The sequence below is a fragment of the Amycolatopsis nivea genome (assembly GCF_004522235.1).
Taxonomy (GTDB): Bacteria; Actinomycetota; Actinomycetes; order Mycobacteriales; family Pseudonocardiaceae; genus Amycolatopsis; species Amycolatopsis nivea.
In genome coordinates this window covers 227,278-314,903 of record NZ_SDLT01000006.1, presented here as the reverse complement: position 1 = coordinate 314,903, position 87,626 = coordinate 227,278, and the positions used below count along the sequence as shown (strand labels likewise).

The window sequence follows — 87,626 nt, the reverse complement described above, 5'->3', positions numbered from 1 at the left end:
TCAAGATGCCGCACCGGAGCCAATTCAACTTGCCGAAACCATGGTGGGCTGGTTCTTCGTGTCGAAGGGCAATTTCGGTGCGTTCAATACGTCCGGCGGAAGCCTTTACACCGCGATCGGGATCGCCGCGGGTGTCGCGCTGTTCGCGTTCATCGGGGTCGAAGTCGCGGCGGTCACGGCGAAACGGGTGCGCGAGCCGGGACGGAACGTCGGGCGCGCCTCGCTCCTGGGCACCGCCGCTAGCGCGGTGGTCTACCTCGCGGTGTCTGCGGCGGTGATGGGACTCGTCCCGCACGACGTGCTGGTTTCGAGCGGAACCCCGTTCGTGCCCGCGTTCGAGGCGATCCTGCCGGGCGGCGGCTGGGCCGGGAAACTCGTCGCCGCACTCGCCGTCATCTCGGGGATCGGCGCGCTGAACGGCTGGACCCTGGTGACCACTGAGGTGTCGCGCGCCGCGGCGGCCGACGGGCTGTTCCCGCGGGCGTTCGCCTGGGCCGACCGCAAGGACACCGCGTGGTTCGGCATCGTGCTGGCCGCGCTGCTGCCGTCGCTGCTGATGGTGTGGCGCTACACCTCGGGCACCGGGCTGGCGGTGTTCTCGTTCCTGGTGAACCTGGCCGTCGTCACGGTCGCCATCCCGTACTTCTTCTCCGCCTGCGCGCAGCTGGCCTACCTCGTGTCCCGCCGGCGCCAGGTGCACGGCTGGCTGCTGGCCCGCGACCTCGGCATCACCGCCGCCGCGGTGCTTTTCTCCCTGTGGGTGACCTTCGCCGCCGGCTACGCCGCGGTGTACGAGGCGATGCTCGTGGTGCTGGTGGGTCTCGTCCTGCACGCGGTGCTCAAGGGCCGGGCGGCGGCGCACGGCAAGCGCGAGACACCGGCCGAGGAGACCGGTGAGCAATGGCCGCGCGCAGCTTGACTCCGACCGACACGACGAAAGGCACCGCATCCATGAGCTTCGCAGTCGCGTCCGAAACCGGCCGCCTCCGACAGGTGGTCCTGCACCGCCCGGGCACCGAACTCTCCCGGCTGACCCCGCGCAACGTCCACGAATTGCTCTTCGACGACGTCATGTGGGCGAAGAAAGCGAAGGAGGAACACGACGTCTTCGCCGAGGCGCTGCGCGAGCAAGGCGTGCGAGTGCACTACTTCGACCGGCTGCTCGCCGAAAGCCTGGACGTTCCCGAAAGCCGCGCGTTCGTGCTCGACCGGGTCTGCACCCCGCGAACCGTCGGCCCGGCACTGGCTCCGACGCTGCGGAGACTGTTCGACGGCCTCGACAGCACGAGTCTCGCGGAATCGCTGATCGGCGGCGTCCTGAAAGCCGACCTGCATCCGCTGCGCACCAGCAGCCTGAAATGGCACACCCTGCGGGCCGACGACTTCGTGCTGCCGCCGTTGCCGAATCACCTGTTCCCGCGCGACAACTCCTGCTGGATCTACGGCGGCGTCTCGATCAACCCGATGGCGAAACCCGCGCGGCAGCGGGAAACCCTGCATGCCCAGGCGATCTACCGCTATCACCCGCAATTCGCCGGAGCGTCGTTCGCGAGCTACTTCGGCGACGACGACTACTTCCCGGCGACGGTGGAAGGCGGTGACGTGCACGTCCTGGGCGACGGCGCGGTCCTCGTCGGCATGGGGGAGCGGACCACGCCGATGGCTGTCGAATTGCTCGCTCGCGCGCTGTTCGACAGCGGCCAGGCGCACACGGTGCTTGCGGTCGAGCTGCCCCGTTCGCACGCGACGATGCACTTGGACACGCTGATGACGATGGTCGACGTGACAACCTTCGTCCTCTACCCGTATTTCGACCGGCAGCTGCGCTCGTGGACTGTCACCGCGGGCGCCGAGGCCGGTGCGCTGGAGGTCCGGCAGAACGACAGCCTCTGGAGCAGCCTCAGCCGGACGCTCGGCGTCGAGCGGGTCACCGTGCTGTCCACCGACGAGGACGTCCGTGCGGCAGAGCGGGAACAGTGGGACGACGGCAACAACTATCTCGCGGTCGCGCCGGGTGTCGTCGTCGGCTACGACCGCAACGTCGCCACGAACACCATGCTGCGCAAGAACGGCATCGAGGTGATCACCGTGCCCGGCGGCGAACTCGGCCGCGGCCGGGGCGGCCCGCGCTGCATGAACTGCCCGATCGAACGCGACCCCGCGTGATCACCCCCGACACTCAGGAGCACTTGATGAATCTGCACGGCCGCAACCTGCTCAAGGACGCCGACCTCACCGCGAGCGAATTCCGTTCCGTCGTGGAATTCGCGGCCCGGCTCCGCCAGGAAAAGCGGGCCGGGGCGCGGACGCAGCGGCTCGCCGGGCGCAACATCGCGCTGGTCTTCGAGAAAAGCTCGACGCGCACCCGGTCCGGATTCGAGGTCGCCGCCCACGACGAGGGCGCGCACATCACCTATCTCGGCCCCGAGGAATCCCACCTCGGCCACAAAGAGTCCGTCAAGGACACCGCCCGCGTGCTCGGCCGCATGTTCGACGGCATCGAATTCCGCGGCTCGTCCCAGGAAGCGGTCGAAACGCTCGGCGCCTACGCCGGGGTCCCGGTGTGGAACGGGCTGACCGACACCTGGCATCCGACACAGCTGCTGGCCGACGTCCTCACCATGCGCGACCACGCGCCGGGCTCCCTCGACGACGTGTCGTGCTGCTACCTCGGCGACGGCCGCAACAACGTCGCGAACTCGCTGCTCGTCGCCGGTGCGCTGCTGGGCCTCGACGTGCGCATCTGCGCGCCGGAACCGTTGTGGCCGAAGGAAGAGATCCGGCGGATCGCCGCGAGCCTCGCCCGTGAATCGGGCGCGAAAATCCTCGTGTCCGACGACGTGACGGAGGCCGTGCACGCCGCCGACTTCCTCTACACCGACGTCTGGCTGTCGATGGGCGAACCGGAGGAAGCCTGGGGCGCGCGGATCGAACTGCTGCTGCCGTACCAGGTCAACGCCAAGGTCGTCGCCGCGACCGGGAACCCGGCGGTGAAGTTCCTGCACTGCCTGCCCGCGCTGCACGGCCGGGACACGTCGGTCGGGCAGCGGCTCGGCGAACGGTACGGGCTCGACGCCCTCGAGGTCACCGACGAGGTCTTCGAATCGGCGGCGTCGGTCGTGTTCGACCAGGCGGAGAATCGCATGCACACCATCAAGGCCGTCATGGCCGCTACGGTGGGAGCATGAGGATCGTCGCGGCGCTCGGCGGGAACGCGCTGCTCGAACGCGGGGAACCGGCCGAATCCGACATCCAGGAGGAGCACGTCCTCGCCGCCGCCGAAGCACTCGCGCCGGTGGCCCGGGAACATGAACTCGTCCTGACCCACGGCAACGGTCCGCAGGTCGGCCTGCTCGCGGTCGAGAGCGAGCGCGATCCGGCGCTGCGCAGGCCGTATCCCTTCGACGTCCTCGGCGCACAGACCCAAGGGATGATCGGCTACTGGCTCGCGCAGGCCCTGCAGAACGCCTGCGGGCGGCCGGTGGCCGGGCTGATGAGCCGCACGCTGGTGCGCGCCGACGATCCGGCTTTCGCGGACCCGGCCAAGTTCGTCGGCCCGGTGTACGACCGCGCGACGGCCGAGCGGCTCGCCGCCGAACGCGGGTGGGACGTCCGCCCGGACGGCACCGTGTGGCGGCGGGTGGTGCCGTCGCCCGAACCCGTCGAGCTGATCGAACTGCCCCTCGTGAAGACCCTGATGGAGGCCGGCGCGATCGTGGTCTGCGCGGGCGGCGGCGGGGTCCCGGTGGCTGCCGCCGAAGGAGGCTTGCGGGGCGTCGAGGCGGTCGTGGACAAGGACCTGACCGCGGCACTCGTCGCACGCGAGATCGGTGCCGACGCGCTGTTGCTGCTGACCGATGTCGAATCGGTACAAGACGATTACGGCACGCCGCGGGCCCGGCCGATCCGTGAAGTCAGCAGCCGCGAATTGCGTTCCCGGCGCTTCCCGGCCGGTTCCATGGGGCCCAAGGTCGACGCCGCGTGCCGGTTCGTCGAGAACGGCGGCAAGTTCGCCGCGATCGGCAAGCTGACCGCGGCGGGCGAACTGGCGGCGGGAACGGCCGGGACGATCGTCCGCGCGTGAGACCGGGATTCAGCCGACGAGCGCCCAGGCGAGCACCAGCCCGCCGGAGTTGGTGGCCAGGTGCACCAGCATCGGGGCGAGCAGCCCGCGGCCGGTGTAGCGCCACCAGCAAAGGAACACGCCCGCTCCGGCCGCGGCGACCATCGCCAGCACGGAGATCGTCGCGAGCGGAAGCCCGCCGACGGTCTGGTGGACGGCCGCGTTCTGGGTGAGGGCGAGGGAAGGCAGCAGATGCCACAGCCCGAACAACGCGGACGCGCCGAGCACCGGCCACCAGCGCCACCGCTCGCCCGCGCCGAGCAGCGCCGGGAGCACGCCGCGGAAGGCGATTTCCTCGATCAGCACGGTGCCGAGCGGGATGCGCACCAGCGCGAGCCACATCAGCTGCCCGAATCCCGGCGAACCGATCCGGCCGTCGTGGAACAGCACGCGCAGCGCCGGGATCGCGGCGGCGAGACCGAACCCGAACGCCACGACCGCGAAGCCGCCGAGCCCGAACCACAGCATCCGGCGCGTGTGCCGCCGGCTGAATCCGATCTCGGCCCATCCGACGCCGGCGAATCGGGCGAGGGCCAGGAGCCCGGCGGCGGCGACCGCGCCGCAGACCGGGTAGGCCCAGCCGGGCAGCACCCGGTTGGCCAGCACGGTGGCCGCCGCCAGCAGCAGCACCGCGGCGACGACGGCAAGAGCACGACGCCGGAAAGCAGTGACTTCCGGCAGTTTCGGGACAACCGCGGCAACAGACATCGTGATTCCAGTGTGCCCTCGGAAAGGGACAATGGCGATGACGACCAAGGAACGCGAACCGTATCTCGACTTCCTGCGTGCGGTCAGCCTGATCGTCGTCGTACTGTGGCACTGGGCGTTCACGATCCTGCACTGGACCCCGACCGGGCCGCAGCCCACGAACCCGCTCGCGTACTTCCGGGGCTTGTGGGTGCTCACCTGGTTCCTGCAGGTGCTGCCGGTGTTCTTCTACGTCGGCGGGTCGGTGCACCTGGCGTCCTGGCAGCGTGCCCGCGCCGGCGGCCAGTCGCGGGGTTCGTACGTCTGGCACCACGTCAAGGAACTGGTGACTCCAGCCGGGGTGCTGATCCTTTTCTGGGCCGCCCTCGGCGTCGTGCTGACCCAGACGCTCGGGGCGCGATGGGTCGGCGGCGCGGTGCTGCTGGTCCTCAGCCCGCTGTGGTTCCTCGCGGTCTACGTCGGCCTGCTCCTGCTGCTGCCGGTCATGGCATGGCTGCACGAACGGTTCGACGTCCTCGTGCTGGTCTGGCTCGGCGGCGTCGCCCTGCTGGTCGACGTCCTGCGGCTGCGCTTCGGCTGGTCGGAGGTGAGCTGGGTGAACGTGGCCGCGGTGTGGGGCTTGGCGTATCAGGCGGGGTTCTTCCATCACCGCATCGTCGCCGCGTCGCGGCACGTGGCCGGGGCGCTGTTGTGGGCGGGCTCGTTCGCGCTCGCAGGACTGGTGCTGTCGGGCTTGTATCCCGGTTCGATGGTGGGGGTGCCGGGGGAGCGGATGTCGAACATGTCCCCGCCGACGTTCGTCATCGTCGCCCTGCTGGCCTTCCAAGTCGGGCTGTGCGAGGTGCTGCGTCCGGCCGTAGAGCGCGCATTGGCCAAGCCGCGCTGGCAGCGGGCGACGGCGGTGTTCACCAGATACGCGTTGCCGTTGTTTCTCTTCCACACCACCGGAATGGCCCTGGCCCGAGCGGTTGTGTACTTCGGCTTCGACCGGCAGTTAGCCGACGACCGCGCCCCGGACTGGATCTGGTGGGCTGAACGCCCGCTCGCGATCCTCGGCCCGCTGGTGTTCAGCGTCCCACTGATCGCCTTCTTTGGGCGGTGGCAGGCAGTGCACCGCGCGAACAACCCGGGAACATCGCGGTGAAGCTGGCGACAACAGACCGTCGAAATCGCTCGGAGGCTCCGATTTTCGCCTGGGGCGCATCAGGTCGTGCTGGTGTTTTGCTTGGCAGGGGGAGGTGCGCAGATCGGTCGAGCGCTTGGATCGGAATCGCTCCTGGAGGCATACCCGAGGCCGCCGAGGCTTCTGCGGACTGCCGCATCACCCGACTCGGCCGGACCACGCCGGTGGCGCTCGCTCACCAGGTACGCGCCCTCAGTGAGGAGGTTCTCCGTCTTCTGAAGGCTGAGGGGTCGGCATGGTTTCTCGTCTAGGACGCCCGTAGCGCCATGGGGCTTGCTGGGCGTCCGTGGCGCGTGGCGTTCGCGCTTCAGGATGACGGATGGCTGTTGCGCAATGCTGGATCCGACAGGCGGAACCGAGTTCGAGCTTGCGGCGCGCCGTTGGGGCCGCAAGGACATTACTCTGCAGGCACGGACGGCGGCGTGCGTCTGCGCTACGGGAGAACGCACACAGGTCGAGGCTGGCTGAACCCATCCGGTGAGGCCGACGGCGATGTGCTAGTCGGCTCTGCTCGGCACGACCGTATGTTTGTGCCGGGCTGAGTCCGCTAGCCGATCAGCTAGCGATCAGGAACACGTCTTCTCCTTCGCCGGGCACGACGTCGGCTTCCGTCAGGCGGCCCGATCGCCGCTACACGACGCCCGTAATTGTGCGTCCCCGCCACTCTGTCCAGTTCGGCCCCGCTCGGTGGGCGTCCCGCGGTGACTTGCTTCGCGTAGTAGGCCCACATCCGTTGCTCCGCCGTCAAAGACGGTTCGCCGAGACGGGACGAGACTGTCTTCAACGCCCCGTTCAGCAACTCCACCGCGAACAACAACGCGATCGGCGGGCATGCCACCACCACCTGCAACGGGCTTCGCACCAAAGCGGACCCGATGTTCGCCAGCAGCGACAGCTCGATCCCGAACACGAACGCCGACCACGCCACCCACCTGCCACGATCCCGCCCGGCCCGGCGTCGCTTTCACACCTCGACCGTCGCGATCGTCAGCAACCCGTCCGCCAGCAACGGCCAGATCGACGCAGCCGAAGCATCCGCACCAAACCGGACTGCGAGCTCACGGCCGTGGCGGTACGACGCATACGCCGCCCCCACCGCGACCAAACCCGTGCAACCGCATTGCAACCACAGAGCCAGCTTCGGAGCAACCTTCCCGCTCGACTCTCTCAACACGTCGCCACCCCGGCAGCATGATCGAATCGCAGTGGGAACGGCCGTCCGGAGCGGCACGGACCCGGCACCACGAACCGGCAGGTGCGAGCCCGAGAGTGCACAGCGGCCCGCCGGGGGATCGCCGAGGCGAGTTTCTGGGCGGCATTGGCGGCGACTTCCTGGGCGACGTTGGTGTAGAGGTCCATGGTGACCTTGATCGACGAGTGGCGGAGGATGTGCTGGATCACCTTCATGTCCGTATCCAGGGCAGGCCGCGGCGGGGTCGCAGTATTCGGGGCATGCGCAGCTGTCGAGGCAGCAGCGAACCCCGCGGCGCGGACCGTCGGCGGGCACTTTCCGGCGTCGAATCGGACAACTGAACACGGTGTTCTTCCGGCGGTTCCGCGGCGGCGGACGCGTGCATTCGGGGGAATAGTTTCCTGCAGCCAACGGAAATCGCCTCGATGTCCCGAGAAACCCTCGCCGGAAAGGCGATTTCCCTATACTGGTGTGCATGCACGATCTTGCGCAGCTGCGCGCCCTGCACGCAGTCGCCCGCAACGGATCCATCAGCGGGGCCGCGGATGCCTTGCACGTCACCATCTCCGCGGTTTCGCAGCGGCTGGCGAAACTCGAGCGCGAGGTGGGCCAGCCGCTGCTCGAACGGCACGGCCGGAGCGTGCGCTTGACCGATTCCGCGCGGTTGCTGGTGGGGTACATCGAACAGATTCTGCTGTTGCTGGGCGAGGCCGAGGCAGCGCTGGAAGGACAGAAAGGCGCGGTCACCGGAACGCTGTCCATCGCCGCATTCCCGACCGCCGCGCGAGGCTTGGTTTCGGGCACGCTGCGCGGCCTGCGGGAGGATTATCCGAATCTGCGCGTCGAGTTCACCGAACTCGAGCCGGAGGAGTCCTTGCCGAGGGTCGTCCGCGGCGACGTCGACATCGCGGTGGTGCAGGACTGGTTCACTTCGCCGCTGCAGATTCCCGACGTGCTGATGAAAGAGCATCTGCTGGACGACGTCACCGATGTCGCGCTGCCCGCCGGGCATCCGCTGGCCGACCGCGAGACGGTCGACCTCAGCGAGCTGGCGAACGACCCTTGGGTCACCTGGTCGGTCGGGCAGATGTGCCACAACTGGCTGCTCGACACGATCCGCGAGCACGGCGTTCAGCCGCGGATCGCGCACACCGCCGCCGAGTACGCGACACAGCTGGCGCTGGTGGCCGGGGGCAACGGCGTCGCGATGATTCCGCGCCTGGGCCGGGACAGCACCCCGTCCGGGGTCCGGATCGTGCGGGTCGAACCGGTGCTGAGCCGGCAGGTTTTCGCCTTGTGGCGCAACGAGGCGGTCCGTCGGCCGGCGATCCGCGCGGCCGTCGAGGCACTGGTGACCGCGGCGGCCCGCCAGTGACCGCCGACGAGCGCGACGGCGAGCGCGGCGGAAGGTAACAGACCGTGGAACCGGGCCGACCGAGCGATGCCGGCCGGCCCGGGGAGCGGGGCTAGGCCGGCGGCGCGATCGCGGACAGCGCGGCGAACTGCTCGTCGGCGAGCTCCAAGGCGGACGCGGCGTGGTTCTCCTCGAGGTGCTTGATCGACGAAGTGCCCGGAATCGGGATGACGACCGAGGAACGCCGGTACAGCCAGGCGAGCGCCACCTGCGACGGGGTCGCGCCGAGTTCCTTCGCGATCGACGCGAGCGGCCCGTCGGCCGAGGCCAGGTCGCCCTTGGCGACCGGACGCCACGGAATGAACGCGATGCTCTCGCGTTCGCGGTAGTCGAGCACCGCTTCGTGCTGACGTTCGGCCGCGTTGTAGAGATTCTGCACGCTCGCCACCTCGATCTGCGTGCGCGCCTCCTCGATCTGCGCGACCGTCACCTCGGAAAGGCCGATGTGCCGGATCTTGCCCTCGTCCTGCAGCTCCTTGAGAACGCCGAACTGCTCGGAAGCGGGCACCTGCGGGTCGATGCGGTGCAGCTGATACAGGTCGAACCGGTCCAGCTTGAGCCGGCGCAGGCTGAGTTCTGCCTGCTGGCGCAGGTATTCCGGGCGGCCCAGCGGCTTCCACTTGCCGGGCCCGGGACGGCTCTGCCCCGCTTTCGTCGCGATGACGACACCGTCGGCGTAGGGGTGCAGCGCGTCGGCGAGCAGCTCTTCGTTGCTGCCCGGACCGTACGCGTCGGCGGTGTCGATGAACGTGATGCCCAGTTCGACCGCGCGGCGGGCCACCTCGATCGCCCCGTCGCGGTCGGCCGGGTCGCCCCACACGTTCGGACCGGTCAGGCGCATGGCGCCGAAGCCGCTCCGGTGCACGGCGAGGTCGCCGCCGATGGCGAAGGTGTCATCCATGGATATCCTTCTCATTTCCTGGTCAAGACCGGCTGGAAGCCGGTTCCGGGCGGCGTTGGGGTTGCGTCGTCGGGCCGGGCGAGCGCTGCACGAGTGCCACGCCCGCCAGCGCGACGGCCATGCCTGCGATCGCGTTCCAGCGGAACGGCTCGGCGAGAAACGCCATGCCGAGCAGCACGGACACGATCGGCAGCAGGTAGGTGACGGTGGACGCGACGGTCGAGCCGTCCTCGACCGTCAGCCGGAAGTTGAACAGGTAGGCGACGCCGGTGCAGAGCACGCCGAGGACGGCCAGCGCGAGGAACGCGTCCGCGCGCACCGAGACCGGCGAGCTGCCGGTGACCGGGATGGTCAGCGCGGCCAATCCGGTCGCTACCAGCAGTTGCGCGGCGACCATCGCGACCGGCTCGACGCCGGAGCCGGTCAGGAACCGCCTGGTGTAGACGTAACCGATCCCGTAGCAGACGGCGGAGGCCAGGCACAGCAGCGCGCCGCCGAGCGCGCCACCCGCTTCCCACGGCGAAAAGCAGAGCAGCGTGCCGGCGAAGCCGAGTACCAGCCCGGTTCCGCGCCCGGCGCCGACCGAGGTCTCCTGCCGGACGCCGAGCGCGATCGCCATCGTCCACAAAGGAGTGCTGGCGTTGAGCACGCCGGCCAACTTCGTCCCCTACCTGCTGCTCGGCGATGCCGTACAGCAGGTAGGGGACGAAGTTGGCGAAGACCGCGGCGACCGCGATCTTCGCCCAGAGCCGCGGCGACCGGGGCAGGCCGAGCCCGCGCACCCAGCACAGCGCGAGCAGGAACAACGCGCCCAGGCCCAGCCGGACCAGCACGACCTGCCCGGGCGAAAATCCGCGCAGCGCCAGTTTGATCCACAGGAAGCTGGAACCCCAGAGCAACGCGACGACGGCGAGCCGCGCGAGGCTGGCGCACTTGATGGTGGCGATGACTGTCCTCCCCGAGATGCCCGCCTTTCCTTCCCCCGTGAGTCTGCCGCGCCGACGCTGCGCGATGTGTGAAACGTTGTGTGGTGAACCTTTCAGTGCCGCTTAAAGCTCGTCTCAGTGGTGCGAAACGCCCGCCGGTCCACGCCTGAAGTCCGGCTGCTCAGGCCGGGCCAGGCATTACGACAGCATTAGGTGAGACAAGCTAAGTGACGAGCTTTGCCTCCGCGACCAGGAGCACGTCTTCTCCTACACCCGTGCTGACGCCGGCTTCCGTCAAGCGGCCCGACCGCCGCCACCTGCGAAGCACACGACGCCCGTAATTGTGCGTCCCCACCACCCGGTCCAGTTCGGCCCCGCTCGGCGAACGCCCCGCGGCGACTTGCTTCGCGTAGTAGGCCCACATCCGTTGCTCCGCCGTCAACGCAGGTTCGCCGAGACGGAACGAGACTGTTTCACTGTCCGCCGCGTCGGTCTCGCATTCGCTGATTTGAAGCACGGACTGGTCCTGCCCGGGCGCGGTCACGGCGGCTTGCTTCAATGCCCGGTTCAGCAACTCGACCGCGAACAACAGCGCGATCGGCGGGCAAGCGGCCCGCGTGACTCTCTCATCACGACGCCACCCCCACAGCATGATCGAATCGCCGCGGGAACGGCCGTCCGGAGCGGCACTGGCCGGGCACCACGAACCGGCAGGTGCGAGCCCGAGCGTGCGCGAACACGGCGACAAACCACGGCATCACCTGACATCCGGCACGCGTACACAGCGAGGTAAACAACACGGACCGTTCGGCACCGTTCGAAACTCGGTCAAAACGACTGTGACCCGGCGGGTTCAGAGTTCGAATCCCTGGCGGCCCACTCTCGAACCCCAGGTCACCGGGCTCGGTGACCTGGGGCTTTGTGCTGTCCGGGCGAGTTTCTCGCGGGCTTGGACTGTCCATGCGACACGACTCCCGCGCCGACCACTTGCTGCGCTTCCCCCGAGGACCACTGCAGACCTAGACACTCCGTAGTTTCCCTTGCAGTGTCGGCACTGTCGCGTATTCCGCGTGAAACATCCGGGCTAGTAGTTCGCCTCCGTCAGCAGGGCCTGAGCGGACCGGCGAAACGCGGCCACCAGGGGTGCGCTGTCCCCGGCTCGGGTGGCGAGCACCACCTGACCTGGCTCGACCCCGTGCAGCGGGATCGAGGTCAGGTCGGGCCGGGTGCCCTCGCCGCGCAATCCGGCGGGAAGCATGGCGACCGCCTGCCCGGACGCGACCAGTTCGAGTACGTCCTCGATGTGGCCGGCCAGCGGCCCGTCGGGTGCCGGCGTGCCATCGGGACGGGGGTCGACACGCCAGAACGAGTCCCACTCAGCGGCGGGCAGCCTCGGCACCAGCTCAGTTGCGATGTCGTCGAGGGTGACTGATTCCCGGCCGCCCAGCCGGTGGGACCGGGCGACGAGCAGCACGCGGGTCTCGTGATGCAGGACGGTGACTTGCAGTCCGTCGGTGTCGAATGGGAGCCGCGTCACGACAGCGTCCACACGGCGGCCGAACAGGGCCGTCCGCACCTCCGCCAACTCGATGTGCAGTGTGCGCACCTCGGCCTCGGGGTGGTAGTGGCGCAGATGTCGTACCGCCGGAGTAATGATCAGCCCGCGCGTATGGCCGACGGTGAGCTGACTCGGCACTGCGGCCGCACGGGCGTCCGCCGCAGCCATCGCGGCGATCGCCAGCAATTGTCTTGCATGGGGCAGGAACGCGGGAACGGCGGGGGTCAGGCGGGTGCCCTGCCGGTCGCGGTCGAACAGCCGAACTCCGACACGCTGCTCAAGGGTCCGGATCTGACGGCTCAGGGTCGGCTGGGTTATGTGCAGCAGTGCCGCGGCACGGGCGAAATGCTGCTGCTCGGCGACCACCGTGAAGTAACGGACCAGTCGGAGTTCGAAGTCGGCCGACGGCACTGCGTTGGCTGCGTCCACAAGATCGCAAGATAGCCCACTTGCATACGTGATGCCTGGAACGCATCACGGGATGCGAAACAAGCCTTGGACGCGCCCCCTGGGCAGCGGGGAGTGTGGGTACAGGCGAGGAGGACACCATGCGACTTATCTGCGGCGAAGAACACGCTGTCCGCGGGCAACCGCGATAATCGCCGAAATGTTTCGAACCGGGCGACGGGACCGGGATGAACTGATTCCCGCATGCGCGATAAACGCTTTGTCAGAAGTAATGTGGAGCAAAATCATCATTGAGTACCACGAGACCGTCGTTGTCGGTGGAGGTTTCGGCGGAATCTGCGCTTCGCACGGCCTCCTGGAGGAGGGCAGGGGCGACTTCGTCATCCTCGAGCGTGCCGGAGAACTGGGCGGGGTATGGCGGGACGATCGCTACCCTAATGCGGCCTGCGACGTCCCGGCACATTTCTACAGCCTCTCGTTCGCGCCGAATCCGACGTGGACGCGCAGCTACGCGCCGTGGGACGAAATCCTCGCCTACATCAACAAGGTGGCCGACGATCTGGGAGTCCGGGACCGCATCCGGTTCAACACCACTCTGGTGTCGGCGAGTTGGGATGAGCCCGCCGGTGTGTGGCACCTGCGCACCGCCGAGGGAGCGTCGCTGTCGTGCCGGTTCCTGGTCATGGCAAGCGGTTCGCTCAGCACCCCTCGCGTTCCTGATCTTCCGGGGCGCGAGACGTTCCGCGGCGAGGTGATCCACACGGCGGAATGGGACGAACGAGTTTCCCTGGAAGGCCGGCGCGTGGTGGTCGTCGGTGCGAGCGCCAGTGCCGCGCAGGTCCTCCCTTATGCCGTCGACGTGGCCGAGAGCGTGCTGGCGGTAATCCGCACCCCGCCCTATGTGATGCCGAAGGACGAGCAGGTCTACGACGACGAGGCGCAGGCACGGTTCCGGGACGAACCGGAGCGGATGGAAGCTATCCGCCTCGACGCCGAACACAGCTTCAACGTCGAGGCGGAAACACAGGCAGTCATGGACGAGGCCAAGCTCGCCAAGATCGAAGGACAGTGGCGCGACTATATGGAGTCGGAGATCGCCGATGCCGGCCTGCGTGACCTCCTGACACCGTCCTACCGGTTCGGCTGTCGCCGGCCGGTCCTCTCCAGCACGTTCTACCCCGCCCTTGCCGACCCCAGGACCACCGTCTGGTCGGCCGGGATCTCGTCGATGACCGCGACCGGCGTCGTGACCGAGGACGGGCGCGAATGGGACGCCGACGTTGTGGTTCTCGCGACCGGCTTCACCGCGACCGACATGTACGCCGGGATAGAGTTCCACGGTGAATCCGCGCGGTCGCTGAAGGCGGATGCGTGGCGCGAAGCGCCGCATGCGTACAAGGGCACCGTCGTCGCGGGGTTCCCCAACCTCTTCCTCGTGACCGGTCCGCACACCCAGGCGAGCGGGTCCATCATCGCGGTCATCGAGGCGCAGATGAAGATGATCATGGAATACATCCGGCTCGTCGACGAGAGCGGCGCCGTCTCCGTCCAGCCGTCGCAGAGGGCTCAGCAGAGCTTCAACAACTGGGTCGACAGCGCGATGGCGGACTCCGTCTGGGAGGCCGGTGCGTGCCACAGCTGGTATCGCCTTGGCATGGCGGGCAAGGTCGTGACCAAATGGCCCGGAAGCCTCGCGAGCTTCCAGAAAACGACCAGCACGGTCGATCTGGGAGATCTCGTGCTGAAGTTCGGCAGGCCTGGGGCCCCGACCCCGGTGGCCAGGTCTGCCGCCGACGCGCCGGTCGCTGAGGGTAGCGGGACACTCGTCGACCTGCCGTGACCTGAACCCCGTCCTTTCGAGAAAGAGTCGCCGGATGGCCTCGCCCGCGTTGGGCAATATTCGAGGCAGCACAACGGATCCAAGGTTTACCGACGCCCAATACAGGCGAAAACCATTGGCGCTCAGCTTGCTCCGCTGATGGACTGACGTCCTGCTGCGTGACGGAGGTAGCGGTTGTGACGGATTATGACGTGCTCGCCGAGGTGTACGAATGGCTCATCTCGGATGCGAAGTTGCCGCCGGCCGAGTTCGCTGCGTCGTTCGATGACGTCCTCGGTTTCCTGCCGTCGAACGCTCACGTCCTCGACTGTTCGTGCGGAACCGGACAGTTGGCGGTTGGCCTCGCCGGTCGCGGCATGCAGGTTGTCGCAACTGATGCCAGCGAAGCGATGGTTCGACGGACTGCGGAGTTGGCTGAGGAGTTCGGGGCATCCGTCCGGGCCGTGCGGGCGAGCTGGGAAGAGTTGCCCGACCATTTCGAGGACGGCACGTTCGACATGCTGTTCTGCGTTGGCAACTCGCTTCACCACGCCGAGGGCGCGCGAGGCAGGGGCGCTGCTCTGGAGTCGATGTCACGGCTTCTGCGCCCCGGCGGGCGCTTGGTGCTCACGTCCCGCACGTGGGAACGCGTGCGGGCCAGAGGTTCCCGCCTGGACATCAGTGACCGACTCGTCCGCCGGAACGGTCGCGATGCCGTCGTGATCTACCGCTGGGAGATCGCGCCGCGGTGGGAGGAGGAGCACCGCATCGAGATCGCGATCGCCCAGGTTGATGCGACTGGGTTGGTTGTTGTCCGCTCGGAAATGCTGTCCTGCTGGCCCTATCGGTACGAGGAACTCGAAATCGAACTGCACCGGGTCGGACTTCGGACGGAAATGAGCACGTTCGATCTTGAGGCCGAGAACTACATGGTGGTCGCGAGCAAGGTATAGACACCAGTCCTGGCCGGACACGGCGGCACGTTCGACGACGTCATCTCGTCCCTGGTACTGCAGTGCGCGGTCAGCAGGGGCCGGGTGGTTGTGTCGCTCTGGGCCGGACCCCGCCGCACCTGCGGCGGTCGCTGTGGAAAAATTCGCTCTGAGCAGTTCCCGGTGCTGTGCGGAAGGAACGAGATGACCAGCCCCTATGTTCGGCAGCTTCGGCGGGCCGACAGGCTGGGATCAATGCTGCGCGCTTCCGGGCAGTCTCATGCCGGAGCATCGGTCCGCGCGGGACAGGTGTGCGTTCGCGTGCTGGGGCACCCAGTGCTGGCTCCGCCGATGGCCGATTTCGGCTGCATCGAGGTCCCGGTCGCCTGCGCGGCCGCGACTCTGCGCGAGGGCGTGCGCGCGCGACATTGAGCGGCGGATCCGCCCCGTCGTCGATTCGTGCCCGAAGCCGCTGTCATACGACCGGCTACCCGTTTCCTTTCCCTGTTGAGGACTTTTCGTGAAGATGGACAACAGCCCTGCCCGGGGCACCCGTGACCTGCTCCCGGCCGTGGTGGCCACCCGCGACCGTGTGCTCGAGCTGATCCAGGGCGTCTACAGCCGCTTCGGCTACCAGCGGATCGAAACCCCGGCGCTGGAGCGGATCGAACGGCTGACCGCGGGGCAAGGCGGGGACAACGAGAAGCTGCTCTTCCAGGTCCTGAAGCGTGGCCTGAGAGACCCGTTGGCTGCCGACACGGCTGTGTCAGACCTGGTCGACTTGGGCTTGCGCTACGACCTGACGGTGCCCCTGACCCGGTTCTACGCTGCGCAGCGCGACAAGCTTCCCGCGCCGTTCCGGTCGTTCCAGTTCGGGCCGGTCTGGCGGGCGGAGCGGCCGCAGCAAGACCGCTTCCGGCAATTCGCGCAATGCGACATCGACTTCATCGGCGAGCCGAGCGTGCTCGCCGAGGCCGAGCTGATCGAGGCCACTACCGCGGCGCTGGACGCGGTCGGACTGACCGGGGCGACCGTGCGGCTATCGGACCGTCGGTTCCTGGCCGCCCTCGCTTCCGCCGCCGGCGTCCCCGATGCCGCGCGCGCCGGGACCTTCGTAAGCATCGACAAGCTCGACAAGATCGGCTGGGAGGGCGTCACCGCAGAACTCACCGGAGAACGCGGCCTGCCCGCCGAGGTCGCCGCTGCCGTGCGGGACAAGATCGAAACCCTGTCCGGACTGCCGGCGGACAAGGTCGCCGACACGCTCGTCGACACGGTGCCCGGTCTGCCCGAGCCGGTCGCCGCGGAGCTCGCCGAGACGGCGGAGTGCCTTGCCGCGCTTGACGGCGTGACCTGGGCGTTCGACCCGACTTTGGTGCGCGGCATGGGTTACTACACCGGGCAGATTTTCGAGATCGCGCACGCGGGCTCGTCCGGCTCGATCGCGGGCGGCGGCCGCTACGACGAGCTGATCGGCCGGTCGCTCGGCAAGGCGGTTCCAGCGTGCGGGTTCTCCATCGGATTCGAACGGATCATCAGGCTTGTCGCTCCCTCGGCCGTTGCCGACCGGGTGGCCGTGCTGTACGAGACAGACGTCCCGGTCGCCGACGCGTTGGCTGTCGCGCGGCGGCTGCGCGCCGAGCGCGGCGGCGTGGTGTCGCCGGTGCCGCGCAGCGGCAAGTTCGCCGCCCAGCTGACCCGGCTGGAGACCGACGGATACACGGGGTTCCTCGCGCTCGTTCCCGGCCAGGACACCGACGCGCTAGCCGTGCGCCCGCTTGGACGCCGTGGCTGACGCGTCAGCCACGGTCGCCGAGTGCGAAGGGTTGTCCGGATTCCGTCGGCCCTGCCGCGGCATGCAGTTCGCGTCACGGGAGAACGCGAACGGAGCGAGCTGAGCCGGTCCTGCGAGGTCCATGGCGAGCCCGCGACGACCGATCAGCTGGCAACCAGCAGCGCCGGACTGCCAGCGGGGCAGGTGAAACACGTGGTCGGGCACGGCCACCTCCCATCCGGCATTGGAGGACTCGCAGTGGGCAGTTCCCCCGCTTCGCCGGGATGATCCGCGACGGCCTCAGGCAGGTTGCCTTGTGACCGAGTACCGCCTTGTCTCACTATGAGACAAAGTGACGCGCGCCACGAGTGCACGATGGTTCCCCCGGGAGCTGGCAGGGGCCCGGGGCACTGGACGTCAAAGGAGACGGTGGTGGCGGCTGGACGCAACGAGACCATGCGCGACCTGCGGGAACTGTTCCTCTCCCGCGGGTCGCCCGAGGTGTCGGGGGTGCGCGACGTGATCACCGCGTCGTGGCGGCGTGCACTCGAGAACCGGGTCGACTTCGAGCGGCCGGAGCCGCTCTACGTGTCCGATCGCGACGAGGAGAGCCTGCTCGCGCACAGTGCAGCGCCGGTGCTGGCGAATCTGTCCGAAGAACTCGCCGGCCATCCGACCGCGATCCTGCTGACCGACGCGAACGGCCTGGTCGTCGACCGGCTCAGCACCGATCGCGCGCTCACCGCGGGGCTCGACCAGATCTCGCTCGCCCCGGGCTACAGCTACGCCGAGGAGTCGGTCGGCACCAACGGCATCGGCACCGCGCTCGAATGCCAGAAATCGGTCCTGGTGTCCGGGTTCGAGCACTTCAACGGCGAGCTGACCGGCTTCGAGTGCGCCGGGGCGCCAATCGTGCATCCGGTTCGCGGACATCTGGCCGGGGTTCTCGACCTCACGTCGTGGGCCGAAGCGTCCGGCCCGCTCCTGCTGACGCTGGCGCGCACGACCGCGAAGCGGATCGAAGAAGCGATGCTCGCCAGCACCGGCACGCGCGAACTGGCTCTGTTCCGGGAGTACCTGGCGGCCTGCCGACGCGGATCGGGCGCGGTTCTGGCGGTGAACCCCGACGTCGTCATGGTCAACAGCCACGCCGAGGAACGCTACGACGTCACCGATCGTTCAGCGCTGATCACGCACGCCACGGATCTCGCCGGCTCGGCCAAACCCGCGACGGTGCTGGCCGATCTGCCGTCGGGCGTCAGCGCGCGTCTTGAGTACCGGCCCGTCTTCAGCGGCGACGCGCTTGCCGGCGGCATCTTCCGGGTCAAGAACCAGACCGCCTCGCGACGCACCTTTGTCCGCTCCGAGCTGCAGTTGCCCGGCCTCGCCGGCTCGAGCCCGGCGTGGCGGCAGGCGAGCGCGGCCGCGGACGCGAGCCTGCGCGGCGGGCAGTGGCTGGCGCTGAGCGGGGAACCTGGGGTGGGGAAGACAGCCATCGCCCGCGCCGTTGCGCTGCGCCACGGACGCAGGCAGGTGATGGTCGACTGCACTTCAGTGGACGCCAGCGAAGAGTGGGTGCCCGCGCTCGCCGAAGAAGCGGCCTGCAGTGATCCGCCGGTCGTCGTCTTGCAGCATCTGGACGCACTCGGCGACACCGCGTTGCCCGCGCTGGCCGAACTGTTCACCGCGTGGCAGAACGACCCGGCACAGCACGCGCCCGCCTGGGTGGTGGCCACCGTCGGCAGCGAACCTGCCGATCCCGGCATCCAGGGCGCGGTGATGGCGTTCTTCGCGCGGAAGATCGAGGTCCCGCCGCTGCGCCACCGCATCGAGGACGTGCAACGGCTGGTGCCGCATCTGCTGGCGGTGCGGGCGGGCAGCCGGTCGCTGTCCGCATCGGACGCCTGCGTCCGGCAGTTGATGCGACTGCCCTGGCCCGGCAACGTGCGCCAGCTCGACCGGGTGCTCACCGCCGCGGCGCACCGCGTGCACGGCGGCGTGCTCGACGTCGCCGATCTGCCCGCCGAATGCCGCACGTTCACGCGGCGCCGGCTCACCAAGCTGGAGACCATCGAACGCGACGCGATCGTCCGCAGCCTCGCCGCGAACCGCGGCAGCAAAGAACGCGCGGCCAGCGACCTCGGCATGTCGCGCGCGACCATTTACCGCAAAATCCGCGCCTTCGGCATCGTCGACGAAGCGGGCTGAACCCGGTCGCCGTTCGCAGGCAAGAGAAATTCCTGATGACCTTCGTCGGCGTCAAATCGAGGCCCCGTCAACCGTTGGTCGGAAATCGCGCCAAACGCCGCGAATCGTGAACACGAAATTGGCTGTCGCCCGCTGATTCCGGGCTTTTCCGAACCCGCCCTCGCAAGGTGAGCGAGGGTGGGTTTTTCGTATCCGGGGACCGGATCTCAGATTGAGATAGAACACCGGAGTTTCCCGGCACACACTCTGCCGGTCAGACGGACAGCGGCGGACCGCCCGCCGGTTCCAGGAGGCCCCAGTGAGCAGGCAGAGCCTTACCAAGGCGCACAGCAAGATCACCGAGTTGTCGTGGGAACCGACGTTCGCCACGCCGGCGACCCGGTTCGGGACGGACTACACGTTCGAAAAGGCACCGAAGAAGGACCCGCTGAAGCAGATCATGCGGTCTTACTTCCCGATGGAAGAGGAAAAGGACAACCGCGTCTTCGGCGCGATGGACGGCGCCATCCGCGGGAACATGTTCCGGCAGGTGCAGCAGCGCTGGCTGGAATGGCAGAAGCTGTTCCTGAGCATCATCCCGTTCCCGGAGATCTCCGCGGCCCGGGCGATGCCGATGGCGATCGACGCGGTGCCGAACCCGGAGATCCACAACGGGCTCGCGGTGCAGATGATCGACGAGGTACGGCACTCGACGATCCAGATGAACCTCAAAAAGCTCTACATGAACAACTACATCGACCCGGCCGGGTTCGACATCACCGAGAAGGCGTTCGCGAACAACTACGCGGGCACCATCGGCCGCCAGTTCGGCGAAGGCTTCATCACCGGCGACGCGATCACCGCGGCGAACATCTACCTGACCGTGGTCGCCGAAACCGCGTTCACCAACACGCTGTTCGTCGCGATGCCGGACGAGGCGGCGGCCAACGGCGACTACCTGCTGCCGACGGTGTTCCACTCGGTGCAGTCCGACGAGTCGCGGCACATCAGCAACGGCTACTCGATCCTGCTGATGGCGCTGGCCGACGAGCGCAACCGGCCGCTGCTCGAGCGGGACCTGCGGTACGCGTGGTGGAACAACCACTGCGTGGTCGACGCCGCGATCGGCACGTTCATCGAGTACGGCACCAAGGACCGCCGCAAGGACCGCGAGTCCTACGCCGAGATGTGGCGGCGCTGGATCTACGACGACTACTACCGCAGCTACCTGCTGCCGCTCGAAAAGTACGGCCTGGTGATCCCGCACGACCTCGTCGAGGAAGCGTGGAACCGGATCACGAACAAGCACTACGTGCACCGCGTCGCGCAGTTCTTCGCCACCGGCTGGCCGGTGAACTACTGGCGCATCGACGGCATGACCGACGCCGACTTCGAGTGGTTCGAGGACAAGTACCCGGGCTGGTACGACCAGTTCGGCAAGTGGTGGGAGGCCTACAACCGGCTGCGCTACCCGGGCCGGAACAAGCCGATCGCGTTCGAGGACGTCGGCTACGAGTACCCGCACCGCTGCTGGACCTGCATGGTCCCGTGCCTGGTCCGCGAGGACCTGGTGGTGGACAAGGTCGACGACCAGTGGCGCACCTACTGCTCGGAGACCTGCGCCTGGACCGACAAGGTCGCGTTCCGGCCGGAGTACGAGGGCCGCCCGACTCCCAACATGGGCAGGCTGACCGGGCACCGCGAGTGGGAAACGCTGCACCACGACCGCGATCTCGCCGACATCGTCCGCGACCTCGGCTACGTCCGCGACGACGGGAAGACGCTGATCCCGCAGCCGCACCTGGACCTCGACGACGCCAAGAAGCTCTGGACCCTCGACGACCTCAAGGGCATCCGGTTCGCGAGCCCGAACGTGACGCTCAACGAGATGACCGACGCCGAGCGGGAGCAGTGGGCCGCCGCCTACCGCGCCAACCCGAACGTCACCGTGGCCTGACGAGCCCGGGTCCCGCGGCCGGCACGGCCGCGGGACCCCGCCGGAAGAATCGAGAAACCCATGGGCGACAAGCACCGCATCTCCTTCGAACCGGTCGGTGTCGAGATCGAGGTCACCGAGGACGAGAAGATCCTGGACGCCGCGTTCCGCCAGGGCGTCCACCTCATGCACGGCTGCCGCGAAGGCCAGTGCTCGGCCTGCAAGTCCTATGTGCTCGAAGGCGACCTGCAGATGGAGCGGTACTCGACGTTCGCGTGCAACGACGCGGAGGCAGAGGAGGGCTACCTGCTGCTGTGCCGGGCGCACGCCTACAGCGACTGCACGATCGAACTGCTCAACTTCGACGAGGACGAGCTGCTGAATTCGGCTCCGCTGCAGGAGATCACCGCCGAGGTCGCCGAGATCGTGCCGCACACGCACGACATCGTCGGCCTCCGGCTCGCCACCGCGAGCCCGCTCGAATTCAAGGCGGGCCAGTACGCCGAGCTGGCCATCCCGGGAACCGAGGAGTGCCGGTCGTTCTCCATGGCGACCACGCCCGCGACGACCGGGCAGCTGGAATTCCTCATCAAGAAGTACCCGGGCGGGCGGTTCTCCGCGCTGCTGGAGAACGGCCTCGCGGTCGGGGACGCCCTGCGGCTGCGCGGACCGTACGGGAACTTCACGTTGAAGAAGGGCCACGTGCTGCCGCTGGTGCTGCTGGCGGGCGGTGCGGGAATGGCGCCCGTGCTCAGCCTGCTGCGGCACCTCGCCGAAACCGACGACTCCCGGCGGATCCGGTTCTACTACGGCGCCCGGACCGTCGCGGATCTGTTCTACTTGGACGAGATCCGGGCATTGGGCGGCCAGCTGGCGGACTTCGGGTTCGTCGTGGCGCTGTCGGAATCGGCGGACGGCAGCACGGACCTCGGGGTGGTCGCCGAACCGGGTCTGGTCACCGACGTCGTCGAGGCCGCGGAGCCCGAGCTGCACCGCAGCGAGGTGTACCTGTGCGGGCCGCCGCCGATGGTCGACGCCGCACTCGATCTCGCGTCCCGGCAAGGCGTTCCGGACGACCAGGTGTTCTACGACAAGTTCACGACCTCGGTCAGTGACGACCAGTAAGAGGAGAAAGCAGATGGCGAGCAGTCCGACCGCGACACGCAGCTTCCCGAAAGTGGAGTTCACCGACTCCGAAGCCGGGGCGCTCGAATTCCCCAGCTCGAAGAGCCGCAGCTACAACTACTTCACGCCCGCCAAGCTCCGCGCGACGGTGTACGAGGACGTCACCGTCGACGTGCAGCCGGACCCGGACCGGCACCTGAGCCAGGGCTGGATCTACGGCTTCGGCGACGGCCCGGGCGGTTACCCGCACGAGTGGACGCGGGCGAAGTCCTCGAACTGGCACGCGTTCCTCGACCCGAACCAGGAGTGGGAGCAGACGCTCTACCGCAACAACTCCGCGGTCGTGCGCCAGGTCGCGCTGAGCCTGGAGAACGCCAAGCGCGCCGGAGCCTACAGCCACTGGAAGCCGGCCTGGCAGACCTTCGTCGCGCGCAACCTCGGCGCGTGGATGCACGCCGAGAACGGCATGGCGCTGCACGTGTTCACCTCGATCCAGCGCTCCGGCCCGACCAACATGATCAATACCGCGGTGGCGGTCACGGCCGCGCACAAGATGCGCTTCGCCCAGGACCTCGCGCTGTTCAACCTCGACTTGTCCGACTCGCTGGACACCTTCGACGGCGAAACCCACCGGGCGGTCTGGCAGTCGGCGGAGGAATGGCAGCCCACCCGCCGCGCGGTGGAGGAGCTGACCGCGGTCGGCGACTGGGCGGAACTGCTGTTCGCCACCAACGTCGTGTTCGAACAGCTCGTCGGCCAGCTGTTCCGGTCCGAGCTGGTCATGCAGATCTCGGCCGCGAACGGCGACTACGTGACGCCGACGCTGGTCGGCACCGGCGAATACGACTACAGCCGCGACCTCGCCTACACCCGGGCGCTGTTCCAGCTGCTCGCCCGCGACGGCGAACACGGCGCCGCCAACAAGGAGCTGTTCGGCGAGTGGCTCTCGACCTGGGTTCCGAGGTGCCTGGCCGCGGCCGAGGCACTGCAGCCGATCTGGTCGCAGCCGGCGGAGAAAACCCGCACGTTCGCCGATTCGCTCGCCGCGAGCAAGGAGAAGTTCGCCCAGCTCCTCGAGGAGATCGGGCTCGACGTTCCGAAGGAGCTGGAGAAGTGAGCGACATGCAGTTCGGTGCGCAGACCGAAATCTCGAACATGTGCGGTGTGACCCTGATGAACACCCCAGTCGGCCGGGTCGTGGCGGACGTGATGGGCAGCAAGGACGGGGTCGAGCTCGTCGAGTACCCGTCGATGATCCGCGTGGACGGGACCCGGCTGCTCGAGTTCGACTACGCCGAGCTGACCGACGCGCTCGGCCAGGAGTTCGACGGCTCGGTCTTCGAGGAGATCAGCTCCACCCACTACGGCCGGATGGTGCACCTGGACGACCGCACCCTGCTCTTCGCCAATCCGGAGGACGCCGCCGAGTACATCGGTTTCGACCTGCTGGCCCAGAGCTGAGCCCGGTCCCGAACCGCGCGGCGGCGGGCCGAGCCGCCCGCCGCCGCGTTCCCACCGCAACGCACGAACGAAGGGCGAGGATCTCCGATGTACGAAAAGGATGGCGAGCAGTACTACGTCGTCGACGGGCATGTCCACATCTGGGACGCGCGGGAGTCGAACATCAAGAACGTGCACGGGAAGCAGTTCATCGACTGCTTCTACGACTACCACCGCAACCTCAGCCCGGAAGAGGTGACCTGGGACTACGACACCTACACCTATTACGGCACCGAGCGGTTCGTGAAAGACGTGTTCGGAGACGGCCACGTCGACCACGCGATCTTTCAGGCCACGCTGCTGCGGGACTTCTACCGGAACAACTTCGGCCAGACCGGCGAATGCCTCGACTTGGTGCGCCAGCACCCCGGCAAGCTGACCTACAACCACGCCTACGACCCGCGCGACGGCGAGGCCGGCCTGGAGCAGCTCCGCCGCGACGCCGAGGAGATGCGGCTCAAGGGCGTGAAGCTCTACACCGCCGAGTGGCACGGCGATTCCCGCGGCTACCGGCTGGACGACCCGTGGTCGCGGCGCTACCTCGAAGAGTGCCTGAAGCTGGGCATCAAGAACATCCACGTCCACAAGGGACCGACGATCCGGCCGCTGGACCGGGACGCGTTCGACGTGGCCGACATCGACCACGTGGCCACCGACTACCTCGACCTGAATTTCATCGTCGAGCACGTCGGCCTGCCGCGGCTGGAGGACTTCTGCTGGATCGCCACCCAGGAGTCCAATGTGTACGGCGGGCTGGCGGTGGCGATGCCGTTCATCCACGCCCGCCCGAAGTATTTCGCGCAGATCATCGGGGAACTGCTCTACTGGATCGGCGAGGACCGGATCCTCTTCGGCAGCGACTACGCGCTCTGGACTCCGCAGTGGCTGGTGGAGAAGTTCGTAGACTTCCAGATCCCGGCCGACTTGCCCGAGTACCCGCAGATCACCGTGGCACAGAAGAAAAAGATCCTGGGGCTGAACGCGGCCGCGCTGTACGACCTGGAGGTGCCGCGGCAGCTGCGCCTGCCCGCGGAGGCCGGTGCGCGATGACCACCGCCGCCCTTTCCCTGGACGAGATGGTCCTGTCGGCGCTGGCGACCGTGTTCGATCCCGAGCTGGACCAGCCGGTGACCGAACTCGGCTTCGTCCGCTCAGTGACGATCGACGACGCGGGCGTTGAAGTGCACCTGCGGCTGCCGACCTCGTTCTGCGCGCCGAATTTCGCGTACCTGATGGTCTCGGACGCCTACGACGCGCTGGCGGCGCTGCCCGACGCGGGCCGGATTCGGGTGGTGCTGGACGACCACCACGACTCGGCGAAGATCAACGCCGGCGTTGCGGCCCGCGCCGGATACGTCGGCACGTTCGGCGTCGAGGCGGAGCAGAGCCTCGACGAACTCCGCCGCACGTTCCAGCGGAAAGCACACCTCGCCGCGGTCGAACGATGCTGCCGCGCCGTGCTGGCCGGCGGCGCGTGGATGATCGAAGAGCTGCCGCTGCTGGAGTTGCTCGACCTGCCGGAGGACCGGTTGAAAATCGCGCTGCTGCGCCGGCGGGAAGCGATCGGGCTGCCGACCGACGCGCACGCGCGGGTGGTCGTGGACCACACCGCCGCTCCCATAGGGAAGCAGGACACCGCGCTGTGGCTGCGGCTGGCCGCCGCGACCCGTATTTCCATCGAGGGCAACGCGCATTTCTGCCGCGGCCTGCTCGCCACCCGGTACGCGGATCCCGAGGGGACCGCCCCGGTCGTCGTCACTTCGAGGAGCCGATCGTGAAAGCCGTCCAAGTCACCGGATACCACCGGAATCTCGAACTGCGCGAGGTCGAGGAGCCGAAAGCCGCCGGTCCGCTCGACGTGGTGGTCAAGGTGGGCGCGGCCGGCGTCTGCCGGACCGACCTGCACATCCTGGAAGGCCAGTGGGCGGAGAAGTCCGGCGTCGCGCTGCCTTACACGATCGGGCACGAGAACGCCGGCTGGGTGCACGCCGTCGGCGACGCGGTCACCAATGTTGCGGTGGGGGACAAGGTGATCCTCCACCCGCTGATCACCTGCGGGTTGTGCCGCGCCTGCCGGCTCGGCGACGACGTGCACTGCGAGCAGTCGGCTTTCCCCGGGATCGACACGAACGGCGGGTACGCGGAATACCTCCGCACGTCCGCGCGGTCGTGCGTGAAACTGGCGGACAGTCTCGAACCCGCCGACGTGGCCGCGCTCGCCGACGCCGGGCTCACCGCCCAGCACGCGGCCGCGAAGGCGGCGCGACAGCTGCGACCCGGCGACGTCTGCGTGATCATCGGCGCCGGCGGGCTCGGCCACATCGGCATCCAGTGCCTGAAAGCGATGAGCGCGGCGACGCTCGTCGTGCTCGACCGCAACCCGGCCGCCCTGGAGCTGGCCAAGGAAATCGGCGCGGACGTCACGATCGTCGCCGACGGGTCCCAAGTGGACGCGGTGCTGGACCTGACCGGCGGCCACGGCGCGGAAGCGGTGGTGGACTTCGTCGGCGAGGGCGGCGCGACCGCCGAAGGCGTGCGGATGCTGCGACGCGCGGGAAGCTACTACGTCGTCGGCTACGGCGAGAACATCGACGTGCCCACGATCGACATCATTTCCACCGAGATCAACTTCGTCGGCAATCTCGTCGGCTCGTACACCGACCTGCAGGACCTGATGGTGCTGGCCGCGCAGGGCAGCGTGAAGCTGCACACGGCGCGGTACCGGCTGGACGACTTCCAGCAGGCGATCGACGATCTCAGCGCCGGCCGGGTCCGCGGCCGCGCGATCCTCATTCCCTGAAACCGCAAGGAAAGGACGGAGACCATCATGGCGAAGGAGCTGAGGTTCGGCGTCGACGCGCGGCGCCAGCTCGAGCTCGGGGTCAACACCCTGGCCGACGCGGTGAAGGCGACGCTGGGCCCGAAGGGGCGCAACGCGGTGCTGGAGAAGCTGACCGGACCGCCGACGATCACCAACGACGGGGTGACCATCGCCCGGGAGATCCAGCTGGGCGAGCCGTTCGCGAACATGGGCGCCCAGCTGGTCAAGGAAGTCGCGATGAAGACCAACGGCGCGGTGGGCGACGGGACGACGACCGCCACCGTGCTGGCGCAGGCGATGGTGCGCGAGGGCCTGGCCGCGCTGAGCGGCGGCGCGAATCCGATGCGGGTGCGGCGGGGGATCGAGGAGACCGTCGACGCGGTCGTGGAGCACCTGCGGAAATCGGCGGTCGCGGTGTCCGGCGAAACCGAACTGGAGCGGATCGCGACGCTGGCGGCCAGCGACGACGAGCGCATCGGGCGGGTGATCGCCCAGGCGCTCGCCGCGGTCGGCCGGACGGGCGTCGTGGAGATCGAGGAGTCCGAGCAGCCCGGGCTGAGCGTGGAGCTCGCCGACGGGATCGAGTTCGACCACGGCTACACGTCGCCGTACATGGTCACCGACCGGGACCGGATGGAAGTCAGTTTCGCCGAGCCGGTCATCCTGTTGACCAACAAGAAAATCAGCCAGGTGCAGGACCTGATGCCGACGGTCGAGGCGGCGCGCCGGGCGGACCGGCCGCTGGTGGTGCTGGCGGAGAACGTCGACGGCCCGGCGCTGCAGCTGATCGTCAGCGGCAACGTGCACGGCACGTTCGCGGCGGCCGTCGTCCGCGCGCCCGGGTTCGGGCACCGGCGGATCGCGGAACTGGAAGACCTGGCCGCGGCGCTCGGCGGCCGGGTCGTCAGCGACGACTCCGGGGTGACGCTGGCCGAGGTCACCGAACGGGACCTTGGCCGCTGCGCGCACATCACGATCACCGAGGACTCGACGACCATCCTCGGCGGCGCCGGGGCCGAGGACGTGGTGCGCGCCCGGATCAGCCAGCTGGAGAAGCAGCTGGAACGCGCCCGGATCGAGCACGACCAGGACAGCCTGCGGCTCCGGATCGCGCGGTTGTCGGGCCGGATCGCCCTGGTGCGGGTCGGGGCCGCGACGAGCGTCGAACTCAAGGAGCGGATGCTGCGCGTCGAGGACTCGCTCGCCGCGGCTCGGGCCGCACTGGAGGAAGGCGTGGTCGCGGGCGGCGGTGCGGCGCTCGCGCAAGCTGCGCAGCAGGTGGACCTGGACCTGACCGGCGACGCGGCGCACGGCCGCGACATCGTGCTGCGGGCGCTCGGCGAGCCGTTGCACTGGATCGCCGAGAACGCCGGGTACGAGGGCGCCGAAGTCCGGGAACGCGTCGCGGGACTGGGCACCGGCAACGGATTCGACGCGCTGGCCGGCGAGTACTGCGATCTGTTCGCCGCGGGCGTGATCGACCCGCTCAAGGTGACCCGTTCGGCCCTGGAGAGCGCGGCGTCCATCGCGGCGCTGGTGATCACGACGGAGACGGCGGTGGTCGAGCAGGTCGTGGTCAATCCGGGGTCGATCATCGCGCCGGGATTCGGGGACCTGGCCGAGGGCATGGTCCGCCCGTCCAACATCTACTAGGGCGCGGAGGTCCGGTGCCGGGTCCGCTCCTTCGGGGCGGACCCGGCACCGTCGATTACGCCGCCGCGGCGGAAGCGGTGCAGTTGGCCAAGCGCACGGCGAGACCGAGCAGCCGGGCCGGCGAGCACAGCAGGTCGACGAGCCCGGCCTGTGCGGCGGCGGCCGCGTCGACCGGCCGCGGCCAGCCGGCCGGGTGCACGACGCCCGCGGACATGATGCGGAGATCAGCGGCTTCAGCAAGCGCGCAGCCGAAGCCGATCGCGTCGCCGTTCAGCGCGGCGACGACCGGTGCCGGATGCCGGCGCACGGCGGCCAGCGCGGTGTCCGGCCGTTGGCCCGCCCCGAGATCGGGCGCGAACCAGCGGCCGGTTCCCGTCAGCACGACCGGCCGCGGTCCGATGTAGACCAGCGCCGCGGCGAGCGTGTCGGGAAAGCTGTCGTCGAGGAACCCGGTCTTTCCGTTCCGCAACCGCAGAACGACCGTCCGGTTCCGATACTCCAGCTCCAGCATGGCCCGCCTCCGGGAATTCGATGTCGCCGAAGCGTAGGGCGGCCCGCGGCCGGAGCCTGTCTCAGAACGAGATGTCCGCCGGGTCGCGGATGTGGTGTGGTGGACGTCCTGGATCTTCGGAAAGGGGGCGGGTTGATGCCCGAGGACAGTGTTCCGGACGACCCCGGGGCGCGTGCCGAAGCTCGGCCGCCCTCCCGGCATCGAGACTGCCTCGAACGGGCGCGTCGGGCCTTGGCCGGAACGGGCTGGGAAATCGAGCGGAGAGCCGACTCTCCGGTGCCGGGTCCGTGAACGGAGACGTGCTGGGCGAGCTCGCGGGAGTTACGCGTGGTCGGAGCGGTGGGGAGAAGTCCTCCGTGCGATGGTGGTGGTCCGCGACGGTGACCGTGGAGGAACTGCGTGCCTTCGCCCGCGAGCGGTTCGCCGGGTACAAGGTGCCCGAAGCGATCGAAGACGCGATGCTCGACGCGATCCCGAACGTCCAGCACGCCTTGTTCCGCCAGAGCCTCGAACTCGGCTGCGGCGCATTGGCCGACGAACTGGCCTGAGAATCCCGCCGGGTTCCTCCGCGGCTCAACCTGCGCACACCCGTTGGCCGACGAGCGTGAATCGCGTCGCCGAGGAGAGTGCCGGGCTGGTTGCTGAGAGGGCGCGGGTTTTTCGCTCGAGCGTGTGGGTCGCGAACCGCGGGTTCGCGACCCACACTCGAGGCATCGCAAGGCGGCGGGCTCAGCGGGGGAGAGGCTGTCCCTTGGTTTCCGGTCCGACGAACCAGATCAGGCCGAGTGCGATCGCGTAGGACGTCACTCCGATCGTCGTCGCCGCGGCCGAGATGCTGCCGAGCAGGCTGATGAGCAGGCCGGCGGTGAGCGTGACGAGCGAGCCCGCGATCCGGGCGGAGTTGAACACCGTCGAGATCGCGGTTGCCCGTCCCGCCGTGGGGAACAGTTCTGGCAGGTAGATCGGCATCCACGCGAACTGGCCCAGGATGAAGAATCCGGCGACGCCGGCGGCGGCGAGGGCAACCCCGGGCGTCGAAACGGCGAAGAAGAAGATCGGGAGGATCAACGCCGAACCCGCGTAATAGACCAGCATCGTGGGCTTGCGGCCCCACTTGTCGGCCAGGTAGCCCAGCAGCAGGTACCCCGGCACGGACGCGGCATTGAACACCAGGCCCGCGTTCGCGGCCCACTCGCCGGCGGGCAGTCCCGCGTTCTTCGCGAGCTGGCCGGTGTACTGCGGGATCCAGGCCGACACGCTGTAGAGGCCGATGACCGACACCACGGTGATCAGGAGGAGCCGCAGGGCGCGCCGACGCAGGTGCGGCTGGCTGAACACCGCCGTGAACGGAGACCGCAGGAGCTCGCGGTCCGCTGGGCTGACCTGTCCGCCGCCGGCAGCGGTGGCCTTGGCGTTGCGCCTGCGCTCGCGGATCTCTGTCCACATTTCCGGGTCGTGGACGGCCCGGCGCACGTAAAGCACGATGAGCGCGGGCAGGGCGCCGATGAGGAACAGGTACCGCCAGGCCTGATTTCCCGCCGGCTGAAGGAGAAACCAGGCCAGGGCCGCGAGTACGGCACCGACGCCGAACCCGGATTGCAACACGGCGGCTGCCCGTCCGCGGGAGCGGTCGGGCCACAGTTCGCCGATGAGGGCCGTCGCGCTGCCCCACTCGGCACCAAGGCCCATGCCGGTGACGAAGCGCAAAGCCAGCAGCCACCAGTAGCCGGGCGCGAAGGCGGTCAGGCTGGTGAACAGCGCGTACCAGAGGATCGAGATCATCAGGGTGCGGCGGCGGCCGAGGTAGTCGGCCGCGAAGCCGGCGGCGATCCCGCCCAGGGCCCACCCCAGCAGGGTCGCGGCCACCAGCGCGCCGACGTAGGCGGGCAGTCGTTCGAGCTGGCCGCTGGTCCCCAGGCTGGTAACGGCTGCCGAACCCGCGAGGACGAGTGCGTACGTCTCGAACCCGTCGAATGTCCATCCGAGCCAGGACGCCACGAGCGCGCGGCGGCTGGCCTTGTCGATCCTGCGCAGGGTCACGGCTCGATCGCGTATGCCGCTCTCCAGGTCGGACACAATGCTCTCCTTTGCTCTCCGTTGAGCTGAAGACTCGATGTCCGGGTGATCAGTCGAGCGCGTCGATCGGGGCGAGAACGGTGACGCTGAGCGGTGCCGCGAGCAAGTCCGGAAGCTGGGCGCGGTAGTTCTTGTAATGCGCTGACGCGCGATGCGCCTCCAGCGCGGACGAGTCCTCGTAGCGCTCGAGGAGCACCAATTCCGCATTGTCCCCCTGGGCAGCGAACAGGTTGTAGAAGCGGCACCCCGCCTCGCCGCGGGTCGGAGCCACCATCCCCTCCAGCAGTTCCCGCAGCCGGCCTGCGGCCTCGGACGTCGGGGTGAAGCGGGCGATCACGGTCACGGGGCTCTCGTCGGCCATGGCGTCTCTCCAGTCGGTCGGTCGGGGCGCCTCTTGCGTCCCTATGGGTAATACGTTATAAAACGTCTTATGCAAGGAGTCAAGGCCGAGACGCGGGTCGCCTGCCCGGTGCCTGGTCCCGGCGGCAGGTCGCGGCGCGGAGGGTGGCCGCCGCCGGGTTCAATACGACTTATGACATCCTCCGAAAACTCCGAACCGCGCCTCGACCTGACGGAAGCCGACCTGCGGATCCAGCGCGGTCGCACCTCGGCCACGGCGCAACTGGCCGAACAGATCAAGGCCTCGATCGTCAAGCAGCAATTGCCCCCGGGCGCACGACTGCCCACCGAGAAAGAGCTGATCGCGGAGTCCGGTCTGAGCCGGATCACCGTCCGCGCCGCGGTGGGCGCCCTCGAGCGGGAGGGCTGGGTCGTGCGCAGGCAAGGGCTGGGCACGTTCGTGTCCGAACCGCTGGACCAGGAGCTGTCGTCCGGGGTTCGCACGATCACAGAGGTCCTGCTCGACCGCGGTGTCACCCCGCAGATCGAGGTGCTGAGCTTCGGAGTCGAGCCCGCGCCGCCGTATGTCGCGCGGACGCTGGGGGAGCGCGAGGTGCTCACTGTCCGCCGCCGCTACGGCGACGGCGAGCAACCCGTGGCGTTGGTGACGATCCACCTCCCGACCCGGGTGCTCGACGCCGCAGAGCCGTTGCGTTCGGCCGAACCGGCCACCGAGACCACCTACACGATGTGGGAGCAGCGGCTGGGCACGCGCATCGCGGAAGCCCGGCATGAGATCCACGCCGCTGGCGCGTCCGCGGACGTCGCGGCGGCGCTGGGCGTCGACGAGGGCGCACCGGTCCTCGTCCTCGACCGCGTCAGCTTCGACCACGACAACCGCCCGCTGGAGGTCGTGGTCTTCCACTACCGGCCGGACCGCTACGGCTTCGCGGTGACGCTTCCCCGCGTCGTCGCGAACGGGACGGTCGGCATGACCGAGAGAACAGAAAGGTTGGGTCCATGACGAAAGCCGATCCCGGCACGCCGGGGCGCGCCGGCGGGGACGGCCCGCACGTCGGGCTGATCCTCGCCCTCACCATCCGCGGCCTGTCCGTGGGCAACTACCCGGACATGACCCGCGTCGCGCGGGCGGCGGAGTCCCACGGGTTCGACTCTGTGTGGCTCTGCGACCACTTCCTGACCCTCAGCCCCGACGACTACGTCCGCGATGCCGGGATCGCCGACGACGTCAGCGGTGCCGCGCCCGCGGCGCAGGGTCCGTCGTCGATCCCGCTCCTGGAGTGCTGGACGGCGCTGTCGGCGTTGTCGCGCGACACGACTTCGCTGCGCCTGGGCACCAGCGTGCTGTGCAACTCGTACCGCCATCCCGCCGTCCTCGCCAAGATGGCCGCGACCCTCGACGTGATCTCGGGCGGGCGCGTGGACCTGGGGCTGGGAGCGGGCTGGTTCCAGCAGGAGTTCGAGGCCTACGGGATCCCGTTCCCGCCGACCGGTGACCGCGTCTCGGCGCTCGCCGAGTCGCTGCAGGTGATGCGCAGCGTCTGGACCGAGGCCAACCCCCGGTTCAGCGGCGGCTTCTACACGATCGACGGTGCGATCTGCGACCCGCCGCCCGTCCAGAAGCCGCATCCGCCGCTGTGGATCGGCGGCGAGGGGCTGCGGGTCAGCCGCATCGCCGTCCGGCACGCGAACGGCGTCAACGTCCGGTGGTGGCCCGCCGAAAAATGCGCTGAGCGCCGGGAATTGCTCGACCGGGAGTGCGAGGCGATCGATCGCGATCCCTCGACCCTCGAGCTGTCGGTGACGACGCTGCTCGCCCCCACCGAGTCGCCCGCGGTCCAGCAGCAGCTGCGCGCGCGGTTCAAGTCCATCCCGGAGAGCGGCCTCATCACCGGCTCCGCCGAGTCCTGCGTCGAGCAGATCCGCGAGTACCAGGCCGCGGGGATCGGCCACTTCCTGTTCACCGTCCCGGACGTGGCCGGCTCCGGCTATCTCGACGTCGTGGGCGAGCAGATCCTTCCGCACCTCGGCACCGCCCAGACCTCCGCGCACACCCGCTGAAAGCGAGCCGCACGATGACCTCCGACGTGACCGCCCGGACGACCGGGACCGAGTACCTGCGACCGACCGAGTACATCGACTCCGACCACCCGACCGTCGTCGAGACCGCGCGCCGGATCACCGAAGGCGCCACGACCGACGTCGAGCGTCTCGGCCGCATCTACCACCATGTCCGCGACTTGCCCTACGACATCCTCGCCTCGTTCCGTTACCTCGCAAAGGGGCAGGCGGCAGCAAGTGACGTCCTCGAGAACGGCGTCGCGTTCTGCATGGGCAAGGCCAGTTCGTTCGTCGCGCTGGCCCGCGCCGCCGGCATCCCGGCGCGCGTCGCCTTCCAGGCACTGGACGCCCCAGAGATGGAATTCCTCTCGCCCGAGGTCCGCGTGCTGTGGGGCGGGCCGGTCGGACGTCCGCTGCCGTGGCACTCGCTCGGCGAGGCGTTCGTCGACGGCCGGTGGGTCAAGCTCGACGCCACGATCGACGCGCCCACCGCCGTCAAGCTCGGCAAGCCGTACGCGGTCGACTACGACGGCCGTACCGACATCCCCACCGTCGAGGGCCCGGTCCTGCGGGAGAACGGCAGCTACGCCGACTACCCCGCCGAGGTCGCGGACTGGTACCTGCGCGTGGCCCGCGAGGTGCTCGACGCGCTCGAGTCGACCGCCGCGCACGAGCGCGTCGCCGCCGACGACGTGCTGTGGAGCGGGCCGGACCCCGAACTCGTCAGCCGTCAGGCCGTCGCCTGACCTTCCCCCACCCGGGGTGGCGCGGCGTCCAGGCCGTGCCACCCCGATCCCGCCGCGCTCGCGCGCCGAATCGAGAAGGACACCCGCGATGTCCGTTCGCCAGATCACCTCCGTCAACCCCGCGACCGAAGAGGTCCTGGGTCGCTTCGACCCGCACACCCCGGACCAGATCGAGGCGGCCCTCGCCCGGGCAACCGGCGCGGCCGCCCGGTGGCGGTCCGCTCCGATCGAGGTCCGCGCCGAGCACCTGCGCCGAGCCGCGGCCGTCCTGCGCGCCGACCGGGACCGGCTCGCCACGCTGATCACCGAGGAAATGGGCAAGCCCATCGCCGAGGCGGAAGCCGAGGTGGAGAAGTCCGCTTGGTGCTGCGAGTACTACGCCGAGCACGGCCCGGCGATGCTCGCCCGCGAGCCGGTCGAGACCGCCGCCGCGCGCAGCCACATCGCCTACGAGCCGCTGGGCCTGGTGCTCGCTGTGATGCCGTGGAACTTCCCGCTGTGGCAGGTGTTCCGGTTCGCGCCGCCCGCACTGCTGGCGGGCAACGGCGCGGTGCTGAAGCACGCGTCGAACGTCCCGCGCTGCGCTCTCGCGATCGCCGAGATCTGGGAGCGAGCCGGTTGCCCGGCCGGGCTCTTCACCACGCTGCTGGCCGGTCCGGACGCCGTGCCGGGCCTGGTCGCCGACGACCGCGTCCACGCCCTGACCCTCACCGGCTCGACCGAAGTCGGCGCGCAGGTCGCGGCGATGGCCGCCGCGCACCTCAAACCGCAGGTGCTCGAACTCGGCGGCTCCGACCCGTTCATCGTCCTGGCGGACGCCGACATCCCTGCCGCCGCGGCCGCCGCCGTCACGGCGCGGACGCTCAACTCCGGACAGAGCTGCATCTCGGGCAAGCGCTTCATCGTCGAGGACGCCGTCGCCGAGGAGTTCACCGAGGCGTTCGCCGCGGGCGTCGCAGCGCTGACCGTCGGCAATCCCTTCGACCGCGACGTGCGGGTCGGCCCGCTGGCCAGGGCGAGCATCCGCGCGGACCTGCTCGACCAGGTGCGCCGCAGCGTCTCGGCGGGTGCCAGGCTCGTCACCGGCGGCACCGCGCCGGAGGGACGGGGCTTCTATTTCCGGCCTGCCGTCCTCGACAACGTCACCCCCGAGATGGCCGTCGCGGCTGAGGAGACCTTCGGACCGGTCGCCGCGGTCGTCCGGGCGAAGGACGCGTCCGACGCTGTCGCCGTCGCCAACGCCACCGAGTTCGGTCTCGGTGCGGCCCTGTGGACGTCCGACCTCGACCTCGCGGACCTCCTCGTGCCCCAAATCGCCGCAGGCGCGGTGTTCGTCAACGGCATCGTCGCGTCCGACCCGCGCCTGCCCTTCGGCGGCATCAAGCGCAGCGGCTACGGGCGTGAACTGGGTGTCTTCGGGATCCGGCAGTTCACCAACGTCAAGAGCGTCTGGGTCGGACCCGCGCGGAACGGCCAGGACCACCCGCTCAGCGAATGAACCACCAGTCCGAGATCGAAGGAGCTCCCATGACATCCCCTCAGGTCGCGTCACGGCTCGACGGGCCGCCCCAGCGCGTCGCGATCGTCGGCGGCACCGGGGCGCTCGGGCTCGGACTCGCGACGCGGTGGGCGCACGCCGGTGTCGAGGTCCGCATCGGTTCCCGCCGCGCGGACGCCGCGCAAGCCGTTGCCGCGCAGCTGCCACGAGCATCCGGCGGCGAGAACGCGGTGATGATCGACGGAGCGCCGGTCGTCGTCATCGCGGTCCCATTCAGTGCCCACGTCGAGACACTGCGGTCCCTCGCCAAGGTCATCCGACCGGGGCAGCTGCTGATCGACACGACCGCGCCGATGGTGGCAGGGCGCAGAGGCCTTCGGCCCATCACGCCGTGGGCGGGCTCAGCTGCCGAACAGGCCCAAGACCTGCTTCCAACCGGCGTTTCGGTTGTCTCCGCGATGCAGACGGTCAGCGCCGCTACCCTGCAGGATCTCCGACAGCGCCTCGACGAGGACGTCTTGATCTGCGGCGACCGGAGCGCCGACAAGGCGGTCGCCGCTGGCCTCATCGAAAGCATCCGCGGATTGCGCGCGGTCGACTGCGGTCCCTTGGACCTGAGCGGTGTTTGCGAACGGATCACCGCGTTGTTGGTCGGCGTCAACCGGCGCTACAAGACGCACGCCGGAATCCGGCTCACCGGACTGCCGGTCGCATCGACGGACGCGAGTCTCGGTCGCCCCGCGTGATCCCAGCCGGTGCGCGTTGCCGACGATCCGCACGACGTTGGACAGAAAGTGCGGCCAGAGTTGACCACGGCGCGATCCGGCTAGCTGTCAGGCCAGCTCCAGGAAGATGCCGTCCTCGGATTCGTCACCGCCGGGGCCATGCGCGCGGATGATGCCGACGATCTCGTCGAAGAGTGTCGGGCCCTCGCGACGCTCTGCCGCGGCGATCCGGGCCGCGATGGTCGAACGGTTCGATGGATGGCAGGTGAGGAGGAGCTGGTTCAGCCGCTCGATCGTCGCGTCAAGACCGAGTGCGACACGAGACGCATTCGAGTTGAGCCATCGCAGGATCCAGCCGCTCTCGGGCGTGCCGAAGCCGCCTCGGAGCACGTCGTTGAAGGCGTCGAGACTCCCGTGCCAGGTGTAGTGGTCGAGAAGGCGAGAGAACTCGCGGGCGAATCCGGCGAAGTCGGAGAAGTTGGCTCCGTCGATGACTAGCACGGGAAGGTCGTCGCCACGGCTGGTCATGGTGCCAGCATGTCACGATCCGACCGGACTTACTGGCCGCCGTTGATCCTGGCGGCGGCGAACGCTGCAGCCTCGCCCGCCTTGAGGGAGTAGCTGAGGTGGGCGAGGATGTTCGTCCCGTCCGGGCGGCAGATCGGGTCCCCGGCGGCGCAGAATTCCTTTGTCCGGTCCTGGTACTCGCCGGTGATGTGCTTGCCGAGCTTGGCGATCGGCGGTCCGAAGGTCAGCAGCGCGGCCACCCGGGGCGCGATCTCCGGCGGGAGGGTCGCGACGATGGGGCCGCCGACGAGTGCCCCGTCGCTGCTGATGCCCACGGAGTTCGCCACGACGTTCGCGCCCTGCGAATAGCCGACGAGCACGAACCGCTGGTTCCCGCACGCGGCGGCCTGGCTGGTGACGTGGTCGACGAGGTCCTGGTTTCCCCGCGAAGCGGAATCGGGCTGCAGGCTGGCCGGATACGCGACGGCGTAGGAGCTCACGGATTTCCCGGGCAGGCTGGCTCGCAGGGCGGCGAAGACCGGGCCGCCGACGATCACTCCGAGAGTGCCGGGCTCGCCGGTGCCCCGCGCGACGACGACGTCGACGTCGGTGCAGGCGGCGGCTCCGGCCGGGGGACTGGCGAGGACCGGGAGGCCGGTGCTCGCGAGGAGGGCTGCGAACAGGCTGGCGGGACGGGCGAAGCGCATCCGGATCACCTTTTCTCAAGATCGCGACGGTGCGAACGCACGGAGTCTGGCGGCGCCGCCGCCCGGCCCGCATCGGCGATTCTGCGCAGGCGCGCAAAAATACGTAGTTTCGACGACGCACCCGGACGATCCCGGCGGCGACGATCCGGACATGCTCACCGAGGAGCCGGCCGCGCAGGCAGTGCTGGACGAGGTCCGCTGGCGGCTGCCGGAGTCCGCGCGGCTGCTCGACCGCGGTGCGACGCGGTTCCTCGCGTTCGTCCTGGGCTGCACGCCGACCGGCGCAGCCCCGTTGGGCGCCGGGAACTTCCGTGCGCTCGGCGCCGCGGAGATGCGGGCAACGGGCGATCTCGACCGGCTGCATCGCGCGCTCACCGCGGGCGCCCGCCGAGCGCTGCCGGTGCTTGTCCGTTCGGCGGACTTCGCCGGAGCCGTCGAACGCTTGCTGGTCGGGGTCGACGCCGTCGCGCGGCTGGCCTCCGAAGGCGCGCGTGCCGCCGCCGCGGGTGATCGCGGGCGTGCCCGGGCCCGGCTGCTCGCCGAACTCGGCAAACCTCGGCCGGCGGCGCTCGACGACCTTGCCCGGCAGGCGGGCTGGCGGCTCCCGGACACCGTCGTCGCGGTGGCCCTCGACGTCGGTGAGCCGCGAACCGCGGACGGCGTGCTGTGCGACTTGTGCGGCCCGGAACCGTGGGCGGTCTTGCCCGCCGCGGTTCCGGTGCCGGACTTCGGGGTCCGCGCCGCGATCGGACCTGAGGTTGTCCCGGAGGAGACCGCCAGGTCGTTGCGCTGGGCTCGCCGCACCCTGAGCCTGCTTCGCCGCGGTGTGCTCCCGGACACGCGCGCCGTGCGCTGGGACGACCACCTCACCACGCACTGGCTGCTCGCCGACGATGTCCTGCGCTCCGCGCTGGAAACGAGCAGCCTCGCGCCGCTCGAAGTCCTCACGCGCACGGCACGGGAGCGGGCGGCGGAGACCTTGCTCGCCTTTCTCACCACGAGCGGCAGCGCCCCGGAGATCGCCGGGATCCTGGGCGTGCACCCGCAGACGGTCAGGAACCGCCTGCGGACCCTGACCACGCTCTTCGGCGACCGGCTCCACGATCCGGAGGAGCGGTTCGGCCTCGAGATTTCGCTGCGGGCGCGCAAGCTCCGGCCGGCCGGGTGACCAGCCGCCCGGAAAGAAGACCAGCCCCGGGGAGACCGTGAGCCTTCTGTCGCGCGCACCGTCGCCGAGGCAGGACACGTCCGAAGGCTCGTAGCGGTGCGACGACTGCTGACGTGCTCATCGTACTCCAGGCGAACCGGTTGCCGGACCCGGTCCTCCCGCGTGGACAACGGCCGTGGGTTTCGATCAAATGGGCGGGACCTGGACAGCTGCGGGAGTGGGAGCGATGGCGGACAGCGCGGCCGGGACGGCGGAGCTGACGAGTTACGTCGGGCGCGCCGACGCCGGCGAAGAGGTGCGGCGGCTGCTCGGCGAGTACCGGCTGGTCACTCTGACCGGGCCAGGCGGGGTGGGGAAGACCCGGCTGGCCGGGAGAGCCGCCAGTGCGTTCACCCGGGCGTTCCCGGACGGCGTCGCGATCGTTCCGCTCGGCGAGCTGCAGGACGCGAGCCTGCTCGCGCAGGCCGTCGCCGACGGCCTCGGCTTGCACGACACGGCCGACCGCAGCGCACAGGACGCGGTGCTGGCCTACTTGCGCGAGCGGCAGCTCCTCCTCTTGCTGGACAACTGCGAACACCTCGTCGACGGGTGCGCCGCGTTCGCCGCCATGTTGTTGCGCCGCTGTTCGAATCTGGTGATTCTGGCGACCAGCCGGTGCTCGCTCGACATCGCGGGGGAGTGCGTGCTGCCGATCGCCCCGCTGGCCGTTCCCGGCGATGATGTCGCCGGCCCGGACGAGGCGCTGGCCTCCGACGCCGTCCGGTTGTTCGTGGACCGGGCCTCGGCGGTGGTGCCGTCCTTCCGGCTCACCGAGAGCAACACCCGGGACGTGGCGAGCGTGTGCCGGCAGCTGGACGGCCTTCCCTTGGCCATCGAACTCGCCGCGGCCCGCCTGCGCACGTTGTCGCCGCGGCAGATCGCGGAGCGGCTCGGGGAGAGCCTGACGCTGCTGACCGGCGGCGCCAGGACGCTTCCTGACCGGCATCGCACTCTGCGCGCCGCCGTCGAGTGGAGCTATTCCTTGTGCGACGGCGCCGAACGTGCGGTGTGGGAACGCTGTTCGGTGTTCGCGGGCCCGTTCGACTTGTCCGCTGCCGAGGAGCTCGCCGAGACCAGCGATGCCGGCGAGGGTCCCGCGCTGGAGCGGGCGGCGGTGCTGGACGCCGTCGACGGCCTGGTCGGCAAGTCGGTCCTGATGCGCGTCGACGGCGAGACCCGGATGCGCTACCGGATGCTGCACGTACTGCGCGAGTTCGGGCAGGAGCGACTGGCCGCTTCCGGAACGTCCGAGTTGTTCGCGCGCCGGCACCGCGACCATCACGACCGGTTGCTCGAGCAGGCCGGCGACGAGTGGTTCGGGCCGGGGCAGGACGACTGGCTCGCGCGGCTGTCCGAGTCGCATGCCGACATCCGTGCCGCCCTGTCGTGGTCCCTGCGAACATCCGAGGACGCACTGGTCGCGTTGCGAATGTCGACCTGCCTGGTCGAATACTGGGCGGCACGCGGCGCCGCCCAGGAACTGCGGGAGTGGATCGACCGCTCGCTGTCGGCAGTCGCGCCCGACGCGCCGGGCCGGGCGCGGGGACAGGCCATCGCGGCCTTGTGCGCGGCACTGCACGCGGACGTGCCGCGGGCGCGTCAGCGGCTCGATTTGGCGGCGGCCGCCGAGGACGAGGACGCGGCGCCTTTTGTCGCCCACGCCGAAGCTTTCGTGGCGATGCTCGTGGTCGAACCGGGCGTCTTGGAACACGCCGCCGAGGCGGTGCGGATGTTCGGCGAACGAGGCGACCCGCGTCGGCAGATGCATCCGATGTTCCTCCAGGGAATCGCCATGGCGTACCGGGGAGATCTCGCCGGGGCCAGGGACCTGCTGGGGCGGATGCAGGGGATGTGCGCGGAGGCGGGAGACAAGCGGTACCGGTCGATGGCGTTGTTCGGGCTGGGCGTCGTCGAGGTCTGGCTGGGCGGAGACCTCGACGCCGGAGAGCGCGCGCTGCGGGAGGCGCTGCACATCGATCTGCAAGGTCCCGACGTGCTGTCGGCCGCCTACCGGGTCGACGGGCTCGCCTGGGTCGCGGCGAAACGAGGGGACGCCCTGCGGGCCGCGGGCTTGTTCGGCACCGCCGCCGCGCTGTGGGAGCGGTGCGGCAGCGAACCGGACGTCGCGGTGGCCATGCCGCACCGGGAAATGGTCAAAGCAACGCGCGACGCGCTCGGCGACGCCGACTTCGACACCGCGTTCGCCGCAGGCAAACAGCGGAACCCGCGGCACATCCTGGCCGCTGCCGACCCGACGCACCCTGGGCCTGGCCCGGCGTCATCCGGCCGTCCTTCGGCGCTTGTACCGCTGACCCGCCGCGAATCGGAGATCGCCCGGCTGGTCGCGGCCGGGCTGAGCAACCGCGAAATCGCCGCGCGGCTGGTCATCGCGCAGCGCACCGCCGAGACTCATCTCCAGCACATCATGAACAAGCTCGATCTCGGCAATCGGACCCAGGTCGCGATCTGGGTGAACGCGAAGCGGTCCTGATCGCGAATGATCGGCTGAGCCCCGGGGCCGAGCTCGTGGTCCCGCGCGGTTCGTGATTTCCGAGGCCCTGCCTTCGGCCTTCCGCCCCCGGGGCCCGGTCCGGCGAGCGGTCGAAGACTCCGGGGCCTCCGAACCTTGCCCTCAAGCATCGAGATCTCGACACCGTCGAGTCGATCGGTCGCGAACGCTGCCTGAACTGCTGGTCAAACGAGTATGGACAGTCTGTACCTAACGGGTGTTAGGATCAGGCCCTGGACGCATCGTCGACAAGGAAGTCAGCACCGTGCCAGTCACCTCGCGCACGCACAGCGTTTCGTCGGCACCGCATCGCGTGACCGAGATTCGCGAGTTGTTCCTGAGCCACGCCACCGATGATCTCTCGCGGCTCCGTCCGGTGGTCGCCCGTTCATGGCAGCGCAGCCGTGCCGCGGGGGTCGACGCGCAGGTCGACCGCGGTTACCACGACGAAGGGCGGGTCGACGAGCGCACCATCCTCGCTGCCGAGCCGCACTTGCGGAAGCTTGACGACGTCGCGGCGGACATCGGCGGGCACGTGAGCCTGAGTTCGCCGAACGGCGTGCTGGTCAATCCCGGTTTCCTGCGGGGCGACGCGGATTTCCCGCCCGGTTACTCGCTGCTGGAAGCGAGCTGCGGAAGCAACGGCGAAGGGGTCGCGCTGGAAGAGGGGCGCGGGGTCTGGCTCGCGCCCGAGGAGCACTTCCGCGAGGACATGCGCGGCAACTGGTGCTTCGCCTCGCTGGTGCGGGATCCGTTTCACAACCGGGTCCGCGCGGTGGTCGGGCTGACCTTGCCCGCCGCCAAGGTGCAGGGTCTCGAGCCGTCGTCGACGTTGCTGACGCTGGAAGGGATCGCGTCGCGGATCGAGCGCGATCTCGAGACACGGATGTCGTCGCGCGAGCGCACGCTCCTTCGCGAGTATCTCACCGTGTCGCGTCGCCGGGGGAAAGCTGCTGTCTTCGTGACCGACGGCAAGCATTCGTTCATGAACGCCGCGGCGACGTCGTCCTTGGACGGTGCTGATCTTTCCGTCCTCACCGGCTATGCCACGGGCGTGATGTCGTCGGGACAGGGTTCGAACGTGGAGGTGATGCTGACCGGTTTCGGACCGGCGAGCATCGAGGTTTCGCCAGTGGAGCTGCCCGGCGCGGGTTTTGGCGCTGTCGCGGTCGTGCGTCCCCAACTCGTGCGCCGGGCACGGATGCACGGGGATCCGGTGGTTTCGGCACCGGAGATTTCCTCGTCCGCTGACCAGTTTCCGCAGGGCATCGACGGACAGAGCATGTCGTTGCGGCGGACGGTCAGCTCGGCGCGGACCGCGGTCGAGCAGCGCCGGTCCGTGGCTGTTCTCGGAGAACCGGGCAGCGGCAAAGCGCGGTTGGTCGAGGCGATCGCCGGGGCTCTCGACGGCGTGATCCGCATCGACGCACGGGACGCGAACGCCAGCGCCCGGATCAGGGAGGCGATCGCCGGGCCCGGCTCTGTCTTCTGCATCGCGCACGCTGACGAACTCAAGCTTTCCGACGCACGCGACGTCGCCGCGCGGCTGCGAGGCAGTGCGCGCGACACCGCGATCATCACTGCCGCGAACGGCACGGACGCTGTTCGCGTGATCGCCGACGCCGGCGGGGCGCTCGAGGTCGTGCTCGCTCCGCTGCGGAGGCGTCGGGAAGACATTCCCTTGCTGGCCCGGGCGATCGCGAGGGAGAACGGCGATCGCCGGCTTTCGCGAAAGTTGGTCGCGACCCTCACCAACTCCGATTGGCCGGGCAACATCGCCCAGTTGCGCCAAGTGGTCTCGGACGCGGTCAGGCGATCCCGGGGGATCGAGGTCGGCGAGAACGATCTGCCCGAGGACTTCCACCGCCTGCTGACCAAGGGGCGGTTGTCGCGCCTGGAGGACGCGGAACTGGTCGAGATCCGCAGTGCGCTGCGCGAGGCGAAAGGCAACCGGCGGCTCGCCGCCGAGATACTCGAAATCGGGCGTTCCACTTTCTACCGCCGCATGGACTATTTCCGGAACCGGGGTTTCGACCTCTGACCGGACTCTGACCGGACGGCGAAACGGCCTGGCCCCACGGGGATCCGGGCCGTTTCGCCGTGCCCGGACACGACCTGGCGAAGTGTGTCGATCTGGGACGGAAAAGCGCGCTCGCGCCGGACTTTAATCGGGTGACGACGAGGTCCCGAAGCGAACAGGACGGCACGACATGAACAGCGACGAGCCGGGAACCATTCTGGTGGCCCCGCACCATTTCCCGGATCTGGATCGCGAGCACGCGCTCGCCGGCGAACTCGGCTACGAACTCGTGGCGGCGGCTGACGGAGACGCGTTCCGCGCGGGGCTGCCCGACGCCGAGGTCGTCATGGTCACGCCCTACGCACGGCTCACCGCCGAGGAATTCCCGGTCATGAAGAAGTGCCGCGCGGTGATCCGCTACGGCATGGGCTACGACAACATCGACGTCCAAGCCGCCGCGGCGGCGGGCATCCCGGTTTCGATCGTCCCGGGCACGGCGTCGGAAGAGGTCGCGTCGCATGCCTTCGCGATGGGCTTGGCGCTCGCGCGCCGGCTTCCCGCGGGAGACGCCGCTATCCGTGATTCCGGCTGGGCCGGGGTCATCGGTTACGACACCCCGGTGCTCTCGCAGCTCGACGTCGGAGTCGTGGGCCTCGGCCGGATCGGTCAGCACGTGGCGCGGATGTACTCCGCGGTCGGCGCGCGCGTACGCGGCTACGACCCGTTCATCACCGACGGTCCGGTCGAACTCAGCGACCTGAAGCACCTGCTCGAGAACTCCGACGTCGTCTCGTTGCATCTCCCGCTGAACGACGACACGCGGAACTTGGTGTCTACGGACGTGCTCGCGCGGATGCGCAAGGGCGCCGTGGTCGTGAACGTCTCGCGTGGCGGGCTGATCGACGAGGCAGCGCTCGCTGCGGCACTGGAGTCGGGCCACCTCGCCGGCGCCGGCATCGACACCTTTTCGCAGGAACCGGTCGCTGCCGACAATCCTCTGCGGTCCGCGCCCAACGCGATTCTCACGCCGCACATCGCCTGGCGTTCCAACCGTTCGACCGGGGCGCTGCAGGACGGCGCGGTCGAACGAGCGCGGTTCGCGCTCACCGGGCGCCCTCTCATCGACCTCGTGAACTGAAGAAGGGGGAAGACTGACGTGTCGACGAACACTCAGACCAACCGGGTCACCAGCAGCGCTGCGACGGTGGATCCGCACCTGCGCCGGGGCCCGCGCGGCTTTCCGCTCCTGCCGGGAGGCTACGGCCGCTCCACGTACTACACCGGCGCTCCGAGCCCGTACGCCGTTCGCGGCCAGGGCTGCCGGGTGTGGGACGACCGCGGCCGCGAGCTGATCGACGCGAACAACAACTTCACCTCGCTCATCCACGGCAACGCCCACCCGGAGATCACGGAAGCGGCGACCAAAGCGCTGTCGTCGGGAGCGAGCTGGGGCATTCCGAACCTCTACGAGTGGGAGCTGGCCGATCTCCTGCTGTCCCGGCTGCCCGATCTCGACCAGGTGCGGTTCGCGAACTCCGGCACCGAGGCCGTCATGTCGGCCATCCGGATCGCCCGGGGCAGCACCGGCCGCGAGCGCGTGATCGTGACCAAGGGCGGCTATCACGGCACGTCGGAGGTCGCTCTCGCCGCCGGCGGCCCGGCCAGCACCCGCGGTGTGCCCCGGGGGGTCACCGACGACGTCACGCGAGTTCCGCTGAACGACACCGAGTTCCTCCGCCAGGCGATCGAATCGGCGCCGGACGCCTACGCGGCGATCATCCTCGACCTGTTGCCGAATCGCGCGGGGCTGCTGCGCATCTCCGAAGATTTCGTGACCACGGCGCGAGAGCTCGCGACTCGCTACGGGATCGTCCTGATCATCGACGAGGTCATCAGCCTGCGGCTCGGCCCGCACGGCCTGAGCGGCGAGTACGGCGTTCCGCCGGATCTCCTGACGACCGGGAAGACGATCGGCGGGGGATTCGCGGTCGGCGCGGTCGCCGGTCTCGGCGAGCTGATGTCCGAAGTGGACCCGACGCGGCCGGGAAGCCTGCCGCACGGAGGAACTTTCTCCGGAAACCCGGTCAGCATGGCGGCCGGCGCCGCGGCGCTGCGCATCTACAGCGAGTCGGAAGTGAAGCGGCTGAACAGCCTCGGAGACGCCGCGCGCGAATCGGTCCAGGCCCGCGTCGCGGACGTTGGCTGGGAGGTGCGCGGCCAAGGCTCACTGCTCCGTGCCGTTCCCGCGGGCACCGAGAAGGTCGACGCGGAGACGCAACACCGGCTCTGGTGGGAGTCCTACGACCGCGGGCTGCTGGGCTCGCCGGCGAACCTGCTGTCGCTGTCGACCCCGATGGACAAGACGGTTGCCGACGAGATCGCGGACCGCCTCGCGGACGCCGTGCTCGCCGTCGCTGCCGGCGAGCGGAACTGAGAGGGCGGAAGCGATGCGAATGGTGTCCTATCGCGACGGGAGCGACACGCGAGGCGGGGTGCTCCTCGACGACGCGGTGTTCGACCTGGAGGGTTTGCTGAAGGCGGCCGGTGCGCTGCCGGTGTCGTCCGTCCGGGATTTTTTGTCCTTGCACGGCAACGAAATCGAGGCGTTCTCGATCAGCGTGGCGGGCTTGGTCGAGCGGAACCCGAGCACTCGGGTCGGCCCCCGCACCGAGGTGCGGTTGACCACCCCTGTGCCGGATCCGGCGAAGGTGCTCTGCGTCGGCTTGAACTACCGGGACCACGTCGCCGAGACCGGTCGCGCGCTGCCGGAATACCCCGACGTGTTCGTGAAGTTCGCGGCGACTCTCGTCGGACCCGAGGACGGGATCCAGGGCGCCGACGTCAGCGCGAACCTTGACTTCGAAGGCGAGGTGGCCGCGGTCATCGGGCGCGCGGCGCGGCACGTGCCGGAAGAAGAGGCGCTCGGCTACGTGGCCGGGCTCGCCCCGCTGAACGACATCTCGGCCCGCGACCTGCAGCACCGCGGTACACAGTGGACAGCGGGCAAGACCGTCGACCGCTCCACCCCGTGGGGCCCGGCGTTCGTCACGCTCGACGAGATCGGCGACCCGCAGGCACTCGAACTCGTGACCCGGGTCAACGGTGTGGAGATGCAGCACTCCAACACCCGGCACCAGATCTTCCCTATCGCCCGGATCGTCTCGTACCTGTCCGGTTTCCTCACGCTCGAGCCGGGCGACGTCATCGCGACCGGCACTCCGCAAGGAATCGGCGCGAAGCGCACTCCGCCGATCTGGCTGAAGCCCGGCGACACAGTCGAGATCGACGTGGAACGCGTCGGCGTCCTCAGCAACCAGGTCGCCTGACTCCGCCGCGGCGACATCGCATCCACCCGCAGCCCAGACAGACATGGAAGAAAGATGACCGACGCTCAGAAGCATTCCAGCGGTCACGGAACGAGGTACCGCATCGCCGTCGACACCGGCGGCACGTTCACCGACGTGGTCGTCGGCTCCGACCGCGGCGAAATGGCCGCCGGGAAGGCGCTCACCACCTACGACCGGGTGTTCACCGGCTTCGAGGCCGCGGTACGCCGTGCTGCCGGGTCCGTCGGCTGGGACGGCGACGAAGTGCTGCGCGACGCCGACGTGATCGTTTACGGCACCACGCATGCCACCAACGCCGTGCTCACCGGCAAAGTCGCCAAGACCGCGCTGCTCGTCACCGACGGTTTCGCCGACACCCTTCTGCTGCGCGAAGGCGGCCGCCGAGACGCCTTCGACTCGAAAGCCGCCTACCCCGGCCCGTACATCCCTCGTCGGCTGACGTATGAGATCCGGGAGCGGGTCACCGCCGAGGGCGACGTGCTGGTGCCCCTTGACGAGGAGCAGGTACGCAGCGTTCTGGCGACCCTGGCCGACGAGGGCGTCGAGGCGGTCGCCGTGTCGTTCCTCTGGTCGATCGTGAACGACGCGCACGAGACCCGGCTCGCCGAGTTGATCGAAGAGATCCTTCCGGGCGTTCCCTACACGCTTTCGCACCGGGCCAACCCGACGATCCGCGAGTACCGGCGGTCGTCCGCCGCCTCCATCGACGCGTCGCTCAAGCCCCTGATGGCTGATCATCTGGGCAAGCTGCGCGCCGATCTCGTGGAATCCGGGTTCGGGGGAGACCTGCTGGTCGTCACCTCCGAGGGTGCCGTGCTCGACGTCGCCGACGTGCTCGACCGGCCCGTGCTGCTGCTCAACTCGGGTCCGTCGATGGCCCCGCTCGTCGGCGCGGCGGCGGCGCCCGATCAAGAGACCGTCGTCGTCTGCGACATGGGCGGCACGACCTTCGACGTCTCGCTCGTCGAGCGGGGAGTGGTGCGCCACACCCGGGAAGCGTGGCTCGGCGAGCCCTTCGTCGGCCACCTCACCGGCCTGTCCTCGGTCGCGGTTTCGAGCATCGGAGCAGGCGGCGGCAGCATCGCCTGGATCGACGGCGGCGGCCTGCTGCGCGTCGGCCCGCAAAGCGCGCGCAGCGATCCCGGACCCGCGGCATACGGACGCGGCGGGAAGGAGCCGACCGTCACCGACGCGTGCGTCGTCCTCGGCTACCTCGACGCCAGCGGCTTCGAGGGCGGATTCACCCTCAACCGGGACGCCGCCGTCAGCGCGATCGAGTCGCGGATCGCCGGCCCGCTCGCCATGACCGTTCAGCAGGCGGCGCAAGCGATCCTCGACGTCTCGGCCAACCACATGGCGACGGCGATCCGGCAGGCCTCCCTCGAACAGGGCGTCGACCCGCGAGGCGCGCTCATCGTCGCCGGAGGCGGTGCCGGCGCGATGGTCGCCGCGGCGATCGGAGTGCTGCTGGAAGCCGACACGGTCCTCATCCCGGCGACCGCCGGGGTGCTCGCCGCATACGGCGCCCACCGCGCGCCGATCGCCACCGAGTTCCTCTCCCCGCTGCACAACGACACCCGCGCGTTCGACGCGGAGTCGGCGACGCGGGCCATCAAGGAGATCAGCGCGAAAGCCGCCGAGTTCGCAGCGCGTTTCGACCGTGTCGGCAGCGAGCCCGAGGTCACTTACTTCGTCGACGCCCGCTATCCCGGGCAGGCGTGGGATTTGCGCGTGCACCTCGACGGAGTGCCCGACGCCGCAGGCGAGGGAGCCGAGACCATCGAGCGCGCCTTCCACGCCGAGCATGACCGCCGCAACGGCACCCACGACGCACAAAGCCGCGTCGAGATCATCACCTGGGGCGTGCGCGTCGAAGTGCCGCGGCCGGAACAGCTCAAAGACACCGTCGCCGCGACCGGATCGCCCGAGTCGCATCGCGTCGATCCGATCACCTTCGGCGGCGAGAACTTCGAGACCACTCGCTACCGCGGCGTGACGCTCGGACCCGGCGACAAGATCGCCGGTCCGGCGGTGATCGACCAGCCCACGACGACCATCGTCGTGCCGCCGGAGTGGGACGCGACGCTCGACGACCGCTCCAACATCTACCTGACGCGCAAGGAGGCGTGACGTGCCACGCGAATTCGATCCAGTCAAGCTCGCGGTGCTGGCGAACGCCTTCGACGGCATCGTCCGCGAGATGACCAGCGGGCTGCTCCGGTCCGCACGGTCCTCGGTGATCAACACGGCACGGGATTTCTCCTGCGCCGTGCTGACCGCGGACAACCAGCTGCTCGCCGCCGCCGAAGGCGTGCCGGTGCACGTGTTCGGAGCCGGACCGCTCGGCGAGGACATGGTCGCGCTGCACGACGACATCCGCGAGGGCGACGCGTTCCTGCACAACGACCCGTATCTGGGCAACTCGCACGCGGCCGACCACTGCATTCTCGTGCCGATTTTCGTCGAGGGACGGCACTTGTTCACCGCGGTCACCAAGGCGCACCAGGCCGACTGCGGCAACGCCCTTCCGACGACGTTCTACGCGACCGCTCGCGACGTCTACGAGGAAGGCGCGCTGATCTTCCCCTGCGTGCGGATCCAGCGCGACTACGCCGACGTCGACGACATCATCCGGATGTGCCATTCCCGGATCCGTGTGCCCGACCAGTGGTACGGCGACTATCTCGCGTCCGTCGGCGCCTCGCGGATCGCGGAGCGACGCACACAGGAACTCGCGGCGAAGTTCGGCGCGGACACTCTCGTCGAGTTCGTCGACGCCTGGTTCGACTATTCGGAGCGCCTCGCGACCAGCGCGGTCGAGACCCTGCCGGAGCGAGTCCTCACCGGCTCGACAACCCACGACCCGTTCCCCGGCACCGGTCCCGACGGGGTTCCGGTGAACGCCACGATCTCGGTCAAGCCCACCGAAGGCCGCGTCACGATCGACCTTCGCGACAACCCCGACAACCTGCCCAACGGGCTCAACCTGACGCGGGCGACGGCGACCGGGGCAGCGCTGGCCGGGATCCTTTCTGGACTCCCGGAGTCCTTGCCCAGCAACGCGGGCACGTTCCGGCGCTTCGAGGTGCTCCTGCGCGAGGGCTGCGCGGTCGGCGTGGCGAAGCACCCCTACTCGTGCTCGTCGGGCACGACGAACCTGGCGGACCGGGTCGTCAACATCGTCCAGTCGGCGTTCTCGCAGATCGAGGACGGGTACGGCACCGCCGAGGGCGCGACCGGCCAGGCGCCGGCGAAGTCCGTGATCTCGGGCATCGACGAGCGGACCGGAAACGCCTACGTGAACCAGATCCTGGTCGGCGGCGTCGGCGGTCCGGCGACCCCGTATGTCGACGGCTGGCCGACCTACCAGCGTCCCGTTTGCGGCGCCCTGCTGTACCACGACAGCGTCGAGGTCGACGAGCAGCGCTACCCGATCCTGGTGCACGAACGCGTGCTCGTCGCGGATTCAGGCGGCGCCGGCCGGCAGCGCGGGGGACTCGCGTCGCGCGTGACGATCGAGGCCCGCGACGACGACGTGACCCTCACCTACGGGATCGAAAGCAAGTTCAACCCGCCCAAGGGTGTCCGCGGCGGGGCAGACGGAGCCGTTCCGAAGGCCTGGGTCGAAGCCCTCGACGGCAATCGCAAGGAGATCCCGGTTGTCGGCCGCTACGACATGGCGCGCGGCGAGAAGGTCGTGTCGATCACGCCGGGCGGCGGCGGTTACGGCGATCCGCTCGACCGGGCATCGACAGCCGTGCTCGACGACCTCAGCGAAGGCCGCGTCACCCCGGAAGCGGCGCTCGCCGTGTACGGCGTCGTGATCACCGGCGGCCTCATCGACGACGCTGCGACGCGGAAGCTTCGCAACGAGCGTCGCAACCCGGAAGCGAAGTGAGACAGATGGATCCCATCCGAGTCGGCGTCATCGGCGTCGGAAACGTGCTCAACCAGTACCTAGACAAGATCGGGGTCCACCCCGACGTCGAGATCGTCGCGCTCGCCGACGTCAACGCGGAAGCCGCCCGCAAGCGCGCGGCGGAGTACTCGGTGCCGAAAGCCCTCGCGCCTGACGAGCTGCTCGCCGATCCCGACGTGGAGCTGGTGCTCAACCTGACTCCGCCCGAGCTGCACGCGCCGGTCACGCTGAACGCGATCGCCGCCGGAAAGCACGTGCTGTCGGAGAAGCCGTTCGCGATGTCGCTGGAGGAGGCGCGGCAGATCCTGGACGCCGCCAAGGCCGCGGGCGTGCACGTCGGTTCCGCGCCGACGACCTTCCTCGGGTCGGGGATGCAGACCAGCCGCAAGCTCATCGACGACGGATGGATCGGCAGGCCCGTCGCCGTCTTCGGTTCGTTCGCCAACCGCGGCTACGAGCACTGGCATCCGAACATCGATCCCTTCTACAGCCCGGGCGTCGGCCCTATGCTCGACATCGGCCCGTACCTCGTCACGAACCTGGTGAACTTCCTCGGCCCGGCGAAACGAGTGTCCGCCAGCGCTCCGCGGTCCTCCGAGACCCGCCCCCGGCCCGACGGCAAGGGCGGCTACGACGGGGTCATCGACATCAAGACCCCGACTCACGTCACCGGCGTGATCGACTTCGAGTCCGGCGCGACCGCGACGCTGATCGTGAGCTGGGACGTGTGGAACCACAACCTCCCGCACCTGGAGATCTACGGCACGAGCGGATCGATCGCCGCGCCCAACCCGGATCACTTCTCCGGAGCGCCGATCCTCCGCCGCGGCGAGCCCCGCGACCTCGCCCTGGACATGACGCCGCCCGGCGGCGGCGACTGGCGCGAAACGCCCATCACGCACCGCGACGACGCCTACCGCGGGATCGGCCTGGCCGAGTTCGGGCACGCGATCCGGAACGGACTCGAGCCTCGGACCGGCGCCGCCTTCTCCTACCACGTGCTCGAAGTGCTGGTGGCCTTTGAGAAGTCGTCGGAGCTGGGCCGCCATGTCGAGATCGAGAGCACCTGCGAACGGCCTCGCCCGCTTCCGTCGACCGGACCGCACGAGCCTTACCGATTCGACTGACCGAGTTCGCGGATCCGTTGCCGCGGCCCGATTCCGGCGACGCCGCACCGTTTCGAACCACCGACCCAGGAGAACGCATGAACACCAAGAACGTGCGCCGGCGCACTGTCGCGCAGGCGATCGTCGAGTACCTGCAGGTCCAGTACAGCGAACTCGACGGGGAGCGCCGCCGCCTGGTCCCCGGGATGTACGGGATCTTCGGCCATGGCAACTCGGTCGGCCTGGCCCAGGGCATCGACGAGTACGGGGCGGACTTCCCGCACTTCGCCGGCAAGAACGAGCAGTCGATGGTGCACGCGGCCATCGGGTACGCCCGGGCGAACAATCGCGCCGCGACCCTCGCTTGCACCGCCTCGGCCGGCCCGGGCTCGACCAACATGGTCACCGGTGCCGCCACCGCGACCACGAACCGGCTCCCGGTCCTGCTTTTCCCCGCGGACATCATCAACAACCGCAAGGGCGACCCGGTGCTGCAGCAGATCGAGCACCCGGTGGAGCGGGATGTGTCGGCCAACGACGCCTTCCGCCCGGTGAGCCGGTACTTCGACCGGATCACCACTCCGTCCCAGCTGCTCGTCACCCTGCCGGAGGCGATGCGGGTGCTGACCGATCCGGTCGAGACCGGCGCCGTCGTCGTCTGCCTGCCGCAGGACGTCCAGGGCGAGGCCTACGACTTCCCCGAGGAGTTCTTCGCCCCGCGCGTCTGGCACATCCGACGCCGTCCGGCCGCGGAGGCGGAGATCCGCGACGCGATCGAGATCATCCGCCGGGCGCAGCGGCCGATGTTCGTCGCCGGCGGCGGCGTGCGCTATTCGGACGCGGCCGAGGAGCTCGCGCGGCTCAGCGCCGACTTCGGCATTCCCGTCGCGGAGACCTATGCGGGCAAGGGGACGGGGCCGATCTCGGACCTGAACCTCGGTGGACTTGGCGTCGACGGAACCGTCGGCGCGACCGAGATCGCCGGGCGCGCGGACTGCGTGATCAGCGTCGGCTCCCGGCTGCAGGACTTCATCACCGCGTCGCACTCGCTGTTCGAGCACCCCGACGTGAAGCTGGTGCACTTGAACGTCAGCTCCTTCGACGCGCACAAAATGGGTTCGTATCCCGTCGTCGGAGACGCGAAGCTCTCGCTCGCCGCGCTGCACGAGGGGCTGGCCGCGGCCGGGTACCAGAGCATCGGGGGATACCGGGACGAGATCGCGAGCGCGCGCATGAAGACTGCCGACGCACTCGAGAACGACCTGCGGGAAATCCCCGGCGAGAACATGAGCCAGGCGCAGGTGATCGACGCGCTGAACAAGCAGGCGGAAGCCGACGACACCCTCGTGCTCGGTTCCGGCGGCGTGGTCGGCGGCGTCCACAAGGCCTGGGACACCTCGAACGGCGCCACGGTCCTGTCCGAGTACGCGAACTCCTGTATGGGCCACGAGCTTCCCGCCGGTCTCGGCTACCGGCTCGCCCGCCCGGACGCGCCGGGCGAGGTTTTCGTCCTGATCGGCGACGGCACGTATTACATGCAGCCGACCGAGCTCATCACCGCGGTCCAGGAGCACCGGAAGATCGTGGTCGTGGTCATCGACAACAGCGGGCACCAGTGCATCTGGCCGCTGCAGGTCGCGAAGGGCGGTCCGGGCCACGAGTTCGGCACCCAGCTGCGCGAGCGGAACGCGAAGACCGGGCGCTTGGACGGCCCCGTCGTTCCCGTCGACATCGCCGCGAACGCGGCCAGCATGGGCGCCGCTTCGTGGTCGGCCACGACGATCGAGGAGTTCACCTCGGCGCTCAAGGAGGCGCGCGCGGTCGAGGGACGCCCGGCTGTCGTCGTGGCTCACGTGGAGCCGTGGCGCTACCTCACGGGCAACGGCACCTTCTGGGACGTCGGCGCCGCGATGACTTCGCAGCGGCCCGAAACCCTGGAAGGCGGCGAAAAGCACCGCGAAGGACGGGAGCGCCAGCGCTATTACGCGCCGACGGTCGCTCCCGGCAGCGAAGCCTGATCGCCCGGACCGCTGCGGCTGCCCCGCCGAATTCCTTTGCGGGGCATCCGTTCCTTTCCCGCGCACCATCGACAGCCCGAGACGAAGGAGAAGACATGGGCACCTTCGCCGTTACCGATCCGTCCACCGGCGAAACCGTCGCCGAATATCCCTCGGCGACCGCGGAGGAGATCGAGGCCGCCCTCGCCGCCACGCACCGGACGTACCACGAGTGGTTCCGCCGGACCATGGTGCGCGAGCGCGCCGTGCCTGCTCGCCGGCTCGCCGAGCTTTTCCTTGAGCGCCAGGACAAACTCGCGAAGATCATCAACCGCGAGATGGGCAAGCCGATTCCGCAGGCGCTCGGCGAGATCCGGTTCTCGTCGAAGATCTGCGCCGCCTTCGCCGACAACGCGGAGGAGTGGCTGGCCGACGAACAGCTCGAGGTGGCTGACGGACTGCGGACCTTCTTCCGGTACCAGGGTCTCGGCGCGATCCTCGGGATCATGCCGTGGAACTACCCGTACTACCAGGTCGTGCGCTTCGCGGTGCCGAACCTGATCCTCGGCAACACCGTCCTCCTGCGGCACGCCAGCCAGTGCCCGGAGTCGGCGCTCGCGCTGCAGCAGCTGTTTCTCGACGCCGGGTTCCCCGAAGGCGCGTATGTGAACGTGTTCTCGACCCACGAGCAGAGCGCCGCCATGATCGCCGACGACCGGGTGCAGGGCGTCTCGCTGACCGGTTCCGAACGCGCCGGCGCGATCGTCGCCGAGCAGGCCGGCCGTGCCTTGAAGAAGTGCGTGCTGGAACTCGGCGGCTCCGACGTGTTCCTGGTGCTCGACGTCGCCGACCTCGACCACGCGGTCGAGCACGCGGTGGCCGGCCGCATGGACAACACCGGACAGAGCTGCATGGGCTCCAAGCGCATCGTCGTCCTCGACCGGCACTTCGACGAGTTCACGGCGAAGTTCACCGCCGCGATCGGAGCCCAGTCGTACGAAAACGGCGATTTCGGGCCGCTCTCGTCCGACTCCGCGACCAGGACCCTGAAGGCGCAGGTGGGGGAGGCGATCGAGCAGGGCGCGACGGTCCTCGTCGGGGACAACGAGCCGCGGGGCAACGTCTACACGCCGAGCATCATCGGCGACATCACCTCGGACATGGCCGTCTACAGCGAGGAACTGTTCGGCCCGGTCGCGCAGCTCTACCGGGTTTCCAGCGACGAGGAGGCGATCGAGCTCGCCAACTCCTCGCCCTACGGACTCGGCTCGGTCGTGATGTGCGACGACCTGGAGCGGGCCGAACGGGTCGGCGACCAGCTCGACGTCGGCATGGTCTTCATCAACGCCAACGGTCTTGGCGGTCCGGACGTGCCCTTCGGCGGAGTCAAGAAATCGGGCTACGGCCGTGAGATGGGCAGGGTCGGCATGCTCGAGTTCGCGAACAAGAAACTTTACCGTTTCGCGAAGTAGGCGCCAGCTCTGTTTTGGCGGCTGCTTTCCGGTCGCGAGACGCGGAAGGGGCGGGGCTCCCGGAGCCCCGCCCCTTCCGCGTGCTTTGTGTTTTACAGCTGAGTGGTGGTCGCTCCGGTCACGGCGGGAACGTCGATCCATTGGCCGGACTCGGCGCTGCGAAGCGACACATCCACCAGCTCGGAGGCGGACCAGCCGTCCGCCGCGGACGGCGCGAGCTGCTCGCCCTCAGCGACCGAGCGGAGGAACAGCGCCGCCTCGATCGTTTTGAGGTCGTTGAACCCGATGCCGGGTCCCGCGTTGGGCTGGAAACGCGCGAACTCCCCGAACGACGTCGGTGTCATCACTGTGCGGTAGCCGGTGCCGTCGTCGGCGACCTCGAGCTGGTTCATGCGGTCGAAGTTCCAGCGCAGCGAACCATCGGTGCCGTAGACCTCGATGATGTACTCGGCGTGCGGGCCGACGGCGACCCGAGTCGTTTCGAGGACGCCGATCGCGCCGCCGTCGAAGCGGGCGAGAAGCGCGGCGTAGTCCTCGTTCTCGACCTCCTTGGCTCCGCCGCCGGGAAGCGGGCGCTGCCGGATGAAACGTTCGGTCACCGCGTTCACCGAGGTGATCGGAGCTACGAGGAACTGCGCCAGGTCGAAGGCGTGGCTCAGCACGTCGCCGAGCGCCCCGGAACCGGCTTGCGCCTGCTCGTACCGCCAGGTGAAGCCCTGGTTGGGATCGGAGGCGTAGCTGGTGATCATGCGGATCTGCAGGTTGGTGATGCGTCCGAGCGCGCCGGAGCGGATCAGACGGCGGGCCTCGGCGACCGCGGGAGCGTGCCGGTAGTTGAAGCCGACCGCCGTGCACAGCCCCGCCGCGGCGGCGGCTTCGGCGATCTCTCGCGACTCGCGGGCGTTGCGGCCCATGGGCTTTTCGATCCAGAAGTGCTTTCCGGCCTCGACAGTGGCCAGCGCGATCTCGTGATGCAGGAAGGGCGGAGAGCAGATCGACACGACGTCGACGTCCGGATGCGCGAGGAGTTCGCGGTAGTCGGTCGTGGTCTCGCGGAATCCGAGCGCTTCGGTCGCGTGGGCACGCCCGGCCGGATCCGGTTCGGCGGCGATCACGAGTTCCGCCCGCTGGGGCAGTTCCGGGAAGAATTGCCGGCTCTGGAGATAGGAGCGCGCGTGGAGGCGCCCCATGACCCCGACGGAGATCAGGCCGACTCCGATGCTGTTCTTCTCTGGCAAGGCGACTCCTTCGTTGACGCGTGGTGCGGGCCAGCCTAGGAAGGCAGCGGCGGCGGACGGTGTGTCAATCTGGAACATCGCCGCCGCTCGCCCCGCTGCTGTACTTGCGGCCACAGGCGAACAGGCGCGCCGCGCCGGGAACGGTGCGTGCCGATCCCGGGCTCCGCCGCCGGAACCGTTGCGGCCGCGGCGAAACTGCTCGCCGGGTGCGGAGCCGTTCGACCCGCATCGCTCGAACCGTCCCGCGTCAGCGCGGGCCGATCACCACCACGCCCCGTGCAAGGAGCAGCGAACATGCCCGACCCGAACACCAGTCACCTCCGCAGCGCGCGGTGGTTCGGCCCGCACGACCTGACGGGATTCATCCACCGCACCGCGATCCAGGCCGAAGGCTTCTCGAAGTTCGCGGTCAAGGACCGCCCGGTCGTCGGGATCGCCAACTCGTGGTCGGAGCTGGTCAACTGCAACATCCACTTCAAACTGCTGGCCGAAGCCGTCAAGCGCGGCGTGCTGATGGCCGGCGGCCTGCCGCTGGAGTTCCCGACCATCTCGCTCGGCGAGAGCCTGATGAAACCGTCGGCGATGCAGTTCCGCAACCTCATGGCCATGGACGTCGAGGAGTCCATCCGCGCCTACCCGCTCGACGCGATCGTGCTGCTCGGCGGGTGCGACAAGACGGTTCCGGCTCAGCTCATGGGCGCGGCGAGCGCGGGCGTTCCGGCGATCATGCTCACCGGCGGCCCCCAGGAACCCGCGTATTTCCGCGGCCGTCAGCTCGGCGTCGGCACCGACACGTGGAAGTACGCCGACGAACTGCGCGCGGGACAGATCACCCAGGAGGACTTCAACGACCTCGAGGCGAGTGCGAAGCCCACCGCGGGGCACTGCAGCGAGATGGGCACGGCGTCGACCATGACTTCCCTGGTCGAGGCCCTCGGCATGTGCCTGCCCAAGACCGCCTCGATTCCCGCCGTGGACTCCCGCCGGGCCGCGGCGGCCGAGGCCACCGGCCGCCGAGCCGTCGAGATGGCGCTCACCTCAGGCCCCAAACCGAGCGAGGTGCTCACCGAGCAGGCGTTCGACAACGCGATCACCCTGCTCATGGCCGTCGGCGGATCGACCAACGCCGTCGTGCACCTGCTGGCGCTCGCGCGGCGGGTCGGCTACGACCTGCGGCTCGACCGCTTCCACGACATCTCGATTCGCACCCCCCGAATCGTCAACGTGCGCCCCTCGGGAGAACATCTCGTCAAGCAGCTGTTCAACGCCGGCGGCATCTCCGCGGTGCTGAAGCAGCTGGACCCATTACTGCACGGCGAGGCGATCACCGTCACCGGCGAGACGCTGGCCGACGGCTACCGCGACGCCGCGGAGCCGGACGGACAGGTGATCAGCAAGCTCGACCAGCCGTTCGACGATTCGGGCGGCATCGCGGTGGTGCGCGGTTCGCTCGCCCCCAATGGCGCGGTCATCAAGCGGAGCGCCGCTTCGCCCGAGCTGCTGAAGCACCGGGGCCCGGCGGTCGTGTTCGAGGACATCTACGACCTCGGGCGCCGGATCGACGACCCGAGTCTCGCCATCACCGAGGATTCGGTGCTGGTGCTGCGCAACAGCGGGCCGACGGGCGCGCCCGGCATGCCGGAGTGGGGGATGCTGCCCATCCCCGAGCGGCTCCTGCGCCGAGGCGTCCGCGACCTCGTGCGGATTTCGGATGCCCGGATGAGCGGCACCGCGTTCGGCACGACCGTCCTCCACGTGTCGCCCGAGGCCGCGGTCGGGGGACCGCTGGCCGCCGTGCGCGACGGCGATCCCATCGTTCTCGACGTCGAGAACCAGCGGCTCGACCTGGACATCCCGGACGAGGAGATCGCACGGCGGCTCGCGAACGTCGAGCTGCCCGCCCCGAAATACCGCCGCGGCTACGGACGGCTCTTCCTCGACCACGTCACGCAAGCCGACGAGGGATGCGACTTCGACTTCCTGCACAAGCTGCCGGACGAAGAGCCGCAACGGCTCCCTTACGGCCTCACCAGCGGATGGCAGGGCGGCTGGTGATCGGCCGCGCCAACCCCGCGGCGATCCGCCGAGACACCGTCCGAAGTGGAGAAAACAGATGAACCGCCCGAAAGTCATCGTCGTCGTTTCCCCGGAACGGCAAGCCCCGCCGCTCGCGGCGCTGGAACCCGAGGCGGAGACCGTCCTCGTGCGCACCGCCGACGAGTTGCGCGCCGCCCAGGAGGACGCCGAAATCCTGTTCCTGAACGACTTTCGCAGCACCCTGCTGCGCGAGGTCGGGCCGGGACGGCTGCGCTGGATCCACACCTCCAGCATCGGCATGGATCCGCTCTTGACCGAAGCGATCGTGCACAGCGACATCGTGGCCAGCAATTCGCGCGGGGTCTGCGAACGGCCGATCGCGGAATGGGTCCTCGGCGTGCTGCTGATGTTCGCCAAAGACCTCCGGCGCACGATCGAACTGCAGGACGAGCACCGGTGGCAGCACCGGGAAACCGAACCGATCCTCGGCCGGAAGGTGCTCGTCGCGGGTCCCGGGCCGGTAGGGCGGGAAACCGTGCTGCTCCTGCGTGCCGCGGGCATGGACGTCACCGTCGTGGGACGGACCGCCCGGCAGGACCCCGAACTCGGCGCCGTCGCGGCGATCGGCGAGATCGACGAATTGCTCCCGGAAGCGGACGATGTCGTGCTGACCCTGCCGCTGACCGAGGACACACGGGGCATGTTCGACGCGGCCCGCCTGTCCGGAATGCGGCGAGGGGCCCGGCTGGTCAACGTGGGCCGCGGTGCCGTGGTCGTCGCCGACGATCTGCTCGCCGCGATCGACAGCGGGCACCTCGGCGCCGCGGCTCTCGACGTGTTCGAGCAGGAGCCGCTGCCCGCCGACAGTCCGTTGTGGAGCCGGAACCGGATCCTGGTTTCTCCGCACGCGTCGGGAGATCTGGTGGGCTGGCGCGGCCGCGTAGTCGACTGCTTCGTCGAGAATCTGCGGCGCTGGAAGGCAGGCGAACCGCTGCGCGACGTCGTCGACCTGCGCGCCATCGGAGTCACGGCGTCGCCGACGCGCTGAACTCTTCACGCGGCAGGCGCGTTCGGCGAGTGTCTCACACTGGCACAAAAAGGTGTGCGGACGCACGATTAGCGTCATGCCATTCCAAGCGACTCAACGACGAGGTTGACGAGGTCACTATGGTGGGCAACACCGAAGCAGCGACGCCGGCGGCGGCGACCGAGGGGCTGCGGCTCCGCGGCAACATGGGTATCGGAGCGCTCGTGATGAGCGTGCTCGCGTTCGCCTCGCCCCTGGCGACCGTCGCGGGCACCATGCCCGTGTTGATGATGTTCAGCGGCAAGGCAGCGCCGGGCATCTACCTCATCATGACGGCGATGCTGCTCATTTTCTCGGTGGGTTTCGTGAAGATGAGCCGCTCGATCGAGAATCCCGGCGGCTTCTACTCCTTCATCACCGCCGGCCTCGGCAAAACGACCGGCCTCGGCGGCGCGTTCCTGGCGTACGTCGGCTATCTCCTGATCGGCTTCTTCGCACCCGCGTTCTTCGCGGTGACGCTGCAGGCGTTCGTCGCGAAAACCCTTCACGGCCCCGACATCCCGTGGTACTGGTACGCGCTCGCGATCACTGCCGCCACCACCTTCCTCGCCTATTGCCGCATCGATCTCTCGGCAAAGGTGCTCACGGTGGCGATGATCCTCGAGGTCGTGATCGTCATTGCGTTCGACGTGGTTTCGTTCGCGACCAGCGGCGGGCGCGTCGCGCACGGAATCGGCTTCTCGATGCCGTGGTTGACCGACGCCGGCCTGGGATTGGCTCTCCTGTTCGCGATCGGCAACTTCTTCGGCTTCGAAGCGACGGTGATCTTCCGCGACGAGGTCAAGAACCCGGACCGGACCATTCCGCGCGCGACGTACCTCGCTGTCGCCGGCATCGGCCTGTTCTACGTGATCGCGGCGTGGGGATACATCGCGTACCTCGGCGCGGACCGAGCGCAAGAGGCGGCGCGCACGAACACCGTCGGGCTGTTCCACGACTCGGCGGCGCAACTGGTCGGGGTGGTTTTCTCCGACGTGGTCTCGCTTTTCCTGATCACCTCCGTTCTCGCGTCGATGCTGTCCATTCAGAACATCGCCGCCCGCTACAGCTTCTCGCTCGCCTCGGACGGGGCGTTGCCGCGCGTGCTCGGCCGCGTGCACAAACGGCACCGCTCGCCCTATGTCTCCGCGCTGACCGTAGGCTTCCTCTGGGCGCTGGCAATCGTTGTGCTGGCCGCGCTCGGCGTCAGCCCGGACGCCATCTACCCGATCGCCAGCGGCAGCGGCACTTTCAACGTCCTGCTGCTCATGTTCGTCGTGAGCCTGGCGGTGCTGGTGTATTTCCTCCGCCGTCGCCGGCAGGCGTCCGAACCGCTGTGGAACACCGTGATCGCGCCGGCGATCAGCATGGTGTTCCTGGGCGCGGTGACCTATCTGGCCGTCGCGAACTACCCCGAGCTCATCGGCGGGTCGGCTCTGGTGACGGTGATCTTCATGGCGTTCACCTTCGCGCTGTTCCTCGGCGGCGTGCTGTACGCCGGGTATCTGCGCAGGAAACGCCCCGAGGTCTATGCGAAACTCGGCCGGGAGCGGCTCTGACCCGCTCGCCTGCTCAGCCTAGGGACCGGTCCGACCGAATGGAGTGCATCGAGTGTCGACAGTCGCCACCGGGACGAGCCAGCTGATTCGCGAGCTCCGGGAACGGGGGATCGACGTCGAGGACTCGTCCCGCCGCCGCTGGGAGTACTCCTACGACGCGTCGAACTACCGAGTGCGACCCGCGGCAGTGGCGTTCCCGGGCACCGTCGAGGAGGTCCGGGAGATCGTTCGGCTCTGCGCTCGGCTCGGCGTGCCGGTCACCACTCGCGGCGGCGGCACGTCCATGGCAGGCAACGCGGTCGGCTCCGGCTTGGTGGTCGACCTCTCCCGGAGGATGACCAGGACGGACGAGGCGGACCTCGGCTCGCGGACCGTCTGGGCCGACGCGGGAGTCGTGCTCGGCGAGCTGCGCAGCAGGGTGGAGAAGCAGTCCGGGGGAAGCCTGACCTTCGCCCCGGACCCGTCGTCCGTATCGCGCGCGACGATCGGCGGCGCCATCGGGAACGACGCGTGCGGCAATCACTCCGTGGCCTACGGGCGGATGACGCATCACCTGCTGGAGGTCGAACTCGTCACCGCCGACGGAGGACACCTGCGCGCCGGGCGCGACGGAATCCGTGCCGTCGACGCCGGGGACCAGGTTTCCGTCGCACGCGCCGCCGAACTCGACGCGGCACTCAGCGGCCTCGCGCAGCAGCACCTCGCCCTGATCCGGACGGAGTTGCAGAGGATCCCGCGCCAGGTATCGGGATACCACCTGGGCGAACTGCTGCCCGAGAACGGCTTCGACGTCGCACGCGTGCTCGCTGGCAGCGAAGGCACCTGCGCGATCATCGTGCGCGCACGCGTCGGTCTGGTTCCGAAGCCGCGGACGACCGCCTTGCTGTGCCTGGGGTACGCGGACACCGTCGAGTCGGCCCGGGACGTGCCGTCCATCCTCGCGGCGGAACCGGCCGCGCTCGAGGGACTCGATCTGTCTATTGTGGACATAATGCGGCATCGGCGCGGCGCGGCGAGCGTGGATTCCCTGCCGCGCGGCAGCGCCTACCTGATGGTGGAGTTCTCCGCCGACACGATCGAGCAAGCGACGACGGACTGCACCCGGCTGCTCGACGTCCTCCGCGGCGCGGGGAGAGTGCTCGACCACGCCGTCGTGACCGATCCCGGCGAACGCGCGAAACTGTGGAAAGTGCGCGAAGACGGCGCGGGTTTGTCGTCTCTGCGCATCGACGGCGTGCAGACCTGGCCGGGCTGGGAGGACTCGGCTGTCGCGCCCGAGCGTCTTGCCGACTACCTTTCCGAGCTCTTTCCGCTGGTGCGCAAGTACGGCTACACCGCGTTCATGTACGGGCACTTCGGCGCCGGGTGCGTCCACATGCGACTCGACTACGACCTGCACACTGAACGGGGTCGCCGCGACTTCGCGGACTTCACCCGCGAGGCGGCTGCTCTCGTCGTCGCCCACGGCGGCTCGCTTTCCGGGGAGCACGGCGACGGTCGCGCGCGCAGCGAACTGCTCGAGGTCATGTACTCGCCCGAGATGATCGCGCTCTTCCGGACGTTCAAGCGCAGCTGGGACCCGCGAGGGCTGCTCAATCTCGGCATCATCGTCGACCCGGAGCCGTTCACGGTTTCCTTGGCCCTCGAAGGAGTCCCCGCGTCGGGCGCGGCCGCCGGGAACTCGCACGCCTGCATCGGCGTCGGCCGGTGCCGCGCGACCTCCGGCGGCTTCATGTGCCCGAGCTACCGGGCGACGAAGGACGAGAAGGACTCGACCCGCGGCCGTGCGCGCGTGTTGCAGGAACTGACGCGCGCTCAGGGCAGCACTGTGAACGGCTGGTCGAGCCCAGAAGTGCGCGAAGCGCTCGATCTTTGCCTGTCGTGCAAGGCGTGCTCGAGCGACTGCCCGACCGGCGTCGACATCGCCGAAGCGAAGTCGGAGCTCGTGAACGAGCACTACCGCGGCAAGCTGCGCCCGTTCACGCACTACTCCATCGGGTGGCTGCCCAGGTGGCTCCCGCTCGTCACCCGAACTGCGGGTCTCGCCAACGCCGCGTCAAGCAATCCGTTCGTGCGCAGGCTCGGCGAGCGGCTGGGGGTGAGCGCACGACGACGCCTGCCTGCGTTCGTCTCAGTGCGGTCGCGACGGCTTCGCATCGAGGAGGCGCGTTTCTCGGACGCCGCGGACGTTCTCGTGTTCGCCGACAGCTTCACCCGCGCGTTCCGCCCCGAAGTGATTCCCGCCGCGACCCGGGTGCTCCGCGACACCGGCGAGACGGTCGGCTGCACTCCCGACGCCTGCTGCGGGCTGACGTGGATCTCGACCGGCCAGCGCGACGGCGCGCGACGCCGGCTCCGGCGTCTGGTCGACCGTTTCGACGACGGGACCGACCGGCCGATCGTCGTGCTCGAACCGAGCTGCGCCGCGACGATCCGGGACGAAGCCCCGAAGCTCGTCGGCGGACCGGCGGCTCAGCGGGTCGCCGCTCGGGTGCGGTCCTTCGCCGCGGCGGTGGACGAGGCGCTCACCCGCGGCTGGAAGCCGAGCGCGCCGTCCCCGGAGCGCGTCGTGCTGCAGACACATTGCCACGAGCACGCGGTCTTCGGCTCGGACGTCCAGCGTCGCGTGCTGCGCAACTGGGGCGTCTCGGAGGTCGCGGTCTCGTCGTCGTGCTGCGGTGTCGCCGGCAACTTCGGCTTCGAGGCCGAGCATTTCGATGTCTCGATGAAGGTGGCCGAGCAGTCGATCCGACCGGCCCTGGACAGCGCGGCCGACGCCCCGGTGCTCACCGACGGCTTCAGCTGTGCGATGCAGGTGAACCAGATCGACCCGTTGCGCGGAAGCAGCCACCTGGCATCGTTGATGGATCCTGCTCGACTGCCCGGCTCGCCGCGTCCTGACTAGGCCCCCACGCGACTGGAGTCCGCGGACGGCAGGCGCAAGAGCGAGTGCGAAACCTGAATCGCGCGCGCGACGGCGTTCGGCAGCGTGTCGGCCGAGCACCACCTGCGCGCGCCCTCGACGACGGTGAGCACGAGCCGGATCTGCTCGTCCACGTCGGCATCGATGCCCATGTCGATCGCCGCGGCGCGGTACATGTCCTCGTAATAGGCGACCCAGCTGTCGACCTGGTCGTGCAGGCCGGCGGGGAGCGAAGGCACGACCGCGTCCGTGGCAACCAGAAGGTCCCAGAGATCGCTTTCGGGCAGTGTGACCTGGCGGGTGAGATGCTCCCGCACCATCGCGTCCCAGAATTCGGCCGCCGTCTCGGTCCGGTCGACGGCCGCCAGGATCGCGTAGCCGAACTTGGAGAAATGCCAGCGAAGCGACTCCGCGACGATCTCGTCCCGCCCGCCGGGGAAATAGGCGTAAAGGCTGGGAGCCTTGATGGTCAGTTCGGTGGCGAGCATCCGCATGGTCACGGTCGTGAAGCCGTGCGCGTTCGAGAGCCGGAGAAACGCTTCGAGAGCGGCGCGCCTGGCTGGGGTCTGCCCGGACCAGTCGAACTGGCTCAAGTGGACGCGCAGTCTTTCCGAGGCGTCATACCGACGCGCTGAACTCATCGTTTTCCCCTCTGCCGCGCGGCTCGGCACTTGCGGTGCTCGTCTGCCGAGGTTAGCGCCCAACCTCGGCAAACACAGTGACGGGCTGCCTTCGGACGGTGCGGTGCTGGCCTGATCCGGCCAACTTATCGAGCCGCGCCAGCCGGCTTCTGTACCACTCTGAGACAGGTGTGGATCTCCGCCGTGCGTTCCGATATGTGGCCAACTGCCGGAAGAATGCCCGGATTCCGGAACCGAGCTGGAACAGCGAGCGTCACCCGCGGCAGTTGCGGGCCACGAACCGGGAGCAGTTGTGCCGCAGCCGCTCGGATTTGTCCGCAACCGGGTCGGCGCATCGTCCTGGTGAGCTGAGTGAACATCTGTTTATAATCATGAACATGAGTTCACTACCGGACGATCGCACGGCGAAGGCGAGGATCCGCGACGAGGCGCTGCGGCTGTTCGGCGAGCGCGGTCCGGACGCGGTGACGGTTCGCGACGTCGCGGCGGCGGCCAGCGTTTCGCCGGCGCTGGTGATCCGGCACTACGGGTCCAAGGACGGACTGCGGGAAGCGGTCGACGAGCACGTGGTCCAGGTTTTCGGGGCGATGCTCGCCGAGGCTGTCGCCCCGCGCGGGGACGGACCGTTCGATCCGGAGGCGGTGCCGAGTCTGGCCGAGGCGGTGTCCGGCGGTCTTCCGGCGGGCTCGGCCGTCCCCGGGTACCTCGGGTGGCTGCTGCTCGGCGGCGGGCCGGCGGCGTCGGGGTTGTTCGGCAAGCTCTACGCGCTGAGCCAGGACACGCTGGCGGCCATGGCGAGCGCCGGAATGGCGGACACCGGCTCGGATCCCGACGTGCGCGCGGCGTTCCTGCTTGTCAACGACCTCGCGGTGCTGATCCTGCGCGACCGGCTGCGCGAGGTCCTCGGCGTCGACCCGCTGTCGGCCGACGGGATGCGCCGCTGGGGCACCGAGGTGTTCGCCGTGTACCGCGACGGCCTGCGGGGTTCGGTCTGACGAACCCTTTCCATCACCAGTGAATCGAGGTCGACAGATGACCAATGCCACCCCGTCTTCAGGCGCCGTTGGCCGCGCGGGCGCCCGGCTGCTGCGCAACCGGCGGTTGATGCGCGCTCCGATCTGGCTCTACCGCGCCCGGCTCGGTTTCCTTTTCGGCTCGCGGATGCTGCTGCTCGAGCACGTCGGCCGCAAGTCCGGAGCCCGGCGTTACGTCGTGCTGGAGGTCATCGGGCACCCGGATCACGACACGTACGTGGTGGCGTCCGGTTTCGGCGACCGGGCGCAGTGGTATCGCAACCTTCTCGCCGAGCCGCGGGTGCGGGTGGCCAGCGGTGCGCGCGGCCTGTCTCCGGCGACTGCGCGGAAACTGTCCACCAAGGAGGCGGACGCCGCGCTGGCGGTCTATGTGCGCAAGCATCCGCGGGCGTGGCGCAAGTTCAAGACGATTCTGGAGAACACTCTCGGCACGGCGATCAGCGAACGCGACACCGAGTTGCCGATGGTCGAACTGCGCCTGGACGGGGCGGGATCGTGAAGGCCGTCGTGTGCGGCGCGGGAATCGCGGGCCTGGCCGCGGCGCAGTGCCTGGCGCGGCGCGGCTGGGAGGTCGTGGTGCTGGAACGCGCACCGGCCCCGCGCGCGCAGGGCTACATGATCGACTTCATGGGACCCGGGTACGACGCGGTGGAAGCGATGGGCGTTCTCCCTCGGCTGCGCGAACTCGGCTACGACGTCGAGGAGGCGGGCTACTACGACGAATCCGGCCGGCAGCGCGCCGTGATCCGGTACGACGCGTTCGCCAAGCCCGTCGGCGGACGGCTCCTGAGCATCATGCGGCCGGATCTCGAGTCGGCCCTGCGGGAAAGCCTGCCCGAAGACGTCGAACTCCGATTCGGCGCCGAGGTCGTCGGCGTCTCGGACGGAGCGGGGAGCGTCCGCGTCGACACGGCCGACGGGGCCTCATCCGAGGCGGATCTGCTGGTCGGCGCCGACGGGGTGCATTCGACCGTCCGCGAGCTGGTGTTCGGCCCGGAGACTAGTTTTCTCAAGTACCTCGGCTTCCACACCGCGGCTTACACGTTCGAGGACCCGGAGGTACAGGCGCTGGTACGCGACCGGTTCTGCCTCTCCGACAGCATCGGCGCCGAGCTCGGCTGCTACGGGCTCCGGGACGGCCGGGTCGCCGTTTTCGCCGTCCACCGTGCGACGGACCCGACGCTGCCCGAGGACCGGGTCGCCGCGCTTCGCCGTGAGTACCGGCGGCTCGGCTGGGTCGCGCCGCGCGTTCTCGCCGCCTGTCCGCCGAACGACGAGGTCTACTACGACCAGGTGGCGCAGATCGTGATGCCGCGGTGGAGCAGCGGCCGTGTCGTCCTGGTCGGCGACGCGGGTTACGCGGTCTCGCTGCTCGCGGGAATGGGCGCCTCGCTGGGAATCGGCGGAGCGTACGTGCTCGCCGAGCAAGTGGCTCGCGCCGCTACCGTGCCGGATGCGCTGGAAAACTACGAGCGGCTGTGGCGTCCGGTCGTCGCCGACAAACAGGCAGCCGCCCTCAAGAGCGCACGGTGGTTCCTGCCGAGATCGCGGGCGGAACTGCTGGCCCGCCGCGCCGCGTTGCGGCTCTTCCGGCTCCCGGTACTGAACCGGTTCCTCGTCAAGTTTTTGTCGGGCAAGCAAACCGCGGTCGTTCGCGCCCTCGCGTCGGCACCGGACGCTGCTGGCTCCCCAGTCCGGTAGCCGCGCAGGTCGCTCCATTGTGGACAGTTTGGCGGCGTGCATGCGACCGGTGCCGCGGCGGCCGAGTCGGAAACAGGCGCTAAGTCCGGACCGGCTGTGCCCATTTCGCTTCGCGGGAACTGCCCACCGGCACCATGATCGTCGTGGGAGCTGGGTTCGGCCGGATTCGCCTGTGCTTGCCGACGCGATGCCGGACAGTCCGGCGGAGCTTAGGCTCGGGCGATGGACGCGATCTGGCGTGCGCTGGCTTTCGCGGGGTCGATGGCCTGGGAGATTCTCTGGGCCCTGATCCTGGGTTTCCTGCTGTCCGCGGTGGTGCAGGCGGTGGTGCGCAGATCCACGATCGTGCGGTTGATGGGCGACCGGCGGCCGCGGACGCTGGCGGTGTCGTCGTTGCTCGGCGCGGCGTCCTCGTCGTGTTCCTACGCCGCGGTCGCGCTGGCCCGTTCGCTGTTTCGCAAGGGCGCTGACTTCACCGCGGCGATGGCGTTCGAGATCGGCTCCACGAATCTGGTGGTCGAGCTCGGGGTGATCCTGGCGTTGCTGATGGGCTGGCAGTTCACCGCTGCGGAGTTCGTCGGCGGGCCGATCATGATCGTGCTGCTCGCGGTGCTGTTCCGGCTGTTCGTCCGGAAGAAGCTGATCGACCGGGCCCGGGACCAGGCGGAGCGCGGGCTGGCCGGTTCGATGGAAGGCCACGCCGCGATGGACATGTCGGTCCAGGCGGAGGGCTCGGCGGCGGCGAGACTGCTTTCCCCGCAAGGATTCACCGCGGTGGCGCAGGTTTTCGTGATGGAGTGGGCGGCGATCCTGCGCGACCTGCTGATCGGCTTGCTGATCGCGGGCGCGATCGGCGCGTGGGTGCCGGACGCGTTCTGGCGGGCGTTCTTCTTCTCCGGCGACCCGGTCGTCTCGGCGGTGTGGGGGCCGCTGATCGGGCCGGTCGTCGCGATCCTGTCGTTCGTGTGCTCGATCGGGAACGTCCCGCTGGCGGCGGTGCTGTGGAACGGCGGCATCAGCTTCGGCGGGGTCGTCTCGTTCCTCTTCGCCGATCTGCTGATCCTGCCGATCCTGAACATCTACCGGAAGTACTACGGCGTCCGGATGACGCTCGTCCTGCTGGCCACGTTCTACGCCGCGATGGTCGGCGCGGGTTATCTCGTCGAGCTGATTTTCGGGGCCGCCGGGCTGATTCCCGGGCAGCGGCAGGCGATCGTGGCGGCCGCGGGCGTCTCGTGGAACTACACCACCTGGCTGAACATCGCCTTCCTCGCGGTGGCCGCGCTGCTCGTCGTGCGGTTCGTCCGCACCGGCGGACTGGGCATGCTGCGCATGATGAACGGGCCCGCCGACGGGCGATGACGCGCCGCCACGGCGGTTTTCGGGGCGGCTCCGGGTGTTCCGGGACCGGTCCCGGAACACCCGGCCTAGCGTTCCCGCATGCGATACCTGATGGCCAGGACGGTCCTCACGACACTCACGGTCGCCGGGGCCGTCTCCGCGTGCGGCGGTTCGCCGACCGCATCGACGACTACGCCGCCGTCGTCTCCGGCCCCGGCGAGTACCAGCGCGACCGCGGCATCGAGCAGCGCCGCGCCCACGACCAGTAAAGCGCCGTTCCCCACAGCGGCGGACGGGACCAACCTGCGCGCCTGCGCCGACGGCGACTGCGAGATCCTCGTGACCGGGCCGGTGACCATCCGCTTCAACAGGAGTCTCGGGATGAGTTCGCTGGACATCACCGCGGTCTCGTCCGCAGGGGTCGACTTTCAGTCCGTTTCGCCGTCCGGGATGGTGGTGTCGGCGATGGGCCAGACCCCGAACCAGGGTGGGGCGTCCAGCATCAACAAGCTGTCGTTCGAGGTGGTCGCGCTCGAGGGATCGAAGGCCGTCGTGCGGTTCACGCACACCTAACCAGGTTTGGTGCCGAGAGAACGCGGGCGTTGTGGCCGGTCCAGCGTGTGCACGCTGCTGTGCGGTGCCAACCGATCCGTCGGTACCTGGACCGGGGCCTGACCTTCAGGCGCGGCGGCGCGGATCCAGCCGGTCAGCGTTGCGAGCGGCGAACTCGACCAGCGCGGCTGCCCGGTCGTTCAAGCGGACCGCGCGGGGCCACATCATCACCACGTTCGCGGCCGGTTCCGCGGGTTCGAGGTCGCACAGCGCGAGCGGCAGGTCCTCGTACGACCGGTTCACCGTGGGGCGCTGGATCAGCACCGAGTAACCGAACCCGCGGGCGACCAGCGAGCGGGTCAGTTCGAAATCGGCGGTCCGGTGCGCGACGCGGGGTTCGATGCCGGCCCGCTCGTACAGTTCGCGGGTGTGCTGGGCCGCGGGCGGGAAGTCCAGCATGATCATGGGCTCGTCGGCCAGTTCGGCCAGCCGTACCGTGTCGCGGCCGGCCAATCGGTGCGCGGCGGGCAGCAGCGCGTACGGCGGAGCGCTGTACAGCGGGACGGAGTCCAGTCCGTCCGGCAGCGCCATGTCGTAGCCGACAGCGACATCGAGACCGCCGGCCAGCAGCCGCTGCGGCAGTTCGGCTTGGCTGCCGGTGACCACGGACAGATCCACGCGCGGGTGCTGGTCGCGCACCCACTCCATCAGGATGGGGACCACCGTCGGCGCCACCGTGGAGTAGCACCCCAGCGCCAGCGGCCCGGCGAGTTCGCGGCCTCCGCCCGCGGCCGCCCGTTCGAGTTCGTCGGCGTCGCGCAGCAGGCCGGCGATGCGCTCTCGCAGGTACTGGCCGGTCGGCGTCAGCGTGATGCCGTGCGCCTTGCGGCGGACCACCAGTTGGGTGCGCAGCACGCGTTCCAGTTCGGTGAGCGCGGAAGCCACCGCGGTCGGAGTCACGTGCAGTTCCGCGGCGGCCGCCGAGATCGACTTCGCCTCCGCTACCGCCGCGAAGTACTCGAGCTGGCGGAGGGTGTAGCCAGGCATAACCAAACCTCAGCTGTGGTTGTTCGCAGGTTATTTGAACTTTACCTGTCGTGGTGGCCTGGCTCACGCTGGGAGCGAGGAGGTCGACGATGACACTCGACACGACAGCGGCGCGCGAAATCCCGACCGCGGACTGGGTGGAAATCCCCGCCCTGTACACCGACCCTTACCCGATCTACGAACGGCTCCTGGCGCGAGCGCCGATCCATTGGGTTCCGGCGCTGGATCGCTACCTGGTGGTGGGCCACGAAGCCTGCCACACCGTCGAACTCGACCAGGAACGGTTTTCCGCCGACGAAGCGCAGTCGTTGATGAAGCGCTCGATGGGCCACAGCATGCTGCGCAAGGACGACCCCGAGCACGATGCCGAGCGCAAAGCGTACGGCGGGGTGTTGCGGCCGAAGGCGGTCAAACAGCAGTGGGAAGCGGTCTTCGAGCGCAATTACCGCACGTACGCGGAAAAGTTGCGTGCCGCGGGCCCGGGTGCCGATCTCGTCGCCGAGTTCGCTGCGCCGTATGCCGCCGACAATTTGCGTGCCGTCCTCGGGTTCCGCAATGCCGGTCAGGGGGATCTGCAACGGTGGTCGCAGACGCTCATCGACGGCACCGGCAACTATGCCGACGACCCGCAGGTGTGGGCCGCCGCGGAGCGCTCGTCCCGCGAGGTCGACGAGGCGATCGACGAACTGTTGCCGCTCCTTCGCGCTGAACCCGACGGCAGCCTGCTGGCCGTGCTCGCCGCCTCCGGGATGCCGGTGGATGCGTTGCGCGCCAACGTGAAAATGACCATCGGCGGCGGGGTCAACGAACCGCGCGACGCGCTCGCGACCACGGCGTGGGCGTTGCTGACCCATCCGGCGCAGCGGGCGGCGGTGCTCGCCGGGCAACGGTGGCGGGATGCCTTCGAGGAGTCCCTCCGCTGGGTCGCGCCGATCGGCATGTATCCCCGGCAGGCGACGCGAGACACCGAACTGGCCGGGCTCGCGGTGCCCCGGGGCGCGCGGCTTGGCATCGTGCTCGGTGCGGCCAACCGGGATCCCGCGGTGTTCGTCGATCCAGCGGTCTTCGATATCGACCGGCCGCGCAAACCGCACCTCGCTTTCGGCGGGGGCAACCATTTCTGCGCAGGTGCGTGGGTCGCCCGCGCGTCCGTGGTGAGCGTCGCGCTGCCGCGGCTGTTCGCCGAATTCCCCGGGCTGCGCCCCGATCCGGCCCGGCCCGCGACGGTGGGCGGCTGGGTCTTCCGCGGCGTGCTTTCCCTGCCCGTGCACTGGGACTGAATCCTCGAGGAGAACCGAATGCCCAAGGTCACCTTCCACCGCGACGGGGCGGTCAGCACTGTCGCGGTCGCGGCGGACAGCACCGTCATGCGTGCCGCCGTGGAGAACGGCGTCGACGGGATCGTCGGCGAATGCGGCGGACAGGCGATGTGCGCGACCTGCCATGTCTACGTCCGCGAGCCCTACCTGTCGGCGGTGCCGCCGCTGTCCGAGGACGAGGACGAAATGCTCGAGTGCACCGCGGCGCCCCGCGACGAGCGACGCAGCCGCCTCGGCTGCCAGCTGAAACTGGGCGGTGCGCTGGAAGAAATCGAAGTGGACGTGCCTGACACCCAGCTCTGAATCCGGGGCGCTGGTCAGTTCACAGTGGACATCCCGTGCCCGGCGGCCCGCAGGGCTTCCTCGGCCACCGCGGCGAATCCGGCGATGACGTCGTTGGCGCGCGTCGGCACCCAGACGACCGAACTCGACCACCGCAGCCGGTTCTCGTCGAGCGGGCGCCAGGTCGGGCCGTCGGGCAGCGGGTGTTCCTCGTTGTGGACGTGCCTGACACCCAGCTCTGAATCCGGGGCGCTGGTCAGTTCACAGTGGACATCCCGTGCCCGGCGGCCCGCAGGGCTTCCTCGGCCACCGCGGCGAATCCGGCGATGACGTCGTTGGCGCGCGTCGGCACCCAGACGACCGAACTCGACCACCGCAGCCGGTTCTCGTCGAGCGGGCGCCAGGTCAGGCCGTCGGGCAGCGGGTGTTCCTCGTTGAAGTGCACGCCCATTCCGGCCAGCACGAGCCCGTGCGTGAAGTTCGGGTTGCGCGCGTGCCGGATCGCGCCGGGCAGGAAGCCGTTGTCGCGGCAGATCGCGAGGATGTGGTCGTAGAGCCGCGGCGCCATCTCGCGCTGGAAGATGACCAGCGGGGCGCCGTTGAGGTCGCGCAGCCGCACGACGTCCGCGTCCGCGAGCCGGTGCGTCGCCGGCAGCACGACGCCGAGCGGCCGGGACAGAACCGGTCCCGACTCCAGTCCGACGGTGTCGGAAGGGTGGCGCACGAGTCCGACGTCGAGCTTGCCCTCCCGCAGCCGGGCGATCTGTTCGTCCGTGCTCACCTCGTGCAGCTCCAGCAGCACCTCCGGCGCCTTCGCGGCGAACGCGTCGGCGATCGTGCGCAGCACCGTGGGCATCGTGTCCGGGGGAATCCCCGCGCGCAGCGTGCCCGACGTGCCGGGCAGGATCCGGCGCATCGCCTCCCGCGCGCTGTCCACGCCTTCGAGCACCGGACGCGTGTGTTCGAGCAGCAGCGCGCCCGCCTCGGTGAGCCGCACGCCGCCCCGGCCCCGATGGAACAGTTCGACGCCCAGCTCGCGCTCGAGGTCCCGGATCCGCTGCGACAGCGGCGGCTGCGCCATGTGCAGCCGTTTCGCGGCCCGCCCGAAGTGCAGCTCCTCGCTCAGGACGACGAAGTACCGCAGATGCCGCAGCTCCATCCGCCGGACCATACCAACCTGATATCGCCGCAGGTCGCAGTTGGTGTTGGCCAGCGGCTGCCTCGCGCTGTTTTTCTTGTCCGCGACGCAGACGACGAGCGAAGGAAACGACCTCCATGAGTGAAACAGTGCTGCTCGACCGCCGGGACGAGATCGCGGTCCTGACGTTGAACCGGCCGGAGAAGCTCAACGCGTGGACCCACGCGATGCGGGAACGGCTGATCGGGCACCTGCGCGAACTGGACGAGGACCCGACCTGCCGCGGCGTGGTCCTGACCGGGGCCGGGCGGGCGTTCTGCGCCGGGCAGGACCTGGCCGAGACGGCCGCGATCCGCCCGGACGACCACGCCGCCGCGGAGGCCTGGATCGACGATTTCGACCGCCTGTACCGCGCGGTCCGCGAGCTGCGGAAGCCGACCGTCGCCGCGGTCAACGGCGTCGTCGCCGGTTCCGGCTTCCAGTACGCGCTGGTGGCCGACCTGCGGATCGGGCACGCCGGGGTGACCATGGGGCAGCCCGAGGTGGCCTCCGGGATCCCCAGCATCACCGGGATCTGGGCGATGTGGGACATCCTCGGCCGCGCCAAGACCGCCGAATTCGCCCTGACCGCCCAGCTCGTCGACGGCGTCGAAGCGCACCGCCTGGGCCTGCTCACCCGGCTCGTCGCCGAGGACGAGGTGCTCGACGCCGCCGTCTCACAGGCCCGCGCGATCGCCGCGCTGCCGCCGGGCGCCGTCGCGCTCACCAAGGCCCGGCTCCGCGAACTGGACGACGATGCGCTGGCGCAGGCGGTGACCGCGGCCAAGAAGATCCACGCCGAGGCTTACGCGACGGGGGAGCCGCAGCGGGAGATGGCGCGGTTCCTGGCCGCCAAGAAGCGCTGAAAGGGCATCGGGTGAACTACGACGAGCTGCGCGCCGGACACGACTGGGAAGTCCCGCCGCGCTACAACATGGCCGCCGACGTGGCCGACCGCCACGACCGCGCCGCCACCGCGCTGATCTTCGAGGACCACCTCGGCACGCACCGCGAGATCTCGTGGGGCGAGGTGCAGGACCGCTCCCGCCAGGTGGCCGCGCACCTGTGGAACCGGGGAGTGCGGCCCGGGGACCGGGTGGCGGTGCTCCTTCCGCAGCGGCCCGACACCCCGGCCGCCTACCTCGGCGTGCTGCGCACCGGCGCGATCCTGGTGACCATGTCCCTGCTGTGGGCCGACGAGCCGATCCGCTACCGGCTGGCCGACTCCGGAGCCACCGTGCTGGTGACCGAACCCGAGGCGCGCGACCGCGTCCGCGGCTTCGCCGGGCACATCGTCGAGATCGACGACCCGGCGATCGAAAAACTGCCGCCGCGATTCGAGACGGCAGACACCGCCGCGGACGATCCGGCGCTGATCTTCTACACCTCGGGCACCACCGGCAAGGCCAAGGGCATCGTGCACGCGCACCGGACGCTGCTGGGGCACAATGAGTTCCGCTACTGCCACGACCTGCGCCCCGGGGACGTGTTCTACGGAGCCGGGGACTGGGCGTGGTCGATGGCGAAGCTGCTGGGGCCGCTGCGCGCCGGCGCGACGCAGCTGGTCTACCGCCCGGCCGGCGGGTTCGACCCCGAGGGCCTGCTCGATTCCCTGTCCCGCAACGGGGTCACCACCGCCTTGGTGAACCCGACGTTCCTGCGCAAGATGGCCGCCGACGTCCCGGACGCGGGCCTGCGCTACCCGCACAAGCTGCGGGTGGTGTGCTCCTCGAACGAACCGCTGACCGCCGACCTGATCGACTGGTTCACCGGGCAGTTCGGCGTGCCGCTGCTGGACTACTACGGCTCCACCGAGTCGTACCCGCTGGTCGGCAATTTTCCCGGGGTGCCGGTGAAACCCGGTTCGATGGGCCGTCCGCTGCCGGGCTGGGACGTCGCGCTGCTGGACGCGCGCGAGCAGCCGGTGCCCCAGGGCGAGCCCGGCGAGATCTGCCTGCGCGCCCGGTCGAACCCGCAGTACCCGCTGGGGTACTGGAACCGGCCGGAGGACTCCGCGGCGGTCTTCGGCGGCAGCTGGTACCACACCAACGACCAGGCTGTCGCCGACGAGGACGGCTATTTCTGGTTCCTCGGCCGCACCGACGACGTGATCAAGACGTCCGGGTACCGGGTCAGTCCGTTCGAGGTGGAACACGCCCTGCGGGCCCATCCGGCGGTGGCCGACGCCGGGGTGGTCGGCGTTCCGGACCCGGTGCGCGGCCAGGCGGTCAAGGCCTGGGTGCAACCCGCGCCCGGCTACGACGGCGGCGACGCGCTCGCCGAAGAACTGCGCGCTTTCGCCAAGGAGACGTATTCGCGTTTCGCCTACCCGCGGCACATCGAGTTCGTGAACGTGCTGCCCCGGTCCGCCACCGGCAAGATCCGCCGGGCCGACCTCCGGGACCGCGATCGCGGCCCCGGCACCGACTGACGAGGAGCCGGCCAATGACCGTCCGGACCGAACAGCCCGCGACCCTTTCCCGCGGCAGGCGGAAGATCGCACTCGCCTCGGGCATCGGCAACTTCACCGAATGGTTCGACTCCGCCGCTTACGCGACGATGTCGTCCACCATCGCCGCCGAGTTCTTCCCCAAGAACGACCCGTCGGCGGCACTGCTGGCCACGTGGGCGATCTTCGCGGGCGGGTTCGTCGCGCGACCGCTGGGCGCGGCGTTCTTCGGGCACTACGGGGACCGGATCGGCCGCAACCGGACGCTCGCGCTGAGCGTGCTGTTGATGAGCGGGGCCACGTTCCTGATGGGCGTGCTGCCCACGTACTCCGCGCTCGGGGTCGCCGCGCCGATCCTGCTCTTCGTCCTGCGCACGTTGCAGGGGTTTTCCACCGGCGGCGAGTACACCGGTGCGTCGGCCTTCATCATGGAGCACGCGCCGGACGGACGGCGCGCCCGTTTCGCCAGCACCGTGCCCGCCACCGTCGGTCTGGCCAGCGTCGCCGGATCGGCGGTCGGGGTGCTGCTGACCTCCACTTTGTCCTCGGGCGCGCTGCACACCTGGGGCTGGCGGGTGCCGTTCCTGCTGGCCGGCCCGCTCGGGCTGATCGGGCTGTACCTGCGCCGCCGGGTCGAGGACAGCCCGGTGTTCCGGCAGCTGCAAAGCGAGAACTCCGTGCAGCGCAAGCCATTGCGCGACGCGCTCCGCTCGCACAAGCGGCAGATCTTCACGCTCTTCGGCTACAGCATCACCAACGCGATCGCGTACTACCTGATGAGCAGCTACATGATCACGTACATGGCCGACGAGCTGCACTACTCGCGCACCCAGTCGTTGATCGCGAGCGTGGTGTCGATGCTGTGCTACAGCGCGGCCTGCCCGTTCATGGCGTCGGCGAGCGACCGGTACGGACGCAAACGGATGCTGCTGGTGTCGTGCCTGGGGTTCGCCGTGTGCACGCTGCCCGCGTTCGCGCTGATGCACGCCGGATTCGCCGGGGCGCTCGTTGGCACCGCGGTGCTCGCCGTGCTGGTCGCGGTCATCGGCACGTCGAACGTGCCGGCGATGGTGGAGATGTTCCCGGGCCCGGTCCGCGCCAGCGGCTCGGCGATCGGCTACACCGCGGCGTATGTCCTCTTCGGAGGGACCGCACCGTTCGTGGCGACCGGGCTCGTCACGCTCACCGGCAACTCGCTGGCGCCGGGGCTTTACCTGATGGCGATCGCGGTGGTGTCGTCCCTGGTGGTCGGGTTCGCGTTCCGGGAGACCAAGAACCTGGACCTGGCGAGGCGGTGACGCTGCGACTGAGCGAGGTCAGCTGACACTCGCGATGCCAGCCAACCGTGCGACTGCTTCCTCCAGGCGGCCAGTCCTGCCAAAGGGAAGCCGGAGCATCTCGGCCTGCCCGCCGACTGACGAAAACGCCGGTCCCGGCGTGAACCGCACACCCGAGAGCCTCGCCGCGTCGGCCAGGCTCTCGGTGTCGACTCCGGGGGCTCTGACCCACAGCCCGCTTCCTCCGTCCGGCCGGGTCCACGACCAATGCGGCAGGTGCAGCGTCAGAGCCTGTTCGAGTTCCGCCAGGCCGTCGAGCAGCGTGGTGGCCCGTGTTTTCATGGCTTCGGCGGTGTGCGGCAGCAGTTCCTGCGCCAGGATCTGGCTCGGCAGCGACGTTCCGAGGTCCATCGCGACCTTCGCTCGCTGGAACCGTTCGATCATCGGACGCGGCCCGCGGATCCAGCCCACCCGCAGGCCTCCCCAGAACAGCTTCGACAACGATCCGATGAGGACCGACTGCGCGGGGTTGACCAATCCGAACAGGTTCGCGGCCGGCGGCGGGCGGAAGGCGAGGTGCGCGCTGGACGCGTCTTCGATCACCACGAAGCCGCGTTCGTTCGCGAGATCGGCGACCGTCTGCCGTTTTTCCGCGGACATGTGGACGCCGGTGGGGTTGTGCGAGGTGGGGAGGAGGTAGACGAAACGCGGATGGGTGCGCCGGGTGATGCGCTCCAGTGCCTGGACGTCGGCGCCGTCGCGCTCGACCGCGATGGTGTACATCTGCGCGCCGCGGGCCCGGAACGCTTCGAGCGCGCCGCGGTAGGAAGGGTCCTCCACGACGATGGGCTCGTTGTCGTCGATCCAGGTGCGGGAGATGATCTCCAGAGCCTGCTGGGACCCCGAAGTCACGAGAATCTGGTCGGGATCAGTGGGAACCCCGGTGCTCGTGCAGAGCGCGGCGATCGACTCGCGGAGGGGGAGGTGGCCGCGCGGTTCGTAGCCGTCAGCGGCCAGCAGCGCGTCGATGCCCCGGTCGGCGGCCCGCCGCCAGGCGTCGCCGACCAGGGGCAGGCCGGGGAGGCTGCCGCTGGAGAGATCGACGAACTGGCCGGGACGGGATTCGTCGCCGGCCCGGTCGGAGAAGCTGCTCAGGCGGCTGTCCGGCTCGAAGCTGGGCAACGCCGGGCTCTTCCGGCTGCCGTCGGGCCGGTGCAGGCGGGAGCCGCTTCCCTGCCGGCTTTCCAGCAAGCCTCCCTCGCGCAGCAGCGAATACGCCTCGGTGATCGTGGTGCGGCTGACGCCCAGGGCAGCGGCCGCGGCGCGTTCGGCCGGGAGGACCGAGCCGAAGGGGATCTCTTGCGCTTGCAGCGCGTCGAGAAGCGCCGCGGCCACCTGCTCCGCTTTGCGGCCGGCGTGCTGCTGCCACCCGGCGATGGCCTGCGCGAATTCCGTCGCGGATACCTGCCGCACCGAGTCCTCCAGCCAATTTCGGCCGATTGGCCTAGATGATCCAATTATCGTCTGGGCACACTCTAGCCCGGCCGGACAACGAAGACGGCGCACGATGATCCGTAGGGGAGTCAATGGCTACCGTGGCGATGCTCGGGACCCTCGATACCAAGGGCGCGGAGTTCCAGTGGATGCGCAGCCAGCTCGAAGGCTTGGGCCACCGCGTGCACCTGATCGACGCCGGTGTCGCCGGTCAGCCGGTGGGCACGCCCGAGACCACGCGCGAAGAGGTCGCCAGGCTCGTGGGAACGAGCATTCGCGAGCTGATCGAGGACGACGACCGGGGAAAGGCACTGGCCGCGATGAGCGCCGGAGCCGCCCGGATCGTCGCTGAGCTCGCCCGGAACGGCTCGATCGACGGGTTCCTTTCGGCGGGCGGTTCGGGAGGCTCGTCCATCGCCGCCGCTGCCATGGAGGCGCTGCCGGTCGGCTTCCCGAAGCTGCTGGTGAGCACCATGGCTTCCGGGGACGTCTCGCCGTACGTGGGCGCGTCCGACGTGACCATCATGTACAGCGTCGTCGACATCGCCGGAATCAACCGGCTTTCGAAGGCAGTGCTCGGAAACGCCGTGGCGGCGATAGCCGGGATGGCCGAGCGCTACGCCGCCCGCGAACCCGGGCCGGACGAGCGGCCGCTCGTGGCCGCGTCGATGTTCGGGGTGACGACTCCCGTGGTCGAAGCGTGCCGCGCCATTCTCGAGGACGCGGGATACGAGGTTCTCGTCTTCCACGCGACCGGTGCCGGCGGCCGCGCGCTGGAAGGGCTGGCAGCAGGCGGTTTCCTGGCCGGCGTCCTCGACCTCACCACCACCGAACTGGCGGACGAACTGGTCGGCGGGGTGCTCACCGCCGGTCCGGACCGGCTCACCGCGGCCGGGGCGCACGGCATCCCGCAAGTCGTCAGCCTCGGCGCACTGGACATGGTCAACTTCGGTGCCCGGAACACGGTTCCCCCGCAGTTCGCGTCGCGCCTGCTGTACGAGCACAACGCGACCGTCACGCTGATGCGCACGACCGTCGAGGAGTCCGCGCAGCTGGGCGAAATCCTCGGACGCAAGCTCGCCGCGGCCTCCGGCCCGACCGCACTGGTCATCCCGGGCCGAGGAGTGTCTGCTTTGGACACTTCCGGCGGCCTGTTCGAAGACCCCGCCGCCGACGAGGCCTTGACCAGCGCCGCGGTCGCCGCCGTCGCCGACAGCCCAGTCGAGGTGCTCCACGTCGACGCGCACATCAACGACCCCGAATTCGCCCGCGCGGCAGCAGAGACCCTGCTCCGCTACCTGACGGTGTCCGAGGAGAACAAGAATGCAGAGAACTGACCGCCTTTCCGCCTGGCGCGCCAAAATCGGCTCCGGCGCGCCGATCATCGGAGCGGGCGCCGGAACCGGTCTCTCCGCGAAACTGGCCGAGGCCGGCGGGGCGGATCTGCTGGTCATCTACAACTCCGGGCGCTACCGGATGGCCGGCCGCGGGTCGCTCGCCGGACTGCTGCCCTACGGGGACGCCAACGCGATCGTGGTCGAAATGGCGAGCGAAGTGCTGCCGGTGGTGTCGGAGATCCCGGTCTTCGCGGGCGTGTGCGGAACCGACCCGTTCCGCGTCATCCCGAAATTCCTCGACGACCTCAAGGGCATGGGATTCGCCGGGGTGCAGAACTTCCCGACCGTCGGGCTCTACGACGGCGTCTTCCGGCAGAACCTCGAAGAAACCGGGATGGGGTACCAGCTCGAAGTGGACCTGGTCGCCGCGGCCCGGGAACGGGACCTGATCACGTCGCCCTATGTCTTCGACCCCGAGCAGGCCAGAGCCATGACCGCGGCGGGAGCGGACATCGTCGTGCCGCACCTCGGATTGACGACGTCCGGTTCCGTCGGGGCGCGCACGGCAGTCACGCTCGAGGTCGCCGTCGAGCGCATCCAGCAGATGCGTGACGCCGCAGTGGCGGAGAACCCCGACGTCATCGTGCTCTGCCACGGCGGCCCGATCGCCGAACCCGAGGACGTCCGCTACGTCCTCGAGCACACCACCGGGGTCGCCGGATTCTTCGGCGCCTCGTCCATGGAACGCCTGCCGACCGAGCGGGCGATCGTCGACCAGGTCAAGGCATTCACCGCGCTGCGCGCGTGACCGAACCGAGGAGAACCGCATGCATGTCGAACCGGAAAAGACGCCGACGATGGTCCTCGACTGGGGAACCCTCAAGTGGCTGGTGAACCCGTCCACGATCGAGGGCGCCGAAACCACCGTCGGCGAAGTGATCGTCTATCCCGGACGCGGGCACGCGATCCACAACCACCCCAACGCCCAGGAAGTCATCTACGTCATCGAGGGCGAGGGAGTGCAGACGGTCGGCGACAGCGACCCGTTCCCGATCAAAACCGGCGACGCGGTGTTCGTGCCGCGCGGCGCGGACCATTCGACCTTCAACACCGGATGGCGGGCCCTGCGGCTGATCGTGACCTACAGCCCGGGCGGGGAAGAGCGCAACTTCCGGTCCCTGCCCGACTACGAGGAGGTCCCGGCCGGGATCACCCCGACCTGGGTCCGGGAAGCGCGCCCCGCCGAATGATCCGTTCAGCCGGGCAAGCCTGACCTCCCGGCCGCCGCTCGTGCGTGGGGGACGCACGGCGTGATCCACGCCCAGCCCGCCCCGTTCCGAGGGAGACGATCATGGTCGATCGGCCCAGAACCGCCCCGAACACCGCCCCCGCCGACGCCGACGCGGCCGTCGACGAGGTGCCGAGGTTCGGTCGGTTCGCGCTCTACAGCGTCCAGCACCTGCTGACCTTCTACGCGACGGTTCTCGTGCTGCCGGTCATCATCGCGGCCGGCATTCACCTTCCCCAAGCGGAGACGGTGGTGTTCCTCGCCGCCACGGTCCTCGCCGGCGGCATCGCCACGATCGTGCAGACGGTCGGTGTCTGGCGGATCGGGATCAGGAAACCGCTGGTGCTCGGCGGTTCGGCCGTGGTGATCGGCCCGGCAACGCCAACGGCGGCGGCATCGGCGGACTGCTGGCCGTCTTCGGCGCCTCCATCGTCGCCGGGCTCGTGCTCGCCGCCGCCTCGCCGCTGTACGGGGCGCTGCTCCGGGTGTTTCCGCCGGTGGTCACCGGGTCGGTGATCGCGATGGTCGGGCTCTCGTTGCTGCCGATCACGGTGAAGCTGATCGGCGGCGGCGAGCCGGGCACGAAGTCGTTCGGGAGCGCGGCCAATCTGACAGTCGCCGCGACGACCGTCGTGACGGTTCTCCTCATCTACCGGTTCGGCAGAGGCCTGCTGAAGAGCATCGCCATTCTCGTCGGCCTGGTCGCCGGGGGAGCCGTGGGCGCCGCCGTCGGGGTCGCCGACTTCAGCGGGGTCGCCGACGCGAGCTGGTTCTCGTTCGTGGTGCCGTTCCACTTCGGACTGCCGACGTTCAATCTGAGCGCTGTCCTGGCGATGACCGTCGCCGTCCTGATCGTGGGCGTGGAATGCACGTCCAGCTACTTCGCAGTCGGCGAGATCCTCGGACGGGGCCCCACCGACAAGGAAGTCCGCCGCGGGATCCTCGCCGAAGGCGTCGCCGCCGTACTGGGCGGGATCGTGGGTTCGGTCCCGCCGACCACGTTCAACGGCAACATCGGCCTGGTGCGGGCCAGCAACGTGAAAAGTCGCTGGGTCGTGGCGGCCGCCGGCGTTCTGATGGTCGTGCTCAGCTGCCTGCCGAAGGTGGCCGCCGTAGCCGCGGCGTTGCCGGCCCCCGCGGTCGGCGCCGCACTCATGACGCTGTTCGGCATCATCGCCACGGTCGGCATCCAGACCCTGGGAAAGGCCGACCTGCACAACGACCGCAACCTCATCGTCGTCGCGATAAGCCTCGGAGCCGGTTTCGTCCCGACTTCCTACCCGGAGATCTTCAACGCCTTCCCGCAGGGCCTGCAAATGGTGCTGCAAAGCGGAATCGTCGTGACCGCAGTCGTGGCAGTGGCCCTCAACCTGATCTTCAACGGGCTGCAGCGGCACGCTCCCGCCGAATAGGCGAATCCGCCTGCCCAGCAAGGAGAAATGCATCATGCACATCAAGACCACGGCGACCCGGACCCTGCCGGTCCGGCACCCGGAGGTGTTCCCCGTCCACGCGGGCAAACGCTTCATCGTCACCGGCGCGGCCGGCGGCCTGGGCCGAGCGACCGCGGAACTGCTGCTCGCGGAAGGCGCGCGCGTCGCCCTGCTGGACGTCCGAGGCGACGCCGTCTCCGCCGCGGCCCGCGAACTCGGCGGGCATGCGGCGCCGTTCGTCGTCGACCTGGGCTCGCCGGAGAGCATCGCAGACGCGGCAGCCGAAGCCATCTCGCACTTCTCGGGCATCGACGGCCTCGCCAACGTCGCCGGCATCGTCCGCCATTCCGACCCGCTGCAGATTCCGCAAGCAGACTGGGAAAGCCAGCTCGCAGTCAACGTCGTTGGCCCCTACGAACTCTCCAGGCTCGTGGCACAGCACCTGATCGAGGAAGACCGTCCCGGCGCGATCGTGAACGTCGCATCCGAGGCCGGCAAGGTCGGCCACGCCCAATCGCTCGCCTACAGCGCGAGCAAAGCCGCGCTGATCAACGAAACCAGGATGATGTCGGCAGCGCTGGCCCATGCGGACGTCAACGTCAACTGCGTGTGTCCCGGCGGCCTGCCGACCGCGATGCTCCGCCAGGTGGCCGACGCCTATTCCGACCGCATCCACGAACCGGCGGGCGACATCTTCGACGCCATGATCACCGAACAGGCCGGACGGCACCTCGACCTGACCGAGGTCGCCCGGGTCATCTCGTTCCTCCTGTCGGACAACGCGTTCGCGATCCGCGGCCAGGCGGTGAACGCGGACGGCGGCGGAACTCCGTATTGATCGCGACTGGCCCGTCTGGTTCCGTTAGCTGGCAGCGTCCGCTGCGCTGGGACGGACGGTTTTGACATAGCGGTGGACCGGCACGCAGACGGTGCCATGCCGGGTCGGGGCTTGGTGAACCATCGGCCCGGCGTCGCGCCAGCCCGCTCGCTCGTAAAGCCGCCGGGCGGTGTCGTTGGCAGGAACGACAGCCAGCCACGCCTCCCAGTGGGTTTCCGCGATCAGGCGCTCGGCGGCCTCGAGCAGAGCGGACCCGACACCCGTACCCCGCGCGGCCCGGTCCACTCCGAGTTGGATCACCTCGCCGTCGCCGACCCCGACGATGACCAGCCCCAGCAGACCCGGCCCGCCGTCGGTGGCGACCAGTGTCGTGCTCAGGTGGTCGGCCGCGAAGGTGGCGAAGTGCTGGGAATCGCGCACCGCCATGAGCTCGTCCGGGACACGGCCGCGGTGCCCGTCGAGCCACGCGGCCTCCCACATTGCGGCGATCCGCGGCAGGTCGGACGGTTCCGCCGCACGCATGACCGGTGCGGGCGAGGTACGCGTCATGGGACTTCCTTCCGCCGATGGACGTCACTGCCGTAAGATGTTTACGCCAGTGACGCTACTGAACAGGGAGGCAGGCAAGCAAGTGCGCCTGGACGCTTACGCCGACACCGGGCTGCTGGTCGCGATCGACCTCGTCAACCGCCTAGTCCTGCACCCGGAGGACAGCGCCTTGGCCGAGATCCTCGCCGTCGACCCGCCGTCAGCGGCCCAGGTGACGGCCGACGACGCCCCCGGATTCACCGCACTCGCCAACGCGCTGCGGCCGGTACTCGACAACCTGCGCGCCGGTGACGAGGACGCCGCAGCGACCAGGCTCAACAAGCTGCTCTCCGCGTACCCCGCCCACCCGCACCTGGCACTGGAGGAAGGACGCTGGCGCTTACACCATCACCCAGCTGAAACGTCCCTGGTGCCGATGTGGTCGGCGATCTGCGCGGAAGCCCTCGCCCGGTTCCTCGCCGACGGTCACGCTCGCCGAATCGGTGAGTGTGAGGCACCTGGCTGCGGACGGCTGTTCGTCGACACCACCCGCAACCGCATCCGCCGCTTCTGTTCGACTGCCTGCCAGGACCGCGTCAAAACCGCTGCGGCGCGTCGCCGCCGGACTGCTGGGGGCTGAAATTTCTTAGGCCCTACCCGCTGCAGTCTGCTGTCTTCAGCGGTTGCCTCGTACACTGCTCGTCCGAGCAGGGAGCCGACGGAGCTGAAGTCGCGCTCGCTACTTCGCACCGAAGCGAGGCAGTATGGCCCAGGAGTACGCACTGACGTGCGAAGCGATCGACATCGTCCTCTCTGACTCACCGCTGAAGGCAAAACGCCTCCAGCTCGGCGACGTCCTGCGTCGCATGCTGCGGGCGGACATCTTCGCCTCCTATGTCGGCGATTCGTCCGGCCCCTACGCCGACCCGGTCCAGCTCGACCTCGGCGACGACGCGCTTCGCGCCTACGACAGGCACTTTCGGCACGTCGACGACCTGACCCCGAAGCTTTTCGCGCGGGGGAGCGCTTCGCGGATCACTCCGGCCGCCGGGGTATCCACCGAGTTCGTCCAGGACTTCCTGCATCGCGGCGGGATGTACCACGGCATGAACTACTTCGCGGCCGGAGCCGGTCCCGGTTCGGTGGACCTGCGGCTGTGGCGGGGACGCGGCGGCCGCGCGTTCACCGAGGACGAGGCGCGGGTTTTCCGGTCTTTCGGGGATCTGGTCGCGCGGACCTGGCCCAGGGAGGCCCCGCCCGGGCAGAAGCCGTTGTCCCGGCGCGAAGCCCAGGTCGCGGAGCTGGTCGCGGACGGGTACAGCGACAAGCAGATCGCTGCGGCCCTCGGGATCGCGCCGCCGACTTTGCGGACCCACCTGAGCAACGCGTTCGCCAAGACCGGAGCCGCCAACCGCGCGGCTCTGGCGGCGCATCACCTCCGCCATCGTCAGAAATGACGATGGCGGAGACCGCGCGGCATGCCGAGACTCCCGGTTAAGCCTCATTCGCTGCAAAGGAGCCCCGGATGCCGCTTTCTCCGGCGGGCGTCACCGCCCACCCCGCTGTCCTCGAGCCGGTCGGACGACCCGAACCGGGGGAGTGGACGCAAACCTGTACTGCCGAGGACATCGCGACTCAGTTGCCGCTGGCGGGCGGGACGCCGTATCCGCTCGCGGTGAAAGCGAACATCGCGGTGCGCGGACTGCGGCGATCCGCCGGATGCGAGCTGTTGGACCTCGGACCGGAGGAGGCCGACGCCCCGGTCGTCGCGCTGTTGCGCCGCTCCGGCGCGGTGGTCGTGGGCATGGCGAACATGCACGAACTCGCCTTCGGGATCACGTCGCAGAACGCCTCCTACGGCGCGGTGTGCTTGCCGGATCGTCCGGGCTATCTGGCAGGCGGATCCTCGGGCGGCAGCGCCGCGGTCGTCGCGCGCGGCCACGCCGAGGTCGCATTGGGCACGGACACCGGGGGCTCGATCTCGATTCCCGCCAGCCTGTGCGGGGTCGCCGGATTCCGTCCCAGCACCGGACGCTGGCCGACGGCGGGCATCGTCGGCCTGTCGTGGACACGGGACGCCCCCGGGATCTTCGCGCGCTCGGTACGCCGCCTCGCGGAGATCGACCGGGCGATGCTCGGCGAAACAACGGACCGAGACCTTCCGCGGCCCCGGATCGGGGTGCCCACTGAGATGTTCCGCGAACTGCACCCCAGCACGCGAGCGGCGACCGAAGCGGCTTTGGCCGCGCTCGGGGACGTGGTCGAGCTGGTGCCGGTGCACCTCGAGGAGGTCTGGGAGCTGAGCCATGCCGCGGCGATGCCGATCGTGTGCTGGGAAGCCCGTCGGCTGCTCGGAGACGCCGTCGCGCGCGCCCTGGGCATGAACCCCGAGGAGGCGTTCGCCCGGCTGGTCGCGGGCGTGCGCAGTCCGGACGTCCGGCAGATCCTCGAAGCGGAGGCGTCGTCCCCGGTGTCGCCCGACGAATACGCGATCGCCCAGCGGCAAACCGAGCAAGCGCGAGCGCGCTACGCAGAACTGCTGCACAAGCACACACTCAACGCGCTCGCATTTCCCACCACCCCCGCACCGGCGCCGCCCGTCGACTGCGACGGCACCGTGGAACATCTGGGCAGCCGCGTCGACGCTTTCGAGCTCTACACCCGGAACACCACGCCAGGCGCCATGCTCGGCGCGCCCATGGTCACCTTCCCGCTCGCCACCCCCGCGACCGGCCTTCCGGTCGGGCTGACCGTCCAAGGAGGACGGTTCGACGACCGCCGGACCCTGCGCCTCGCCGAACGAATGGCGGAAACACTGTCGGACATCGTCAACCAGGCCGGTTGACCACCCGGCTACCGCGACTTCTTGGTTGTTCTGCGGAGTTTGCCGCGCAGCGCGCGGAGGGCGATCGGCCCGAGGTCGTCGACCACCTCGATGAGCACGGCCAGCCGGTCGAGCGCGTCCAGGGCCGCCTCGGTCCCCTCCGGGTCGACGCCCTCGTAGAGCTCCAGTCCGACGAACCCGGCGCTCACCGCGCGTGCGAGGCCCGGCGTGTCGATCACCTCGGCCACCGGGGAGTCGGCCAGCAATCTGGTCAAGGCACTCTCGATCGGGGCGATCCACAGCTGCAGGGCCGTCGCGGTCGCTTCGGCGAGTTTGGGGTCGGCCTGCGCGCCTGCGAGCATCTGGGCGAGCACCGTGACGTTGCCTTGCGCGCGTTCGTCGGCTTGCAGGGAGCGGCCCAGCGCAAGAAGCTGCCGCAGGTCGGTGACCTCGTCGAGGCGTTCGACAAACGGTGCGACCCTGGCCTGCGTCGCGGCGAGGCACGCGGCCTGCAGCAGGTCGTGGACGGTGCCGAAGTGGTAGAAGACCAGCGCCTGGTTGACCCCGGCGGTCGCCGCGATGCTCCGCGCCGTGGTGCCGTTGAGGCCGTGTGTGCGGATCGTCTCGATCGTGCCGTCGATCAAGCGTTGTCGGGTGTCGGCCACGGCTTCACCGTAGAGGCCCCGACAGCCGGTGACCGACGGCACCCGGGTGTGGCAACCGCTCCGGACGCCCGCCGGGCCAGTACTCGAAATGCCACCACTCGTTGTCGTACCTCCGATACAGGTGATGGCGCGCGCCATACCGCTCCAGCCAACGCGAGCCCTCGACTGGCCGCACGTCCAGGGCAGTCCCCGCGACGTGTCGGGACTCGTCCGGCGGCAGCGCCCGCAACCGAGCCGCCGCCGGCGACCCGCTCCGACGGACTTCCTCGGCGAACAAGCGCTCCTGCTCCCCGGCATCCCGATATCCCGAGGTGAGCCCGATGAGCTCACCGTCTCGCCATAACGCCTGCGTGCGCGCTGCGATAAACGCGGCACGGGTCGCGGGCGTAAGACCGGTGAGGTCTTCCGCAGGGAAACGCACTGCCAGGGCCCATTGGCAGGCGGTACGCCGGGCCCGACCCGGCGTGATCACGAATGCCACCGGCAGCAGCGCTATCGCCAGCATCCGGGTGACCGCCTGGTACCAGCGATCGCGGCGAAGTGCCCGGCCAGGATCGGGACGGACGCTCGTCATTGCTACCCCCACTCCGGTCGTGTGCACGACCGCCAACCCGCTTTTGAGCAGTTGCTCAAAACAGAGGATAGACG

79 protein-coding genes and 1 pseudogene are annotated in these 87,626 nt (G+C 69.3%); 59 read left to right on the top strand and 21 right to left on the bottom strand.

Features of this window, described 5'->3' with window-relative positions; all coding sequences use genetic code 11:
- The 4 genes from EIZ44_RS10075 to EIZ44_RS10060 all read left to right on the top strand — a co-directional run.
- A partial coding sequence (locus tag EIZ44_RS10075) for an amino acid permease (RefSeq protein WP_134728384.1) occupies nucleotides 1–919 on the top strand: 919 nt, incomplete at its 5' end.
- A 32-nt stretch (nucleotides 920–951) separates the two neighbouring features.
- On the top strand, nucleotides 952–2,166 hold the full coding sequence (locus tag EIZ44_RS10070) for an arginine deiminase (protein ID WP_134728383.1): 1,215 nt from the start codon (nucleotides 952–954) through the stop codon (nucleotides 2,164–2,166).
- 26 nt (nucleotides 2,167–2,192) lie between these two features.
- Entirely contained in the window at nucleotides 2,193–3,188 is a 996-nt protein-coding gene (gene argF / locus EIZ44_RS10065) for an ornithine carbamoyltransferase (protein WP_134728382.1), read from the top strand.
- Entirely contained in the window at nucleotides 3,185–4,084 is a 900-nt protein-coding gene (locus EIZ44_RS10060; protein WP_134728381.1) for a carbamate kinase, read from the top strand. The genes argF and EIZ44_RS10060 overlap by 4 nt, the downstream gene beginning before the upstream one ends.
- A gap of 9 nt (nucleotides 4,085–4,093) precedes the next feature.
- Here the strand turns inward: EIZ44_RS10060 and EIZ44_RS10055 are convergent, their stop codons facing one another.
- Nucleotides 4,094–4,831 (bottom strand): CPBP family intramembrane glutamic endopeptidase, encoded by a 738-nt coding sequence (locus EIZ44_RS10055; RefSeq protein ID WP_134728380.1) that lies wholly within the window; start codon nucleotides 4,829–4,831, stop codon nucleotides 4,094–4,096.
- A 37-nt stretch (nucleotides 4,832–4,868) separates the two neighbouring features.
- On the opposite strand from EIZ44_RS10055, the gene EIZ44_RS10050 reads away from it, so the two are divergent.
- Nucleotides 4,869–5,975: an acyltransferase family protein gene (locus EIZ44_RS10050; protein ID WP_134728379.1), complete on the top strand. Its 1,107-nt coding sequence runs from the start codon at nucleotides 4,869–4,871 to the stop codon at nucleotides 5,973–5,975.
- A 1,003-nt stretch (nucleotides 5,976–6,978) separates the two neighbouring features.
- On the opposite strand, the gene EIZ44_RS46070 is transcribed toward EIZ44_RS10050, so the two are convergent.
- Together EIZ44_RS46070 and EIZ44_RS10040 are read right to left on the bottom strand one after the other, a co-directional pair.
- Nucleotides 6,979–7,110 carry a DUF2637 domain-containing protein gene (locus EIZ44_RS46070; RefSeq protein WP_338081056.1) on the bottom strand — a complete coding sequence of 44 codons (132 nt, stop codon included), beginning with the start codon at nucleotides 7,108–7,110 and terminating at the stop codon, nucleotides 6,979–6,981.
- Nucleotides 7,111–7,181: 71 nt separating this feature from the next.
- Nucleotides 7,182–7,421: a hypothetical protein gene (locus EIZ44_RS10040; RefSeq protein ID WP_134661392.1), complete on the bottom strand. Its 240-nt coding sequence runs from the start codon at nucleotides 7,419–7,421 to the stop codon at nucleotides 7,182–7,184.
- Nucleotides 7,422–7,681: 260 nt separating this feature from the next.
- Here EIZ44_RS10040 and EIZ44_RS10035 point away from each other — a divergent pair, with 260 nt between their 5' ends.
- The gene (locus EIZ44_RS10035; protein WP_134728378.1) at nucleotides 7,682–8,581 is read left to right on the top strand and encodes a LysR family transcriptional regulator; all 900 of its coding nucleotides are present in this window, start codon (nucleotides 7,682–7,684) and stop codon (nucleotides 8,579–8,581) included.
- 91 nt (nucleotides 8,582–8,672) lie between these two features.
- Here EIZ44_RS10035 and EIZ44_RS10030 read toward each other — a convergent pair whose 3' ends face one another.
- From EIZ44_RS10030 to EIZ44_RS10015, 5 genes and pseudogenes are all read right to left on the bottom strand, one after another.
- On the bottom strand, nucleotides 8,673–9,521 hold the full coding sequence (locus EIZ44_RS10030) for an aldo/keto reductase (RefSeq protein WP_134728377.1): 849 nt from the start codon (nucleotides 9,519–9,521) through the stop codon (nucleotides 8,673–8,675).
- Nucleotides 9,522–9,543: 22 nt separating this feature from the next.
- The gene (locus tag EIZ44_RS45410; protein ID WP_240691263.1) at nucleotides 9,544–10,170 is read right to left on the bottom strand and encodes a DMT family transporter; all 627 of its coding nucleotides are present in this window, start codon (nucleotides 10,168–10,170) and stop codon (nucleotides 9,544–9,546) included.
- Between the two features lie 79 nt (nucleotides 10,171–10,249).
- A pseudogene (locus tag EIZ44_RS46150) lies at nucleotides 10,250–10,420 on the bottom strand (EamA family transporter); the annotation flags it as partial.
- Between the two features lie 250 nt (nucleotides 10,421–10,670).
- Nucleotides 10,671–11,036 (bottom strand): hypothetical protein, encoded by a 366-nt coding sequence (locus EIZ44_RS10020; RefSeq protein ID WP_134728376.1) that lies wholly within the window; start codon nucleotides 11,034–11,036, stop codon nucleotides 10,671–10,673.
- A gap of 495 nt (nucleotides 11,037–11,531) precedes the next feature.
- On the bottom strand, nucleotides 11,532–12,434 hold the full coding sequence (locus EIZ44_RS10015; protein WP_240691261.1) for a LysR family transcriptional regulator: 903 nt from the start codon (nucleotides 12,432–12,434) through the stop codon (nucleotides 11,532–11,534).
- A 250-nt stretch (nucleotides 12,435–12,684) separates the two neighbouring features.
- On the opposite strand from EIZ44_RS10015, the gene EIZ44_RS10010 reads away from it, so the two are divergent.
- From EIZ44_RS10010 to groL, 13 genes are all read left to right on the top strand, one after another.
- Entirely contained in the window at nucleotides 12,685–14,253 is a 1,569-nt protein-coding gene (locus EIZ44_RS10010; protein ID WP_167754074.1) for a flavin-containing monooxygenase, read from the top strand.
- A gap of 176 nt (nucleotides 14,254–14,429) precedes the next feature.
- Nucleotides 14,430–15,185, top strand: coding sequence for a class I SAM-dependent methyltransferase (locus EIZ44_RS10005; protein ID WP_037806033.1), 756 nt, complete (start codon nucleotides 14,430–14,432; stop codon nucleotides 15,183–15,185).
- A gap of 234 nt (nucleotides 15,186–15,419) precedes the next feature.
- Nucleotides 15,420–15,596 carry a hypothetical protein gene (locus tag EIZ44_RS44645; protein WP_158714381.1) on the top strand — a complete coding sequence of 59 codons (177 nt, stop codon included), beginning with the start codon at nucleotides 15,420–15,422 and terminating at the stop codon, nucleotides 15,594–15,596.
- Between the two features lie 94 nt (nucleotides 15,597–15,690).
- Nucleotides 15,691–16,959, top strand: a complete 1,269-nt coding sequence (locus tag EIZ44_RS10000; RefSeq protein ID WP_037806625.1) for a histidine--tRNA ligase — start codon at nucleotides 15,691–15,693, stop codon at nucleotides 16,957–16,959.
- A gap of 411 nt (nucleotides 16,960–17,370) precedes the next feature.
- A complete protein-coding gene (locus EIZ44_RS09995; protein WP_037806034.1) occupies nucleotides 17,371–19,146 on the top strand; it encodes a sigma-54-dependent Fis family transcriptional regulator in 1,776 nt (591 codons plus the stop codon).
- 298 nt (nucleotides 19,147–19,444) lie between these two features.
- Nucleotides 19,445–21,082, top strand: a complete 1,638-nt coding sequence (locus EIZ44_RS09990; protein WP_037806035.1) for a ferritin family protein — start codon at nucleotides 19,445–19,447, stop codon at nucleotides 21,080–21,082.
- A 60-nt stretch (nucleotides 21,083–21,142) separates the two neighbouring features.
- Nucleotides 21,143–22,186, top strand: a complete 1,044-nt coding sequence (locus tag EIZ44_RS09985; protein ID WP_134728374.1) for an FAD-binding oxidoreductase — start codon at nucleotides 21,143–21,145, stop codon at nucleotides 22,184–22,186.
- Nucleotides 22,187–22,199: 13 nt separating this feature from the next.
- Nucleotides 22,200–23,303 (top strand): aromatic/alkene monooxygenase hydroxylase subunit beta, encoded by a 1,104-nt coding sequence (locus tag EIZ44_RS09980; RefSeq protein ID WP_134728373.1) that lies wholly within the window; start codon nucleotides 22,200–22,202, stop codon nucleotides 23,301–23,303.
- Between the two features lie 5 nt (nucleotides 23,304–23,308).
- Complete coding sequence (mimD, locus tag EIZ44_RS09975) at nucleotides 23,309–23,647, top strand: propane 2-monooxygenase effector subunit MimD (RefSeq protein WP_081685137.1); 339 nt, start codon at nucleotides 23,309–23,311, stop codon at nucleotides 23,645–23,647.
- Between the two features lie 87 nt (nucleotides 23,648–23,734).
- Nucleotides 23,735–24,736 carry an amidohydrolase family protein gene (locus tag EIZ44_RS09970; protein WP_134728372.1) on the top strand — a complete coding sequence of 334 codons (1,002 nt, stop codon included), beginning with the start codon at nucleotides 23,735–23,737 and terminating at the stop codon, nucleotides 24,734–24,736.
- Nucleotides 24,733–25,464, top strand: a complete 732-nt coding sequence (locus EIZ44_RS09965) for an iron-sulfur cluster assembly protein (RefSeq protein ID WP_037806043.1) — start codon at nucleotides 24,733–24,735, stop codon at nucleotides 25,462–25,464. The genes EIZ44_RS09970 and EIZ44_RS09965 overlap by 4 nt, the downstream gene beginning before the upstream one ends.
- On the top strand, nucleotides 25,461–26,486 hold the full coding sequence (locus EIZ44_RS09960) for an NAD(P)-dependent alcohol dehydrogenase (RefSeq protein ID WP_037806045.1): 1,026 nt from the start codon (nucleotides 25,461–25,463) through the stop codon (nucleotides 26,484–26,486). The genes EIZ44_RS09965 and EIZ44_RS09960 overlap by 4 nt, the downstream gene beginning before the upstream one ends.
- Nucleotides 26,487–26,513: 27 nt before the next feature.
- Nucleotides 26,514–28,160 (top strand): chaperonin GroEL, encoded by a 1,647-nt coding sequence (gene groL / locus EIZ44_RS09955; RefSeq protein WP_037806046.1) that lies wholly within the window; start codon nucleotides 26,514–26,516, stop codon nucleotides 28,158–28,160.
- 55 nt (nucleotides 28,161–28,215) lie between these two features.
- On the opposite strand, the gene EIZ44_RS09950 is transcribed toward groL, so the two are convergent.
- A complete protein-coding gene (locus EIZ44_RS09950; RefSeq protein ID WP_134728371.1) occupies nucleotides 28,216–28,671 on the bottom strand; it encodes an enoyl-CoA hydratase/isomerase family protein in 456 nt (151 codons plus the stop codon).
- 356 nt (nucleotides 28,672–29,027) lie between these two features.
- On the opposite strand from EIZ44_RS09950, the gene EIZ44_RS45090 reads away from it, so the two are divergent.
- The gene (locus tag EIZ44_RS45090) at nucleotides 29,028–29,219 is read left to right on the top strand and encodes a hypothetical protein (RefSeq protein WP_205673094.1); all 192 of its coding nucleotides are present in this window, start codon (nucleotides 29,028–29,030) and stop codon (nucleotides 29,217–29,219) included.
- Nucleotides 29,220–29,400: 181 nt separating this feature from the next.
- Here the strand turns inward: EIZ44_RS45090 and EIZ44_RS09940 are convergent, their stop codons facing one another.
- Together EIZ44_RS09940 and EIZ44_RS09935 are read right to left on the bottom strand one after the other, a co-directional pair.
- A complete protein-coding gene (locus tag EIZ44_RS09940) occupies nucleotides 29,401–30,747 on the bottom strand; it encodes an MFS transporter (protein WP_134728370.1) in 1,347 nt (448 codons plus the stop codon).
- 49 nt (nucleotides 30,748–30,796) lie between these two features.
- Nucleotides 30,797–31,108: a putative quinol monooxygenase gene (locus EIZ44_RS09935; protein ID WP_134728369.1), complete on the bottom strand. Its 312-nt coding sequence runs from the start codon at nucleotides 31,106–31,108 to the stop codon at nucleotides 30,797–30,799.
- Nucleotides 31,109–31,279: 171 nt separating this feature from the next.
- Here EIZ44_RS09935 and EIZ44_RS09930 point away from each other — a divergent pair, with 171 nt between their 5' ends.
- The 5 genes from EIZ44_RS09930 (at nucleotide 31,280) to npdG (ending at nucleotide 36,158) form a co-directional block, all read left to right on the top strand.
- A complete protein-coding gene (locus EIZ44_RS09930; protein WP_037806054.1) occupies nucleotides 31,280–32,110 on the top strand; it encodes an Rv0792c family HTH-type transcriptional regulator in 831 nt (276 codons plus the stop codon).
- Nucleotides 32,107–33,168 carry a TIGR03619 family F420-dependent LLM class oxidoreductase gene (locus EIZ44_RS09925; RefSeq protein WP_037806055.1) on the top strand — a complete coding sequence of 354 codons (1,062 nt, stop codon included), beginning with the start codon at nucleotides 32,107–32,109 and terminating at the stop codon, nucleotides 33,166–33,168. The genes EIZ44_RS09930 and EIZ44_RS09925 overlap by 4 nt, the downstream gene beginning before the upstream one ends.
- Before the next feature lie 14 nt (nucleotides 33,169–33,182).
- Nucleotides 33,183–33,914: a transglutaminase-like domain-containing protein gene (locus EIZ44_RS09920; protein ID WP_037806057.1), complete on the top strand. Its 732-nt coding sequence runs from the start codon at nucleotides 33,183–33,185 to the stop codon at nucleotides 33,912–33,914.
- A gap of 88 nt (nucleotides 33,915–34,002) precedes the next feature.
- Nucleotides 34,003–35,412, top strand: a complete 1,410-nt coding sequence (locus EIZ44_RS09915; protein WP_134728368.1) for an NAD-dependent succinate-semialdehyde dehydrogenase — start codon at nucleotides 34,003–34,005, stop codon at nucleotides 35,410–35,412.
- A 29-nt stretch (nucleotides 35,413–35,441) separates the two neighbouring features.
- Nucleotides 35,442–36,158 carry an NADPH-dependent F420 reductase gene (npdG, locus tag EIZ44_RS09910; RefSeq protein WP_134728367.1) on the top strand — a complete coding sequence of 239 codons (717 nt, stop codon included), beginning with the start codon at nucleotides 35,442–35,444 and terminating at the stop codon, nucleotides 36,156–36,158.
- Between the two features lie 87 nt (nucleotides 36,159–36,245).
- Here npdG and EIZ44_RS09905 read toward each other — a convergent pair whose 3' ends face one another.
- Nucleotides 36,246–36,665, bottom strand: coding sequence for a barstar family protein (locus tag EIZ44_RS09905; protein ID WP_134728366.1), 420 nt, complete (start codon nucleotides 36,663–36,665; stop codon nucleotides 36,246–36,248).
- Between the two features lie 29 nt (nucleotides 36,666–36,694).
- Nucleotides 36,695–37,351: a cutinase family protein gene (locus tag EIZ44_RS09900; RefSeq protein ID WP_134728365.1), complete on the bottom strand. Its 657-nt coding sequence runs from the start codon at nucleotides 37,349–37,351 to the stop codon at nucleotides 36,695–36,697.
- A 151-nt stretch (nucleotides 37,352–37,502) separates the two neighbouring features.
- On the opposite strand from EIZ44_RS09900, the gene EIZ44_RS09895 reads away from it, so the two are divergent.
- The 11 genes from EIZ44_RS09895 (at nucleotide 37,503) to EIZ44_RS09845 (ending at nucleotide 54,928) form a co-directional block, all read left to right on the top strand.
- Nucleotides 37,503–38,519 carry a PucR family transcriptional regulator gene (locus EIZ44_RS09895; RefSeq protein ID WP_134728364.1) on the top strand — a complete coding sequence of 339 codons (1,017 nt, stop codon included), beginning with the start codon at nucleotides 37,503–37,505 and terminating at the stop codon, nucleotides 38,517–38,519.
- A gap of 226 nt (nucleotides 38,520–38,745) precedes the next feature.
- Nucleotides 38,746–41,049: an ATP-binding protein gene (locus EIZ44_RS09890; RefSeq protein WP_134728363.1), complete on the top strand. Its 2,304-nt coding sequence runs from the start codon at nucleotides 38,746–38,748 to the stop codon at nucleotides 41,047–41,049.
- A 283-nt stretch (nucleotides 41,050–41,332) separates the two neighbouring features.
- Nucleotides 41,333–43,108 carry a sigma-54-dependent Fis family transcriptional regulator gene (locus EIZ44_RS09885; protein ID WP_134728362.1) on the top strand — a complete coding sequence of 592 codons (1,776 nt, stop codon included), beginning with the start codon at nucleotides 41,333–41,335 and terminating at the stop codon, nucleotides 43,106–43,108.
- Between the two features lie 169 nt (nucleotides 43,109–43,277).
- Complete coding sequence (locus EIZ44_RS09880) at nucleotides 43,278–44,225, top strand: C-terminal binding protein (protein WP_134728361.1); 948 nt, start codon at nucleotides 43,278–43,280, stop codon at nucleotides 44,223–44,225.
- An 18-nt stretch (nucleotides 44,226–44,243) separates the two neighbouring features.
- The gene (locus EIZ44_RS09875) at nucleotides 44,244–45,521 is read left to right on the top strand and encodes an aspartate aminotransferase family protein (protein ID WP_205673093.1); all 1,278 of its coding nucleotides are present in this window, start codon (nucleotides 44,244–44,246) and stop codon (nucleotides 45,519–45,521) included.
- 13 nt (nucleotides 45,522–45,534) lie between these two features.
- Nucleotides 45,535–46,413 carry a fumarylacetoacetate hydrolase family protein gene (locus EIZ44_RS09870; protein WP_134728360.1) on the top strand — a complete coding sequence of 293 codons (879 nt, stop codon included), beginning with the start codon at nucleotides 45,535–45,537 and terminating at the stop codon, nucleotides 46,411–46,413.
- Nucleotides 46,414–46,467: 54 nt separating this feature from the next.
- Entirely contained in the window at nucleotides 46,468–48,564 is a 2,097-nt protein-coding gene (locus EIZ44_RS09865) for a hydantoinase/oxoprolinase family protein (protein ID WP_134728359.1), read from the top strand.
- Between the two features lies 1 nt (nucleotide 48,565).
- Nucleotides 48,566–50,332, top strand: a complete 1,767-nt coding sequence (locus EIZ44_RS09860; RefSeq protein WP_134728358.1) for a hydantoinase B/oxoprolinase family protein — start codon at nucleotides 48,566–48,568, stop codon at nucleotides 50,330–50,332.
- A gap of 5 nt (nucleotides 50,333–50,337) precedes the next feature.
- On the top strand, nucleotides 50,338–51,480 hold the full coding sequence (locus EIZ44_RS09855) for a Gfo/Idh/MocA family protein (protein ID WP_134728357.1): 1,143 nt from the start codon (nucleotides 50,338–50,340) through the stop codon (nucleotides 51,478–51,480).
- A 77-nt stretch (nucleotides 51,481–51,557) separates the two neighbouring features.
- Nucleotides 51,558–53,477 carry a 3D-(3,5/4)-trihydroxycyclohexane-1,2-dione acylhydrolase (decyclizing) gene (gene iolD, locus EIZ44_RS09850; RefSeq protein ID WP_134728356.1) on the top strand — a complete coding sequence of 640 codons (1,920 nt, stop codon included), beginning with the start codon at nucleotides 51,558–51,560 and terminating at the stop codon, nucleotides 53,475–53,477.
- Between the two features lie 95 nt (nucleotides 53,478–53,572).
- Entirely contained in the window at nucleotides 53,573–54,928 is a 1,356-nt protein-coding gene (locus tag EIZ44_RS09845) for an NAD-dependent succinate-semialdehyde dehydrogenase (protein WP_134728355.1), read from the top strand.
- Nucleotides 54,929–55,020: 92 nt separating this feature from the next.
- Here EIZ44_RS09845 and EIZ44_RS09840 read toward each other — a convergent pair whose 3' ends face one another.
- Nucleotides 55,021–56,166: a Gfo/Idh/MocA family protein gene (locus EIZ44_RS09840; RefSeq protein ID WP_134728354.1), complete on the bottom strand. Its 1,146-nt coding sequence runs from the start codon at nucleotides 56,164–56,166 to the stop codon at nucleotides 55,021–55,023.
- A 294-nt stretch (nucleotides 56,167–56,460) separates the two neighbouring features.
- On the opposite strand from EIZ44_RS09840, the gene EIZ44_RS09835 reads away from it, so the two are divergent.
- The 4 genes from EIZ44_RS09835 (at nucleotide 56,461) to EIZ44_RS09820 (ending at nucleotide 63,733) form a co-directional block, all read left to right on the top strand.
- Nucleotides 56,461–58,221, top strand: coding sequence for an IlvD/Edd family dehydratase (locus EIZ44_RS09835; protein WP_134728353.1), 1,761 nt, complete (start codon nucleotides 56,461–56,463; stop codon nucleotides 58,219–58,221).
- 58 nt (nucleotides 58,222–58,279) lie between these two features.
- Nucleotides 58,280–59,251 (top strand): D-2-hydroxyacid dehydrogenase, encoded by a 972-nt coding sequence (locus EIZ44_RS09830; protein ID WP_134728352.1) that lies wholly within the window; start codon nucleotides 58,280–58,282, stop codon nucleotides 59,249–59,251.
- Between the two features lie 119 nt (nucleotides 59,252–59,370).
- Nucleotides 59,371–60,828, top strand: coding sequence for an APC family permease (locus EIZ44_RS09825; RefSeq protein WP_205673092.1), 1,458 nt, complete (start codon nucleotides 59,371–59,373; stop codon nucleotides 60,826–60,828).
- Nucleotides 60,829–60,880: 52 nt separating this feature from the next.
- Nucleotides 60,881–63,733 (top strand): FAD-binding and (Fe-S)-binding domain-containing protein, encoded by a 2,853-nt coding sequence (locus EIZ44_RS09820; protein WP_205673091.1) that lies wholly within the window; start codon nucleotides 60,881–60,883, stop codon nucleotides 63,731–63,733.
- Here EIZ44_RS09820 and EIZ44_RS09815 read toward each other — a convergent pair.
- Nucleotides 63,730–64,392 (bottom strand): TetR/AcrR family transcriptional regulator, encoded by a 663-nt coding sequence (locus tag EIZ44_RS09815; RefSeq protein ID WP_134728350.1) that lies wholly within the window; start codon nucleotides 64,390–64,392, stop codon nucleotides 63,730–63,732. The genes EIZ44_RS09820 and EIZ44_RS09815 overlap by 4 nt on opposite strands.
- 377 nt (nucleotides 64,393–64,769) lie before the next feature.
- Here EIZ44_RS09815 and EIZ44_RS09810 point away from each other — a divergent pair, with 377 nt between their 5' ends.
- From EIZ44_RS09810 to EIZ44_RS44640, 5 genes are all read left to right on the top strand, one after another.
- Nucleotides 64,770–65,387: a TetR/AcrR family transcriptional regulator gene (locus tag EIZ44_RS09810; RefSeq protein WP_134728349.1), complete on the top strand. Its 618-nt coding sequence runs from the start codon at nucleotides 64,770–64,772 to the stop codon at nucleotides 65,385–65,387.
- 37 nt (nucleotides 65,388–65,424) lie between these two features.
- Nucleotides 65,425–65,925, top strand: a complete 501-nt coding sequence (locus EIZ44_RS09805) for a nitroreductase family deazaflavin-dependent oxidoreductase (protein ID WP_134728348.1) — start codon at nucleotides 65,425–65,427, stop codon at nucleotides 65,923–65,925.
- On the top strand, nucleotides 65,922–67,127 hold the full coding sequence (locus tag EIZ44_RS09800) for an FAD-dependent oxidoreductase (RefSeq protein WP_037806086.1): 1,206 nt from the start codon (nucleotides 65,922–65,924) through the stop codon (nucleotides 67,125–67,127). Before EIZ44_RS09805 ends, EIZ44_RS09800 begins: the two co-directional genes overlap by 4 nt.
- A gap of 222 nt (nucleotides 67,128–67,349) precedes the next feature.
- Nucleotides 67,350–68,489, top strand: coding sequence for a permease (locus EIZ44_RS09795; protein ID WP_134728347.1), 1,140 nt, complete (start codon nucleotides 67,350–67,352; stop codon nucleotides 68,487–68,489).
- Between the two features lie 360 nt (nucleotides 68,490–68,849).
- Nucleotides 68,850–69,041: a hypothetical protein gene (locus EIZ44_RS44640; protein WP_167754053.1), complete on the top strand. Its 192-nt coding sequence runs from the start codon at nucleotides 68,850–68,852 to the stop codon at nucleotides 69,039–69,041.
- 105 nt (nucleotides 69,042–69,146) lie between these two features.
- Here EIZ44_RS44640 and EIZ44_RS09785 read toward each other — a convergent pair whose 3' ends face one another.
- The gene (locus EIZ44_RS09785; protein WP_134728345.1) at nucleotides 69,147–70,067 is read right to left on the bottom strand and encodes a LysR family transcriptional regulator; all 921 of its coding nucleotides are present in this window, start codon (nucleotides 70,065–70,067) and stop codon (nucleotides 69,147–69,149) included.
- A gap of 89 nt (nucleotides 70,068–70,156) precedes the next feature.
- On the opposite strand from EIZ44_RS09785, the gene EIZ44_RS09780 reads away from it, so the two are divergent.
- Nucleotides 70,157–71,347, top strand: coding sequence for a cytochrome P450 (locus tag EIZ44_RS09780; protein ID WP_134728344.1), 1,191 nt, complete (start codon nucleotides 70,157–70,159; stop codon nucleotides 71,345–71,347).
- Between the two features lie 18 nt (nucleotides 71,348–71,365).
- The gene (locus tag EIZ44_RS09775; RefSeq protein WP_037806095.1) at nucleotides 71,366–71,689 is read left to right on the top strand and encodes a 2Fe-2S iron-sulfur cluster-binding protein; all 324 of its coding nucleotides are present in this window, start codon (nucleotides 71,366–71,368) and stop codon (nucleotides 71,687–71,689) included.
- A gap of 235 nt (nucleotides 71,690–71,924) precedes the next feature.
- On the opposite strand, the gene EIZ44_RS09770 is transcribed toward EIZ44_RS09775, so the two are convergent.
- Nucleotides 71,925–72,827, bottom strand: coding sequence for a LysR family transcriptional regulator (locus tag EIZ44_RS09770; RefSeq protein WP_134728343.1), 903 nt, complete (start codon nucleotides 72,825–72,827; stop codon nucleotides 71,925–71,927).
- A 116-nt stretch (nucleotides 72,828–72,943) separates the two neighbouring features.
- Here EIZ44_RS09770 and EIZ44_RS09765 point away from each other — a divergent pair, with 116 nt between their 5' ends.
- The 3 genes from EIZ44_RS09765 to EIZ44_RS09755 are packed head-to-tail and all read left to right on the top strand — an operon-like array spanning nucleotide 72,944 to nucleotide 76,592.
- Nucleotides 72,944–73,711: an enoyl-CoA hydratase/isomerase family protein gene (locus EIZ44_RS09765; protein WP_134728342.1), complete on the top strand. Its 768-nt coding sequence runs from the start codon at nucleotides 72,944–72,946 to the stop codon at nucleotides 73,709–73,711.
- An 11-nt stretch (nucleotides 73,712–73,722) separates the two neighbouring features.
- Nucleotides 73,723–75,276 carry an acetate--CoA ligase gene (locus tag EIZ44_RS09760; RefSeq protein ID WP_240690509.1) on the top strand — a complete coding sequence of 518 codons (1,554 nt, stop codon included), beginning with the start codon at nucleotides 73,723–73,725 and terminating at the stop codon, nucleotides 75,274–75,276.
- A 14-nt stretch (nucleotides 75,277–75,290) separates the two neighbouring features.
- Nucleotides 75,291–76,592 carry an MFS transporter gene (locus EIZ44_RS09755; RefSeq protein ID WP_134661377.1) on the top strand — a complete coding sequence of 434 codons (1,302 nt, stop codon included), beginning with the start codon at nucleotides 75,291–75,293 and terminating at the stop codon, nucleotides 76,590–76,592.
- An 18-nt stretch (nucleotides 76,593–76,610) separates the two neighbouring features.
- On the opposite strand, the gene EIZ44_RS09750 is transcribed toward EIZ44_RS09755, so the two are convergent.
- Nucleotides 76,611–78,137 (bottom strand): aminotransferase-like domain-containing protein, encoded by a 1,527-nt coding sequence (locus EIZ44_RS09750; protein WP_167754073.1) that lies wholly within the window; start codon nucleotides 78,135–78,137, stop codon nucleotides 76,611–76,613.
- Nucleotides 78,138–78,157: 20 nt separating this feature from the next.
- Here EIZ44_RS09750 and EIZ44_RS09745 point away from each other — a divergent pair, with 20 nt between their 5' ends.
- The 6 genes from EIZ44_RS09745 to EIZ44_RS09720 all read left to right on the top strand — a co-directional run bounded on the left by EIZ44_RS09745 (nucleotide 78,158) and on the right by EIZ44_RS09720 (nucleotide 82,961).
- Nucleotides 78,158–79,402: a Tm-1-like ATP-binding domain-containing protein gene (locus EIZ44_RS09745; protein WP_134728340.1), complete on the top strand. Its 1,245-nt coding sequence runs from the start codon at nucleotides 78,158–78,160 to the stop codon at nucleotides 79,400–79,402.
- Nucleotides 79,389–80,210, top strand: coding sequence for a phosphoenolpyruvate hydrolase family protein (locus tag EIZ44_RS09740; protein WP_134728339.1), 822 nt, complete (start codon nucleotides 79,389–79,391; stop codon nucleotides 80,208–80,210). The genes EIZ44_RS09745 and EIZ44_RS09740 overlap by 14 nt, the downstream gene beginning before the upstream one ends.
- A 19-nt stretch (nucleotides 80,211–80,229) precedes the next feature.
- Nucleotides 80,230–80,652: a cupin domain-containing protein gene (locus EIZ44_RS09735; RefSeq protein ID WP_043838738.1), complete on the top strand. Its 423-nt coding sequence runs from the start codon at nucleotides 80,230–80,232 to the stop codon at nucleotides 80,650–80,652.
- 101 nt (nucleotides 80,653–80,753) lie between these two features.
- On the top strand, nucleotides 80,754–81,206 hold the full coding sequence (locus EIZ44_RS45875) for a solute carrier family 23 protein (protein ID WP_134661373.1): 453 nt from the start codon (nucleotides 80,754–80,756) through the stop codon (nucleotides 81,204–81,206).
- Nucleotides 81,134–82,102 carry a solute carrier family 23 protein gene (locus tag EIZ44_RS09725; protein WP_167754072.1) on the top strand — a complete coding sequence of 323 codons (969 nt, stop codon included), beginning with the start codon at nucleotides 81,134–81,136 and terminating at the stop codon, nucleotides 82,100–82,102. The genes EIZ44_RS45875 and EIZ44_RS09725 overlap by 73 nt, the downstream gene beginning before the upstream one ends.
- A 34-nt stretch (nucleotides 82,103–82,136) precedes the next feature.
- The gene (locus EIZ44_RS09720) at nucleotides 82,137–82,961 is read left to right on the top strand and encodes an SDR family NAD(P)-dependent oxidoreductase (RefSeq protein ID WP_134728337.1); all 825 of its coding nucleotides are present in this window, start codon (nucleotides 82,137–82,139) and stop codon (nucleotides 82,959–82,961) included.
- Between the two features lie 24 nt (nucleotides 82,962–82,985).
- On the opposite strand, the gene EIZ44_RS09715 is transcribed toward EIZ44_RS09720, so the two are convergent.
- Nucleotides 82,986–83,510, bottom strand: coding sequence for a GNAT family N-acetyltransferase (locus EIZ44_RS09715; RefSeq protein ID WP_134728336.1), 525 nt, complete (start codon nucleotides 83,508–83,510; stop codon nucleotides 82,986–82,988).
- Between the two features lie 49 nt (nucleotides 83,511–83,559).
- Between EIZ44_RS09715 and EIZ44_RS45400 the strand changes: the two genes are divergently transcribed.
- The 3 genes from EIZ44_RS45400 to EIZ44_RS09700 all read left to right on the top strand — a co-directional run bounded on the left by EIZ44_RS45400 (nucleotide 83,560) and on the right by EIZ44_RS09700 (nucleotide 86,334).
- A complete protein-coding gene (locus EIZ44_RS45400; protein ID WP_240691260.1) occupies nucleotides 83,560–84,129 on the top strand; it encodes a CGNR zinc finger domain-containing protein in 570 nt (189 codons plus the stop codon).
- A gap of 124 nt (nucleotides 84,130–84,253) precedes the next feature.
- Complete coding sequence (locus EIZ44_RS09705) at nucleotides 84,254–84,946, top strand: helix-turn-helix transcriptional regulator (protein ID WP_134728335.1); 693 nt, start codon at nucleotides 84,254–84,256, stop codon at nucleotides 84,944–84,946.
- 68 nt (nucleotides 84,947–85,014) lie between these two features.
- The gene (locus EIZ44_RS09700; RefSeq protein ID WP_134728334.1) at nucleotides 85,015–86,334 is read left to right on the top strand and encodes an amidase family protein; all 1,320 of its coding nucleotides are present in this window, start codon (nucleotides 85,015–85,017) and stop codon (nucleotides 86,332–86,334) included.
- Nucleotides 86,335–86,342: 8 nt separating this feature from the next.
- Here EIZ44_RS09700 and EIZ44_RS09695 read toward each other — a convergent pair whose 3' ends face one another.
- Nucleotides 86,343–86,978 (bottom strand): TetR/AcrR family transcriptional regulator, encoded by a 636-nt coding sequence (locus EIZ44_RS09695; RefSeq protein WP_037806638.1) that lies wholly within the window; start codon nucleotides 86,976–86,978, stop codon nucleotides 86,343–86,345.
- Nucleotides 86,979–86,982: 4 nt separating this feature from the next.
- Nucleotides 86,983–87,483: a D-alanyl-D-alanine carboxypeptidase family protein gene (locus EIZ44_RS09690; protein ID WP_439098589.1), complete on the bottom strand. Its 501-nt coding sequence runs from the start codon at nucleotides 87,481–87,483 to the stop codon at nucleotides 86,983–86,985.
- Nucleotides 87,484–87,626: the final 143 nt, after the last annotated feature.

What these genes read in the sequence shown, in the direction of transcription:
- EIZ44_RS10070 (WP_134728383.1), top strand. Translation starts at nt 952, where the DNA reads ATGAGCTTCGCAGTCGCGTCCGAAACCGGCCGCCTCCGACAGGTGGTC.
- argF (WP_134728382.1), top strand. Translation starts at nt 2,193, where the DNA reads ATGAATCTGCACGGCCGCAACCTGCTCAAGGACGCCGACCTCACCGCG.
- EIZ44_RS10060 (WP_134728381.1), top strand. Translation starts at nt 3,185, where the DNA reads ATGAGGATCGTCGCGGCGCTCGGCGGGAACGCGCTGCTCGAACGCGGG.
- EIZ44_RS10055 (WP_134728380.1), bottom strand. Translation starts at nt 4,831, where the DNA reads ATGTCTGTTGCCGCGGTTGTCCCGAAACTGCCGGAAGTCACTGCTTTC.
- EIZ44_RS10050 (WP_134728379.1), top strand. Translation starts at nt 4,869, where the DNA reads ATGACGACCAAGGAACGCGAACCGTATCTCGACTTCCTGCGTGCGGTC.
- EIZ44_RS10040 (WP_134661392.1), bottom strand. Translation starts at nt 7,421, where the DNA reads ATGAAGGTGATCCAGCACATCCTCCGCCACTCGTCGATCAAGGTCACC.
- EIZ44_RS10035 (WP_134728378.1), top strand. Translation starts at nt 7,682, where the DNA reads ATGCACGATCTTGCGCAGCTGCGCGCCCTGCACGCAGTCGCCCGCAAC.
- EIZ44_RS10030 (WP_134728377.1), bottom strand. Translation starts at nt 9,521, where the DNA reads ATGGATGACACCTTCGCCATCGGCGGCGACCTCGCCGTGCACCGGAGC.
- EIZ44_RS10010 (WP_167754074.1), top strand. Translation starts at nt 12,685, where the DNA reads ATGTGGAGCAAAATCATCATTGAGTACCACGAGACCGTCGTTGTCGGT.
- EIZ44_RS44645 (WP_158714381.1), top strand. Translation starts at nt 15,420, where the DNA reads ATGCTGCGCGCTTCCGGGCAGTCTCATGCCGGAGCATCGGTCCGCGCG.
- EIZ44_RS10000 (WP_037806625.1), top strand. Translation starts at nt 15,691, where the DNA reads ATGGACAACAGCCCTGCCCGGGGCACCCGTGACCTGCTCCCGGCCGTG.
- EIZ44_RS09985 (WP_134728374.1), top strand. Translation starts at nt 21,143, where the DNA reads ATGGGCGACAAGCACCGCATCTCCTTCGAACCGGTCGGTGTCGAGATC.
- EIZ44_RS09980 (WP_134728373.1), top strand. Translation starts at nt 22,200, where the DNA reads ATGGCGAGCAGTCCGACCGCGACACGCAGCTTCCCGAAAGTGGAGTTC.
- mimD (WP_081685137.1), top strand. Translation starts at nt 23,309, where the DNA reads ATGCAGTTCGGTGCGCAGACCGAAATCTCGAACATGTGCGGTGTGACC.
- EIZ44_RS09970 (WP_134728372.1), top strand. Translation starts at nt 23,735, where the DNA reads ATGTACGAAAAGGATGGCGAGCAGTACTACGTCGTCGACGGGCATGTC.
- EIZ44_RS09965 (WP_037806043.1), top strand. Translation starts at nt 24,733, where the DNA reads ATGACCACCGCCGCCCTTTCCCTGGACGAGATGGTCCTGTCGGCGCTG.
- groL (WP_037806046.1), top strand. Translation starts at nt 26,514, where the DNA reads ATGGCGAAGGAGCTGAGGTTCGGCGTCGACGCGCGGCGCCAGCTCGAG.
- EIZ44_RS09950 (WP_134728371.1), bottom strand. Translation starts at nt 28,671, where the DNA reads ATGCTGGAGCTGGAGTATCGGAACCGGACGGTCGTTCTGCGGTTGCGG.
- EIZ44_RS09935 (WP_134728369.1), bottom strand. Translation starts at nt 31,108, where the DNA reads ATGGCCGACGAGAGCCCCGTGACCGTGATCGCCCGCTTCACCCCGACG.
- EIZ44_RS09930 (WP_037806054.1), top strand. Translation starts at nt 31,280, where the DNA reads ATGACATCCTCCGAAAACTCCGAACCGCGCCTCGACCTGACGGAAGCC.
- EIZ44_RS09925 (WP_037806055.1), top strand. Translation starts at nt 32,107, where the DNA reads ATGACGAAAGCCGATCCCGGCACGCCGGGGCGCGCCGGCGGGGACGGC.
- EIZ44_RS09920 (WP_037806057.1), top strand. Translation starts at nt 33,183, where the DNA reads ATGACCTCCGACGTGACCGCCCGGACGACCGGGACCGAGTACCTGCGA.
- EIZ44_RS09915 (WP_134728368.1), top strand. Translation starts at nt 34,003, where the DNA reads ATGTCCGTTCGCCAGATCACCTCCGTCAACCCCGCGACCGAAGAGGTC.
- npdG (WP_134728367.1), top strand. Translation starts at nt 35,442, where the DNA reads ATGACATCCCCTCAGGTCGCGTCACGGCTCGACGGGCCGCCCCAGCGC.
- EIZ44_RS09905 (WP_134728366.1), bottom strand. Translation starts at nt 36,665, where the DNA reads ATGACCAGCCGTGGCGACGACCTTCCCGTGCTAGTCATCGACGGAGCC.
- EIZ44_RS09900 (WP_134728365.1), bottom strand. Translation starts at nt 37,351, where the DNA reads ATGCGCTTCGCCCGTCCCGCCAGCCTGTTCGCAGCCCTCCTCGCGAGC.
- EIZ44_RS09895 (WP_134728364.1), top strand. Translation starts at nt 37,503, where the DNA reads ATGCTCACCGAGGAGCCGGCCGCGCAGGCAGTGCTGGACGAGGTCCGC.
- EIZ44_RS09890 (WP_134728363.1), top strand. Translation starts at nt 38,746, where the DNA reads ATGGCGGACAGCGCGGCCGGGACGGCGGAGCTGACGAGTTACGTCGGG.
- EIZ44_RS09880 (WP_134728361.1), top strand. Translation starts at nt 43,278, where the DNA reads ATGAACAGCGACGAGCCGGGAACCATTCTGGTGGCCCCGCACCATTTC.
- EIZ44_RS09870 (WP_134728360.1), top strand. Translation starts at nt 45,535, where the DNA reads ATGCGAATGGTGTCCTATCGCGACGGGAGCGACACGCGAGGCGGGGTG.
- EIZ44_RS09865 (WP_134728359.1), top strand. Translation starts at nt 46,468, where the DNA reads ATGACCGACGCTCAGAAGCATTCCAGCGGTCACGGAACGAGGTACCGC.
- EIZ44_RS09855 (WP_134728357.1), top strand. Translation starts at nt 50,338, where the DNA reads ATGGATCCCATCCGAGTCGGCGTCATCGGCGTCGGAAACGTGCTCAAC.
- iolD (WP_134728356.1), top strand. Translation starts at nt 51,558, where the DNA reads ATGAACACCAAGAACGTGCGCCGGCGCACTGTCGCGCAGGCGATCGTC.
- EIZ44_RS09845 (WP_134728355.1), top strand. Translation starts at nt 53,573, where the DNA reads ATGGGCACCTTCGCCGTTACCGATCCGTCCACCGGCGAAACCGTCGCC.
- EIZ44_RS09835 (WP_134728353.1), top strand. Translation starts at nt 56,461, where the DNA reads ATGCCCGACCCGAACACCAGTCACCTCCGCAGCGCGCGGTGGTTCGGC.
- EIZ44_RS09830 (WP_134728352.1), top strand. Translation starts at nt 58,280, where the DNA reads ATGAACCGCCCGAAAGTCATCGTCGTCGTTTCCCCGGAACGGCAAGCC.
- EIZ44_RS09825 (WP_205673092.1), top strand. Translation starts at nt 59,371, where the DNA reads ATGGTGGGCAACACCGAAGCAGCGACGCCGGCGGCGGCGACCGAGGGG.
- EIZ44_RS09815 (WP_134728350.1), bottom strand. Translation starts at nt 64,392, where the DNA reads ATGAGTTCAGCGCGTCGGTATGACGCCTCGGAAAGACTGCGCGTCCAC.
- EIZ44_RS09810 (WP_134728349.1), top strand. Translation starts at nt 64,770, where the DNA reads ATGAGTTCACTACCGGACGATCGCACGGCGAAGGCGAGGATCCGCGAC.
- EIZ44_RS09805 (WP_134728348.1), top strand. Translation starts at nt 65,425, where the DNA reads ATGACCAATGCCACCCCGTCTTCAGGCGCCGTTGGCCGCGCGGGCGCC.
- EIZ44_RS09795 (WP_134728347.1), top strand. Translation starts at nt 67,350, where the DNA reads ATGGACGCGATCTGGCGTGCGCTGGCTTTCGCGGGGTCGATGGCCTGG.
- EIZ44_RS44640 (WP_167754053.1), top strand. Translation starts at nt 68,850, where the DNA reads ATGAGTTCGCTGGACATCACCGCGGTCTCGTCCGCAGGGGTCGACTTT.
- EIZ44_RS09785 (WP_134728345.1), bottom strand. Translation starts at nt 70,067, where the DNA reads ATGCCTGGCTACACCCTCCGCCAGCTCGAGTACTTCGCGGCGGTAGCG.
- EIZ44_RS09780 (WP_134728344.1), top strand. Translation starts at nt 70,157, where the DNA reads ATGACACTCGACACGACAGCGGCGCGCGAAATCCCGACCGCGGACTGG.
- EIZ44_RS09775 (WP_037806095.1), top strand. Translation starts at nt 71,366, where the DNA reads ATGCCCAAGGTCACCTTCCACCGCGACGGGGCGGTCAGCACTGTCGCG.
- EIZ44_RS09770 (WP_134728343.1), bottom strand. Translation starts at nt 72,827, where the DNA reads ATGGAGCTGCGGCATCTGCGGTACTTCGTCGTCCTGAGCGAGGAGCTG.
- EIZ44_RS09765 (WP_134728342.1), top strand. Translation starts at nt 72,944, where the DNA reads ATGAGTGAAACAGTGCTGCTCGACCGCCGGGACGAGATCGCGGTCCTG.
- EIZ44_RS09755 (WP_134661377.1), top strand. Translation starts at nt 75,291, where the DNA reads ATGACCGTCCGGACCGAACAGCCCGCGACCCTTTCCCGCGGCAGGCGG.
- EIZ44_RS09745 (WP_134728340.1), top strand. Translation starts at nt 78,158, where the DNA reads ATGGCTACCGTGGCGATGCTCGGGACCCTCGATACCAAGGGCGCGGAG.
- EIZ44_RS09740 (WP_134728339.1), top strand. Translation starts at nt 79,389, where the DNA reads ATGCAGAGAACTGACCGCCTTTCCGCCTGGCGCGCCAAAATCGGCTCC.
- EIZ44_RS09735 (WP_043838738.1), top strand. Translation starts at nt 80,230, where the DNA reads ATGCATGTCGAACCGGAAAAGACGCCGACGATGGTCCTCGACTGGGGA.
- EIZ44_RS45875 (WP_134661373.1), top strand. Translation starts at nt 80,754, where the DNA reads ATGGTCGATCGGCCCAGAACCGCCCCGAACACCGCCCCCGCCGACGCC.
- EIZ44_RS09720 (WP_134728337.1), top strand. Translation starts at nt 82,137, where the DNA reads ATGCACATCAAGACCACGGCGACCCGGACCCTGCCGGTCCGGCACCCG.
- EIZ44_RS09715 (WP_134728336.1), bottom strand. Translation starts at nt 83,510, where the DNA reads ATGACGCGTACCTCGCCCGCACCGGTCATGCGTGCGGCGGAACCGTCC.
- EIZ44_RS09705 (WP_134728335.1), top strand. Translation starts at nt 84,254, where the DNA reads ATGGCCCAGGAGTACGCACTGACGTGCGAAGCGATCGACATCGTCCTC.
- EIZ44_RS09700 (WP_134728334.1), top strand. Translation starts at nt 85,015, where the DNA reads ATGCCGCTTTCTCCGGCGGGCGTCACCGCCCACCCCGCTGTCCTCGAG.
- EIZ44_RS09690 (WP_439098589.1), bottom strand. Translation starts at nt 87,483, where the DNA reads ATGCTGGCGATAGCGCTGCTGCCGGTGGCATTCGTGATCACGCCGGGT.